The sequence below is a fragment of the Bradyrhizobium sp. CSA207 genome, from assembly GCF_029051685.1.
Classification (GTDB): Bacteria; Pseudomonadota; Alphaproteobacteria; order Rhizobiales; family Xanthobacteraceae; genus Bradyrhizobium.
This window is the reverse complement of record NZ_JAACFT010000018.1, coordinates 56995-170691: the sequence shown is the minus strand read 5'-3', so window position 1 is coordinate 170691 and position 113697 is coordinate 56995. Positions and strand designations below refer to the sequence as shown.

Annotated in this window: 105 protein-coding genes and 1 pseudogene (1 of these 106 only partly in view); 40 read left to right on the top strand and 66 right to left on the bottom strand. The window is 61.3% G+C overall.

Translation table 11 applies throughout. The features are described 5' to 3' along the window. The 3 genes in view from GWG65_RS21615 to GWG65_RS21605 are tightly spaced (at most 24 nt apart) and all read right to left on the bottom strand, a layout consistent with a single transcriptional unit that may run on beyond the window. Positions 1–1723: the 5' portion of an NAD+ synthase gene (locus tag GWG65_RS21615; RefSeq protein WP_275197587.1), read on the bottom strand. It extends 35 nt beyond the left edge of the window; only the first 1723 of its 1758 coding nucleotides appear in the window; it begins with the start codon at positions 1721–1723; its stop codon lies beyond the left edge, outside the window. Between the two features lie 24 nt (positions 1724–1747). Beyond that, positions 1748–2101 carry a diacylglycerol kinase gene (locus tag GWG65_RS21610; RefSeq protein ID WP_148743688.1) on the bottom strand — a complete coding sequence of 118 codons (354 nt, stop codon included), beginning with the start codon at positions 2099–2101 and terminating at the stop codon, positions 1748–1750. Between the two features lie 4 nt (positions 2102–2105). Beyond that, the gene (locus GWG65_RS21605) at positions 2106–3494 is read right to left on the bottom strand and encodes a 3-deoxy-7-phosphoheptulonate synthase class II (RefSeq protein WP_275197585.1); all 1389 of its coding nucleotides are present in this window, start codon (positions 3492–3494) and stop codon (positions 2106–2108) included. A gap of 180 nt (positions 3495–3674) precedes the next feature. Here GWG65_RS21605 and GWG65_RS21600 point away from each other — a divergent pair, with 180 nt between their 5' ends. Beyond that, a complete protein-coding gene (locus GWG65_RS21600) occupies positions 3675–4571 on the top strand; it encodes an alpha/beta fold hydrolase (protein ID WP_275197584.1) in 897 nt (298 codons plus the stop codon). 6 nt (positions 4572–4577) lie between these two features. Here the strand turns inward: GWG65_RS21600 and GWG65_RS21595 are convergent, their stop codons facing one another. Together GWG65_RS21595 and GWG65_RS21590 are read right to left on the bottom strand one after the other, a co-directional pair. Then, a complete protein-coding gene (locus GWG65_RS21595) occupies positions 4578–4952 on the bottom strand; it encodes a hypothetical protein (protein WP_275197583.1) in 375 nt (124 codons plus the stop codon). 24 nt (positions 4953–4976) lie between these two features. After that, the gene (locus tag GWG65_RS21590) at positions 4977–5555 is read right to left on the bottom strand and encodes a hypothetical protein (protein WP_275197582.1); all 579 of its coding nucleotides are present in this window, start codon (positions 5553–5555) and stop codon (positions 4977–4979) included. A gap of 149 nt (positions 5556–5704) precedes the next feature. Between GWG65_RS21590 and GWG65_RS21585 the strand changes: the two genes are divergently transcribed. Together GWG65_RS21585 and GWG65_RS21580 are read left to right on the top strand one after the other, a co-directional pair. Continuing rightward, positions 5705–6643, top strand: a complete 939-nt coding sequence (locus GWG65_RS21585; RefSeq protein ID WP_275197581.1) for a LysR family transcriptional regulator — start codon at positions 5705–5707, stop codon at positions 6641–6643. 113 nt (positions 6644–6756) lie between these two features. Continuing rightward, entirely contained in the window at positions 6757–7725 is a 969-nt protein-coding gene (locus GWG65_RS21580) for a helix-turn-helix domain-containing protein (protein ID WP_275197579.1), read from the top strand. Between the two features lie 45 nt (positions 7726–7770). On the opposite strand, the gene GWG65_RS21575 is transcribed toward GWG65_RS21580, so the two are convergent. Genes GWG65_RS21575 through GWG65_RS21560 form a run of 4 tightly spaced genes read right to left on the bottom strand, consistent with a single transcriptional unit; the run spans position 7771 to position 9867 of the window. Next, entirely contained in the window at positions 7771–8352 is a 582-nt protein-coding gene (locus GWG65_RS21575; RefSeq protein ID WP_275197578.1) for a TIGR00645 family protein, read from the bottom strand. 47 nt (positions 8353–8399) lie between these two features. Beyond that, positions 8400–9038 carry a TerC family protein gene (locus GWG65_RS21570; protein ID WP_275197576.1) on the bottom strand — a complete coding sequence of 213 codons (639 nt, stop codon included), beginning with the start codon at positions 9036–9038 and terminating at the stop codon, positions 8400–8402. After that, on the bottom strand, positions 9035–9400 hold the full coding sequence (locus tag GWG65_RS21565; RefSeq protein ID WP_275197575.1) for a hypothetical protein: 366 nt from the start codon (positions 9398–9400) through the stop codon (positions 9035–9037). The genes GWG65_RS21570 and GWG65_RS21565 overlap by 4 nt, the downstream gene beginning before the upstream one ends. Positions 9401–9402: 2 nt before the next feature. Beyond that, positions 9403–9867 (bottom strand): TerB family tellurite resistance protein, encoded by a 465-nt coding sequence (locus GWG65_RS21560; RefSeq protein ID WP_275197574.1) that lies wholly within the window; start codon positions 9865–9867, stop codon positions 9403–9405. Positions 9868–10460: 593 nt separating this feature from the next. Here GWG65_RS21560 and GWG65_RS21555 point away from each other — a divergent pair. The 3 genes from GWG65_RS21555 (at position 10461) to GWG65_RS21545 (ending at position 13078) form a co-directional block, all read left to right on the top strand. Then, positions 10461–11927, top strand: coding sequence for a PLP-dependent aminotransferase family protein (locus tag GWG65_RS21555; protein ID WP_275197573.1), 1467 nt, complete (start codon positions 10461–10463; stop codon positions 11925–11927). Positions 11928–12001: 74 nt separating this feature from the next. Further along, positions 12002–12628 carry an FMN-binding negative transcriptional regulator gene (locus GWG65_RS21550; RefSeq protein ID WP_275197572.1) on the top strand — a complete coding sequence of 209 codons (627 nt, stop codon included), beginning with the start codon at positions 12002–12004 and terminating at the stop codon, positions 12626–12628. 264 nt (positions 12629–12892) lie between these two features. Further along, positions 12893–13078, top strand: coding sequence for a hypothetical protein (locus GWG65_RS21545; RefSeq protein ID WP_275197571.1), 186 nt, complete (start codon positions 12893–12895; stop codon positions 13076–13078). A gap of 13 nt (positions 13079–13091) precedes the next feature. Here GWG65_RS21545 and GWG65_RS21540 read toward each other — a convergent pair whose 3' ends face one another. After that, a complete protein-coding gene (locus tag GWG65_RS21540) occupies positions 13092–13400 on the bottom strand; it encodes a hypothetical protein (RefSeq protein WP_275197570.1) in 309 nt (102 codons plus the stop codon). A gap of 427 nt (positions 13401–13827) precedes the next feature. Here GWG65_RS21540 and GWG65_RS21535 point away from each other — a divergent pair, with 427 nt between their 5' ends. Then, a complete protein-coding gene (locus GWG65_RS21535; RefSeq protein ID WP_275197568.1) occupies positions 13828–14967 on the top strand; it encodes a hypothetical protein in 1140 nt (379 codons plus the stop codon). Between the two features lie 35 nt (positions 14968–15002). On the opposite strand, the gene gor is transcribed toward GWG65_RS21535, so the two are convergent. From gor to rpiA, 3 genes are read right to left on the bottom strand one after another with little or no spacing between them, the layout of a single operon-like run. Continuing rightward, positions 15003–16391 carry a glutathione-disulfide reductase gene (gene gor / locus GWG65_RS21530; RefSeq protein ID WP_275197567.1) on the bottom strand — a complete coding sequence of 463 codons (1389 nt, stop codon included), beginning with the start codon at positions 16389–16391 and terminating at the stop codon, positions 15003–15005. A gap of 46 nt (positions 16392–16437) precedes the next feature. Next, positions 16438–16956, bottom strand: a complete 519-nt coding sequence (locus tag GWG65_RS21525) for a DUF2059 domain-containing protein (protein ID WP_275197566.1) — start codon at positions 16954–16956, stop codon at positions 16438–16440. A 2-nt stretch (positions 16957–16958) separates the two neighbouring features. Then, positions 16959–17672, bottom strand: coding sequence for a ribose-5-phosphate isomerase RpiA (gene rpiA, locus GWG65_RS21520; RefSeq protein WP_275197564.1), 714 nt, complete (start codon positions 17670–17672; stop codon positions 16959–16961). Between the two features lie 168 nt (positions 17673–17840). Here rpiA and GWG65_RS21515 point away from each other — a divergent pair, with 168 nt between their 5' ends. The 5 genes from GWG65_RS21515 (at position 17841) to GWG65_RS21495 (ending at position 22738) form a co-directional block, all read left to right on the top strand. Next, a complete protein-coding gene (locus GWG65_RS21515) occupies positions 17841–18515 on the top strand; it encodes an HAD family hydrolase (RefSeq protein ID WP_275197563.1) in 675 nt (224 codons plus the stop codon). Between the two features lie 154 nt (positions 18516–18669). Further along, a complete protein-coding gene (locus GWG65_RS21510; protein ID WP_275197562.1) occupies positions 18670–19167 on the top strand; it encodes a hypothetical protein in 498 nt (165 codons plus the stop codon). Positions 19168–19275: 108 nt separating this feature from the next. Further along, the gene (gene moaA / locus GWG65_RS21505; RefSeq protein WP_275197560.1) at positions 19276–20304 is read left to right on the top strand and encodes a GTP 3',8-cyclase MoaA; all 1029 of its coding nucleotides are present in this window, start codon (positions 19276–19278) and stop codon (positions 20302–20304) included. 170 nt (positions 20305–20474) lie between these two features. Further along, a complete protein-coding gene (locus GWG65_RS21500) occupies positions 20475–21056 on the top strand; it encodes a TRAP transporter small permease subunit (protein WP_275197558.1) in 582 nt (193 codons plus the stop codon). Positions 21057–21082: 26 nt separating this feature from the next. After that, positions 21083–22738, top strand: a complete 1656-nt coding sequence (locus GWG65_RS21495) for a TRAP transporter large permease subunit (protein WP_275197557.1) — start codon at positions 21083–21085, stop codon at positions 22736–22738. 77 nt (positions 22739–22815) lie between these two features. Here GWG65_RS21495 and GWG65_RS21490 read toward each other — a convergent pair whose 3' ends face one another. Beyond that, positions 22816–23904 carry a TRAP transporter substrate-binding protein gene (locus GWG65_RS21490; protein ID WP_275197556.1) on the bottom strand — a complete coding sequence of 363 codons (1089 nt, stop codon included), beginning with the start codon at positions 23902–23904 and terminating at the stop codon, positions 22816–22818. A gap of 278 nt (positions 23905–24182) precedes the next feature. Between GWG65_RS21490 and GWG65_RS21485 the strand changes: the two genes are divergently transcribed. Then, on the top strand, positions 24183–25484 hold the full coding sequence (locus GWG65_RS21485) for a M20/M25/M40 family metallo-hydrolase (protein WP_275197555.1): 1302 nt from the start codon (positions 24183–24185) through the stop codon (positions 25482–25484). A 396-nt stretch (positions 25485–25880) separates the two neighbouring features. Here the strand turns inward: GWG65_RS21485 and GWG65_RS21480 are convergent, their stop codons facing one another. Both GWG65_RS21480 and GWG65_RS21475 read right to left on the bottom strand, forming a co-directional pair. Beyond that, positions 25881–27344 (bottom strand): ATP-binding protein, encoded by a 1464-nt coding sequence (locus tag GWG65_RS21480; RefSeq protein WP_275197554.1) that lies wholly within the window; start codon positions 27342–27344, stop codon positions 25881–25883. 2 nt (positions 27345–27346) lie between these two features. Next, positions 27347–28021 carry a response regulator transcription factor gene (locus tag GWG65_RS21475; RefSeq protein WP_275197553.1) on the bottom strand — a complete coding sequence of 225 codons (675 nt, stop codon included), beginning with the start codon at positions 28019–28021 and terminating at the stop codon, positions 27347–27349. Positions 28022–28450: 429 nt separating this feature from the next. On the opposite strand from GWG65_RS21475, the gene GWG65_RS21470 reads away from it, so the two are divergent. Beyond that, on the top strand, positions 28451–28669 hold the full coding sequence (locus GWG65_RS21470; RefSeq protein WP_275197552.1) for a hypothetical protein: 219 nt from the start codon (positions 28451–28453) through the stop codon (positions 28667–28669). 188 nt (positions 28670–28857) lie between these two features. On the opposite strand, the gene GWG65_RS21465 is transcribed toward GWG65_RS21470, so the two are convergent. The 5 genes from GWG65_RS21465 to GWG65_RS21445 form a co-directional block, all read right to left on the bottom strand. Beyond that, the gene (locus tag GWG65_RS21465; RefSeq protein WP_275197550.1) at positions 28858–29355 is read right to left on the bottom strand and encodes a hypothetical protein; all 498 of its coding nucleotides are present in this window, start codon (positions 29353–29355) and stop codon (positions 28858–28860) included. Between the two features lie 101 nt (positions 29356–29456). After that, positions 29457–29636 (bottom strand): hypothetical protein, encoded by a 180-nt coding sequence (locus GWG65_RS21460; protein WP_275197549.1) that lies wholly within the window; start codon positions 29634–29636, stop codon positions 29457–29459. Between the two features lie 506 nt (positions 29637–30142). After that, positions 30143–31231, bottom strand: coding sequence for a TRAP transporter substrate-binding protein (locus GWG65_RS21455; protein ID WP_275197548.1), 1089 nt, complete (start codon positions 31229–31231; stop codon positions 30143–30145). A 188-nt stretch (positions 31232–31419) separates the two neighbouring features. Then, on the bottom strand, positions 31420–32556 hold the full coding sequence (locus tag GWG65_RS21450; RefSeq protein ID WP_275197547.1) for an Mrp/NBP35 family ATP-binding protein: 1137 nt from the start codon (positions 32554–32556) through the stop codon (positions 31420–31422). Between the two features lie 54 nt (positions 32557–32610). Continuing rightward, entirely contained in the window at positions 32611–33048 is a 438-nt protein-coding gene (locus GWG65_RS21445) for a VOC family protein (protein ID WP_275197546.1), read from the bottom strand. A gap of 199 nt (positions 33049–33247) precedes the next feature. On the opposite strand from GWG65_RS21445, the gene GWG65_RS21440 reads away from it, so the two are divergent. The 5 genes from GWG65_RS21440 to GWG65_RS21420 all read left to right on the top strand — a co-directional run bounded on the left by GWG65_RS21440 (position 33248) and on the right by GWG65_RS21420 (position 37971). Next, positions 33248–34117, top strand: coding sequence for an NAD(P)-dependent oxidoreductase (locus GWG65_RS21440; RefSeq protein WP_275197545.1), 870 nt, complete (start codon positions 33248–33250; stop codon positions 34115–34117). Positions 34118–34139: 22 nt separating this feature from the next. Next, complete coding sequence (gene nhaD, locus GWG65_RS21435; RefSeq protein WP_275197544.1) at positions 34140–35417, top strand: sodium:proton antiporter NhaD; 1278 nt, start codon at positions 34140–34142, stop codon at positions 35415–35417. A 136-nt stretch (positions 35418–35553) separates the two neighbouring features. Beyond that, positions 35554–37149 carry a HAMP domain-containing sensor histidine kinase gene (locus GWG65_RS21430; RefSeq protein WP_275197543.1) on the top strand — a complete coding sequence of 532 codons (1596 nt, stop codon included), beginning with the start codon at positions 35554–35556 and terminating at the stop codon, positions 37147–37149. Between the two features lie 44 nt (positions 37150–37193). After that, on the top strand, positions 37194–37397 hold the full coding sequence (locus tag GWG65_RS21425; protein ID WP_275197542.1) for a DUF1289 domain-containing protein: 204 nt from the start codon (positions 37194–37196) through the stop codon (positions 37395–37397). A gap of 28 nt (positions 37398–37425) precedes the next feature. Next, entirely contained in the window at positions 37426–37971 is a 546-nt protein-coding gene (locus GWG65_RS21420) for a TIGR02281 family clan AA aspartic protease (protein WP_275197541.1), read from the top strand. A 28-nt stretch (positions 37972–37999) separates the two neighbouring features. Here the strand turns inward: GWG65_RS21420 and dusA are convergent, their stop codons facing one another. From dusA to GWG65_RS21355, 13 genes are all read right to left on the bottom strand, one after another. After that, a complete protein-coding gene (gene dusA, locus GWG65_RS21415; protein ID WP_275197540.1) occupies positions 38000–38995 on the bottom strand; it encodes a tRNA dihydrouridine(20/20a) synthase DusA in 996 nt (331 codons plus the stop codon). A gap of 650 nt (positions 38996–39645) precedes the next feature. Continuing rightward, positions 39646–40635: a dihydroxyacetone kinase subunit DhaK gene (gene dhaK / locus GWG65_RS21410; RefSeq protein WP_275197539.1), complete on the bottom strand. Its 990-nt coding sequence runs from the start codon at positions 40633–40635 to the stop codon at positions 39646–39648. Positions 40636–40674: 39 nt separating this feature from the next. Next, positions 40675–41106: a hypothetical protein gene (locus GWG65_RS21405; RefSeq protein WP_148750856.1), complete on the bottom strand. Its 432-nt coding sequence runs from the start codon at positions 41104–41106 to the stop codon at positions 40675–40677. Continuing rightward, on the bottom strand, positions 41103–42701 hold the full coding sequence (gene ptsP / locus GWG65_RS21400; RefSeq protein ID WP_275197538.1) for a phosphoenolpyruvate--protein phosphotransferase: 1599 nt from the start codon (positions 42699–42701) through the stop codon (positions 41103–41105). The genes GWG65_RS21405 and ptsP overlap by 4 nt, the downstream gene beginning before the upstream one ends. A 5-nt stretch (positions 42702–42706) precedes the next feature. Next, entirely contained in the window at positions 42707–43021 is a 315-nt protein-coding gene (locus tag GWG65_RS21395) for an HPr family phosphocarrier protein (protein ID WP_275197536.1), read from the bottom strand. Next, complete coding sequence (dhaM, locus tag GWG65_RS21390; protein WP_148737929.1) at positions 43014–43415, bottom strand: dihydroxyacetone kinase phosphoryl donor subunit DhaM; 402 nt, start codon at positions 43413–43415, stop codon at positions 43014–43016. Before dhaM ends, GWG65_RS21395 begins: the two co-directional genes overlap by 8 nt. Beyond that, positions 43412–44026 carry a dihydroxyacetone kinase subunit DhaL gene (gene dhaL / locus GWG65_RS21385; protein WP_275197535.1) on the bottom strand — a complete coding sequence of 205 codons (615 nt, stop codon included), beginning with the start codon at positions 44024–44026 and terminating at the stop codon, positions 43412–43414. The genes dhaM and dhaL overlap by 4 nt, the downstream gene beginning before the upstream one ends. After that, complete coding sequence (locus tag GWG65_RS21380; RefSeq protein ID WP_275197534.1) at positions 44023–45030, bottom strand: ABC transporter ATP-binding protein; 1008 nt, start codon at positions 45028–45030, stop codon at positions 44023–44025. The genes dhaL and GWG65_RS21380 overlap by 4 nt, the downstream gene beginning before the upstream one ends. Next, positions 45023–46120 (bottom strand): ABC transporter ATP-binding protein, encoded by a 1098-nt coding sequence (locus GWG65_RS21375; RefSeq protein ID WP_275197533.1) that lies wholly within the window; start codon positions 46118–46120, stop codon positions 45023–45025. The genes GWG65_RS21380 and GWG65_RS21375 overlap by 8 nt, the downstream gene beginning before the upstream one ends. Positions 46121–46126: 6 nt before the next feature. Further along, positions 46127–46339 (bottom strand): hypothetical protein, encoded by a 213-nt coding sequence (locus GWG65_RS21370; RefSeq protein WP_275197532.1) that lies wholly within the window; start codon positions 46337–46339, stop codon positions 46127–46129. Next, positions 46336–47289, bottom strand: coding sequence for a carbohydrate ABC transporter permease (locus GWG65_RS21365; protein ID WP_275197600.1), 954 nt, complete (start codon positions 47287–47289; stop codon positions 46336–46338). Before GWG65_RS21365 ends, GWG65_RS21370 begins: the two co-directional genes overlap by 4 nt. Then, complete coding sequence (locus GWG65_RS21360) at positions 47286–48245, bottom strand: sugar ABC transporter permease (protein ID WP_275197531.1); 960 nt, start codon at positions 48243–48245, stop codon at positions 47286–47288. Before GWG65_RS21360 ends, GWG65_RS21365 begins: the two co-directional genes overlap by 4 nt. A gap of 100 nt (positions 48246–48345) precedes the next feature. Continuing rightward, a complete protein-coding gene (locus tag GWG65_RS21355) occupies positions 48346–49692 on the bottom strand; it encodes an extracellular solute-binding protein (protein ID WP_275197530.1) in 1347 nt (448 codons plus the stop codon). 209 nt (positions 49693–49901) lie between these two features. On the opposite strand from GWG65_RS21355, the gene GWG65_RS21350 reads away from it, so the two are divergent. After that, entirely contained in the window at positions 49902–50414 is a 513-nt protein-coding gene (locus GWG65_RS21350) for a hypothetical protein (protein ID WP_275197529.1), read from the top strand. Here the strand turns inward: GWG65_RS21350 and GWG65_RS21345 are convergent. From GWG65_RS21345 to dapA, 11 genes are all read right to left on the bottom strand, one after another. After that, complete coding sequence (locus tag GWG65_RS21345) at positions 50411–51340, bottom strand: dihydrodipicolinate synthase family protein (protein WP_275197528.1); 930 nt, start codon at positions 51338–51340, stop codon at positions 50411–50413. The two genes, GWG65_RS21350 and GWG65_RS21345, sit on opposite strands and share 4 nt — an antisense overlap. Positions 51341–51358: 18 nt before the next feature. After that, on the bottom strand, positions 51359–52165 hold the full coding sequence (locus tag GWG65_RS21340; protein WP_275197527.1) for an amino acid ABC transporter ATP-binding protein: 807 nt from the start codon (positions 52163–52165) through the stop codon (positions 51359–51361). Further along, positions 52162–52893, bottom strand: coding sequence for an amino acid ABC transporter permease (locus GWG65_RS21335; protein WP_275197526.1), 732 nt, complete (start codon positions 52891–52893; stop codon positions 52162–52164). Before GWG65_RS21335 ends, GWG65_RS21340 begins: the two co-directional genes overlap by 4 nt. Before the next feature lie 16 nt (positions 52894–52909). Beyond that, complete coding sequence (locus tag GWG65_RS21330; protein ID WP_275197525.1) at positions 52910–53746, bottom strand: ABC transporter substrate-binding protein; 837 nt, start codon at positions 53744–53746, stop codon at positions 52910–52912. A gap of 121 nt (positions 53747–53867) precedes the next feature. Further along, the gene (locus GWG65_RS21325) at positions 53868–54170 is read right to left on the bottom strand and encodes a DUF4286 family protein (protein ID WP_275197524.1); all 303 of its coding nucleotides are present in this window, start codon (positions 54168–54170) and stop codon (positions 53868–53870) included. Between the two features lie 11 nt (positions 54171–54181). Then, positions 54182–55123, bottom strand: coding sequence for a dihydrodipicolinate synthase family protein (locus GWG65_RS21320; protein ID WP_275197523.1), 942 nt, complete (start codon positions 55121–55123; stop codon positions 54182–54184). A gap of 8 nt (positions 55124–55131) precedes the next feature. Continuing rightward, complete coding sequence (locus GWG65_RS21315) at positions 55132–55563, bottom strand: MaoC/PaaZ C-terminal domain-containing protein (RefSeq protein ID WP_275197522.1); 432 nt, start codon at positions 55561–55563, stop codon at positions 55132–55134. A 3-nt stretch (positions 55564–55566) separates the two neighbouring features. Then, positions 55567–55974, bottom strand: a complete 408-nt coding sequence (locus tag GWG65_RS21310; protein ID WP_275197521.1) for a MaoC/PaaZ C-terminal domain-containing protein — start codon at positions 55972–55974, stop codon at positions 55567–55569. A 10-nt stretch (positions 55975–55984) separates the two neighbouring features. Further along, a complete protein-coding gene (locus GWG65_RS21305) occupies positions 55985–57148 on the bottom strand; it encodes an acyl-CoA dehydrogenase family protein (RefSeq protein ID WP_275197519.1) in 1164 nt (387 codons plus the stop codon). Then, the gene (locus GWG65_RS21300; RefSeq protein WP_275197517.1) at positions 57145–58335 is read right to left on the bottom strand and encodes a CoA transferase; all 1191 of its coding nucleotides are present in this window, start codon (positions 58333–58335) and stop codon (positions 57145–57147) included. Before GWG65_RS21300 ends, GWG65_RS21305 begins: the two co-directional genes overlap by 4 nt. 15 nt (positions 58336–58350) lie before the next feature. Beyond that, a complete protein-coding gene (gene dapA / locus GWG65_RS21295) occupies positions 58351–59259 on the bottom strand; it encodes a 4-hydroxy-tetrahydrodipicolinate synthase (RefSeq protein ID WP_275197599.1) in 909 nt (302 codons plus the stop codon). A gap of 184 nt (positions 59260–59443) precedes the next feature. Between dapA and GWG65_RS21290 the strand changes: the two genes are divergently transcribed. From GWG65_RS21290 to GWG65_RS21260, 7 genes are all read left to right on the top strand, one after another. Then, positions 59444–60559, top strand: coding sequence for a LacI family DNA-binding transcriptional regulator (locus GWG65_RS21290; protein WP_275197516.1), 1116 nt, complete (start codon positions 59444–59446; stop codon positions 60557–60559). A gap of 3 nt (positions 60560–60562) precedes the next feature. Beyond that, entirely contained in the window at positions 60563–60931 is a 369-nt protein-coding gene (locus tag GWG65_RS21285) for a hypothetical protein (protein ID WP_275197515.1), read from the top strand. Positions 60932–60943: 12 nt separating this feature from the next. Next, the gene (locus GWG65_RS21280; RefSeq protein WP_275197514.1) at positions 60944–62086 is read left to right on the top strand and encodes an acyl-CoA dehydrogenase family protein; all 1143 of its coding nucleotides are present in this window, start codon (positions 60944–60946) and stop codon (positions 62084–62086) included. 16 nt (positions 62087–62102) lie between these two features. Then, positions 62103–63686 (top strand): CoA-transferase, encoded by a 1584-nt coding sequence (locus GWG65_RS21275; RefSeq protein WP_275197513.1) that lies wholly within the window; start codon positions 62103–62105, stop codon positions 63684–63686. Between the two features lie 9 nt (positions 63687–63695). Continuing rightward, entirely contained in the window at positions 63696–64241 is a 546-nt protein-coding gene (locus GWG65_RS21270) for a MaoC/PaaZ C-terminal domain-containing protein (protein WP_275197512.1), read from the top strand. Positions 64242–64254: 13 nt separating this feature from the next. After that, a complete protein-coding gene (locus GWG65_RS21265) occupies positions 64255–65091 on the top strand; it encodes an ABC transporter substrate-binding protein (protein WP_275197511.1) in 837 nt (278 codons plus the stop codon). 2204 nt (positions 65092–67295) lie between these two features. Next, positions 67296–67517 carry a cold-shock protein gene (locus GWG65_RS21260; RefSeq protein WP_275197510.1) on the top strand — a complete coding sequence of 74 codons (222 nt, stop codon included), beginning with the start codon at positions 67296–67298 and terminating at the stop codon, positions 67515–67517. Positions 67518–67593: 76 nt separating this feature from the next. On the opposite strand, the gene GWG65_RS21255 is transcribed toward GWG65_RS21260, so the two are convergent. From GWG65_RS21255 to GWG65_RS21240, 4 genes are all read right to left on the bottom strand, one after another. After that, a complete protein-coding gene (locus GWG65_RS21255; protein ID WP_275197509.1) occupies positions 67594–68328 on the bottom strand; it encodes a hypothetical protein in 735 nt (244 codons plus the stop codon). Positions 68329–68743: 415 nt separating this feature from the next. Continuing rightward, positions 68744–70042: a glycosyltransferase family 4 protein gene (locus GWG65_RS21250; protein WP_275197508.1), complete on the bottom strand. Its 1299-nt coding sequence runs from the start codon at positions 70040–70042 to the stop codon at positions 68744–68746. A 19-nt stretch (positions 70043–70061) separates the two neighbouring features. Continuing rightward, positions 70062–71195, bottom strand: coding sequence for a radical SAM protein (locus GWG65_RS21245; protein WP_275197598.1), 1134 nt, complete (start codon positions 71193–71195; stop codon positions 70062–70064). A 1-nt stretch (position 71196) separates the two neighbouring features. Beyond that, positions 71197–72558, bottom strand: a complete 1362-nt coding sequence (locus tag GWG65_RS21240) for a glycosyltransferase family 4 protein (RefSeq protein WP_275197507.1) — start codon at positions 72556–72558, stop codon at positions 71197–71199. A gap of 349 nt (positions 72559–72907) precedes the next feature. On the opposite strand from GWG65_RS21240, the gene GWG65_RS21235 reads away from it, so the two are divergent. After that, positions 72908–75049: a type I secretion system permease/ATPase gene (locus GWG65_RS21235; protein WP_275197506.1), complete on the top strand. Its 2142-nt coding sequence runs from the start codon at positions 72908–72910 to the stop codon at positions 75047–75049. Between the two features lie 97 nt (positions 75050–75146). After that, positions 75147–77156, top strand: a complete 2010-nt coding sequence (locus GWG65_RS21230; protein WP_275197505.1) for an HlyD family type I secretion periplasmic adaptor subunit — start codon at positions 75147–75149, stop codon at positions 77154–77156. Between the two features lie 72 nt (positions 77157–77228). Here the strand turns inward: GWG65_RS21230 and GWG65_RS21225 are convergent, their stop codons facing one another. From GWG65_RS21225 to GWG65_RS21210, 4 genes are all read right to left on the bottom strand, one after another. Continuing rightward, on the bottom strand, positions 77229–77618 hold the full coding sequence (locus GWG65_RS21225; protein ID WP_275197504.1) for a VanZ family protein: 390 nt from the start codon (positions 77616–77618) through the stop codon (positions 77229–77231). A 322-nt stretch (positions 77619–77940) separates the two neighbouring features. Continuing rightward, on the bottom strand, positions 77941–79302 hold the full coding sequence (locus tag GWG65_RS21220) for a DUF4910 domain-containing protein (RefSeq protein WP_275197503.1): 1362 nt from the start codon (positions 79300–79302) through the stop codon (positions 77941–77943). A gap of 30 nt (positions 79303–79332) precedes the next feature. Then, positions 79333–80586: a class I SAM-dependent methyltransferase gene (locus GWG65_RS21215; protein WP_275197597.1), complete on the bottom strand. Its 1254-nt coding sequence runs from the start codon at positions 80584–80586 to the stop codon at positions 79333–79335. Positions 80587–80782: 196 nt separating this feature from the next. Beyond that, complete coding sequence (locus tag GWG65_RS21210; RefSeq protein WP_275197502.1) at positions 80783–81364, bottom strand: dTDP-4-dehydrorhamnose 3,5-epimerase family protein; 582 nt, start codon at positions 81362–81364, stop codon at positions 80783–80785. Between the two features lie 541 nt (positions 81365–81905). Here GWG65_RS21210 and GWG65_RS21205 point away from each other — a divergent pair. Continuing rightward, positions 81906–83333 carry a glutamate-1-semialdehyde 2,1-aminomutase gene (locus GWG65_RS21205; protein ID WP_275197501.1) on the top strand — a complete coding sequence of 476 codons (1428 nt, stop codon included), beginning with the start codon at positions 81906–81908 and terminating at the stop codon, positions 83331–83333. Positions 83334–83510: 177 nt separating this feature from the next. Here the strand turns inward: GWG65_RS21205 and GWG65_RS21200 are convergent, their stop codons facing one another. The 4 genes from GWG65_RS21200 to rfbF form a co-directional block, all read right to left on the bottom strand. Beyond that, on the bottom strand, positions 83511–84182 hold the full coding sequence (locus tag GWG65_RS21200; RefSeq protein WP_275197500.1) for a helix-turn-helix domain-containing protein: 672 nt from the start codon (positions 84180–84182) through the stop codon (positions 83511–83513). Positions 84183–84786: 604 nt separating this feature from the next. Further along, on the bottom strand, positions 84787–85557 hold the full coding sequence (locus GWG65_RS21195) for a response regulator transcription factor (protein ID WP_275197499.1): 771 nt from the start codon (positions 85555–85557) through the stop codon (positions 84787–84789). 285 nt (positions 85558–85842) lie between these two features. After that, positions 85843–86916 (bottom strand): SDR family oxidoreductase, encoded by a 1074-nt coding sequence (locus GWG65_RS21190; RefSeq protein WP_275197498.1) that lies wholly within the window; start codon positions 86914–86916, stop codon positions 85843–85845. Between the two features lie 12 nt (positions 86917–86928). Further along, positions 86929–87774 (bottom strand): glucose-1-phosphate cytidylyltransferase, encoded by an 846-nt coding sequence (gene rfbF / locus GWG65_RS21185; protein ID WP_275197496.1) that lies wholly within the window; start codon positions 87772–87774, stop codon positions 86929–86931. Positions 87775–88143: 369 nt separating this feature from the next. Between rfbF and GWG65_RS21180 the strand changes: the two genes are divergently transcribed. Next, complete coding sequence (locus tag GWG65_RS21180; RefSeq protein ID WP_275197495.1) at positions 88144–89334, top strand: acyltransferase; 1191 nt, start codon at positions 88144–88146, stop codon at positions 89332–89334. 50 nt (positions 89335–89384) lie between these two features. Here GWG65_RS21180 and GWG65_RS21175 read toward each other — a convergent pair whose 3' ends face one another. Both GWG65_RS21175 and GWG65_RS21170 read right to left on the bottom strand, forming a co-directional pair. Continuing rightward, on the bottom strand, positions 89385–90242 hold the full coding sequence (locus GWG65_RS21175; protein WP_275197596.1) for an aldo/keto reductase: 858 nt from the start codon (positions 90240–90242) through the stop codon (positions 89385–89387). Positions 90243–90566: 324 nt separating this feature from the next. Further along, a pseudogene (locus GWG65_RS21170) lies at positions 90567–91571 on the bottom strand (acyltransferase); the annotation flags it as partial. Positions 91572–92420: 849 nt separating this feature from the next. Between GWG65_RS21170 and GWG65_RS21165 the strand changes: the two are divergent. From GWG65_RS21165 to GWG65_RS21155, 3 genes are all read left to right on the top strand, one after another. Continuing rightward, positions 92421–94628 carry an Ig-like domain-containing protein gene (locus GWG65_RS21165; RefSeq protein ID WP_275197493.1) on the top strand — a complete coding sequence of 736 codons (2208 nt, stop codon included), beginning with the start codon at positions 92421–92423 and terminating at the stop codon, positions 94626–94628. Positions 94629–95131: 503 nt separating this feature from the next. Beyond that, the gene (locus tag GWG65_RS21160; RefSeq protein WP_275197492.1) at positions 95132–96112 is read left to right on the top strand and encodes a glycosyltransferase family A protein; all 981 of its coding nucleotides are present in this window, start codon (positions 95132–95134) and stop codon (positions 96110–96112) included. Between the two features lie 272 nt (positions 96113–96384). Further along, a complete protein-coding gene (locus tag GWG65_RS21155) occupies positions 96385–97671 on the top strand; it encodes a polysaccharide biosynthesis protein (RefSeq protein ID WP_275197491.1) in 1287 nt (428 codons plus the stop codon). Between the two features lie 50 nt (positions 97672–97721). Here GWG65_RS21155 and GWG65_RS21150 read toward each other — a convergent pair whose 3' ends face one another. The 3 genes from GWG65_RS21150 to GWG65_RS21140 form a co-directional block, all read right to left on the bottom strand. After that, positions 97722–98447: an FkbM family methyltransferase gene (locus GWG65_RS21150; protein ID WP_275197489.1), complete on the bottom strand. Its 726-nt coding sequence runs from the start codon at positions 98445–98447 to the stop codon at positions 97722–97724. 72 nt (positions 98448–98519) lie between these two features. Beyond that, the gene (locus GWG65_RS21145; RefSeq protein ID WP_275197488.1) at positions 98520–99443 is read right to left on the bottom strand and encodes a glycosyltransferase family 2 protein; all 924 of its coding nucleotides are present in this window, start codon (positions 99441–99443) and stop codon (positions 98520–98522) included. 84 nt (positions 99444–99527) lie between these two features. Then, entirely contained in the window at positions 99528–101090 is a 1563-nt protein-coding gene (locus GWG65_RS21140) for a hypothetical protein (RefSeq protein WP_275197487.1), read from the bottom strand. 188 nt (positions 101091–101278) lie between these two features. Here GWG65_RS21140 and GWG65_RS21135 point away from each other — a divergent pair, with 188 nt between their 5' ends. From GWG65_RS21135 to GWG65_RS21115, 5 genes are all read left to right on the top strand, one after another. After that, complete coding sequence (locus GWG65_RS21135) at positions 101279–102496, top strand: O-antigen ligase family protein (protein ID WP_275197486.1); 1218 nt, start codon at positions 101279–101281, stop codon at positions 102494–102496. 49 nt (positions 102497–102545) lie between these two features. Beyond that, positions 102546–103565 carry a hypothetical protein gene (locus GWG65_RS21130; RefSeq protein ID WP_275197485.1) on the top strand — a complete coding sequence of 340 codons (1020 nt, stop codon included), beginning with the start codon at positions 102546–102548 and terminating at the stop codon, positions 103563–103565. Next, on the top strand, positions 103562–104746 hold the full coding sequence (locus tag GWG65_RS21125) for an acyltransferase (RefSeq protein WP_275197484.1): 1185 nt from the start codon (positions 103562–103564) through the stop codon (positions 104744–104746). The genes GWG65_RS21130 and GWG65_RS21125 overlap by 4 nt, the downstream gene beginning before the upstream one ends. Positions 104747–106231: 1485 nt before the next feature. Further along, complete coding sequence (locus GWG65_RS21120; protein ID WP_275197483.1) at positions 106232–107671, top strand: undecaprenyl-phosphate glucose phosphotransferase; 1440 nt, start codon at positions 106232–106234, stop codon at positions 107669–107671. 351 nt (positions 107672–108022) lie between these two features. Next, positions 108023–108262 (top strand): hypothetical protein, encoded by a 240-nt coding sequence (locus GWG65_RS21115; RefSeq protein WP_275197482.1) that lies wholly within the window; start codon positions 108023–108025, stop codon positions 108260–108262. Between the two features lie 774 nt (positions 108263–109036). Here the strand turns inward: GWG65_RS21115 and GWG65_RS21110 are convergent. Genes GWG65_RS21110 through GWG65_RS21095 form a run of 4 tightly spaced genes read right to left on the bottom strand, consistent with a single transcriptional unit; the run spans position 109037 to position 112286 of the window. Next, on the bottom strand, positions 109037–109453 hold the full coding sequence (locus GWG65_RS21110; protein ID WP_275197595.1) for a DUF302 domain-containing protein: 417 nt from the start codon (positions 109451–109453) through the stop codon (positions 109037–109039). A 50-nt stretch (positions 109454–109503) separates the two neighbouring features. Beyond that, entirely contained in the window at positions 109504–110049 is a 546-nt protein-coding gene (locus GWG65_RS21105) for a cytochrome c (RefSeq protein ID WP_275197481.1), read from the bottom strand. Continuing rightward, positions 110036–111277 (bottom strand): sulfite dehydrogenase, encoded by a 1242-nt coding sequence (gene soxC / locus GWG65_RS21100; RefSeq protein ID WP_275197480.1) that lies wholly within the window; start codon positions 111275–111277, stop codon positions 110036–110038. The genes GWG65_RS21105 and soxC overlap by 14 nt, the downstream gene beginning before the upstream one ends. A 4-nt stretch (positions 111278–111281) precedes the next feature. Next, positions 111282–112286 carry an alpha/beta hydrolase gene (locus tag GWG65_RS21095; protein ID WP_275197479.1) on the bottom strand — a complete coding sequence of 335 codons (1005 nt, stop codon included), beginning with the start codon at positions 112284–112286 and terminating at the stop codon, positions 111282–111284. A gap of 182 nt (positions 112287–112468) precedes the next feature. Between GWG65_RS21095 and GWG65_RS21090 the strand changes: the two genes are divergently transcribed. Continuing rightward, on the top strand, positions 112469–113365 hold the full coding sequence (locus GWG65_RS21090; protein WP_275197478.1) for a LysR family transcriptional regulator: 897 nt from the start codon (positions 112469–112471) through the stop codon (positions 113363–113365). The last annotated feature ends 332 nt before the right edge of the window (positions 113366–113697 follow it).

The following is a 113697-nucleotide window of genomic DNA, read 5'->3' as shown; positions in this document are numbered from 1 at the left end:
CGCGCGAAACCAGCGTCTCATCCGGCGCGGGCAGCGGCTCGCCGCTGTCGCGAAAGCGATTGGTGATGGGATAGCGCCGGTCGCGGCCGAAATTCCTGGCCGTCACCTTCACGCCGGGCGCGGCCTGGCGGCGCTTGTATTCGGCGACGTTGAGGAGATGATCGATGCGCACCACGGTGTCGCGGTCGAAGCCGGCGGCGATGATCCGGTCGAGCGGCTCTTCGCGCTCGATCAGACGCACGAGGATGGCATCGAGCACGTCGTAGGGCGGCAGCGAATCCTGATCGGTCTGGTTCTCGCGCAGCTCCGCCGTCGGCGGGCGCGTGATGATGTCGGGCGGGATGACCTCGCCCGCAGGCCCGAGCGCGCCCTCGGGCTTCCATGTATTGCGCAACGCCGCCAGCCGAAACACCTGCGTCTTGTAGATGTCCTTGATCGGATTGAAGCCGCCGTTCATGTCGCCATAGAGCGTGGCATAGCCGACCGACATCTCCGACTTGTTGCCGGTGGTCACCACCATCAGCCCGGTCTTGTTGGAGATCGCCATCAAGAGCGTGCCGCGGGTGCGGGCCTGGAGATTTTCCTCGGTGATGTCACGCGGCAGGTTCTTGAAGACGCCTTCGAGGATGGCCTCGAACCCGTTCACTGCTTCGGCGATCGGCAGGACTTCGTAGCGGATGCCGAGATGGCCGGCGAGTTCGCCGGCGTCCGCGATCGAGCTCGGCGCGGTGTAGAGATAAGGCAACATCACGCCGTGGACCTGGTCGGCTCCGAGCGCATCGACCGCGATCGCTGCGCAAAGTGCGGAATCGATGCCGCCGGAGATGCCGAGCAGCACGCCGGGAAAGCCGTTCTTGGCGACGTAGTCGCGCAAGCCAAGTACGCAGGCCGCGTAATCGGCGTGGTCGCCTTCGGGCTGCGCGGCGATCGGGCCGGTGCAGCGCCAGTCGGCGCCACTCCGAGTGAAGCGCAACGTGGTGATGCTTTCCTCGAATGCCGGCAGTTGCGCAGCGAGCGAGAGGTCGCCGTTGAGCGCGAAGGAGGCGCCGTCGAACACCAGCTCGTCCTGGCCGCCGATCTGGTTGAGATAGACCAGCGGCAAGCCGCTCTCCGTCGCCCGCGCCACCGCCACCGACAGGCGCACGTCGTTCTTGTCGCGGGCGTAGGGCGAGCCGTTCGGCACCAAAATGATCTCGGCACCGGTCTCGGCCAGCGTCTCGACCACGTTCTCGTAGTCCTCGGACTCTTCCAGCCAGATATCCTCGCAGATCGGCACGCCGATGCGTAACCCGCGCACGGTGACCGGGCCGGCCGCCGGTCCGCGCGCAAACAGCCGCTTCTCGTCGAACACGCCATAGTTCGGCAGATTGCACTTGAAGCGCAAGCTCGCGATGCGCCCACCATCCAGCAGCGCGCAGGCATTGTAGAGCCTGTCGTCCTCGACCCAGGGCGTGCCGACCAGCATGGCCGGGCCGCCATCGGCGGTCTCGCGCGCAAGCGCCTCGATCGCGGCGCGGCAGGCGGCCTGGAAAGCCGGCTTCTGCACCAGGTCTTCCGGCGGATAGCCGGCGATGAACAATTCCGGAAACAGCACGAGATCGGCGCCGTCGGCTTTGGCTTGTGCCCGCGCCGCCCGCGCCTTCGCGGCATTGCCCGCGATGTCGCCCACGACCGGATTGAGCTGGGCGAGCGTGACCGCGAATTCGTTGAGACGTTCAGTCATGGCCGCCTTTACTCGATCCAATGGCTAGACGAAACCCAACCGCTCGACGAGCGCAAAAATCCAGAAAGCGCCGGCCATCAGGAGCGCGACGCCGACCGCGGCTGAGCCCATGTCCTTGACGCGGCCGATCTGCTTGTCGTGATCCATGGTCAGGCGGTCGGCGAGTTTTTCGATCGCGGTGTTGAGCAGCTCGACCACCAGCACGAAGGCGACCGCACAGACCAGCTCGATCGCGCGCATCGCGGTCGCACTGATGAACCAGGCCAGCGGCAACGACAAGAGGAGCGCAAAAATCTCCTCGCGGATGGCCTGCTCCGAGCGGAACGCAAAAGCCAGACCGTTGCGGGAGTTGATCGTGGCCTTCCAGATCCGCAGCAAGATCTTAGAGCCCCGCTGCGGCCGGCATCGGCCGGACTTTGCCGGCGCGTTCCTGCTTGAGCAGCTCCGCGACCAGGAAAGCCATGTCGATGGATTGCTCGGCGTTGAGGCGGGGATCGCAGACCGTGTGGTAGCGGTCGTTGAGATCCTCGTCCGTGATCGCGCGGGCGCCGCCGAGGCATTCGGTGACGTCCTGGCCGGTCATCTCCAGATGCACGCCGCCGGCATGGGTGCCTTCGGCGGCATGGATCGTGAAGAACGACTTCACCTCCGAAAGGATACGGTCGAACGGCCGCGTCTTGTAGCCCGACGTGGAGGTGATGGTGTTGCCGTGCATGGGGTCGCACGACCAGACCACGACCCTGCCCTCGCGCTTCACCGCGCGGATCAGGTTCGGCAGATGCTCGCCGACCTTATCAGAGCCGAAACGGCCGATCAGGGTCAGCCGGCCCGGCTCGTTGTCGGGGTTGAGCACGTCGATCAGCTTCAACAGCTCGTCGGCCTTCAGCGACGGTCCGCACTTCAGCCCGATCGGATTCTTGATGCCGCGGAAATACTCTATATGGCCGTGGTCGAGCTGGCGGGTGCGGTCGCCGATCCAGATCATATGGCCCGATGTCGCGTACCAGTCGCCGGTCGTGGAATCGACCCGGGTCATGGCCTGCTCGTAGCCGAGCAGCAGCGCCTCGTGGCTGGTATAGAAATCGGTGGCGCGCAGCTCGGGATGGCTCTCCAGATTGAGGCCGCAGGCCTGCATGAAGTTCAGCGCGTCCGAGATGCGGTCCGCCAATTCCTTGTAGCGGCGGGACTGCGGCGAATCCTTCAGGAAGCCCAGCATCCACTGATGCACGCTGCCGAGATTGGCGAAGCCGCCGGTGGCGAAGGCGCGGAGCAGGTTCAGCGTCGCGGCCGACTGGCGATAGGCCATCAGCTGGCGCTGCGGATCCGGCACGCGCGCCTCCTTGGTGAAGGCGATGTCGTTGACGATGTCGCCGCGATAGCTCGGCAACTCGATGCCGTCGATCTTCTCCGTCGGCGAGGAGCGCGGCTTGGCGAACTGGCCGGCGATACGGCCGACCTTCACCACCGGCACCGCGCCGGCATAGGTCAGCACCACAGCCATCTGGAGCAGCACGCGGAAGAAGTCGCGGATGTTGTTGGCGCCGTGCTCGGCAAAGCTTTCGGCGCAATCGCCGCCCTGGAGCAGGAAGGCTTCGCCGGCCGCCACCCGCGCCAGCGATTTCTTCAGATTGCGCGCCTCGCCCGCGAACACCAGCGGAGGAAAGGTCGCAAGCTGCGCCTCGACGTCGGCCAGGGCCTTGGCGTCGGGATAGTCCGGCACCTGTAGCACCGGCTTGCTGCGCCAGGACTCGGGCGTCCACCGCTCGGACATCGCAATCTCTCCGTAAAGCGAAAAGTACAACCTGATCTGTGGGTTGCGAGGGCCGCCTTATACACAGGCTGGCCACCGGCCGCCAGTTGTAAATCCGTTTCGCACTGCAAACCCTTGCGGGGAAAGCTGAATTCGCATTTGCTGGCGCCAGAGGAAACTCGGGAAGGACAATCGATGCCCATGGACGCCGCAAGCGACGACGTTTTCATCGATGAGATCAGCTTTCCCGCCACCGACGGGTATGCGCTGACCGGCACGCTGTTCCTGCCGCGCGGCACCAAGCGCCATGCCGTCCTGATCAACTCCGCCACCGCCGTCCCGCGAAAAATCTATCGCGGCTTTGCCTCCTACCTCGCCCATCGCGGCTGCGCGGTGCTGACCTATGACTACCGCGGCATCGGCGACTCCCGGCAGCCGGCGATGGTCGGTTACAACCAGCCAAAATCGCTGGTCGGCTTCAAGGCCTCGATGTCCGACTGGGCCGCCCTCGACGTCGCCGCTGCGGTGCGCTGGATGCGCGAGCGGTACAACACCCTGCCCCTTGCCTACGTCGGCCATTCCTTCGGCGGCCAGGCGCTCGGGCTGCTCGCGAACAACACCGAGATCTCTCGCGCCATACTGCTGGCCTCGCAGGCCGCGACCTGGCGGCTGATGACATCGCCGGAGAAATACCGCGTCTACACCTTCATGAATTTCATCGGCGTGCCGCTCGCCCACGCGCTCGGCTACGCGCCGGGCTGGGCCGGCATCGGCGAGGACCTGCCCAAGGGCGTATTCCTGCAATGGGCCGAGTGGGTTTCGAGCCCGCGCTATCTCTTCGATTCAAAGCTGCCGGCGCTGGAAAACTTCGCGAAGTACAAGGGCGAGTTGCGCGCGCTGTGCTTCTCCGACGATCCCTGGGCGACGCGGCCTGCGGTCGAGCTGCTCACCGGCGGCTTCACCGCGATCAAGCCGGAGGTGCTGACGGTCAAACCGTCCGAGGTTGGCGCCAAGGCGATCGGCCATTTTGGATTCTTCCGCCCCGAGCACCGCGACACGCTGTGGCGCGGCGTGGCGGAATGGATGCAGAGGGAGTAAGCCTGTTTAACGAATGATCGTCGTCAGCGACGAGTAACGCCTGTTCGGCTTGGCTTCGCTGGGCGTGAACTGCGCAAAGGCGTCGCTGACGCGCACCGCCGGCGGCGTATTGCTTGCGAAACGAAATTCCTTCGGCCGCGGCGCATAGAAGGCGCTGCTGTAATAGACATCGTCGAAACGCGCCTCGCCGTGGCCGAACACTGCGTCGCAGGCGAACAGAAGCGCGTAGACCCCTGCCACCGCGACGACAATCTCTTTGAAAATAGACATGCGGATGCCCCACCCTTTTCGGGAAGGATGCATGCCGGTTCCAAAGCCGAGGTTTAAGGCGGCGCGATTGTTGTCTGCAGGGTTTGCCGCCGCTGAGCGGATTGCCGACAATTTTATCGATCAGCCGGCGTCCAGTCAGATCGCCGGCTCGTCCTTCAGTGCGGCGATGACCTGCTCGCCCTGCGCGGTCAGGCGATAGGTCACCATGGGACGGCTCGACGGCGGCTTGCGGGCGACTTCGACGATGTAGCCGCGCACCATCAGGGCTTCGAAGCTGCCGTAGTAGCCGAACATGCTGATCTGGTTCTGCTTGAGCACCTTGAATTCGCGCAGCAGACTGATCTCGTTGCCAGAGAGCAGCGACCTTCGGACGCGCTCGACGAACCGCGCGCGCTGGTCGAACCATGCCTGGTCGGGCAGCTCGCGCGAAGCTGGCGCAGGGTCCCGTTCGCACGGACGCATTTCGGCGGAGACATCGGCCGGGACCGGCGGCAGGCATGGGATGCTGCTGCCGACCGTCGCTTTTGCGACATCGAGCAAAGCAATGGGCCAGCGCCTCTTGTTGTCCACCATGACCGGCGGCGGCACGACGGTGTCGCGCACCAATTGCTCGAAGCGGCCGGCAGTCACGCCGACATAGGCAGCCGCGCGCCGACGGTCGACCAGACGGGTGTCCGGCCCCTGCTCCAGCTCGCTGGCGATGTTCTCGTTCACCCCGATCGTCCCTGGCGCGTCGTTGCGCTGGCTTGGCGCCCCCGCCAGACCGCGCGGAAACCTAGCGGGGACCAGTGTTCTCGAAAAGCACAGAATTTCGTACATATTGATGCCGTTTCGGCAGCAGCTATAGTTCGGCCGGGGGCCCCATGCGATTTCACTCACCGTCCATCCAGTATTTCCATGCGGTCCGCCGCACCGGCTCGATCCGGGCAGCCGCGCGGGTGCTGAACGTCGCCTCCTCCGCGGTCAGCCGCCAAATTCTCAAGCTGGAGCAAGAGGTTGGATCGCCCTTATTCGAACGCAACGCGCGCGGCCTGACCTTGACGACGGTCGGCGAGATGCTGGCCCGGCACGTCATGAACGTGCTCCAGGACCTCGACCGCTTTCGTTCGGACGTGCAGTCGCTGTCCGGTACGTGGCATGGCACCGTCAGCATCGCCTGCATCGAGTCGCTCACCGAATCGGTGCTGCCGGACTTGATCGCCTCGCATCGCGGCCGCGCCCGCCGCGTCAGCTTCACCACCGAGGTGAAGGGATCGTCGGACGTGCTGGAAGCCTTGAGCCGCGGTGAAGCCGATATCGGCATTGCCATGGCACTGCGGCATCCACCCGACTTGCGGCAGGCTGCGCTGAAGCGCTTCCGGCTTGGCGCGGTGGTCGCGCGCGAGCATCCGCTGGCGCGCCGCAAAACGGTCACGCTGGCGCAATGCTTTGCCTTTCCGGTCATTCATGCGCTGCCGGAGCTGTCAATCTATCACCTGCTCCAGCCGCTGATCGCGCAGCTGCCTGAGACGCCCGAACCTGCGATCCAGGTCAATTCGATCGACCTGATGCGCGAACTCGCCGCGCGCGGGGTCGGCGTTGCATTCCAGACCCAGCTCGGTATCGGCCGGCTGTCGCGCGAGGGCCAGCTTGTCTTCCTGCCGCTCGACAATGCCGGCAGCCCGGTGTGGTCGGATCTCGGCATCTATGTCCGCGCCGAACGCACCCTGCCCGCCTACACCGAGTCCTTTCTCCAGGAGCTGGTGCGTGAGCTCGGCGAACGCGAGCGGCGGGAGAACGCGGCCTATCCGCACGTTGCGTGATCAAGCGTCGCCGAACCGGCAGTAGTTATCCGGAATATGGCTGGTGGCAGGCCATCTGATACTTGTCGTGGATTGAGCCCGCCAACCCAGACCACCACCTCTAGGATTCCGCAATGCCGCTGCATCGGCTGAAGCCTTCGCGCGTGCTCGGCATCGAGCGCTTCTCGGACTTCGGCCAATTTCGTGCCAACGAGGTGCTCGGCCTCGGCACCAGCACGCCGCTTCGCCCGCGAGATTTCTGCTTGTCCCGCGCCATCCTGCCGCTCCAGGACGGGCTGTTCGTGCTTCAGCGCGCCTTTGCCCGCCGGCTCGACGTCGATGTCGGCACCGACCATGGCGTCGGCCTCGTGGTCCCGTTCTGCTTTCACTCGATCAGCAACGGCCGCGAGATCGACAATTCGACCGTGGGTGTCGTACGCGGCAAGGTCCCCATCAAATCTGTCGAGGAGCATCCCAACACCTACCTGATGATGCGCTTCAACTCGGACATGCGTCATCGCGGCTGGGCGGACTACGACAGCGGACTCGGATTCTTCCGGCCGCATGACGAAACGATGGCACGCCTGCGCGCCACGATCCTGAACATGTTTTGCCTGGCCGCTGAAGGCAACGATCCCCGGCAGTTCGAAGCGCTCAACCGCCCGATCCAGGAGACGCTGCTCGCCTGCCTCGACGCAACACTCGTGCCGGCCGACACGCTGGCCGCGCGACGCGGCTCATTCGACAAGCACCGCAGGCTGATCGCGCGTCTCGACGAAGTGGTCGCGCTGTTCGGCAGCAAGCCGCTCTACAGCGACGATCTCGCCAGCGCGCTCGGCATATCCGTGCGCACGCTCCAGACGGCGGCGCGCGCGGTGCATGGCGTCAGCCTGCATCACTATCTGCGGCTCAAGCGTTTATGGTCGGTTCGCACGCAGCTGATGACCGGAGGCAGTGGACTGACCATCAAGGCCGCGGCGCTCGCGAACGGCTTCTGGCACATGGGCGAATTTTCGAAGGTCTACAAGACGATGTTCGGCGAGATGCCGTCCGAGACGCTGGCAAACGCCCGATATTTTGCGGACGCCACACTTCGCTTCTGACCCGGCGCGACGACGATTCCCGCCAATCCCGTCGTGCTCCAGCGCTCAGCCGTGGCCGGCCTTGCGCTGCCCGCTCTCGCTGATGCGGTCGACCCAGGCGATGCCGACCGCGGAGATGATGAAGGTCAGGTGGATCAGCACCTGCCACATCACGCCGGTCTCGGTAAAATTGCTGCGCGTCGTGCCGAGATTCCCCGCTTCGATGAAGGTCCTGAGCAGCGAGATCGAGGAAATGCCGATGATGGCCATCGCGAGCTTGATCTTGAGCACGCTCGCATTGACGTGGCTCAGCCATTCCGGCTCGTCCGGATGGCCGCTCAGGTTCAGGCGCGAAACGAACGTTTCGTAGCCGCCCACGATCACCATGACCAGCAGGTTCGAGATCATGACGACGTCGATCAGCCCGAGCACGACCAGCATGATCTGCTGCTCGCTGGCGTCGAACGAGTGCGCGACCAGATGCCAGAGCTCTTTCAGGAATAGCAGCACATAGACGGCTTGTGCGACGATGAGGCCGACATAGAGCGGCACTTGCAGCCAGCGCGAGCCGAAGATGAGTTGGGCAAACGGCCCGATCTGCGGCGGCGGGGCCGAGAGCGCCGAAGGTGCTTTGGGTTCAGACGTCATTGATCACTCCGGATTGCGGACAGAAGACGCGCGTCCAAGATCTGGCTTTAGAGACTCGCGATGACCGGCGCGAGCTCGAGCGAGCCGCGATAGATCATCTCGAAGGCGACGTAAACGATGATGGCGAGGCCGACATAGGCGATCCAACGCTGCTTCTGGAGCACGCGGCCGAGCAGATCGGCGGCAACGCCCATCATCGCGACCGACAGTAGCAGGCCGAAGACGAGGATGTAGGGATGCTCGCGCGCGGCGCCGGCGACCGCGAGCACGTTGTCGAGCGACATCGAGACGTCGGCGGCGACAATCTGTGCCGCCGCCTGGCCGAAGGTTTTTCGCGGCGCCGCCGCAGCGCTTGCGCCGCCGCCGTGACTGAACGCGAGTTCGCTCCTGTGCGCGGCCTGCTGGCGCAGCTCGCGCCACATCTTCCAGCACACCCACAGCAGCAGCACGCCGCCGGCGAGCAGCAGGCCGATCACCTGCAAGAGCTGGGTCGCGACCCCGGCAAAGACGATGCGGAGCGCAGTGGCGGCTATGATGCCGACGATGATGGCGCGTGTGCGCTGCTCGGCCGGCAGTCCGGCTGCGGCAAGGCCGATGACGACCGCGTTGTCGCCGGCCAGCACGAGGTCGATCAGGACGACCTGAAGCAGCGCGCTCAGGGCGTCAGCGGTGATGAATTCAGTCATGATTGATCAGTTTTGGATGGGGACGGATCGAGCCAATGCGGCTTGCGTCGCTCGATCCAGTCGAAGACCTTTGAACGGGACGAGCGCAGCGCAGGCACGTCTTCGGCGAGCAGCGCAAGCCCAAGCGGCAGCATCCAGATGCCGAGCACCGGCAGGAAAGAGAGCACACCGCCGACGATGAGCAGCGCGCCGGAGGGAATCCTGACCCAGCGGCTGGACGGCTTCAGCAGATAAGTGACGATACTGGCGAGACGGGGCGGCAGCCGATGGACGAGCGCATCGAGCCGCGGGTCGTCGCCGCCGGCTGGCTCGCCGGCAGCGCCTTGGGAAGCCGTCGATGGTACGTCCGGAGCTACGCTCATGCTTATTCCTCTGCGACGGCACGCCGTTCGGCGCGCGCATTTGAGACGACCGGCTTTGCGCGCGGCAGCACCAGCGTCAGAAGGCGCAGCAGCTTGATTGCCTGCACTTCGTGGGGATGCACATCCTCGTCCGCCGCCGCGACGCGTTCCGACAGGTCCATCAGATGCGTCGCGAGCGGCAGGTCCGAGACCGGCCGCAGCGTGTCGATCACCACATTGGCAAAGTCCGGCTCCTCGAGCCGTTCCGCCAGTTCATCAAAAATTGCGAACAGCCGGTCGTCGGTGATGTGCGGCGCTAGTTTGCGATCCCTGACGAAGCGGATCACCTCGTCGCGCTCGACCGGCGAGACCCGCCGGTCGGCCACTGCGACAAGCGCACCGGCGATCACCAGCGCCGCCGCAGCCTGCTCGTTGAGGCTCGACGGTTCGGTGATCTCGATCGGGTTTGATTGGTTGGCGTCAGACATCGTTGCTCCCTTATCTCTTGCGCAAATGGCCGCGCGGAGCTGCGATGGGGACGATTTGGTCGGAGAAACAGGGTAGGCCCGACGATCGGCCGATCCATCGCATTCGCGCGGGACAGGTCATCCGACATCACGAGGTTTGCCGAAATCGTCGGCGGCCTCGCCAGAGGGGCCCGGATTCTTGTTCTCCTCACAAATAAAGAAGGGTCTGTCGGAATCAAGGCGGCCACAGTGCGACCAGCGGCCGCATCGGTTCCATGTTGCCGTGTGCGAGCGCGGCAGCTCGACGGCGCCGTCCGTTCGACCCGTCATCCTGGGACGCTCGAACTGAAGCAATCTACCTCACCCGCTCAACCAGATGCGGCGCGCATCTGATGGTGCAAAACTGCAGCGGCAGGGCCGCCCTAGCAACGTCCAACAACCGCTAATGCCGTCCGGATTGGGACATCACGGCACCCGCGCTCGAAGCACGCTGGACCAGGGCTGCAAGGAGCATTTTTACCCCTAGGCAAGGCTTACGTCGAAACTCTCGGCGAACGGGATTAGAAACACCTTCCGACACCGTTCATTCGGACGAATGCCGGATTGCAATGTGGATGATCCAGATGAAGCCGAATCCCGGACGCCGCGCCAGCCGCATGGGCGCGCGTCAGATCTACGAAGCCCTGAGAGATCAGATTTTGGCGCGGGTGTACGGGATAGACGGGTTGCTGCCGTCGTCGCGGGCGCTTGCGGGCGAGATGGGGGTGGCGCGCTCGACCGTCACCGTCGCCTATGAACAGCTCGCCGCAGAAGGTTTCATCGAGACGCGCCATGGCGCACGGCCGCGCGTTGCCCGCGCCGTTGTCGAGCGCGGACGCATGCGCGTCGCATCCCGGACGTCGGCACGCAAGGTGCGGCTGTCGGCGTTCGGCGAACGACTGCTTCGGGACCCGCCGCGCTGGACCGAGCCGTCGCGCGGGCTGATCGCGAACTTCCGCTATGGCGAGCTCTCGGCATCGGACTTCCCTGTACTGGCATGGAAGAAAGCCGTGACTGCTGCAATGGCGCGCAGGCCCGAGCGGCTGGCCTATGACGACCCTTGCGGCTCGCTGCGGCTGCGGACCGCGCTGCAGGGCTATCTGTGGCGATCGCGAAGCGTTCGCTGCGACGTCGATCAGATCATCGTCGTGAACGGCTCCCAGCAGGGCCTCGACATCTGTGCGCGCCTGCTGCTCGATGCCGACGACCGCTTCGTGATGGAGGATCCCGGCTACCAGATGGCGCGGCATACTTTTGCGGCGACGGGCGCCGAGATGGTGCGGATCCGCGTTGACGCAGATGGACTGGAGACGGCCCGCCTCGACGACGTCGAGGCCCGCCTCGCCTATGTGACGCCGTCGCATCAATATCCGCTCGGCGGCGTCATGCCGATCGGGCGCCGGCACCAGTTGCTCGCCTGGGCACGGAAGGCCGATGCTTACGTGATCGAGGACGATTACGACAGCGAGTATCGCTACGACACCAAGCCGATCCCGCCGCTCCATGCGCTGGAGGGCAGCGACAAAGTGATCTATCTCGGGACCGTCTCCAAGACGCTCTCCCCAACCCTGCGGATCGGCTACCTCGTCATGCCGGCTGGCCTGCGAGCCCCGTTCGCCGCCGCCAAGCAGATCATGGACCGGCACACGCCGCTCACCGAACAGGACGCCCTCGCCGCGTTGCTGGAGAGTGGCGCCTATGACAGCCATGTCAGGCGCGTGCGCCGGCGCAACGCAGAACGCCAGCAGGCACTGCTCGATGCATTGCACCGCTGCTTCGGCGATCGCGTCCGGATCGAGGGTACGGCCGCTGGCCTGCATGTGGTGGCCTGGTTCGAGGGCCTGCCGCAAAAGCGTGAAGATGCCTTGGTCAAGGCGGCTCGCGCCAAGGGCGTTGGCATCTATCCCGTCTCCGCGCTGTTCGTCGGCCTTCGCCGGTCGCGGGAGCCAGTCGGCCTCGTCATGGGCTATTCGGCTCTGGAAATTGCGCAGATCGAACGCGGCTGCAAGCTTCTGGCCCAGGCGGTCGTTGAACTGGACTGATTAAACTTCACAAAACTGGTCGTTCAATCTAGGCCAGATTTCGACTATCTCCGGATCGAGAACGGAGACAGATCATGTACATCCCCCCGGCCTTCAAAGACGATATCGAGAGCATCCGGTCCACCATCCGCGGTGCCCGCCTCGCCAGCCTCGTGACGGCTACGACCGACGGTCCGGTAGCCACGCCGCTGCCGCTCTTCCTCGACGAGAGCGAGGGCGAACATGGCGTGCTGCACGGACATCTGGCCAAGGCCAACCCGCAATGGAAGCTGCCGCCGATCGGAGATGCGCTGGCCATCTTCAACGGTCCCGACGCCTATGTGACACCGTCCTGGTACGCGACCAAGCAGGAGACCGGAAAGGTCGTCCCGACCTGGAACTACGTTGCCGTGCACGCCTATGGCCCCGTCGAATTCTTCCACGAGCCGGAGCGCCTGCTCGAGGCGGTAACGCGGCTGACCAACAGGCATGAAGGTTCGCGCGCGAAGCCCTGGACCGTCGATGAGGCCCCCGCCGATTTCATCGCCGCACAATTGCGCGGAATCGTGGGCGTGCGCATTCCCGTCGTGCGGTTCGAAGGCAAGCGCAAGATGAGCCAGAACCGCCCCGAGGCCGACCGTGTCGGCGTCGCACAAGGTCTCGCGGCAAGCGAGAACGCGCAAGATCGCGAGGTTGCGCCTCTCATCCCGCTTCCAGCCTGATGCTCACGGCCCCCGGCATCTGCATTCGGGAATCATCGTCCGGTCAGGTGTGCTGGTGCGTCTCAGCACGCATGTTTGGCGATGCGGCCGTCGATGCAGCACCCGACGCTGGAGCTCGCAGCGGTGTCGCGACGGATCGCTGCATCGACGACATCCGAAACGCGCGCCGCAATCGGAGGCAGCATCCAGGCACCGTCATAGCGCCCGCGCAAGCCTGGGGAACGAAAACATCGCGTCCAACTTGTTGTGTCGCGGAGGAAACGAATGAACCACGTCGCCTATTGCCCCGGCTGCGGCCACGGGCTGGTCCCCATCCTGTCAGATAAGGGCAGCGCAAAGCCCAGTTGCTTCTGGTGCGAAAGCGTCGACGCAAGAACGATGGACATGGCGAAGTGGGCCGACAGCCCCTCGGGCAAGCCTGAGCTGATCTCGCGTCAATCCTTCGAATGAGCCCTCTTCCGCGTCAGATCCTCGCCGCCAGGCCTTGAGCGGAAACGACACCGTAGTTCAGGGGACGCGCGGCTACCGGGCTTCGCGCCGGACGGCGCCGCGGGACGAACAGGCAGTTGACGAGAATCGGCTCGTCATCGCCGAGCGCGGTTCGCTCCCTCACCAGCAGGCTCATGACCGAACGCATCTTGAGGATTTCATGCGCCACGAAGCTGCAGTCCTCATCCCGATTGATCTGTTCGCGCACGATGGCCTCAGCCTCGAGCATGCTGACGCGGAGCGCCCTAATGGTTCTGCGGATTTGGTTGATACGGTTGTCCATCGCTGCCTCCCAATACAGTTGCAGCATAAGAACAAATCATGAACAAAATGTCAATCGATGCACGGATCGGTATCGCCCGACTGGCGATTGAGCCTCGCTCGCCATGGCAATCCAACTGCTGCGCGGCTGATCCGCTATCGGCGCAACCGCGCTCGCCGCTGCACTTGCCTTGGCGGGGCTTGCCGACAATTTGGACAAGGTAACGCCGGCTCACTGCGAGCGTTTGCGAGGAAGGCAAACGCAGCGCGGAGAATTGGCCGACTTAACATCCCGTGCAATCTCGATTTTTCCAGTCGGGCCCGCCGCAAGCAGGCAAACGAATCCGTGCGCAGCTCTGGGCCACAACTGGCCCGGAATTCGCAAGGCAGCATCAGGCCCGAGCCTCGCAGCACTCCCGTCAGGCGGATTGCTGGGATTGGAGGATGTCATGAACGTGCATGCTGCGGGCGATCTCAAAACCACTGGCCTCACGCGCCCGGACGGCGCGCCGCTGCGCCTGAACAGCCAGGATTTCGTCGCGATCGATCGCGACCGGGATGCGAAGTATGAGGCGACCTATCGTCCGCAAGCCCTCTACAACCGCGCGGACGCGGGCTTTCACGCCAACAACGACACCTTCCTGCTTCATGAAGTCGCGACAAATCTGCCGATCTATCGCCCGGACACCGGCCCGACCGATTTCCATCTCCATCTACCGCCGGGCGGCTTTCAGCTCGTGCTTGTCACCTCGGGCGCGTTCACCTTCGACTACGATGGGCGCTTCTACAATGTCGGCCCAGGCGCAGTGATGCTGCAAAGCGCGATCGTCCACCGTCAGCTGTTTTACACCTGGTCCGGCCTGTCGACCGAAGAGAACCTGAAGACGCCGCAGACGGTGGTGCCGGATCCGATCTCCATGGGCTATTCCGGCAAATTCCTCGAAGCCTTCATCACCGATCCGACGACCTTTCCGAACCCGACAATCGTCGGTCCGGATCAGATCGACGAAGCCGAGACGCCGCGGGTGGCCTGGAGCCATCCGCTGCATGATCGCCCGGCGAATGCAGGGTTCTGGCTTCAGGATCCGCTGGCGCTCGATGCGCTGTTCAAGCCGCTGTCCGATAGTCCGATCAAATCGGCCACGCCGGTTTACGTGCGCGATATCGGCATCGAAATCCCGAGCGGTCATCTCGTCACCGGCCATATCATCGCGACCGACCCGCGCGGCCAGTCGCTGTTGCCGAAGAGCACGTCGACGGCAGCGGACGGCGCCTGTTTTGCCAAAGGCGAGGTCGTCATCTACCGCGTCATTCGCGGCACCGCCGAATTCAGCAACAAGGCTGGCGAGAGCTTTGAGCTCACGGCCGGCGATGTGGTGACGGCCGGCAAAAACGCGACAAGCCTCGTCGGCGTCGGTGAAAACACCCAGGTCCTCCGGCTCGGCCTTCTGCAGGGCATGAACAACCTTCGCAGCTGGACGCCGACCCAGCGTGACGAAATCGACGGCCTGGCCGCTCAGATCATCACACGGAGGGACATTCGTCCCCTGCGCACCGAAGGCAAGCCGGTCGGATATTTGTACGCGTAGGCGCAAGCCTCGCCCGAGCTCTGCTCGTGGCGCCCCTACTCCGCCGCTTGCCGCACGTGGCGCGCAGTTGGCGTGCGCATGGTGACGAGCTCTTCGGCGGCGGTCGGATGCAGCGCGAACGTGGCGTCGAAGTCGGCCTTGGTCGCCTTCATCTTCACGGCAATCGCGACCGCCTGGGTGATCTCGGCAGCGGCATCGCCGACGATATGGCAGCCGAGCACGCGGTCGGACGCACCATCGACGACGAGCTTCATCAGCACGCGGGTGTCGCGGCCTGACATCGTCGCCTTGATGGGGCGGAACGACGTCTTGTAGATGTCGATGTGACCAAACTGCGCCCGCGCCTCGGTCTCGGTGAGGCCGACGGTGCCGACCTCCGGCTGCGAAAACACCGCGGTTGGGATGGTCAAATGATCCACCCTCACCTCGCGCTTGCCGAATACGGTGTCGGCGAAGGCGTGACCTTCGCGGATCGCGACCGGGGTCAGATTGTGCCGGTGGGTGACGTCGCCGATCGCGTAGATGCTGTCGACCGAACTTTTGGAGAAATGATCGACCGCGATGCCGCCGTTAGTCGGATTGATGGCGACGCCGGCCTTCTCCAGGCCGAGATTGGCGACGTTGGGATGCCGGCCGATCGCGAACATCACCTGGTCTGAAGCGACGCTCGAGCCGTTCGACAGATGGGTGGTGAATTCCTCGCCATGGCGATCGACCTTGGTCACCGTGCAGGCCGTCAGGATGGTGATGCCCTGCTTCTCCATCTCGGCGCGGACATGGGCGCGCACGTCGTCGTCGAAGCCGCGCAAGATGTTGTCGCCGCGATAGATCACGGTGACGTCGGAGCCGAAGCCGGCAAAGATGCCGGCGAATTCCAGCGCGATGTAGCCGCCGCCCTGGATCACGATCCGCTTCGGCAGCTTTTTCAGATGGAAGGCCTCGTTGGAGGAAATCACATGCTCGATGCCGGGGATCGAGGTGCCATGGTTGGGCGCACCGCCGGTTGCGATCAGAATGTATTTTGCGGTGATCTTCCTGTCGTTCTCGAGCAGGCGGACGGTGTGCTTGTCCTCGATTACCGCCCGGCTCTTGACAATCTGCGCGCCGGACTTCTCGACATTGGCGGTGTAGGCCGCCTCCAGCCGCGCGATCTCCTTGTCCTTGTTGGCGATCAATGTCGGCCAGTCGAAGGTCGCGGGCGGAATGATCCAGCCGAAACCGGCGGCGTCCTCGATCTCGTGACGGACATGCGAGCCGATCACGAGCAGCTTCTTCGGCACGCAGCCGCGGATCACGCAGGTCCCGCCCATGCGATACTCTTCCGCGACCGTCACGCGGGCGCCGTATCCCGCCGCGATGCGGGCGGCGCGCACGCCGCCCGAACCGCCACCGATGACAAAGAGGTCGACGTCGAATTCAGCCATTGTCCACTCCGACCCCTTTCAAGGACTTCTGATCAGATAGTATCGATCAGATCTCCTTGCCACGCTTGCGCATCTCGGCGCGGAAGGCGCCCATCACGGTCTCCGTGAAGTTCTGCGCCCATGAATTCATGAACGCCATGCTGAGGCCGATGGCCTTGGGCTCGGCCTCGACCAGCTTCTTGCCGAGCGGCGACTTGTAGAAGGCGACGAGATCCTTCAGCTCCTGCTCGGTGAACTCGCTGGCATAGACCTGCGCCATGCCTTCTCCGATCTCCTTTTCCCGGCCGTTGAGCTGCTGGGCAACGATCGGCGCCACCTCGTTCAGATCCTTCTGGTAGTTGAGGTTCTGCTGGATCAGCGCGCCCTTGGTCTTCTCGACCATGCCCGGCACCGCGTTGGCGTACATCGCGCTGGCATTTTTCATCGCGAGGATTTCCTTGGCGGCCGCAATCGCTGCCGGCGACGCTTTTGGCGCCGCCACCTGCTGGGACAGGGCCGGAGCGGCGCAAACGGCCAGTCCCACAGCGAGGGCCGCGGCCGGCAACAATTTCAAAAGGCTCTTCATTCCTAGTCTCCTTTTGGCTTTCGCCGTTCAATCACGCGGATTCCCTCGCCACCCGCCAAGACGGCCGAGCTGGCCAAGCCGATAAACAGACCATGCTCGACCACGCCGGGGATCGCGCTCAACGCCGTGGCGAGATGAGCCGGATCCTCAATCCGTCCGAGCTGGGCATCGACGATCCAGTGGCCGCCATCGGTGACGAAAACGTGGCCATCCTTGCCGTTGCGGACCGCCATTTGCCCGGAAACGCCGCACTGCGCAAATGCCTTCTCGATCGCACGCAGGGTTGCGCCAAGCCCGAACGGGATGACCTCGACCGGCAACGGAAAGCGGCCGAGCGTCGCCACCCATTTGCTGTCGTCGGCAATCACGATCATGCGATCAGAAGCTGCCGCCACGATCTTCTCGCGCAAAAGCGCACCGCCGCCGCCCTTGATCAGATTGAGCGCGGGATCGATCTCGTCGGCGCCGTCGATAGTGATGTCGAGTTGGTCGATCTCGTCCAGCGTGGTCAGCGGCACGCCGCAGCGCACGGCGTCAAGGCGCGTCGCCTCCGAGGTCGGCACGCCGATCACCTTGAGCCCGGCGCGCACGCGTTCGCCGAGCAGCTCGACGAAATGTTTCGCGGTCGAGCCGGTGCCGAGCCCGAGCTGCATGCCGTCACGCACTTCCTCGAGCGCGCGCGCTGCCGCCCCCCGCTTCAACTGGTCCATATTCAAATTGCGCCCGCCTCTGATCCAGGAATGTGCCGCCCGCACAGGCCGCCTTCGGCGGCCTGTGTAGCCTCGTTTTCCCCCGGAGAACAGGGTCTGGGGAACAGGCCTATAAGCTGATCTTATGGGCCCGCCCCTTGCGCCGGTACGGCCGGACCGATAGCGCTTTGCTTCATGACCTCCCCGCACACCATCGTTTTCGATCTCGACGGTACGCTCGTGGATACGGCGCCCGATCTGATCAGCGCGCTGAACCACGTGCTCGGCCGCGAAGGGTTGCCGCCCGTGCCGATGCAGTCCGCCCGCAACATGATCGGCGCCGGCGCGCGCAAGCTGATCGAGCGGGGCCTGGAGGCCGAGGGTCGCACCGTCAGCCTCGCGGACATGAACCGGATGACCGCGGATTTCATCGCCTATTACGCCGACCATATCGCCGTCGAATCCCGGCCCTTCGAGGGGCTGGAGGCTGCGCTCGACCATTTTGCGGCGCAAGGTCACCGTCTCGCGGTCTGCACCAACAAGCTGGAATGGCTGTCGAAGCGGCTGTTGGACCAGCTCGGCCTCAGCCGCCGGTTCGCGGCGATCTGCGGTGCCGATACTTTTGGCGTTCCAAAGCCCGACCCCACCATCCTGCGCGAGACCGTGGCCCGGGCCGGCGGGCAGCTCACGGCCAGCATCATGGTCGGCGATGCCGGCCCCGACGTCGGGGTGGCGCGGCGGGCCGGCGTGCCCGTAATCGGGGTCAGCTTCGGCTATACGGACGTGCCGATCGCAGATCTCAAGCCGGACCGGCTGATCCATCACATGAGCGACCTGCCGGCCGCCGCCAGCAGCCTGATGACGGCCTAGGGGCTTGGCAACGCACTGAAATTCCTGTCAAATCCAAGGTGGCCCCGCGTTAACCAACGATTAACTATGCGCCGTCCACCGGTTGCGCGGGTAAAACCACTTTCCTAAGGTCGCTGGCGGGGAATGTGGCGGTTCGTCGCAGAAGTGGATGGTCATGCGTCGTGTCATCGCGATTGCGTTAGCGGCAGCGAGTCTTTTTGGGGCAACAAGTCTCGGCGGCTGCTCCTCGGTGTCCTGGGACATGTTCAAATCGGCCCCGCCGACCCTCCAGGTCCAGCTCGAATCCAGTCCGCCGGGCGCTGACGCCAAAACCTCGCTCGGGCCGGGTTGCAAGACGCCCTGCTCCGTCTCGGTTCCCGCACCCGATGCGCCCTTCACGGTCAGCTATGCCCTGAACAAATTCCAGCCGGCCAGCGTGCCGGTGAACGTCATTAAGAATCCCGGCGATCTCACGACGCCCGCCTCCGTCATCACCGACCCGAATCCGGTCTTTGCCCAGCTCCAGCCGGCCACCCCACCCAAGCCGGTGAGGAAACCGCACCGGCCCAAGAAGCCGAAACCGGCCGCAGCCGCGCCCGCAGCAGCCGCACCGGCCGCCGCCGCACCTGCCGCGGGGTCGCCGTTCCCCGATCCGAACGCGGGCAAGCGCTGATCTCCGTGCCACGCCCGATTGTTCTTGCCGCGTCTGATGCTTAGATTGCTTCCCGAGCACCCCTGACGCAAAGGTGCGCACCTCGCCGTTAGTGACAAGGCCTGTTGTATGAACGGATCCTCCGCCCTCGCCCAGCTGTCGAGCCCCATGACCGATCCGTTCGGGCGGACCATCACGTACCTGCGCGTCTCCGTCACCGACCGCTGCGATCTGCGCTGCTTCTACTGCATGTCGGAAGACATGACGTTCCTGCCCAAAGCAGACCTGTTGACGCTGGAAGAGCTCGACCGGCTCTGCTCGGCCTTCATCGCCAAGGGCGTGAAGAAGCTACGGCTCACCGGCGGCGAGCCGCTGGTCCGCCGCAACGTGATCACGCTGGTGCGCTCGCTGTCGCGCCATCTCACGACTGGCGCACTGGGCGAGCTGACGCTGACCACCAACGGAACCCAGCTTGCGAAATACGCTCACGAACTCGCCGATTCTGGCGTCCGCCGCATCAACGTCTCGCTCGACACGCTCGATCCCAAGAAGTTTCGCCAGATCACCCGCTGGGGCGAAATCGACAAGGTTCTGGAGGGCATCGAGGCCGCGCGCGCCGCGGGCCTTAGCGTCAAGATCAACGCGGTCGCGCTGAAGAACCTCAATGAGGACGAGCTTCCCGAGCTGATGCGCTGGGCCCATGGCAAGGGCATGGGACTGACGCTGATCGAGGTGATGCCGATGGGCGAGATCGGCGCAGGCCGCATCGACCAGTATCTGCCGCTGTCGCTGGTGCGCGCGCGGCTCGCCCAGCAATTCACGTTGACGGATCTGGCCGAGACCACGGGTGGGCCGGCGCGCTATGTCAGCGTCGCCGAGACCGGCGGCAAGCTCGGCTTCATCACGCCGATGACCCATAATTTCTGCGAATCCTGCAACCGGGTGCGCATCACCTGCACCGGCACGCTGCACACCTGCCTCGGCCACGAGGATGCCTCCGATTTGCGCAAGCCGCTGCGTGCATCAAGCGAGGATGCGCTGCTTGCGGATGCGATCGACCGCGCCATCGGCCTGAAGCCCAAGGGCCACGACTTCATCATCGACCGCCGCCACGACCGCCCCAGCGTCAGCCGCCACATGAGCGTGACCGGCGGGTAGCGGTTATCCGCGACGGGAGCCTTATTCCCCTTAACTATCAACAAACTTCCGATTGACTGGCAGCACGCTCGCTGGTTTGGTGCGGCTGCTCATGCCTGCGCGGCGAGACAAGCCACGCGCCACTCGGCGCAGTCAAGACGGCCGGGGCAAAATCGGGGGAGGACCTATCGTTGCAAGCGCTCCTAAAGCTGAGCCATGGAATTGACGCGTTCACACGTTGGACGGGCAAGCGTCTGGCATGGCTGATCCTGGTTGCCGTGATCATCTCGGCCATGAATGCGGTCGTCCGAAAGACGTTCGATACATCCTCCAATTCCTGGCTCGAGCTGCAATGGGTGCTGTTCAGCATCGTCTTCCTGCTGTGCGCGCCCTGGACGCTGCTGGACAACGAGCACATCCGCATCGACATCATCAACAACATGTTGCCCAAGGCGGCTCGCAACGTGATCGATATCATCGGCCACGCGGTCTTCCTGCTGCCGCTGACGGTGGTCATGATGATCACCGGCATACCGTTCTTCCAGCGCTCGTTCCAGCTCAACGAGCAGTCGGGCAACGCGGGCGGCCTGCCGCAGTGGCCTGCCAAGTCCCTCATCATGATCGCGTTCGCCTTCCTGTTCGTTCAGGGCATCTCCGAGCTGATCAAGCGCATCGCAATCATGCGCGGCATGATCCCCGACCCTCACGAGTCGCAGGTGTCGGCAATCGAGGCGGAGGTCGAGCACCTCGTCGAGGCCATCGAGAAGAAGTAGCGCCGGCGGCGTTTGAGGGGAATTTGATGACCGCGTTTCTTATCGCCAATATGGCGCCGATTATGTTCGCATCGCTGGTGGTCGTGCTGCTGCTCGGCTATCCCGCGGCATTCTCGCTCGGCGCCGTCGGCCTGATCTTCGCCGTGGTCGGGATTCAGCTCGGCCAGTTCCACCCCGACTTTCTCCAGGCCCTGCCCGAACGCGTCTACGGCGTGATGAACAACGACACGCTGCTCGCGATTCCGTTCTTCACCTTCATGGGATTGGTGCTCGAACGCTCCGGGATGGCGGAGGACCTGCTCGACACGATCGGCCAGTTGTTCGGCACCGTCCGCGGCGGCCTCGCCTATGCCGTGGTCTTCGTCGGCGCACTGCTCGCGGCGACGACAGGCGTCGTCGCGGCGTCGGTGATCTCGATGGGCTTGATCTCACTGCCTATCATGCTGCGATACGGTTACGACCGGCGCATGGCGACCGGCATCATCGCAGCTTCCGGAACGCTGGCGCAGATTATTCCCCCCTCGCTCGTCCTGATCGTGATGGCCGACCAGCTCGGCAAGTCCGTCGGCGACATGTACGAAGGTGCGTTCGTTCCGGGCCTGGTGCTCGCGGGCCTTTATGCCCTCTACGCATTCCTCGTGACCGTGATCTTCCCGAAGGCCGCCCCGGGCCTTCCCAAGGATGCGATCGGCTTCCGCGAGGACAGCGGTAGCCGAGGTCTCGCCTCGCTCGGTGTCCTGTTCCTGGCGAGCTGCGTCTTCGGTTGGGTCATGATGCGGAGCTCGGAGAGCCATGGCGCCGACTATGTCGTGCTCAGCATGTTCTTCGGCATCCTGTTCGCGTTCTTCGTCGCCGTCGTGAACTGGATCATCGACAGGCTTACGGGCTTCCGTTTCCTGTCGAAGCTGGCGCAGCAGACGACCTTCGTCATGGTGCCGCCGCTGTTCCTGATCTTTCTGGTGCTGGGCACGATCTTCATCGGCCTCGCCACGCCGACCGAAGGCGGCGCGATGGGCGCGACCGGCGCTCTCATTCTCGGCGGCATGAAGCGGCGGCTGAGCTGGGACCTGATCCGCCAGGCCATCGAATCGACGGCGAAGCTGTCCGCATTCGTCGTTTTCATCCTGGTCGGCGCCCGCGTGTTCTCGCTGACCTTCTACGGCGTCAACGGCCATGTCTGGGTCGAGCACCTCTTGACCTCCCTGCCTGGCGGACAGATCGGATTCCTGATCTTCGTCAACGCCTTCGTGTTCGTGCTGGCGTTCTTCCTCGATTTCTTCGAGCTTGCCTTCATCGTGATCCCGCTGCTCGGGCCCGCGGCCGAGCATCTCGGCATCGACCTGATCTGGTTCGGCGTCATCCTCGGCATCAACATGCAGACCTCGTTCATGCATCCGCCGTTCGGATTTGCGCTGTTCTACCTGCGCTCGGTCGCGCCGAAAGAACGTTATACCGATCGCGTCACCGGCAAACGCATGGACCCGGTCACGACGGGACAGATCTATTGGGGTGCGGTGCCGTTCGTCGTCATCCAGATCATCATGGTGCTGATCGTGATCGCGTTCCCTTCGATGGTGATGCACTACAAGGGCGTGCAGTCCAACATCGATCCGAACACCATCAAGATCGAGATTCCGCAGATCGAGCTGCCGCCGCTCGACTTCGGCCAACCGAAACAATAGCGCTGGGGATCGCCCGGCAAAAAAACAACCCGGAGCTTCCGCTCCGGGTTTTTCGTTTGGCCGACAGCGCGCTGCGGTCAGCTCTGCGAGTTGCGCGCCATGAAGTTGTCGTAGCCGACTTCGGCGACCTGGAACCACTGATATCCGTTGGTTGAGAAGGCCGTCAGCGAGTCGTACACCTTCTTGAAATCCGCATTGGTGGACGCGACTTCGGTGTGCAGCTCCTTTGCCGCCTTCAAGCAGGCCTGCATGATCTCGGGGGAGAACGGATGCAGCTTGGCGCCCGCGGCGAGCAGGCGCCGCAACGCCGGCGGGTTGGACTGGTCGTACTTGGCCATCATCCAGTTGTTGGCAAAGTGGCCCGCCTGCTCGAGGACGCTCTGATAATGCTTCGGCAGCGCGTTCCACTTGTCCTGATTGACGAAGGCGAGAAGCATCGGGCCGCCTTCCCACCAGCCGGGAAAGTAGTAGTGCGGCGCAACCTTGACGAAGCCGAGCTTGTCATCGTCATACGGTCCGACCCATTCGGCGGCGTCGATGGTGCCCTTCTCGAGCGCCGGATAGATGTCGCCTCCGGCGATCTGCTGCGGCACCGCGCCGAGCTTCTGCAGCACGCGGCCGGCAAAGCCGCCGATGCGAAATTTGAGGCCGCTGAAGTCGTGGGGTACCTTGACTTCCTTGCGGAACCAGCCGCCCATCTGACAGCCGGTATTGCCGGCAAGCAGCGAGACGACGTTGTACTTCTTGTAGAACTCGTTGAGAACTTCCCGCCCGCCGCCCAGCATGTACCAAGCCTGGTTGATGCGCATGTTCGGTCCGAACGGCACCGCCGAGCCGAACGTAAAGGTCGGGTCCTTGCCGAAATAATAGTAGGACGCGGTGTGGCCGATCTCGCAGGTGCCGTTCTGCACTGCGTCGAGCACCTGCAGCCCTGGCACGATTTCGCCGCCCGCAAACGTCTGGATCTGGAATTTGTTGTCAGTCGCTTCCGCCACCATCTTCGCCATCATCTCGGCGCCCCCGTAGAGCGTATCGAGCGATTTCGGCCAGCTCGTCGGCATGCGCCACTTGATCTCCGGCGTCGACTGCGCGATCGCGGGAGCGGCGAGCGTCGCTGCACCCGCTGCACCAAGTCCTGTGACCTTGATGAAGTCTCTTCTCTTCATGATTTCCTACCCTGATGGATTGTGATGATGGGCCTTCTTGCCGAGGCTTGGAGACAGCATGGAACATGTGTCATCCGATTTCCAGCCCCACAATGGTGAGGGACACAAAATGCCCGGCTCCCCGCCAGCCTGTTCTGCTACTTTCGGCTTAGACGGCCAGCGGCCATTGCCCTCCAATCATGTTCAGCCTCGGCAGTGCACGACACGTGAGCCGGGCGCGTGACAGGCGCCGGAAACACGGGCATACCGGGCCATCCTCCAACTTAGGGCCGCCGCTCATGCCTCGATCGCACCCTGTTCCATCGCTCGCTCGTCCGTTGATCGCGTCGCTCTGGCTGGCGTGTGCCGTCACCGTTGCGCATGCCGAGCCCAGCAAGAATGTGATGGCCGATATCCATGCGCTGGCGCAAAAGGAGCAGCAGCCGCTGCTCGACACGCTGCGCGATCTCGTCAGCATCGAATCCGGCAGCAAGGACATCGACGGCCTGAACCAGATCGCCGAGCGGGTCGCCGGCCAGCTCAAGCAGCTCGGCGGCACGGTGGAGATCCTGCAGCCCGCCGAGATCTATCGCCTCGACGACACGCCCGAGAAGATCGGCCCGGCCGTGCACGCCGTCTTCAAGGGCACCGGCAGCAAAAAGATCATGCTGATCGCCCATATGGACACGGTGTACCTGAAGGGCATGCTGAAGGACCAACCGTTCCGCATCGACGGCGACAAGGCCTACGGCCTCGGCATTGCCGACGACAAGCAGGGCGTCGCGCTCATTCTCCATACCGTGGCGTTGCTGCAGAAGCTGCACTTCAAGGACTACGGCACACTCACAGTGCTCACCAATGGCGACGAGGAGATCTCCTCGCCCGGCTGGCGCAGCACCATCACCCGGTTCGCCGCGGATCAGGATGTCGTGTTCTCGTTCGAAGGCGGCGGCACCGACGGCACGCTGCGGCTTGCCACCAGCGGCATTGGCTCGGCCTATCTTACGGTGCAGGGCAAGTCGTCGCATGCCGGCTCAAGGCCCGAGGGCGGCGTCAATGCGCTGTACGAGCTCTCGCACCAGGTGCTCCAGATGAAAGACCTTTCCAGGCCCGAGCAGGGCCTCAAGCTGAACTGGACCGTCGCCAAGGCCGGCACCAATCGTAACGTGATCCCTGCCGAGGCCACGGCCCAGGCCGATGCGCGTGCGCTCAAGGTGGCGGATTTCGACGCGCTGGAAAAGGCGCTGCGGGACAAGATCAGGAATCGTCTGCTGCCCGACTCAAAGGTCGACCTGAAATTCGAGGTACGTCGCCCGCCACTCGAGGCCAACGAGGCCTCGCGCGGCGTGGCGGCCTACGGCAAGACGATCTATCAGGAGCTCGGACTGTCCCTCAAGGTCGACGAGAAGGCGACCGGGGGCGGCACCGACGCAGCCTTTGCCGCGCTCAAGACCAACGCCGCCGTGGTGGAAGGCATGGGCCTGTCGGGCTTCGGCGCGCACTCCAACGATGCCGAATATGTGCAGCTCAACAGCATCGTGCCGCGTCTTTATCTGGCCACGCGCATGATCATGGATCTGTCCACCGCCAAGCTGAAATAAACAGCGGCTTTCTTCCTTCTCCCCTTGTGGGAGAAGGTGGCATTGGCGGCCTTCGGCCGCCGTTCTTAAGAACGCCGATGCTTCGCATCGGCTGCGGCGCCGGATGAGGGGTCCTCTCCGCGCGCTCGATTGAGAGTGGGACTCGCGGAGAGAGACCCCTCACCCGTCTCGCCGCTATCGCGGCGAGCCACCCTCTCCCACAAGGGGCAGGGCTATCGCATATTGCGTTTTTGGCGGCCTGAGCGCGCGCCTCATCCTTCGAGACGACCGCTCCGCGGTCTCCTCAGGATGAGGCTGAGCAGCATCGGCGCCCGTTGAAACCGCTGCCGCGCACTCCATCCTCATCCTGAGGGCCCGCCCCTAGGCGGGCGTCTCGAAGGATCGGCCACAACAAGATCAGCCCATATGCGATCGCCCTGCCGCACGGGGAGAGGGCGCAGCGTTAGTGCCGCGCCAGTTCTTCTCTGCGACCATTGCTTCCTCCGCCAACCGAAACCGCAGCGTGAACTCCGCGCCGCCGCCCGCGAGGTTCTCAACCTCCACTGTGGCGGCATGATCGTTCGCGACGGCGCGCACGATCGACAGCCCCAGGCCCGCGCCGTCGGTCCGCTGGCGGTCGGCGCGCCAGAAGCGCTGGAAGATCAGCTCGCGATCGGCCTCCGCGATGCCCGGGCCGCAATCGCGCACATGCACCGAACCGTCGTCCCGTACCTCGACGTCGACGCAGCTGTCCTTCGCGGTAAACTTGATGGCGTTTTCGGCCAGGTTGAAGATCGCGCGCTGCAGCATCTCGGAATTGCCGCGGATCATCACGGGCAGCTCGGTGCCCTTGAGCGCGATGTCCTTGTGCCGGGCCAGTGCGAACGGCGCGATCGCGCCGACCACCTCGGCGCAGACGGCGCGTAAGTCAGCGGTCTCGCCGGGGTCGAGCACCAAGGTGTCGAGCTCGGCAATCTCGAGCAGCTGGGCCACGATCCGGCTCATGCCCTCGATATCGGCGTGCAGCGCCTGCTTTGCTGCGCCGTCATGAAGCGTGTCGATCCGCGTGCGCAGGATCGCAAGCGGCGTGCGCAATTGATGCGCGGCATCGGCCGTGAACTGCCGCTGCACCCGAAAGCCGTCCTCCAGGCGATCGAGCGCCTGGTTGACCGCGGTGACCAGCGGCATGATCTCGCGCGGGATCTGCTCCGTGGGCAGGCGGATGTCGGTGCGGGCCGGTCCGATATTGCTGGCTTCTTCCGAGGCCTTCCATAGCGGTGCGATTGCGCGGCGAAAGATGATGATGTCGGTGGCGAGCAGGATCAGCAGGATTGGGATGGTGATCCATCCCACACGCCGGAAGAAGTTCGAGACGATATCGTCGATGATGACATCGCGATGCGCGAGATCCTCGGCGACCTGGATGCGCACTGTCTTGCCGCCGACGTCCCGGGTGACACCGGCGCCGGAAATGGTCTCGGACAGTGGCAGCGCCGCCGCGGCCGCGCCGGCGCGCCGGTGCGAGGAGAACAGCAGCCGGCCTTCGGCATCGCGAATGTCGTACCGATAACGACCGTAAGCGTCTGAATAGAGTCCTCGCAGGCTGTCCGGCAGGTTGAACGTCAGCGCGCCGTCCGGCTGGGCGACGATGCGCTCGGCCAGCACTTCGGCCTGCGCGCGCATGGCATCGCGATGCAGCAGGTCGATCTCAGAATTGAGCAGCCAGAACAACACCAGCGGCAGGAAGATCGCGACCACCGCGACCGCGACGATGTGCAGGAACACGATGCGCCAGATCAGCGATTTGAACGTCGGCGATCTCGCGTAGAGCCCGGCATAGGATCCGACATGGGATCTGACCTGGGACCTGACCTGGGCCACGCTTATTTCTCCTCGGCCATGAGATAGCCGACGCCGCGAATGGTGTGGATCACGACCTTGGCGCCGTGCTCGGCCAGCTGCTTGCGCAGCCGCGAGACGTAGACCTCCACCGCGTTGGAGGCGACCTCGCCTTCGAGCCCGAAAATATGGTCCTCGACGTTTTTCTTCGGCACCACCCGCCCCTGCCGCCGCAACAGGATCTCCAGCACCGACGCCTCGCGCGCCGAGATGATGCGCGGCTGATCGTCGACGAAGATCTGGCGGCTTTCGGTGTCGTAGACGAGATTGGCCAGATGCAGCGAGCGGCCGAGCAGCTGGCCCGGCCGGCGCAAGATAGCCTCCAGCCGCGCCACCAGCTCCTCCATGGCGAACGGCTTTGCAAGGTAGTCGTCCGCACCGCTGCGCAGGCCGTTGACGCGATCCTGCAAGCCGCCGCGCGCGGTCAGCACCAGCACGGGCAGCGGATTGCTCTGGCGGCGCAGCTCGCGCAGCACCGAGAGGCCATCGTCGTCGGGCAGCCCGAGGTCGAGGATCATCGCGGCATAGCTGACGCCGCCCACAGCCTCGCGCGCCGCGGCGGCGCTGCTCACGATGTCGCTCTCGTAGCCGGCCGCCGCCAGCCCGCCGGCAACGAGCCGCGACAGCTCGGCATTGTCCTCGACGATCAGAAGACGCATCGCATTCCCGCCGGATGGTCTGGTGTAAATCCACGGCTCGGGCCGCTTGTTCGCTGTCTTCCAACATTCCGGGCAGCTCGGCCAGCGAAAAACGGCCCGGCTTCTGGTGCCTCGTCAGTTTCATGTAAGGCCAATGGAGGGCACATCCAAAAGGGGCGCGTAGTCAAATCCGAAATCTCGCGTTTGATCGGACATTGCTGCAGCAGAGACCGAGCGCTTGACGGGCACTGCCCCTGAGGGAGTGGAAGGACTGCCCATTGCGCGAACCAGGTCGCCTCGACAGTCAAGCAGATGACGACAATCTTACGGAATAACCTTTACGAACAAACTATGCGCCCAACTACCAAAGAGAGCGAACCGCATGTTGCCCGCCACATAGATTGAGGCGAAAACTGGCACTGGCTGGAGGCAAGGCCGAGGGAACGGCTGATGCCAAGAACTATCCAGGAACAACTGGACCAGGTGGAACGTGATATCATACTTTACACAGAATTCGATAAGGCCGAAAAAGCTCGCTTCGCTCGCGAGTGTTACCTTTGGACGGCGGAAGATCGCATCGAGTGGCAGGAGACGCAGCTTTCGAATGCTCAATATCTTCGCGAATTCAACGACGAGCGCGTTGCGTTGCTTAACCGGCTAAAGGGGTGAACGGCTGTTAGCGAACACCGTGCAGCGCCGCGCCCTGAGGATACCGCCTCCAACGCCTTGAAGGGAGTGCACTTGACTCGCAATCACACTCATCGCCGGTTGCGGATGGATACCATCATTGGTGGCGTAATTGGCGGCTCCCGTAACCGCCCAACGGTCGAGCGCCACCGGATCAGCGACGACAGAATTCAAATCGATGTTCCGCCGCCTCCGGCCGTATTCAACGCGCCAATGTTTAGCAGTTGGGAATTCGTACCATCATTGAAGAAACCGCCTTCGCCGGTGAGCGAGGTTGGCATTGTCACCGGGTATTGCCCACCTTGGGCAACGAACATCTCATTTCGCAACCAGATCGTCGCTCCATTGAAAGTGGAGAGGCCAAACGACGCCGCTGAGATAAAATCGCTATTGTACAAGGCTGCACCGTTAAGGACGGTCCCTTGGTTCTGGCCGCCGAATGTGTACTGGACAACGGTGCTACCGATTTCTAACGCGGCAGTGACACCCTGATCGTTCCCCAGATTTGTCTCGGCTGTCGTCACATAGTACCCGCTATAGCCGACGCGGAATGCCGTGCAATCTACGGGAACGAACAACCGACAGCGGCTCGTGTAACAGACCTTGTTGGCGGCGCTGGCTGCAAGCGTCGTTTGAGGGATATCCATTCTCTGGCTGACCGCACGCATCTTGAGGCCATTCACTCTCCCAAGGAAAGTGAAACAAGTGGGGCGTTCGGTTTGGCCGATAACGAACCTCTAAGAGAGACAGCGCAACGTCGGCTGCAGCCCTAACCCGACTTGGTACGGTCCTTCTGAAACGCCGCTCTGAGTTCAGCCAGTTCGTCATTCGTTGCTCCCAGCTCTCCGTCGGCACAATCTACAGGATTGCTCGCCGTCCATTTGCGGGATGTCGACAACGACCATGCCTTGCGCAACGCGCCTTGAACTTCATGAAGATCGAAGCTCATCGCCACCTTCCAGAGCTCGGCGTCGGGACACGATTTCGGATTATGCGATGATCGTCTTTTGCCACTGTTTTGCCCGACGAGTCAAACGGCCCTTGTTAGTCGGCCGTAACTCCATCCCCGTCATTGCGAGCGTAGCGAAGCAATCCAGTCTGCCTTCCAGGAGATAGTCTGGATTGCTTCGTCGCAAGAGCTCCTCGCAATGACGATGGAGGGCAGACGCGCGACAAATGACGATGTCAGTATGGATGCCGCGCTCAGGCAAAATCGCCGCTTCGGCCGCGGCCGTGCGATGATTGCCCTTCCCGCTGATTTGTCCCGCCGTCTCAAACTGTTGGCAGCATTCCGAGGAAACATGCCCTCGTCCCATTTCTACTGTGCATGGGGTTGTTTTTCATATTTTTGTTTTGGGGGCCCCTCGCCGTCCGTCCCGGATTCCGCCGCGCCAACGAAAAAGCCCGGCCTCGCGAGCGAGACCGGGCGTATCGTCGTCCGACTGCTTCAGGCGATCAGCCGCGGGTGCGCGAGCGGATCATGAAGCTGTCGTAGGTGTATTCGGCGACCTGCCACCACAGATATTCGTCGGAGCGGTAGGCCTGCATGGCGTCGATCGACTTCTTGAAGTCGGGGTTCTTGGCCGAGATCTCGGCCCACAATTCGTTGGTCGCCTTGAGGCAGGCTTCCAGCACCTCGTTGGTGAAGGGACGAAGCTGGGTGCCGCCGGCGACCAGACGCTTCAGCGCCCCCGGGTTCTGCATGTCGTAGCGCGCGGCCATCCAGCTGTTGGCGTTGGCCATCGCGTTGGTCAGGACCGCCTGGTAGTTCTTCGGCAACCCGTTCCATTTTTCGAGATTGACGAAGGAATGCACCGTCGGGCCGCCTTCCCAGAAGCCCGGATAGTAGTAGTACTTGGCGACCTTGGCGAAGCCGAGCTTCTCGTCATCGTAGGGGCCGACCCACTCGGCCGCGTCGATGGTGCCCTTTTCCAGCGCCGGGTAGATGTCGCCACCGGCGAGCTGCTGCGGCACCACGCCGACCTTCTGGAGCACCTGGCCGGCAATGCCGCCGATGCGCATCTTGAGGCCCGAGAGATCGGCGACCGTCTTGATCTCCTTGCGGAACCAGCCGCCCATTTGCGTGCCGGTGTTGCCGCAGGGAAAGCCGATCACGTTCGACTTCTTGAAGAACTCATTGGCGAGCTCGTTGCCGCCGCCCTGGTAGAGCCAGGAATTCTGCTGACGCGCGTTGAGGCCAAACGGCACCGACGCAAAGATCGCGAAGGTCGGGTCCTTGCCGACATAATAGTAGGAGACGGTGTGGCACATCTCGACGGTGCCGTTCGAGGTCGCGTCGAGCGCCTGGAGGCCGGGGACGACCTCGCCAGCGGCGAACACCTGGATCTGGAACTTGTTGTCGGTCATCTCGGCGACGTACTTCGCCACCTGCTCGCCGCCGCCATAGATGGTGTCGAGCGACTTCGGGAAGCTCGAAGTCAGGCGCCACTTCACCTCGGGCGAGGACTGCGCGATCGCCGGCGAGGCCACCGCGGTCGCCGCCGCGCCTGCTGCCGACACTTTCAAGAAATCACGACGCTTCATCTTCAGGTCTCTCCTTGCTGGGGCGTTTCCCCTAGACTTCCTCGTTGCCGCCGCTCATTCCGGCGGGCGCGTTCTGGGCCGCGTCGAACCGAAGGGGCTTGACTGCCGGGGCCTTTAACACGGAAGCCCCGCTTTCGAAACGCGACATTGGCATGACGGGGCTCGACGAAAGTCGCATGTCCTCCGGCTCAGGCCGCAGCAATGACGCCCTTGAGCTGGTCGCGGACCTGACCCGCAATGGCGCGATAGATCGCCGCATGGGGCCCGGCCGGCTCGCTGTCGACCACGGGGTTACCAGCATCCGAGGTGGCGCGAATCGCCATGTGCAGCGGGATCTCGCCCAGGAACGGCACGCCGAGCTTCTCGGCCTCGTGCCGCGCCCCGCCATGGCCGAAGATGTCGGACTTCGTGCCGCAATGCGGGCACTGGAAATAGCTCATGTTCTCGACGATGCCGAGCACGGGCACATTGACCTTCCTGAACATCGCAAGCCCGCGCCGCGCATCGATCAGGGACAGATCCTGCGGGGTCGAGACGATGACAGCGCCCTTCAGCGGCACGTTCTGCGCCAGCGTGAGCTGGGCATCGCCGGTGCCGGGCGGCATGTCGACGACCAGCACGTCGAGCTCGCCCCATTCGACGTCGCGCAGCATCTGCGTCACCGCCGACATCACCATCGGGCCGCGCCAGATCATCGCGGTCTCTTCCTCGACCAGGAAGCCGATCGACATGATGGCGAGGCCGAAGCGCCTGAGCGGAATCATCTTGCGCTCGTCGTTCAGCGCCGGCTTTTCGCGCAGGCCGGTCAAGCGCGGCACCGAGGGGCCGTAGATGTCGGCATCGAGCAGCCCGACCTTGAAGCCGAGGTCGCGCAGGCCCAGCGCCAGATTGAGCGCGGTGGTCGACTTGCCGACGCCGCCCTTGCCCGAGGCCACCGCGATCACGGCAGCGACGCCCGGAATCTCGGATTGCCGCGCCATCGGCGAGGCGCCGCCCTGCGGCGGCTTGTGGGCATGCACCGGCTGCACGCCCGGCGTGCCGCGGCTCGGAGTTGGCGGCGGCGGCGGCGCGGCGCCGGGCTTGCGCTCGGCGGTCAGCGCCACCATCGCGGTGGTGACCCCCGGAATGGCGCGCACGGCGGCTTCGGCCTCGGCACGGACCGATTCCCAAGCCCGGGCCTCGGCGGCATCGACGTTGATCGAGAAGAAAACCTTGCCGTCCGACGCGCTGATCGCGCTCAGCACATTGGCATTGGTGAGCGCGACCCCGCGGGGCGATTTGATCCGGCTAAGGCTGTCCAAAACCTGTTGCTGCGTCACGCTCAAAGCGCATCTCCTGAATTCAAGATCTGCCCCATTAGAGCGGAAACGCCCAAAAGGCTACTGCCTGCCGATATCGTCAGCCATCTCGGCAGGCGCGGCCCCCTGCTCCTTGGCCGCCTCGTAGTTAAGCTCGATCATCACCCCGTTGGGGTCGTGGACGAAGATCTGCCAGAGTTCGCCGCCGGGCACCTGGCGCGAGTCGAATTTCATGCCCTTGGCAGCGAGACGCTGCTTCATGCCTTCAAAGCCACGGCTGGCGAAGGCGACATGGTGGACAACTCCGGAGTCCGGTTTTTGTGGCTCCGAGGTCGGAGAAATATCGACGAGGTGCACCACCGGCTTGCCCTCGCTGTACATCCAGGCCCCTGGAAAGGCGAAATTCGGCCGCGCGCCTTTTTCCAGGCCCAGCACGTCCTCGTAGAAGCGGACCGTCTCGGCCAGATTCCTGGTCCGGATGTTGAAGTGATCGAGGACGCCAACGCTCACGCCGCCCATGCTTTCGCTCCCATTTTTTTTGAAGTCCTTGTCCTGCCATCCTAGCACAGGCGGGCGCCAAACGAAGCCGTTGCCCTCCGCGCCTAAGGGTTTATGGTGCGCCCAGATCCGCCTCCACGGCGGAACCCGATGACGCCCCGGCTGGCGCCCCTCGCCCGGCAACAACCGTAAAACCCAAACTACCGATAAGGTACCACACATGGCTAAAGTCGCTTTCCTCGGTCTCGGCGTCATGGGCTTCCCCATGGCCGGACACCTCGTGAAAAAAGGGGGCCATGAGGTCACCGTCTACAACCGCACCGCGGCCAAGGCGAAGGAATGGGCGAACAAGTTCGGCGGCGAGACCGCAGCGACCCCGAAGGCCGCGGCCGAAGGCCAGGATTTCGTGATGTGCTGCGTCGGCAACGACAATGATTTGCGCGCAGTCACGATCGCCGCCGACGGCGCGTTTGCCGGCATGAAGAAGGGCGCAACCTTCGTCGATCACACCACCGCCTCGGCCGAGATCGCCCGTGAGCTCGATGCGGCCGCGACCAAGACCGGTTTCAAGTTCATCGACGCGCCGGTCTCCGGCGGCCAGGCCGGCGCCGAGAACGGTGTGCTGACGGTGATGTGCGGCGGCGCGGCGGATGCCTATGCCGGCGCCGAGCCGGTGATCGCCGCCTATGCACGGATGTGCAAGCTTTTGGGCCCCGCCGGCTCCGGCCAGCTCACCAAGATGGTCAACCAGATCTGCATCGCCGGCCTCGTCCAGGGCCTGTCCGAAGGCATCCACTTCGCCAAGAAGTCCGGCCTCGACGTCGCCGCCGTAATCGACACCATCTCCAAGGGCGCGGCGCAGTCCTGGCAGATGGAGAACCGCTACAAGACCATGAACGAGGACAAGTACGATTTCGGATTCGCAGTCGAATGGATGCGCAAGGATCTCTCGATCTGCATCGCCGAGGCCCGCCGCAACGGCGCCAGCCTGCCGGTGACCGCGCTCATCGATCAGTTCTATGCCGAGGTCGAGAAGATGGGCGGCAAGCGCTGGGACACGTCCAGCCTGCTCGCGCGCCTCGCACGCTGACATCTGAAGGATTGAAGCTGCCTTGCTGACCGCGATCGCCGCAATCTTCGTCCTGGCCTATGCGGCGATCGCGCTCGAGCATCCGCTCGGCGTCAACAAGAGCGCTTCGGCGCTGATCGGCGCTGGCCTGCTCTGGACCGTCTACGCGATCCTGACGGGCGACCATGCGCTGGTCGGCCGTCAGCTCGACGAGTCCATCGCCTCCACGGCGCAGATCGTGTTCTTCCTGATCGGCGCAATGACGATCGTCGAGGTGATCGATGCCCATGACGGCTTCGAGGTCATCACCTCCCGCATCGGCACGACGAGCCAGGTCAAGCTGATATGGCTGGTCGGATTCGTGTCGTTCGTCCTCAGCGCAATCCTCGACAATCTGACGACCACCATCGTCATGATCTCGCTGATCCAGCGGCTGATCGCCCGGCATGAGGACCGCCTGCTGTTCGCCTCCCTCATCGTCATCGCCGCCAATGCCGGCGGCGCATGGACCGTGATCGGCGACGTCACCACGACCATGCTGTGGATCGGCGGCCAGATCAGCCCGCTCAACATCATGAGCGCCGTGTTCCTGCCGTCGCTGCTCAACCTGCTGGTGCCGCTCGCATTCGTCAGCTTTTCGCTCAGGGGCAAGACCATCGCGCCGCCGATGAAGGACGACGGATTGCAGAGGGTCGCTCCGTTCGAGCGGAACGTGATGTTCTATCTCGGGCTCGGCGTGCTGATCGCGGTGCCCGTCTTCAAGACGGTCACGCATCTGCCGCCCTTCATGGGCGTCCTGTTCGGGCTCGGTCTCGTGTGGCTGGTGGGCGAGATCGTTCATCGCGACAAGGACGAGCACGTGCGCAGTCCCCTGTCGCTCGCCAACGCGCTGACGCGGATCGACATGGGCTCGATCGTGTTCTTCCTCGGTATCCTGCTCGCCGTCGCCTGCCTCGAACATGCCGGCCTGCTGTCCATGCTGGCCAGATGGCTGGATGCGACCATCGGCCGCCAGGATATCATCGTCGTCGTGCTCGGCCTTCTCAGCGCCGTCATCGACAACGTGCCCTTGGTCGCCGCGACCATGGGCATGTACGACCTCGCGCATTATCCGCCCGACAGCTTCCTCTGGGAGTTCATCGCCTATTGCGCGGGGACCGGCGGATCGATCCTGATCATCGGTTCGGCCGCTGGCGTTGCCGCTATGGGGCTCGAGCGAATCGAGTTCCTCTGGTACGCCCGCCGCATCGCAGTTCCGGCGCTCGCCGGATATCTGGCGGGGGCCGTGGTCTACGTGGCGCAGCAAGCGCTGCTACAGTGAGCGGAGTGGACCGGATGCAAATTAACGCCCGGTTAACGTAATTCTTTAGCTCCTTAAGTCACCTCTTAAGGATTTCTTGCCAGAGATAGACAATGCAGAAAGCCCGTCTCGCGCGGGCAGGAATTGTTGTTGTTCGATGAGTAAAGCCGCTGAAAAGCCCGAGGTCGTGCAGCTTCCGGCCGAGCCGGTGAGCGCGCCATCGGCGAGCAGTCGCCGGGCGGCGGCGCAGCGGGTGCGCGAGGCGCGCGACAAGTTAACGTCGACCAGCGGAACCCGGCCTGCCTTCGATGCCGAGCTGCTCCGTCAATATGCCCAGACAAGACTGTCGGCCTCCTATGTCGTGATGCTGCTGGTGGTGGCGACCGGCGTGCTGTTCGGGCTGTGGATGCAGCCGATCCCGGCCGCGGCTTGGACCGCAGGCATGCTCTGCATCCACATCGCGATGACCCGCAGCTGCCGGCGCTTCCTGAGCGAGACGTCATCGCCCACAGCGACGCGCGTATGGCGGACGCGCTTCGTCGTGCTCGACCTGCTCTATGGCCTGTGCTGGATGGCGATCCTGATCCATCCCGTGCTCGACATGGTCACGGAAACGCTGATGATGTTCCTGATGCTGCTGGTGATCGCAGTATCGAGCATGCTGGCGGCCAATTTGCCGATCGCAGCCCTTGCCGCCACCGCGCCGGTCGCGGTTGCGATGGCGCTCAGCTTTGCAATGACCGGCTCGCTGGACAACTACATCCTGGCGGCGCTAGCGCTCTCGGCCGAAGGCTATTTCGTGTTGCTGGCGCGCCAGCTGCACTCTTCGACCTTCGCCACGCTGGAGGCGCGCGCCGAGAAGGACGCACTCATCGGCGAGCTCGAACAGGCCAAGGCGATCTCGGACGAGGCACGTCACCGTGCCGAAGCCGCCAACGTCGCCAAGTCGCGCTTCCTGGCACAGATGAGCCACGAGCTGCGCACGCCGCTGAACGCGATCCTCGGCTTTTCCGAGGTGATGAAGAGCGAGATCTTTGGTGCGCATGCGGTGCCCGTCTACAAGGAGTACTCGGGGGACATCCATAATTCCGGCGTGCATCTGCTCAACCTCATCAACGAGATCCTGGATTTGTCGCGGATCGAGGCCGGTCGCTACGAGCTGAATGAGGAGGCAGTGTCGCTGGTCGGCATCGTCGCCGACTGCCATCATCTGATGAAGCTGCGCGCCTCCAGCCGCGGCATCACCATCCACGAGGTGTTCGAGCAGGGCATGCCGCGCCTGTGGGCCGACGAGCGCGCAATCCGTCAGGTCGTGCTCAATCTGCTGTCCAACTCGATCAAGTTCACCCCGCAGGGCGGCGAGATCTGGCTCAAGGCCGGCTGGACCGCGTCGGGCGGACAATATCTTTCCGTGAAAGATACCGGCTCCGGAATCCCCGAAGATGAGATCCCCGTCGTGCTCGCCTCCTTCGGCCAGGGCTCCAACTCGATCAAATCGGCCGAGCAGGGCGCGGGCCTCGGCCTGCCCATCGCAAAAAACCTGATCGACCTGCATGGCGGCACGTTCACACTGAAATCGAAGCTGCGCATCGGCACCGAGGTGATCGTTACCTTCCCGCCGGAACGCGTGATGAGCGCGCTGGCGCCGCTGTCGGAGGATGCGCCGCCGCTGCAACCGGAGAGTTCCGCGATACCCGACGAGAAGCGCCGGCCGCGCCACAAGCCAATCATGAGCGCTGGCACGGGCTCCTAAACAGATGCTTGCAGAAATGCCCGACGATCCCTCACTATGCCGAAATGAGCAAAGACACGCCGTGCGTCGCCGTCTGCATGATCGACCCCAAAACCAAGCTGTGCTTCGGCTGCGGCCGCACGCTGCCGGAGATCGCGCGCTGGCACGCCATGGAGGGTGCGGAGCGGCTCGCAGTGATGGCGATGCTGCCGGCACGGATGACGGAAGCCGGATTGCAGCCGATCGCGGGATTGTCGAAGCGCGCCTGACCAGCGTGCGCGCGCGTGGAGCCGTGCGATGATTCGCTTCCTGCTCGTTCTCGTCATGCTCGCCGGTGCCGTCGTCGCCTATGGCGATTCCGACCAGATTGCGCGCGCCAGCCACAGGGTCTCGCACATGTTCCGCGGGCAGGCTGCATCGCCCGCCCCCGCGGTGCAGATTCAGCGCGGCCAGGCCGGCGAGTTCGCGCTGCGCGCCAAGATCAACGGCGTTGTCGCACCGATGGTGATCGATACCGGCGCGACCTCGGTCGTGCTGACCTGGGAAACCGCGAAAGCGATCGGGCTGCCGCTGGAGATGCTCGAGTATGACGTCGACCTCGATACTGCGGGCGGACACACCAAGGCAGCGAGGCTCACGCTCGACCGTCTCGCCGTCGGCCATCTCGTCGAGAAATCGGTGCCGGCGCTGGTCGTGCAGCGCGGACAGATGAAGACCAACCTGCTCGGCATGAGCTTCCTCGATCGCCTGGAGAGCTGGGGCGTGCGCTCGGACAAGCTGATGCTCACCGGCTATCCGGAGCTTCAGGGCAGCCATCGCCGCTCACGCACGGCGGTCGACTAGGCGCAAAACGGGCCACAAGAGCCTGCCGCTAGGCAGCCGCCTCCGCTGGCGCACGCGCACCGACGCGTGCGATCGCATCGCGAAGCACGCCTGTGCCCGCGCCCGGCTTCGTCCCTTGCTCGGCGAGATGGCGGCGGAAGGCGCGCGCGCCGGGCACGGCGTGGAACGCGCCGACGAAATGCCGTGTGATGGCATGCAGCCGCGTTCCGCGCGCGAGCTGCTCCTCGATGTAGGGCATCATCGCCTCGAGCGCGTCCTGCATGGTCGCATGCGGCGCCGCCTCGCCGAAGACGTCGGGATCGACCGCGAGCAGCCGCCACGGCTCCTGATACGCAGCGCGTCCGAGCATCACGCCGTCGACATGGGAAAGATGCGCCCTCGCCTCGTCGACGCCACCGATGCCGCCATTGATGATGACCGTCACATCCGGCATCGCGTGCTTGAGCCGGTAGACGCGGTCGTAGTCGAGCGGCGGGATGTCGCGGTTTTGCTTCGGCGACAGACCGTCCAACCAGGCCTTGCGAGCGTGTACGATCAGTGCGTCGCAGCCGGACGCGACCACCGCGCGCGCGAGTGCATCGAGTGCCGGTTCCGGATCCTGGTCGTCGATGCCGATGCGGCATTTCACCGTGACGGGAATGGCGACCGCGCGCTTCATCGCTTCGACACACGCCGCCACGAGCTGCGGCTCCGCCATCAGGCAGGCGCCGAAGCGGCCATCCTTCACGCGATCCGACGGGCAGCCGACATTGAGATTGATCTCGTCATAGCCGAAGTGCTGCCCGATCCGCGCGGCCTGTGCGAGCTGGCGTGGATCCGAGCCGCCAAGCTGGAGCGCAACCGGGTGCTCGAGCGCGTCGAACCCGAGCAACCGCTCCCGGTCGCCGTGAATGACGGCACCGGTGGTCAGCATCTCAGTATAGAGCAGCGCCCGACGGCTCAGATGACGGTGAAACACCCGGCAATGCCGGTCGGTCCAATCCATCATGGGGGCCACAGAAAAGAGATAATCTTGATACTTCAATACGTTGCTCTATTTTTTCAAGGGACTAGATTAAGAACGTGTGCGCTGTGTGTGCACTCCAAACTAGCCAAAATTGCACACGCTTGTACCGCATTTGATCTCGCGGTGCACACGTCGCGCACACGAAATCGGGGTGAAGTGCACACGCAATGCCGACCTTTACGAAGCTCAAATCGGGAAGTTGGCGCGTTCAAGTCAGGAGGAAGAACGAGTACGTCGCAAACACCTTCGTCCGGCGGCGTGATGCCGAAGAGTGGGCACTTGACGTGGAACGCTCAATTGACCGCGGCGCTCCGATCCGACGCTCCCGGCCTTTTGAGCAGCTCGAATCTTTTCCGATTTGATCGCGCTGCATCTCGACGATCTTGCCTAGGTCGGCAAGCCAGGAAGTTTGAGCTAGATCCAGCCAGCGGGAGCTATTCAGATAATGCATCAACAGCCCGACGTCCCTTTTTGGGCTATGAGCGGATCCTCCGATTGGGTCGTTTGTCGACTCATGCTTCCCATCGCCTTCGATCAACCACGCTACCTTGGCGGCGTGGATGCCCGATCGATCGAGCCGGACGAGCCTCCCTTAGAAGGGCTGGGTTCGGCGGCGCGAAGTCGATTAGGTCTTTGTTTGTAACCAAAATTAAAGCCGCGAGCTGAGATCAGACACCCCAACGCAGAGCTGCGGTCCGCACCGGGGCATCCCATAATTTCGTCGACTTGCTATCGAGCAGAGATACGGTGATCGAGACACCGGCCATGTCGAGGGATGTGACGTAGGAACCGGTCAGGAAGCGCGCCACTGCCACCCCCGCGCTGTCAAGAATCCGCTTTGCGGCATTGACCATCAGATAGAGTTCGATCAGAGGCGTCGCGCCAAACCCGTTGACGAGAAGCAGCACTTCACTCCCCTTGCCGGGCGCAAGATCCTTCAGGATCGCATCGAGCAGCTCGGCGGCAATCGCATCGGCGGACGCCAGCGGCACCCTGCGCCGGCCGGGCTCGCCATGAATGCCGACGCCCATTTCCATTTCATTGTCGGCCAATGCGAAATTTGGCCGCCCTGCCGCCGGCACGGTGCATGGCAACAGCGCCACCCCCATCGAGCGGGTGCGCCGGTTGACCTCTTCGCCGAGCGCCGTGAGAGCGGCAAGCGGCATTCCCGTCTCGGCCGCGGCGCCGACCATCTTCTCCACGATCAGCGTCCCCGCTACCCCGCGACGACCGGTCGTGTAGGTCGATTTCTCCACCGCCACGTCGTCGTTGGTCACCACACTTGCAACTTCCCGCCCGGCCATCTCGGCGGCCATGGTGAAATTCATCACATCACCTTCGTAGTTCTTGACGATGAAGAGCACGCCTGCGCCCGTGTCGACGGCCTCCGCGGCCTCGATCATCTGGTCTGGCGTCGGCGAGGTGAAGACTTGACCGGGGCAAGCGGCATCGAGCATGCCGAGGCCGACAAAGCCCGCATGCAGCGGCTCATGTCCCGAGCCGCCGCCCGAAATCAGCGCGACCTTGCCTGGCTTCAACGTGCGGCGCCGGACGAATTTGCGCTCGGCACCAAGAAGCAGGATATCCGCATGGGCTGCCGCGAAACCGTCCAGACTTTCTTCGAGTATCGTATCGGTGCTGTTGATCAGCTTTTTCATGAACGTCCTCCCGTCTCGTCTAAAGTTCAAATCAATGGCTCAACCCACACTTTCGGCATAGCGCGCGAGTTGCGCGGCGAAATCCACGATCAGCTGTTCGAGCGCGCGGTTCTTCTTGTCATCGCCGAGGTCGGGTACGGTCACCGAGACGGTGCGGGTGTGCGCTTCGCGGTGGGGTGCACGCAGCCGGCCGGGATGCGCGCGTCCATAGGCTTGGAGGAATGCCGCGCGCTCGGCGCCGGACAGATGGCAGACTTCGAAGATGATCGCGACATGCTTCGCCGGAATCGGCACCAGATACGCCGGATTGGTGATCTGGGTCACGAAGGAGCGATTCTTGCCCAGCGCCGCCGCCAGCTTCAGCCGCGTCCCCGAGGGCCGATTGTCGAGGACCCGTCGCAGGATGGCCTTGTAATCCGCCACGTTGCTGTCACCAGGCGCGCGGGTATCCTCGCCTGCTTCGTCCGTCATGAACGCACCTTTGCGATTGCGGCCTTGAGCCGCGCGACGGCAATCGGCGACACCGAGAGAATTGTCAACCCTGTGGTGATCAACGCCGTCGTCAGGCGGGTATCGGCCGCGGCGTCACCGCAGAGCGAGACCTCCACGCCACGCTTTCGTCCGGCCTCGACGGTCTGGGAGATCAACGCCAGCACCGCCGGATTGCCGGTATCGTTGAGGTCCGCGACGGCACCGATGTCGCGCGCTGCCGCCATCGTGTACTGGGTCAGGTCGTTCGAGCCGATGGAATAGAACGCCGCGCCGAAATCCTCGGCGCGAAGCGCCGCCGCCGGGACCTCGACCATGATGCCGAGCGGCGGTCGGGCGCAGGCGATCCCTTCCGCCCTGAGCGCCGTGAACTCCGCATCCAGCAGGGCACTGGCACGGTCGAGCTCCGAAGGGACCGCGATCATCGGCAGCATCACCTTCAGCGCCCCGTGCACAGCCGCACGGCACAGTGCCCGCAGTTGCACCCGAAACACTTCCGGCCGCGCGAGCGAGAGACGGATGCCGCGCAGGCCGAGGAACGGATTGCGCTCGTTATCGATCGTCAAGCCGGCGATCGGCTTGTCGCCGCCGGCATCGAGGGTGCGGATCGTCACCGGTCTTCCCTCGGCCCAGTCGAGAATGCGCCGATAGACTGCATATTGCGCATCCTCGTCCGGCAGGCCTTGAGACGCCTCGAACAGAAATTCCGTACGCACGAGGCCGATGCCGTCGCAGATTGCAGGATCGAGGCCAGCGAGATCTTCGGGCGCGGCAATATTGAGAAGGACCGCGATCCGCCGGCCGTCGGCCGTGCGTGCCGACTCGAGGCGGCCGGCATCGACGGCGGCTTGCGCAGCATTCGCAACCGCCATGCGGTGCTCGAACAGGCGGCGCGTTTCCGGCTCGGGATCGAAGATCACGGTGCCGGCATCGCCGTCGACGAGCGCCAACGCCGGTAGCTGTCCGTTCCACGACAGTGGGCCGAGCCCAACGACCATGGGCGCCCCGCGCGCCCGCGCCAACATCGCAACATGCGAGGAAGGTGAGCCCGCAGCCAGCGCGATGGCGCCACCGCGCGACCAGTCAGCGGCAAGAAAAGTGGAAGGCGTGATGTCGTCAGCCGCCACGATCGAGCCACCGGTAATTCTGGCAACCGTATCCACGCCGCTCAGATGCGCGAGCACGCGGTCGCGGATGTCGACGATATCGGCCGCCCGGGCACGGAAATATTCATCTTCAGCAGCGCGATAGCCAGCTATTTCCACGTCGAGTGCCAAGCGCCAGGCGTGGTCGGCAGCGATCCCCTCCGAGATGACCCCATATGCCGGATCCGCCAGCGCATCATCATCAAGCATGGCGACTTGGAATTCCAGAATGTCGGCTACCTCGCCCTGAATTGTCTTGATCTGCTCGGCGATCTCCGCCCTCGCGCCTTCAATCGCCGCCCGCAGTGCCGCCGCCTCCTGCGCGGGATCGTCGCTCGCCGTTCGCCTGGCCACAGCCGCAGTCAGCATGGTGACCGGTCCGATCGCGAGGCCCGGCGAGGCAGCACGGCCGATGAGATGGATCTCTGCCACCGCGATCAGTCCTCGCCGAAACCATCGTGCACAAGCGCCAGTACGGCAGCGAGCGCTGCCTTGCTATCGGGCCCGGTAACGCGGAAATGCAGCGTTGCGCCCTGCGGCGCCTTCACGCGCATCACCTTCACCGGGCTCTTTGCGTCCGTCCAGGGCCCGCCCGCCGCGAGGGCAAGCTCGATCTTCGCTGCAAAACCCTTCGCGCACTGCGTGAGCTTGACCGACGGCCGCGCGTGAAGTCCGACCTTGTTGACGAGAACCGCCGAGGCTGTCAGCGGCACCGGCGTTTCGCCCGGCCGGCTGGCGTGAGCATCATGCATAGAATTCCTCCGCGCTACGCTTGACGGCGGCAAGCGGCGAGCCACCCGAAGACTCGGTTGCAGCGATCACAGCTCCCTCGACCACCGGGGCATTGCAGACGACGACGCGCGCCCGTCGATCTTCAGGCAGCATTTCCACGGCCATCTCGGAATTTGTCTCCGCCCCGCCAAGATCAACCAGCACCGCCACGCCTGCCGGCGACCAGGCCGTCTCGATCGCCTCGAGGATTCCGGCAACATTCGTGCCGAGCCCTCCATCGATGTCGCCGCCTGTCCAGGCGAGCGGCACGGCGCTGCCTACCATCTGGCGCACCATATCCGCCGCGCCTTCGGCGATCTTGGGCGAATGTGAAACGATAACGATCCCGACATTGCCGGAATTTGAACTGTTCATGAACTTGCCTCGAATTCCAGTACCTTGACTGCCGCGCCGATCAAAAGGGACGCCGAACGCGAACCAGGGTCCATATGACCGATAGAACGTTCGCCGAGAAAGGACGCACGGCCGCGGATCGCAAGCATGGGCGTGGTGCGATCGGCCGCTTGCGCCGCTTCCGCAGCTATCGCCTTGGCATCGCCGCCCCCCGCCAACACGACCTGCACCGGCACCAGCACATCCAGCAAGGTTTTCTGCCCCGCCTCCGAGCGCCCACGCGCTTTGACGGCATCAATCGCCTTCGCCGTCGCCGCGACGAGATCCGCTCGGATCGACTGCTCCGGAAGCGCCTTACCTAGTTCCATGAAGAAAGTACCAACCAGCGGCCCGGAAGCGCCGCCGACCTTCATGACCAACGTCATTCCGATCGCCTTCAGCATTTCCGGCAGCGATTTGTCAGCAAGGCCGGGCAGTGTCGCGAGCACGGCCTCGAAGCCGCGCTTCATGTTCAGCCCGTGATCGCCGTCGCCGATCGCCTGATCGAGGCTGGTCAATTCGTCGGCGTGTTGGATCACCGAATCCGCCAACGCCCGCACCAGCTTTTCCCTGGCAACCCGATCGAGACTCATGCCGCCACCCTCGCGCCGGCCGCATCGAATAACAGTGGCTTGTTGAGCCGGAGCGATACGATGTCCCCCGCGCCCAACCTCGCCTCGGGGTCGGCCAACGTCACGACCGGCTGGCCGCCGAGGTCGAGGTGGAGATGGCTCTGGTCGCCGAGATGTTCGACTCGCGTGACGGTTGCCGACACGTCTCCGCCGCTGCGTGCGATCATCAGGTGCTCGGTACGCGCGCCGATGGTCTTGGCGCCGGGCGGAATGCCGGCAAATAGAGCAGCCGGCAGCAGGTTGATCATCGGCTGGCCAAGCCGCGCGGCGACATGGGCGTTGATCGGATTCTCGTAAATCTCGCGCGGGGTACCGATCTGCATCAACCGGCCGGCCTCGATCACGCCGATGCGCGAAGCCATGGTCATCGCTTCCGTCTGATCATGGGTGACATAGAGGATGGTGGCGCCGAGATCGGTCTGGATGCGCTTGAGTTCGAGGCGCATTTCGCCGCGCAGCTTGGCGTCCAGCGAAGAGAGTGGCTCGTCCATCAGATAGATCGAGGGCGAGCGCACCAAGGCCCGGCCGATCGCGACGCGCTGCATCTGCCCGCCCGACAACTGCGTCGCCTTGTTGTGCAGCTTGGTTTCGATGTGGAGAAGACGCGCGACCTCCTGCACCTTCGCGCGAATCTCGGCCTCGGGTACGCGGCGGATCGGCGCACGTAACGCAAAGGCCATGTTCTCGAACACGCTAAGATGCGGATACAAGGAATATTGCTGGAAGACGAAGGCGACGTCGCGATCGGCCGGCGCATCGCCGGTCACATCACGTCCACCGATCCGGATCGAACCGCTGTCTGGCGTCTCCAGTCCGGCGACAAGACGCAGCGTCGTCGTCTTGCCGGCGCCCGTCGGCCCCAGCAACGCAACGAATTCGCCGTCTCCAACAGAGAGGGACAGGTCGACGACCGCCCGCGTCCGGCCGAACGCCTTGGAGACCGCCCTGATCTCGACTTCAGCCATGCGCACCTCCTTCATACAACGCAGTGCGGATGGCCCGGCCCGACGCCTTGTCGAAGATCGAGAGCGTATCGGGCCGGAAGTCGAGCCCGACACTTTCTCCAGTCCGAAAGTATATGCTGCTGGGCGAACGGGCCTTGAGTGCGCCGTAACGCGTCGTAACGGTCACGATCTGCGTCGTGCCGAGATATTCCGACCCATAAACCTCTCCCCGCACCATGCCGCGATCGGTGAACCGCACATGCTCCGGCCGGACCCCGAGGACGAGATCGCTTTCCGCCAGCGCCTCGCGTGCAACGGGAATTGCGACTTCACGCTCGCCGAGCCAGACCGCCTGCGCGCCGGTTTGCAGGCTACCGTGGAACGGCAGGAAATTCATAGGCGGTGAACCGATGAAGTCCGCGACGAAGAGCGAAGCAGGCCGGTCGTAGATATCGCGCGGGCTCGCGACCTGCTCGACGACGCCATTATTCATCACCGCGATCATGTCGGCCATCGCCATGGCCTCGAGCTGATCATGCGTGACATACACGGTCGTCGCGCCGAGCCGGTCATGCAGCGCGCGCAATTCATGGATCATTGCCTCGCGCATCTCGGTATCGAGTGCGCCGAGCGGCTCGTCCATCAGGAAGCATTTCGGCTTGCGGACGATCGCCCGCCCGAGCGCGACGCGCTGCCGGTCGCCGCCTGCAAGGCCCGACACCGACCGGTCGAGGAGATGGGAGATACGCAGAATACGCGCGGCCTCCACCACCCGCCGGTCGCGCTCCGCCGCTCCGATGCCCTCGCATTTCAGGGGAAAGCCGATATTGCGTCGGACATTCATGTGCGGATAGAGCGCAAACAGCTGGAACACGAAGGCGATATCGCGCGCCGAGGCGCGATTCATCGTAACATCCTCGCCGCCGAGCCTGATGGTGCCGGCCGTCGGCAATTCCAGCCCCGCGATCATGCGCAGTGTTGTCGTCTTGCCGCAGCCGGAAGGCCCGAGCAGGCAGAGGAACTGGCCGTCTTCCACCGTGAAGCTGGCGGCCTTCACCGCATGAAACGTCCCGAAGGCTTTGTCGAGCGCTTCGACCCTGATCTGTGCCATCGCGCCTTACTCCCTGACCTTCGAGACGATGGTGAACATCACCGTCCCGAACAGTGTGGTCGTGAACGACCAAGAATAGAGCGTGAGGAAAAATGGCTGCATCAGCATGACGACGCCCGCCGCGATGATTGTCGTCGCGATGGCCTCCAGCGGACCGCGTCGCAGAATCCTGTCTGCGAGGCCGCGTCGGAGCGTGGATGTGTTCGCATCGAGGCTCATTTGCGGACGGCTCCAAAGGTGATGCCGCGCAGAAGATGCTTGCGCAACAGCACCGTGAACACGACGATCGGCACCAGAAAGAACGTCGTACCGGCGGCTACCGCTGGCCAGTCCTGCCCGCCCTCGCCGATGATGATCGGAATGAAAGGCGGCGCCGTCTGCGCGTTGCCGGAGGTCAGAAGCACAGCAAAGGCGTATTCGTTCCACGCAAAAATCAGGCAGAAGATGGCTGTCGCTGCGATTCCCGTCGTCGCTTGCGGCAGCACTACTTTCACGAATGCCTGAAACCGCGTGTAGCCGTCGATCATCGCCGCCTCCTCGTACTCCCGCGGGATTTCGTCGATGAATCCCTTGAGAAGCCAGACGGCGAGCGAGACGTTCACCGAGGTGTAGAGCAGGATCATCCCGAGTCGGGTATCCGATAGCCCAACGGTCCGGTACATCAGGTAGATCGGGATCGCGACCGCGATTGGCGGCATCATTCTGGTCGACAGAATGAAGAACAGGAGGTCATCTTTTAGCGGCACGCGGAACCGTGAAAAACCGTAGGCCGAGAGCGTACCGAGCGCGACGGCAAGCGCTGTCGAACCAAAGGCGATAATCAGCGAGTTGATGAAACGCGGCACGTAATTCGACGGCCCGGCCACAACCATGTTGCGGCTGCGCGCGATGTTGTCACAAAGCCCCCGTGGCGCGCCCAGGGTCTGGATAAACTCCTGGGTTTGGCGCGAGCGCGTTGTAAAGACATTGCAATAGCCTTCAAGAGAAGGCTTGAAGAGGACCTTCGGTGGGTAGGAGATCGCATCGTCAGGCGACTTGAACGAGGTGAGTACGATCCATGCCAGCGGAACCATCGTTATGATGGCATAGAGTATGACGAGCAGGCCAGCGAAGCGGCGAGAGCCGGTCGATGGTTCGACCACGGAGTGGGCTGCGTTTGAGGCGCTCATCGGCTTTTCACCCGGTTCAGCGCCTTGACGTAGATGTTGGCGAGGCCGAATACGGTTACGAACAAAATAATGGCGAAGGCCGAGGAATAGCCGGTTCGCCAACTCTCAAAAGCTGCGCGCTTCAGTGTGATCGAAGCGACTTCCGTGGTCGAGCCCGGCCCTCCTCCGGTCAGAAGGTTGACCATGTCGAACATCTTGAAGTTCTCGATACCGCGAAAGAGCACAGCCAGCATGATGAACGGTAGAGCCATCGGCAGCGTGATGGACCAAAACTGCCGCCAATTCGACGCGCGATCGACCTCCGCTGCCTCATAAATGTAATCCGGGATCGAACGCAGCCCGGCCAGGCAAATCAGCATCACGTAGGGCGTCCACATCCAGGCATCGACGATGACGATAGCCCACGGACTGAGAGTCACGTCTCCGAGCATCTGGAACGACGAAGCGTCGCGCCCCGTGAAGAAGGCGACCACATAATTGAACAATCCGATCTGTGGCTGATAAAGGAAGGTCCAGAAATTGCCGACAACCGCCGGTGAGAGCATCATCGGCAACAGAATGATCGTGGTCCACAAGCCATGGCCACGGAATTTCTTGTCGATCAGAAACGCAAGGCCGAATCCGAGCACAGTCTCGATCAGCACGGTCCAAACCACGAAATGCGCCGTCACCTGCATTGCCGCCCAGATGTCTGGATCGGTCAGGATCGACTGGTACCAGTCGGTGCCCAGCCATATCGTCGGCGCGTTCGCCCGATTGGCGCGGTAATTGGTGAACGAGAGATAGATCGTCCACACCAGCGGGAAGATATTGATCGCCAGCAGCAGCACGATGGTCGGCGTGATGAAGAGCCAGGCGAGCGCCTGGTCCGACAGGCCCCGGATACGACGCGCCACGGCTGGCCGGATCGGCACGGCACGATAGGTGATCTGCGATGAGGCACTCAAATCGTTCATGGCTTTGGTCGATCCTCGCGCCGGGACCGTCAGCTATGCGACAGCTGCCGATATTGCCGAAGAGCCTGGAGCGCGCTCGCGTGCGCTCCAGGCGGTTGCCTTAGAACTTCTTGCCTTCTTCCTTGAAGATGGCCTTCCAGTCCTTCACCAGACCGTCGAGCGCTTCCTGCGCGGTGCCCTTGTCCGCCACCACGTAGTCATGCACGCGCTTCTGTTCGGCTTGCAGGAGTTGCGCATAGGAGGGCTCGGCCCAGAAGTCGACGACCATTCCCATCGACTTCAGAAACTCCCCGGCGAACGGCGCGCTGTTCGGGAAGCTCGGATCGTTCAGCACGGACTTGGCGCAGGAATAGCCGCCCAGCGCCCACCACTTCTTCTGCACATCCCCGCCGGAGAACCATTTGATATATTGCAGCGCTTCGCCCTGGTTCTTCGAATAGGAAACGACCGAGATACCCTGTCCGCCGAGCTGCGTCGCATGTGTCGCGGGGCCGACGGGATTGCTGAAGAAGCCGATCTTGTCGCCGCCAACGTTCGGATCCTTGTAGAGGCCCGGGAAGAAGGCGAAGAAGTTCATCTGCAGCGCGACCTGGCCTGACTTGAACGCATCAAGTCCTTCGGACATGTAGGAGTTGGAGGCGCCGGGTGGCGTGCAGCACTTGTAGAGCTCCTTGTAGGCCTCAAGCCCCTTGACCGCGCCGGGCGAGTTGACGAACCCCTCCATCGCATAGGGCTTCTTGGGATCCTGATATTGGAAGCCGTAATCGTAGAGATAGTTCGAAACGCCCATGGTGATGCCTTCCGAGCCGCGCTCGGTATAGATCGAAGCGCCATAGACCTTTTTGCCGTCGATCTCACGGCCCTGGAAGAACTTCGAGATGTCTCGCAGTTCGTCAAGCGTCTTCGGCGCAGCGAGATCGCGGCCGTACTTGGCCTTGAAATCCTTCTGGATCTCTGGCCGCGCAAACCAGTCCTTGCGATAGGTCCAGCCCACCGCGTCACCCATGGCGGGCAGCGCCCAATAGTTTGGCGTATTCTTCGGCCACTCCGAATAGCCGATCACGGTGGCCGGCATGTAATCGTCCATGCTGATCCCTTCCTTCTTGAAGAAATCGTTGAGCTTGACGTACTGACCGTTCTCAGCGGCGCCCCCGATCCATTGCGAATCGCCGATGATGAGATCGCACAGCGAGCCGTGCGAATTGAGCTCGTTCAGGAAGCGGTCGGCATAGTTGGTCCACGGCACGAATTCGAACTTCATACCGATGCCGGTCTTGGCGGTGAAGTCCTTCGACAGTTCGACCAGAGCGTTGGCAGGGTCCCACGCGGCCCAGCACAGCGTGATGGTCTTGGCCTGCGCGTGCGCAGGGGTAGTCCCCACTCCGGCACCGAGCGCGGATGCGAGAACTCCGAAACTAGTAAGAAGCGCCTTTACTGTCTGTTTCATAACGCTTTCCCTCCCAGTGGGGCCGGCCATCGACATGGCGCGACTCTCCAACCCGCTCGAATGCTTCGAGCAGAGCGATACAGTCCTTCACGGGCTGAACGACTAAACGGACGTTTCCTCGCGCCTGCCTGGATTCTTAGGGATTCAGCCAAGCTCGATTTGTTTAGTGAACCACGAGATACTAAACATTGCAAGCAGGCTGTTCTGGGATGGAGTTCAAGCACTCATATCGGCGGCCCCACACGGAGGCGTTCGAGAAGCTCAACGTGCTCCAGAGCTTTGTCAGCGGGAGCAATGCGCTTGCCATCCTGTCCGACCGCTTTGGCCGGGACATGTCGGCCTACGATCTCGACGGGGGTATACCGGACATCGCGCCATCGGACAGCTATCACAGTTTCGCGAGCGTCATGCTCGCCAAGGGCCGCCGCGAGAACATGACGCTGCGCGATCTCTACAATCTCACCGCCGCCGCCCGCGGCCATTGGGTGCTATGCGGCTCGGCCGAGCGCATCGCCGATACGCTCCAGCTCTGGTTCGAGGAGCACGCCGCCGACGGCTTCAACGTCATGCCGCCCTATTTCCACGAAGGGTTCGAGGATTTCGTTGAGCTCGTCGTACCCATCTTGCAGAAGCGTGGGCTGTTCCGTGCGCACTATAAGGGGACGACGCTGCGCGATCATCTCGGCCTTGCGCGGCCGGCCAATCCGTTCTTCGAGGCCTAAAGCGCGCCGGCGATCCGCAGCGCCTGTTCAAGCGCCTGCAATTCGCCTCGCGTCGCCGGCGGCTGCGGCGGCCGTACCGCGTCGCACGAGAGAAGTCCGAGCAGCCTCAGGCAGGCCTTGAGCCGCACTGTCGACCGTCCGCCGGGCGCATCGCGGTAGATCGCGACCGCGAGCGGATAAAGCTTGTCGTGCGCGGCGCGCGCCTGCTCCCAATCGCCGGCTTCCGCGGCGTTCCAGAGGCTGACGACGAGCTTCGGCACGACGCAGGCAAGGCTGACCTGGCTGCCGGCCGAACCGACGAGATAGCTCGTCAGCAGATGTTCGTCGCCGGAGCCGAGCACGACGAACTCCGGACGCAGCTTGCGGATCAGCCGCAGATTCTGCTCGTACGTCGCGACCTCCCAGCTGCCCTCCTTGATCGCAACGAAGCGAGGATCGGCAACGAGCCGCCCCAGCAGCGACGGTGCATAAGGCATGGCGCCCGCGCCGGCCGGCGCGGCGTAGAGCATCAGCGGCACGGTCGTGGCATTGCGGATATGGCGGTGATGTTCGATGACACAGTCGTCGGCGCGGCCGAGCGCCCAGCTGTTGGGAGGAAACACCAGGAGGCCATCCGCACCCGCCTGCTCCAGCGCAGCTGCTTCGCGTGCGGCCTCCAGGCTCGATTCGTGATTGACCCCGGAGACGATCAGGCAGTCCTTCGGACCGTGCTCGCGCGCCAGCTCGACCACGCGCTGTTTTTCGGCGAGCGACAGGACGAAGTTTTCACCGGCGTGGCCGTTGACTAATAGCCCATTAATGCCGGGCGTGGACGCAACCGAAGCCAGGTGAAGCGCCAGCTGGCGTTCATCGATCTGGAAATCGGGCATCATCGGCACGATCGTGGCGGCATGGATGCCGCTTAGGCGATCGCTGAATGCTTGCATGCCGGCCGACATCGCCACCTAGTGAATGATCTGGTCGAGGAACGCCCTTGCTCGCTCGGACTTCGGATGGCTGAAGAACTCCTCCGGAACGGCCTGCTCGACCACCTTCCCCTCATTCATGAACACGATCCGGTCCGCGACCTCGCGGGCAAAGCCCATCTCATGGGTCACGCACAGCATAGTCATGCCCTCTTCCGCGAGCTTCTTCATGGTCTCGAGCACTTCCTTGACCATTTCGGGATCGAGCGCCGAAGTCGGCTCGTCGAACAGCATGATCTTCGGCCGCATGCACAGCGCGCGCGCGATGGCGACGCGCTGCTGCTGACCGCCCGACAGCTGCCCGGGAAACTTTTCGGCCTGGTCGGGAATCCGGACCTTGGTCAGGAAATGCATAGCGAGCTCCTTGGCCTCCGCCTTCGCCATGCCATTCACGGTCATCGGTGCCAGGATGCAGTTCTCCAGCGTCGTCATGTGCGGGAACAAGTTGAAACTCTGGAACACCATGCCGGTATCCCGCCTGACCGCATCGATGTTCGTGCGCTGGCGATCGAGCTCGGTGCCGTTCACGTAAATCAGGCCCTCGTCGTGCTTCTCGATGTGGTTGATGCAACGAATGAGCGTCGACTTGCCCGAGCCGGAGGGACCGCAGATCACGATCTTCTCGCCCTTGGCGACCTTGAGATCGACCTCATTCAGCGCGGTGAAGTCGCCATAGTGCTTGTACACGGCCTCCATGCGAACCGCGTGTACCCCGCGGAGTTGCGGCTGCGCCGCCGCACCTTCGACGCCGCTCTCCATCGCCGTATTCATCGATATCTCGCTCATGCGCGGGCTTCCACGCTCGCCTGCGCAACTGGCGCCCTCGCAGCGACGCGCCTGGACTTCGCTGCGCTCGACCGACCAAAATGCTTCTCCAGCCGGCGCTGAACCGCATCCCAGACCGAGGTGAGGATCAGGTAATAGGCTGTAGCCGCAGCATAGACCTCGAGGATCTGGAAATGCTCCTGCATCAGCATGTCGCTGCGGCGCATGAGCTCCTCGACCGAAATGACGGAGGCGAGCGAGGTCGCCTTCAGAAGTGAGTTGATGGAGTTGCCGAGCGGCGGGATCATCAGCCGGAACGCCTGTGGCAGGGTCACGCGCCGGAACGTCGTCCAGGGCGACAGGCTGAGCGCCCAGGCGGCCTCGCGCTGCCCCGCCGAGACGGCCATGAAGCCGCTGCGCACGATCTCGGCCAGATAGGCCGCCTCGTTGAGAATGAGGCCGACAAGCGCGCAAGTGATCACGCTGAACTTGATCCCGAGTTGCGGCAAGCCGCTGTAGATCACCACCAGTTGGATCAAAAGCGGCGTACCGCGGAAGAACCAGATGTAGAAGCGCGACGCGCCTGACAGCACCGGGCTGGACGACATGCGCATCAACGCGATGCCCATGCCGAGGATCAATCCGCCGATGACGGCCGCCACCGTCAAGCCGATGGTGACGAGCACACCCTTCATCAGGAAGTAGTTGAAGAAGTAGTTGACGGCGGCCGTCGGACTGAAATGGCTCATCGGCTCGTCTCCGTGGTTAGGCCGGACCGGGGCCGGCGATCGCAAGCGGCTGATCGGCCGGCAGGCTGGTCAGGCCGAACTTGTCGAACAGTGCCTGGTAGCTGCCATCGGCACGCATTGCGTTCAGCGCCTTCACGACAACATCGACCACCGTCTTGTTACGAAAACCGAGCGTGGTACGCGCCGTGCCGAGCCCGCTCAGCACTTCCTTGACGCGGCCACGGCCGACCAGGTCGCGCGCCACGCTGTCGACCAGCAGCGCATTGTCCACTTGCCCTGCGAGCAACGCGCTCACGACGTTGGTCGCCGTCGGGAACGTGCGCATCTCGATGGCCGGACCGCCCTTCGCCACGTTCGCATCGCTGAGTTTCTTGAGCCAATTCATCTGGTAGGTGCTGACCTCGACGGCGGATGTCTTGCCGATCAGGTCAGATTCGTTAGCAATTTTTGTGCCGCTATCGGGCGCGACCACGACCGAAATGGCCTGAATGGCGTACGGCACCATGTACATCAGCTTCGAACGTTCCTCGGTCCAGAACATGCCCGTGTCGATGCCGTCGATGCGTCCCGCATTCATGGCTGGTATCATCGCCGGAAAATCCATCCGGACGAGTTCGACCGGAAGACACAACCGCTTGCCGAGCTCCGCGGCCAGTTCCACGTTGAGGCCCTGCAACTGGCCGTCCTTGTCGACGAACTGTTGCGGCGGATTGGTCGGATTGATGGAGAGCTGCAGCTTTCCGGGCGCTATCAGATTGTCGTCGGTGATCGCGGGCGTACAACCTGCATACGCAGCCGTCGATGCGAGAACGAGTGCGGCAGCAGCACTCAAGCGAAGCAGTGTCGAGACCATGTGATACCTCCAGTAAGACGCCAATGATCGATGCCGTCCCTCACCCGGGATTCCCCTCGATGTTTCTTGGATGCGGCCGGCCGGATCTCACGACACGACTGGCAGCATCGTCTTCGATCCGTCAGGCCGGTCCCGACATCGACTTGAGCTGTATGCGCATGAAATTCTTCACGAGCGCTTCGAACGGACCGAAGCCCTTCACCTTCAGGAACTCCGGCGTCTCGAATGCCCACCGCCCCGCGACCTCGTACATGGCCGCGTATTTCGGCCCGTCGCCGACCGAGACGAAACGCTTTGCCGAGAGCCAGCCGGGACAGGCGAGCAGATCGGGAAAATGCGTCTGCTGGTACCAGGCGTTGAACGCAGCCTCGTGCTCGGGATCGATGTCGACCCGCACGATGTGGATGAAGGCTTCGTCCGGCATGAGCCCGCTCCTCACGCCAGGCGGATATCGCCGGCCGCGCGCGCCGCGCCGACGGTCGTTGCAATGGCGTCGCACAGCGCGGGCAGGACCGGCAGCAGCGGCGGCCGTGGATCGGCGTTGCCGATCAGACCGAGCGCCTTGAGCCCGACTTTCATGCGCGTGTGCATATCTATGATCGGCGCCGGCCTATAGATCGCGCGCACGATCGGATAAAGCCGTTCGTTGACGGCGCGCATCGTCTTGAGATCCTCGGCGAGCGACGCCTGCCAGAGCGCGACAAACAAATCCGGCGCGAGACTGACGAGACCGGACAGAATGCCGTCACCGCCGACGGCGAGCTGCGGCAGGAACCAGTTGAAGTTCGACGGCAGGATCGCGACAGACGGATCGGCCTGCTTCACCGCACGCCGATTCTCGTCATAGGCTAAGATGGTGTCGCTGCCTTCCTTGATGGCGATGACACCGTCGAGGGCCGCGATCTTCGCCATCGTCTCCGGCGAGTAGCCAATTCCGGACGCCAGCGGATACTGGAAGATCGACACCGGAATACCGATGGCAGAACAGACGGCCTGCACGAAAGCAACCGGTGCGCGCGAGGTGGCCGATGCACCGCCGCCGAGCGGTGCCGGCGGAAACAATACCGCGCAGTGTGCGCCTGCGGCTTCGGCAAGCTGCGCCTGATGGATCGCTTCCGCGGTGGAATGCGCGATGATGCCGGCCAGCAGCGGCTTGCGGCCGATATGTCGGCGTGTCCGCTCGATCACCACCTGGCGCTCGTCATCCGAAAGCGACCCGCCCTCGCCGGCATGTCCGTTGACGAACACGGCCGCGATCCCGTCCGGGCAGGCGCAATAGTCGAGCACGCGGGCATAGCCGTCCCAGTCGATCGACATGTCGTTGTTGAAGGGCAGCACGGTCGCGACCGTGACGCCACGCAAGTCAGGTTTCTTCATCGCCTTGCTCATGACGGTTTGCGCCGCGGGAATTTCAGGCTCGCTCGCGCCTTCAGCACTTCGAGGCCCCCCTCGTTGCGGGCGCTCGCCTCCCAGATGATGGTGCGGGTCTCGTCGTGCTGCTCGGCAATCCAGACGTCGAAAGTGAGCGTGTCGCCGTAGAACACCGGGCCGGTGAACCAGAACCGGTCCTCGACCGATACGCCGATCGTGCCGACAAGCTCGCTGGTGAGGATGCTGGTGCAGAGGCCGGCGACCATGATGCCGGGTGCGAGCCTTCGGCCGAAACGCGTGGCACCCGCATAGATCTCGTCGACATGGACGGGACCGAAATCGCCGGTCGCGGCGATGTAGAGCGCGCCGTCCGCCTCTGTGATGGTCTTGCTCAGGCTGACCTTGTCGTTCACCTTCAGATCGTTGAACGATTTCGGCTCATACATGGCTCAGCTCCTCGCGAAGGGAACGAGCGTCGCCGTGCCGTCAACCACGGTCGCGCCCGAGGGCGACAATGTGCAAGTGACGCGGCAGACCGCCTCATCACCGGCGACCGAGACGATCTCGGCCTTCGCCTCGACAGAATCGCCGACGATCACGGGTGCCTTGAAATTCAGCGCGATGCTGCCGATCCGCCGCGTCGGACCGCCGAGCTGGCTGAGGCAGGTGGTGGCGAGACCGCCGACCGCGAGCTCGAAGGCGACCATGTTGGACGCGCCGGCCTTCCTGGCGCGGACAGCATCGACATAGAGACCGCCGAGATTGCCGCTGATGCCGGTGAACATCGCCTGTTCGGCCACAGTCATGGTCTTGCGGAAGGCGAAGGCGGCGCCGGGATTGAGAGGTGTGTGAGACATCGATAGTTCCCTAGAGCTGCAAGCCGTTCTTGATCGTGCTCCGCGCAACCAACATTCGATGGATTTCGGAGGTGCCGTCATAGATGCGCGTGACGCGGGCGTCGCGATACATGCGCTCCAGCGGCAGGTCCTTGCTAAAACCCATGCCGCCGAACACCTGGATGGCGCGGTCGACCACGCGGCCCTGCATCTCGGAGGCCGCGACCTTGACCATCGAAACCTTGTCGCGCGCATCCCGGCCCTGGTCGATGTCCCAGGCGGCGTTCATCACCATCATCTTGACGCCAAAAATCTCGGTGGCGGAATCGGCGATCAACTTCTGCACCATCTGGAAATCGCCGATCACTTGGCCGAACTGGCGGCGCTCGCCGGCATGCTTGCGCATCATCTCGAGCGCGCGCTGCGCCATGCCCACGGCACGCGCACCGATATGGGCCAGGCGAATCTGGAGCACGCTCTGCATGATCAGCTTGAAGCCACCACCGACCTCGCCGAGAACAGCCGCCTTCGGGATGCGGCAGTCCTCGAAGGACAGCTCGGCATGGCCGTATCCGCGGTGGCCCATCATCGGCTGGGTGCGCGCGACCTTGAACCCGGGCGTGCCGCGATCGACCAGGAATAGCGTGATGCCGCCCCGCGCGCGCTTTTCCTTGTCGGTGAGCGCCATCAGGATCACATAGTCGGCGATGTCGCCGTCGCTGATGAAATGCTTGGTGCCGTTGAGCACCCACGCGTCACCGTCGAGATGCGCAGTCGTGCTGATTGACGCGGCGTCGGAGCCGGCACCGGGCTCGGTAATGGCCATGGCGCAGATCTTGTCGCCCTTCACCGTCGGCAAGAGATAGCGCTCGACCTGATCGCCCCTGCACGCCATCAGCATCGGATAGACCTGGCCGAACACACGCCGGATCAGCGCATCGGAGGTCTTGCCGAACTCTTCCTCGACGAGGCAATGCTCGACGCAGGACAGTCCGCCGCCGCCGACATCCGTGGGCATGTTCATGGCGTAGAGGCCAAGCTGCTGCGCCTTGGCCTTGGTCACCGCAAGCGCGTCAGCGGGCACGGTCGCCATCCGCTCCACCTCATCCTCAAGCGGCTGCACCTCTGTTTCGACGAAACGGCGGACGGTGTCGACCAGGAGGCGCGTATCCTCGGGCAGCGAAAAATCGATCATCGCGCCACTCCGACAGCCTTGCCGACGACCATGGCCTCAATGTCGGCGGCGCCGTAGCCGATCTCGCCGAGCACCTCACGCGTCTGAGCGCCGAGCCGCTGCGGCACCAGCCGCACCTCCGGCGTCTTGCCATCATAGCGCGCGGGATGCGCGACCATGCGGATCGGTGCGCCCCCTGCACTCTCCGCGCTCTTGAACACACCGAGATGGTTGAGCTGAGGATCGGTCTCGAGGTCGTGATAGTCCTGCACCGGCGCGTGCCAGATCCGCGCCGTTTCAAGCACGGGCAACCATTCGGCCGTCGCCTTCTGTTTCAGAAGCGCCGCGACGATCCCGGTGATTTCTTCGCGCTTCGAAAAGCTGTCGGCGTCGCCGAACTGCTGCAGCGCCTCGCTGCCGAGCGCCACTGCCAAAGCCTTGGGCGACGCCATGGAGATCGCGAGATGACCGTCTGCCGTCGCGTGAATGCCGTAAGGCCCGGGGCTGAACCATGCCGCGATGCCGGCCGGACCGCGCGGCGTCGGCGACGGCGCGCCGTTGAGCCATGCGGTCAGCGGCTCGACCTGAAGATCAAGCGCAGCCTGATAGAGATTGACCTCGACAAGCTGCCCCTTCCCCGTCTTCGTCCTGGCGAACAGCGCCGCGAGAATACTCATGGCATAGAGCGAGGCCGCATGCTGGTCGACGATGACAGCACCGACCGCCGTCGGCTCCCCATCGGCGCGCCCGGTCCGCATCGCGAGACCGGACATCGCCTGGAGCAACAGATCCTGCCCCGGACGATCCTTGTAAGGCCCCTCCGATCCGAAGCCAGTCGCCACGGCGTAGATCAGGCCGGGGTTGATCGCCTTCAGCGCGTCGTAGCCGAGGCCGAGTCTGGCCATAGTGCCCGGCCGGAAATTCTCCATCACGACATCGGCGGCCGCGACTAGCTTCTTCACGGCAACGACGCCGTCCGGATGCTTGAGATCGACGGCGATGCTGCGCTTGTTACGTCCCGTCGCCAGGTGATTGACGCTGTCGCCTGCGACGAAATGATTGGCGACCGCCCAGTTGCGCTGAAATGCGCCCTCGATCGGCTCGACCGCGATGACGTCGGCGCCGAGATCGGCGAGCGTCTGCGCGGCCAGCGGGCCTGCTAGATAATGGTTGAAGCTGAGGATCTTGACGCCGTCGAGCAGGTTCATCCGTTCACATCCAATTTAAGCCGCCGCAACCGGCGCGCCGCGCCACGCCAGATCAAACGTCTTGACCAGGGCGCGTGCCGCTGCATCCTGCGCAGCTGGCAACGGTAGCCGCGGCGGACGTGGATTGCCGACCGCAAAGCCCATATGACCAAGCAGAGCCTTGCTGCCGGCCACATAAGCCTGGCCGCCAACGAATTCGATCACCGGCAGGTACTTAAGATAGAGCTCGCGTGCCTCCTTGATCGCGCCCTCATCGGCGACGAGGCTGAAGATGCGCGCCATCTCCGTCGGCACCACGTTGGAGGCGACCGCCACCCAGCCCTGCGCGCCTTCGACGAAGGATTCGAAGCCGAGAATGCCGCCGAACACGGTCATCTGGTCGCCGCAGAGGCGGATGATGTCGCGCACGCGCGTCACCTCCAGCGTCGACTCCTTGATATAGAGACAATTGTCGATCTCGGCGAGGCGCGCCACGAGTTGCGGCTTGAGATCGACATTGGCGGTCGCCGGATTGTTGTAAACCATGATTGGCAGCGAGATCGCGTCCGCAACCGTCTTGTAATGGTGGACTAGTTCGTCGTCGGTCGGGGTCGAATAGAACGGCGGAATGATCATGACGCCGTCGGCGCCCAGTTTTTCGACACGGCGGCTGAGGCGAACCACTTCGCGCGTATCCTCCGCGCCGGTGCCGATCAGGACGGGCACGCGCCCTGCGGCCTGACTAATGACGACTTCGGCAACCAGCGCCTTCTCGTCATCGTCCAGCGACAGGAATTCGCCGGTCGAACCGAGCGGGATCAGCCCGTGAATTCCTTCGGCGATCTGCCAGTCGACGAAGGCGCGCAGCGCCGCGACATCGACGTCGCCGGACGGCGTGAACGGAGTGATCATGACGGTGTAGGTGCCGCGGAACGTCTTCATCAGAGAACTGCCGGGTGATCAGGTGGATTCAGGGAACGGCGGCCTCCTGCGGAATATCCGCAGGATTTATGCAATCGATTGCGTATCTGGCTCTGCATTGAGCAACACCATCTACTTTTTGGGCTTGATCCAAGTGGAATTAGCCCATAGCGTTTTTGCAATCGTTTGCAGTCTATCGGCAGGTTTGATGAGCGTCACGCTCAAAGATGTGGCACAGGCGGCCCGCGTTTCGGTCAGCACCGCCTCGCGCGCGCTGACCGGAACCGGCCTGACCAGCGAGCGCACGCAGCAGCGCCTGACGCGCATCGCGCGCGAGCTCGGCTACCGGCCGAACCCGATCGCGCGAGGCCTGAAGACCGGTCAGTCGCGGCTCGTTGCGCTTCTTGTCCACAATCTCACCAATGCCTCGTTCCAGGTGATGGCCGAAGTCGTGCAAGCGCGCCTGAAGGCGCTGGGCTACCAGATGCTGCTGTGCATCGGCGGTGACGATCCGGAGCAGGAAAGCGACACCCTCACCACGCTGGTCGATCACCGCATCGACGGTCTGATCGTCGTGCCGACGGGAAAGAACGGCACGCAGCTCAAGGCCCTGGCAAAGGACGTCCCGATCGTCTGCCTGGTGCGGCGCGATGACGCGACCGACCTCGAGACCGTGCTCGCCGACGACCCACAAGGCGCCTATCTCGGCACGCGCCATCTGATCGAGCTCGGGCACAGACGCATCGGACTGATCGTCGGCCGCCAGGACACCACGTCGGGCCGCGAGCGGTTGTCCGGCTATGTCCGCGCGCTGCGCGAAGCCGGCATCCCTGTCGACGACACATTGATTCTTGCCGGCCATTTCGTTCCCGAGACTGGTGCGACGTGCTGCCGCAAGCTGCTCGACCTCCCTCGCCCGCCGAGCGCGATCTTTGTCGCCAATCACGAGGCAACGCTCGGCGCGCTGCGCGTCATCGCGGAGCGGAACATCGCGATACCTGACGACCTCTCGCTGCTCTGCTACGAGGACATGCCGTGGTTCGAATGGCACCGCCCGGCCATTAGCATCGTCGACAACGGCGCGCATGATCTCGCCAATCTGGCCGTGGACCGGCTGCTGCATCGCATGGATGCAAAAGGCAACGGCAATGACGGCGTCCGCGAATATCGCGTCGGCGCGCGGCTGGTGCAGCGCGATTCCTGCCGCCGGATCGAAGCCGCGCCCCCGGCGAGATCCGGCAAGCCCAGATCGTCCCCGTCCAGATCGTCTGCGTCCAAATTGTCTGCCTCCAAATTGTCTGCCTCCAAGTCCGCGAAGGTCTGATCGATGCCCTATGTCGAAGTGCTCGCCCCGCAAGTTCCTCCGCAGCGCAAGGCCGCGCTGGCCAGGTCGGTGACCGACGGCCTGATGTCGGCATTCGGCGTCGGTGCGGACACGGTCACGCTCTACTTCCTCCCGATTGGTGCCGACGACTACGCCCATGCCGGTGTGATGGGGGCTGAAGGCGCCGGCCAACGCATCTTGCTCAAGGTCCACGCGTTCCGTCGCAGCGAGGCCGAGCGCCGCGCCGCCGCCATCGCCCTGACTCGCGGGGTGTGCAGCACCTATGGCGTCCCCGGTGACGACGTCGCGGTCTATTTCCTCGACCGCGACAGGAGCGAGGTCTCCCACGATTCCAAGCTCGCCAGCGACTGACGGGAGCTCGCCATGGATCGCTTTTACACCCAGGATCAGAAAGCTCTTCGCGAGACCGCCCGCCGCTTCGCGGAGGCGGAAATCCTGCCGCGCGCGGCCGCGATCGACCGCGATGATCGTTTCGACCGTGCGCTCTACAAGGGCATGGCCGATCTTGGCCTGTTCGGCATTTGCCTGCGCGAAGGCGCGGGCGGCGCCGGGCTCGATGCTGTGGCGGCCTGCATCACAATGGAAGAGCTTGCGCGCTGCTCCGGCGCGGTCGCCAACGCCTTCGCCATTCCCGTCGAGGCAGTTCTCTTCTTCGACCATCACGGCACTGACGCGCACAAGGAACTGATCCCAAGAATTCTGAGCGGCGACGTCATTCCCGCCACCGCAGTCTCGGAGCCCGACCACGGCTCCGACGTTGCAGGCATCCGCACCAATGCGGTGCGCGACGGCAATGGCTGGCGGCTCAATGGCACCAAGGCCTGGGTGACCCTCGGCGGGGTCGCCGATCGCATCATGGTGTTCGCACGCACCGGCCCAGATGCTGGCCATCGCGCCATCTCCTGTCTGCTGGTCGACGGCGCCCTGCGCGGCGTCGCCCGCGGCAAGAACGAGGAGCTTCTCGGTATGCACGGCCTTGAAGACTGCCAGATCACCTTCTCCGACGTGAGCCTGCCGGCCGACAGCCTGATGGGGCCGGAGAACCAGGCGTTCAAGATGGCCATGAGCAATTTCAACTTCAGCCGGCTGATGATGGCCTCGATGGCGCTCGGCATGGCTCAGGCTGCGTTCGAGGACGCCACCGCCTACGCGCGTGACCGCAAACAGTTCGGCCAGGCGATCATCGGTTTCCAGGCGGTGCAGTTTATGCTCGCCGACATGTCGACCGACATCGCCGCCGCGCGCCTTCTGATCCATCACGCCGCGCGCCTCCATGATGCCGGCGAGCCGATCGCCAAGGAGGCGGCGCAGGCCAAGCTGTTCACGACCGACATGGCGATGAAGCACGTCTCCAATGCGCTCCAGATCCACGGCGGCAACGGCTATTCGCGCGAGTACCGCATCGAGCGCATCTTCCGCGACGTGCGCCTTGCCCAGATCTACGAAGGTACCAACCAGATCCAGCGGCTCATCATCTCCCGCCAGGTTGAGAAGGAGGCCGCGTGATGCGGTGCGTGCAGTCATGCTGAGCATCATCACCGCGGTACAAGCCGCAGGCCTGATCCGCGATGCCGACACGCTGATTGTCGGCGGGAACGGCGGCACCGGCGTCGCTGAAGCGATCCTCGATGCGCTGGAACAGCGCTTCCTCGGCGGCCAAGGCCCGCACGGGCTGACGCTGATCAACATCACCGGCGTCGGCGCCGTCACCGAGAAGGGCCTGTGCCATCTCGCCCATGAAGGCCTGATCGCGCGCGTAATCGGCGGCAATTTCGGCCTCCAGGTGCCGTTCATGCGCCTGGTTCGCGAGGAGTTGATCGACGCCTACAATTTTCCGCAGGGCGTGATGAGCCAGCTCTGCCGTGCCATGGCCGCGAAACATCCCGGCGTGCTCACCCACGTCGGCCTCAACACCTACATGGATCCTCGCCAGGACGGGGGCCGCATGAACGCGCGCACCACGGCGCCGCTGATCGATCTGCTCGAGCTGCACGGCCAGGCGTGGCTGCTCTACCGCGTCCCCGCACCGCCGAACGTCGCCATCATCCGCGGCACTTCGGCCGACGAAGACGGCTATGTCAGCATGGAGCACGAAGGCACCACACGCGAGGATCTGTCAATCGCGCAGGCCGTGCACAATGCCGGCGGCACGGTGATCTGCCAGGTGAAACGGATCGTCAAGCGCGGCTCGATCCATCCGCAGATGGTCAAGATTCCTGGCTTCCTGATCGATCACGTCGTGCTCGAACCCGAGCAGATGCAGACTTATGGCACCACCTATGATCCGGCGCGGTGCGGCGAGACGTGCGTACCGGTGGCGCTGATCGCGCCCGATCCGCTGACCGAACGGCGGGTGATCGCCCGCCGCGCCGCCTTTGAGCTGCGCCCGCGCGACGTCGTCAATCTCGGCGTGGGAATTTCTGCAATGATCCCCAATGTTGCGGCCGAGGAAGGCATCTCCGACCTGATCACGCTGACGGTGGAGTCCGGCGTGATCGGCGGCGTGCCGGGCCACGCGCGCGAATTCGGCACCGCGATCAACCCGCGCGTCATCCTCGACCAGGCTTATCAGTTCGACTTCTACGACGGCGGCGGGCTGTCCTGCGCCTTTCTCTCCTTCGCCGAGGTGGACGAGACCGGCAACGTCAACGTCACCCGGTTCGGCGACCGCCGCGACGGCTCGGGCGGCTTCATCGACATCACCCAGAACGCCAAGCGGCTGATCTTCAGCGGTACCATGACCGGCGGCAAACTCGACATCGGCGTCGAGAACGGCCGCCTCGCCATCCGCCGCGACGGCGCCTTTCGCAAATTCGTGCAGCAAGTCGGCCAGATCAGCTTCAGTGCCTCGCTCGCCGCGCAACGAGGCCAGCACGTCAGCTACGTCACCGAGCGCGCCGTGTTCGAGCTAGCGAACGGCAGCGTGACCCTGACCGAGATCGCGCCAGGCGTTCGCCTGGAGGAGGACGTGCTCGCACATATGGGCTTCCGGCCGCGCATCAGCTCGCAACTGAAGGATATGGACGAACGCATCTTCCGCTCCGGGCCGATGGGGATCGCGCAGAGCTTCAAGACCCTGCCGGCGCGGCCGCGCAAGGTCGCCTGAGGAATACGTATGGACGCCAGCGCCCCGATCAATATCCGTTACGAGGACATCGCGCTCGGCGCGGAGTTCGAGACTGCCGTGCACACGGTGACGGAGGCCGACATCGCAACCTTCGCCGACGTTACGCGCGACCATCATCCGCTTCATATCGATGCCGCCTATGCGCGCTCGCGCGGCTTTTCTGCGCTGATCGGTCATGGGCTGTTCGGCCTGTCGCTGATGGAGGGACTGAAGTCTGAGCTGAAGCTGTACGAGGAAACCTCTGTCGCCTCGCTTGGCTGGGACGAGGTGCGATTCAAGGCGCCCATCGTTGCCGGCGACGCCTTGCGCGTGCGCTTCCGCTTCGTCGAGAAGCGGCCGACGCGAAATCCCGAACGCGGCATCGTCATCGAGACGCTCGACCTCGTCAACCAGCGCGACGAAGTGGTGACGGCGGCCCGCCACACCTCGCTGATCCTGACCCGGCAGGCCGATCGCGGCGTGCCGGTCGCCGCGTCACACGACCATGAAGAAGACGTCGGACCGGAGACGGCTCAACTGCCACCCACGACTTGACAGGAGTATCTCGATGCGATTTCTCAGAACCTTCTCCGCCCTCGCTTTGCTGATCGGCCTGTCCCAAGCGGCCAGCGCCCAAACGTGTAGCCCGAAGGTGCCGGCATCGAGCTTGATCGAGGCGCCGAAATGGCAGATGTCGATCAACCCGACGCTGCCGCCGCAACAATTCGTCGACGACAAGGGCGAGTTGCAGGGGCTCAATGTCGAGCTCGCCAGAGAGATCGCCAAGCGCATCTGCGTCGAGCCGGTGTTTTTGCGCATGGACTTCCCGCCGATGATTCCGGCGCTCCGCTCAGGCCGCTTCGACGCCATCAACACCGGCCTGTTCTGGACCGAGGAGCGCTCAAAAATGCTCTACCTCGTGCCTTACGCGCAGCAGGCGATCAGCATCTACACTGATCCCACCTCCAGCCTGAAGCTGGAGAAGTTCGAGGATCTCGCCGGTCGCGTGGTGGGCGTCGAATCGGCAACCTACACCGAGCGCAAGGCGCGCGAGTTCAACACCGAGATGGTCGCGAAGGGCCTCAAGCCAATCGAGCTCCGCACTTTCACCACCGTCACCGCGACCTCGGCGGCGCTGCGCGCCGGCCAGCTCGAGGCCGCGCTCAATATCAACGAGACCGCCAACTCGCTCGAGCAGAAGGGCATCGCCAAGATCTGGGTCCGCGACATCGCCGGCACCGACATCACCTTCGCCTTCCGCGACAAGCTGCTCGCGCAGGCTTTTGCCGACGCGCTGACCGCAATCCGCGCCGACGGCACCTATGACAAGCTGTTCGATAAGTTCGGCATGACCAAGCTGAAGGCCGCAACCTTCGCCATCCGCGGCGTTGGTCCGAGCAACTGACGCCACATTGCCACGGCGAACGGCCTTCGCCTGTTGTTCCGCCGAAATTTCGGCTCACGCAATACTCAAGATCGAGCAGAAGCAGGCCTTCAAGTGAGGCAGCTGCTGTCGAAGCTGCCTTCTCCACCACATGCACGATCGCGCATGCGAACGGCTCGACACGACGTGAATGGTCTCGAACTACGTTCAAGTCGCGGGGCACAAGGACCACTGCTCGGCGGGGTTACAAGTCCCGTTCGGCAAATTTGCGAAACTCGTCCGACACGGAACGAGCAATACCCAGCGCTGCCGAGCCGTCTCCGATCGCATCCCAACCGAAGCGATCGCGGACCGTCACGGTTCGACCGGGCTTGCACTTCGTCCGGAGCCGCGTCCCGATGCGGTCCGCGAGGCGAAGCAGGACGGATCGAATAGCTCGCGCTTCGGCCGGCTTCCTGCCAATCGCCAATTGCTCAATGGGAACCGATTGCCATGCCGCTTCAGCTAGATCCCTCTGGATAAATTGTAGTTGACCAACATTCGGGCATTCTTCTGTTCGCCGTGTTTGACGGCAGCAGACCAGCGCCCTGCGAAATCGAATGGGGGGCGCTGGCCGATCGTGCAACAGTGGACGGCACCGATCAGAAAGACTTCGCGCGAACCATCATAGGCACCGCGAAACTATCCAAGCGAAACTATGCAAGCCATAGCCAGCCAGAACTATGATGCGGGGGAAGAGCGGCCGATCGTCACGACTTACCAGCTCACGCCGCTTCCTATAGCCTCGGCAATATTTTCAACTTGGTTGACCGCGTCAGAGGGAGTGCGACGTTGCTAACGCTGCCAACTCCAAAGCGTCCCACTGCTCCACCATGGAGCAATGAGGAAATCGACCAGCTACGGTCTCTCATCCTGGAAGGCAAGATCGTGCACGTCGTCTCAAGACATCTCGGCGGAACGCCACAGGCCATAAGGAAGATCGCCAGCAGACTAAAACTCCCGCGCCGGATTGTCTGATCTCCTGAAGGGAGCGCCCGCGCCGAGAGAGCAAGTCGCTCTCTTTAACTTGACCTTCGTCAAATTGGTCATCGCTGGGCTTGCGTAAATTTCATTGATGTGGGCTTGAAGACTCACGCTATTCAGGCTTGTCAGCGTAGCGTCAGTGGGCCCTCTCCCTGCGCTCGGAGACGATGGGAGCAGAGCAGCGTGGAGGATCAAGCTCGTCGCAATGCTGAACTGGTCACGCGCCTAATGGTCTTCCGATCGGCACTGTCGGCTCAGGACCTGGCTCCCCCGAACAACCAGTAGGCTCAACCAACTGCCACTATGTGCCGTTCTTCTCCTATTCCAAGCCACATCGGCGCCGCCATCGCCGGTCGGCCCGACGCTAGCGGTTTTGCGCCCGAAGATCGGCTTTTGACGGCGCCCTTAACAAACACTCGGTTGGAGATAAGACGTGCTCGGTCTCCTGCTACTTCTCGCAATAGTTTCGATTTCGTTCGCAGCCGGGTATGGGACGCGCGAGGCTATCTCCCGCAGACGCCGTGCGGAGTATCTGAGATACAAGCCAAATCGGCGTCCGCCAACGAGACCAACCAACCGCCCGCCTTTCTGATCCGTTCGGCGAACAACTCGCCTGCCCGTCCATACGTTGGACGCCGCAAACATCGCCGGTTAGAGTTGCTTTGATAGCCCCCACTTCCCGAGCGTCGTTTGGCACTCAGTCTGATAAGCAATGTCTAACACGACCTTTTGATACCCTGCACGCCTATGTCACGCCTATGTGGAGGGGTGTCGTTGAACGTATTACCGTGTTGAACATACTACCGTAATAGGTGCTGGCCGTGAGCATCTGGTACGGCGAGCCAACATTTGCACCCGCAAACAACGAGACGATCCGGCCGACGCTAGGTGCGGGAGACTCATCTTGAGATCCAATCTCCACCAGATGGAACGCCTGTTTGCGAGGCACCTTGCTCGTTTAAGCAACATCCAGCGCTGATTGTGTACTTGAGCGGCGCGGTTCCGGCCACACAGGCTGTCGGCAGTCAGGCGGAATTGTCTGCGCAACTACTCAGGGAGAGGAGAAGGAACCTAGATAGAGCGATGCGGATTAACTGCAAGAGACCGGGTTCTCAATTTCAACAACCTCGCATCTGCGCCGATTTCAGCTCCTCATCACGGCGTTCGCTCCGGAAAAGACCAAGAAATTGCCTGGAGGTACTGTGCCGACCGGATTTGTAGTTTGGTTTAACAAGTTTAAGGGTTACGGGTTCATTAGACCCGACGGCGGAGGCAAGGACATATTCGTTCATATGTCGGCAGTCGAACAAGCTGGCCTTTCCACGTTGCTCGAGGGGCAACGGGTAGGCTACGAGCTCGTGTCAGTCTCTGGCAAGATGACCGCCAGTCAACTGCGAATTAGCACTCCTCCAACCGAGGGATAAGCTCAGTTCGCCGGTGCAATCTAATTGCTGACCTGCTCTCGTGCCCGGACATCGTTGGTCCTCACCGCGAGGCCCTTCATATCATATCTCTGTCATGCAGCATTCGGAAGTTCCTGACCATATCGTTGTACCGTCCAATCAGGTCTATGAGTTCGTCGCCATGATCCGACAGAAAACCGGCAATGCCCGAAGCCACTGCCTGCATCTTTGCGTCAATCTGTCCCAATAGCTCGCTTCGGGCTGTGCTGTAGTGATCCGCGAAAGGATGAGCGATATCGGACCATTCGCTTGCCATCCTCATGGTATCAAAGATTGGCGGTTCCGACTTTGGCGCAACGGCATACCAGCGATCCACGAGCGCACCCCGATCGATAGCCTCCGCTGGCAGGGCCCCGACGCCAGCCGACCAACCACCCGCTCGCTCGACATCGACAGAAAGCAGCTCCAGCGTCTCGCCATGAAGGCAATCAATCTCCTTCATGGATTCATTGAACACGTCGCTCAGCCGCGCGAACTGCGACCACGCAAGTCTCAAATGCTGGTAGTGCGACAATTCGCCTCGCGCCCACGGATATTCACCGGCGACAACCCGGCAGGCGATCATGTCGCCATACACCGTGCGCAGTTGCAGAAGCGCCCTCAGCTCCGCTTTCAAGCGCAGATGAATGGCCGAGATTCCTCCTCTCGTTCTATCCGGTACGAACTCAAATGAGGGGTCGGACAGGCAGATCAGGTTTTCGCCGGCCAACTCGACAATCGGTGCGATCAGCCGGTCAATTTCGCTTACCGTTGGCTTGTCCACCCTGGTCATTCTCACAACATCCAGCAACGCTTAGCCGTTTCGGCGTCCGCCCCGATGCTTCGTTGGCTTGCGAATCCCCTGTCCTGAGCCTCTCAGGGTTCAGTCGCTTTCGGAAGCCCAATTTGTGCTCAGAATCAAGCCGAAGGTGCGATATCAAGCCTGCGCCCGCCGGCAGCCGGGGCGATCTCCAGGGCCCGACCGCGAAAAGCCCGCTGTTGCAGAGGCTTACGTCATGCGTTGAGGATGTCCGGCCTCAAGGCCGCGGGCTGAGATAACTGGCCTTTAAGGCGCAGGCGACCGCAAAGACCGTATCCAAAGGAGCCCTATGGACCCGTGCCAACGAACGATGTCGACCGCGCGCGGAAGAGTTCAGCCCCAGAAGGGCTCGGCGTACGCGTCCCTCGGCTTCCGATTGGCGCCGCGACTATTTCAATTTGACTTTTGCCGACGGCACACCCGTGAGCGGTTTCGTCAAATTGTCGTTGACGCTGCGAGCGAGGCCGTAACGGGCAGCCACCGGCCTGCCCAATTCCAATTGTTGCACTCTATTCCCGGCCCCATTCCCGGCCCCGCCCGAACGCGCGATGTTGCCTTGTGGCCGTCTTCTCCGGCCAAGCAGTTCGTCGTATACCTCTAGTGTCTTGTGCGCGATGTCGGACCAATCGTATCGCTGAGCACTCTCGCAGCGGACGGCTTCGCGCTCCTCCGCATTCAGGCTGGCGAGCGTCAGCACCGAAAGCTTTGCGCGCATCTCCTCGCAATCTCCGACATGGAAAATGCGGGCGGGGTCGTCCACGACTTCGAGGTTGGGAGCAATATCACTCACCAGCACCGGCAATCCATAGCTAAGCGCTTCGAGCAACACAATGGGTAGGCCCTCATGTGACGAGGGCAACACGAACAGCGCGGCGTGCGCATAGAGTTGTCGCAACGCATCGCCGGTCTGAAAGCCCGCCATGACGACGTTTTGCCGGCCGGCCGCCTCTCTGACCAGTTGATCTGCGTATTCGCTCTGGTGATCGATCTTGCCAACGATCGCCAACTTCCATCCAGGCAGCGCCGCGGCCGAAAACGCACGCAGGAGATCGAGCTGGCGTTTCTCGGGGACCAGCCGGCCGACCGTGAGTACGTATCGTCCTGGCTCCAATCCCAATTCGACGACCTCGTCGCTCTGTTGCGGCATCTCCGAGAACACGACCCCGTTCGGTATCACCTCGCACGGCCGGCCATATTTGGACGCAATAAGGTCGCCGATACTGCGGCTGACAGCGATGCGTTTGTTGGCGTAGCGCATCCCCATCGCTTCACCGGTCCGCAGCACCACCCGCGCCGCCCAGCCCCATTTCTCGCGGTTGTAGTCCTCGCCGTGATGGGTGACGACGACCTGCAGACCGATGGCCCGCAGCAATGGCGTTACGATTGCGGGTCCGATGCCGTGAATGTGCACCAGACCCGGCCTCCGAACCGCCGCAACAATCGCACAAATCACGGAATGCAGCAGCGTTTCGAAGTACTTGTTTGGCACGGTCCACAGCCGCAAGATGCGGACGCCCTTCCATACTTTTGCGAGGCCGGGCTCGACATAGGGGGATCGCATGCACACGGTGACTCGTCTGCCGAGTTCGACCACCCGTGGCGCAAGATTCTCTGCGTGCGTTTCGATGCCACCCTGGACCTGCGGGAAACCACGGAAACCGAACATGTAGATCTCACGCCTGCTCATCTGGATTTCCTCCGCGAATTTAATTGTTCATGAAAGTTCGCAAGGGGTAATGTTCGTCGGGGGTAGTGCGCCCCTTGACCAACCGGGCCTTGACGCTCTTGTTCAGGAAGGACGTTCGTTCGACGTGCGGGGACGGCCTCACGTCGGAATAATTGATGTAGCTGTCAAAACAGATGCTCTTGCCGATCGATACCTTCAGCTTGTTCTTGAGGACCCAGAGCAGGGGATCGGATTTCGGTAACTGAGGGACCAGGTTGGACCGCATGGCGGTCCGCGCGGTTGTCACCATCCAGCAATTCTGGCCGCAGCCAGCGACCTTCTTCCGCGTCTGCTGCGCGACCTCGCTGTTCATGATCTCGTCCCATGACTGGCGCGCAAGGTTGCCCATGGGAAGATCGGACCGTACGTTGCAAGCCCATACGTCCGACCAAGGATCGATGAACGCGAAATCCTTGCCTGCGCTGCAGGGTATCAGCCGATCGTGACCAAGGATCTTCTCGATCAAACCGAGATTCAGGTAAGCCCGAAACCAGTTCTTTGGCTTCGGACTGCGCAACATCGCCGAAATCAGTCCTTCGACCTTTCTGGCGACCGCCTTCCGGTCATAGAAGTAGTTGTCGTTCTTATAGAACTGCCACGCGTTGTGGAGCGCGGAGGTCGCCAATTCGAAGCCTTCCGTCCGGGCAAATTCGTAGACATTGACGAGCTGATCGACGTTCTCATCCTGAATGACCATCGCAAAACCGAGGTCGGTGCCACCCGCCTCACGAAGCATACGGAGTCCTGCGATCTTGGTGCTATAGCCGTCCTTCTCGCCGCGAATCCTGTCGTTCGTTTCCTCATCGCCCTCCAGCGAGAACCGCACCTTGATATTCGGGTACCTCTTGATGATTGGAACCAGGCGCTCAGCGTGAAGGCCGTTTGACGATATCTCCGTCACCCTTGCCTTGGGATAAAGAAGGTCAATCACTTCCGAGAGGTCTTTGCGAAGCGTCGGTTCTCCGCCTGACACATTCAGGTTGTCAAATCCGGCAGGAAGTTTTGACAGCGTGTCGAGCGACACCTCTTCCTTCGGCTCGGTCGGGTTTTGCCAGATGTAACACATCTGGCACTTCGAATTGCAGCGGAACGTTGAAATGACAGTGAGGTCCATTTTATGATCCAACTCTCTTGTGTAAGCCCGCCGCTCCAATCAGGCCCTCATACAGCGAGAACAACGCGGCTCCATGCGCCTGAAGTGAATACTCAATCTCGACGATTCTTCGCGCACTGCGGCCGAGTTCCTCTCGACGATGGCGATCGGCAAGAAGCTTTCTGATACTTTCCGACAGCTGAGAAACGTCGCCGGGCTCAAACAACAGACCCGTCGATTCGTCTCTCACGAGCTCAGGAATGCCGCCGATGCGCGATGCTACGATCGGCTTCCCGTGTGCCATCGCTTCAAGAATTGAGAGAGGGCTGTTCTCGTGCCATCCGGAGGGGACAGCTATCAACGCCGCTCGCTTGATCGTTCGTTCCAGGTCTATGCCGGTGAGGTGCCCCTTGAACTCCGCCATCGGATACTTCCGCTGAAGCTCCTCCAGCAGCGGACCGGTGCCGGCGATCACCAACCGCCAGGTTCCTTGATCTGCTGCATGGGCTAGGAGAAGGGTCTCAACGCCCTTTTCAGGCGACAAGCGCCCAAAGTACAATACGTAGCCCTCGTCGTCGGTAGACACCTCGATACGCGACGCGTCTATTCCGTTCGGAATATGAACCACCTTCTCCGCACCAAACCGGCGGACGACGGCCTCGTACATGAATTTGCTCGGCGCAATGAATTTGCCGACCCGATGATAGCTTCCCGCCAACGCGTGATAGCGCGCCTCCGCCCAGAGTAAGGCGCTGCGGCCCAATGACCCATTCGCACAGCGTCGCGCGAGAAGGGCCTCGAAACCACCGTCTGCGCATCTCGTGCACACCTGTCCGTTGCTGAGCTGCGTGTAGACAGGACAGACCGGCTTGTAGTCATGAAGCGTGAGAACGACAGGAACCCCCAATCTCGCCGCGGCGGAGATGATGGATGGGGTGAGTTGATGATAGATGTTGTGGCAATGGAGAACATTCGGTCTCTCGTTCCGAATGAGATCAGCAATCTTCGAAACGGCTTCCGGGGAGTGAATAAGGGAAAGTGCAGACTTCAGCTTGTCGCTCCGCGATGGAGCCCGATACGATTTTTGCGATACGAAATATGGTTGAAAGCGCGATGGGGCATTTCGATCATCATTCATGGAGAATTCAATGACATCGGCGTTTCGGCTCCGCATCAGCTCCATCTCGTCGAACATGACGACCTCGGAGCCGCCGTTGCGGAAGAAGAATTTGTTCGCGAACAGGATTTTCAGGTTGGGCCGATCCGGATCGTTGAACTGATCCCGTCTGGTGTGTTGAACATCTCGTTCAGGACGCGCTCTCGAACGCTCGGTCGAAAACGTCGCTACTGGTTCCTCACTGAGCTCGAACGACGATTCAGCCATTTCGCGTTCCTGACCGAGAGGTCGGAACAAGCCGAGATCCGATGCCAACACCAATTCCTGTTGCCTGGCGTTCGGCCAGGCGGTGCGCGGCTGTTCTCGTTACAATTCCAACCATCCGGGGGATGATATGCGACCGCCTCCCCCCGATATTGACAGCCGTCAACTCGCTTTCGGGGCGACTCCTAAAATGGGTTGATGGCCTGCTGTCTCGCTGGATTTCTTCCCTAATCGGCCCGATATCGGGTTGCGCCCCGAGTCACGCGCAGCACCGGACGACATACCATCATGGTCGATATTTACTGCCACAGGCATTACTGGGCGAAACTGCGTGATGCGGCGCGGAGTGCCAATGCGCGAGCAACTTGAGCCAACTGGCGCAATCCCTGATCAAGGATTGATCGCGTTGGTCATGATGCTCCGATTTCACGGGGTCGCAGTTGATCCTGAACGGATTCGTCATCAGTTCGGAGGAGTTGTCAGGATCGCCGAGATGCTCCGCTGCGCCAAGGAACTGGGGTTGAGGGCACGCGTCGTCAGAACGAATTGGTCCAGGCTTTCCGGTCTACCCATGCCGGCACTCGCCATCCTGCGCGAGGACAAATTCTTGATCTTCGGAAAGGCCAGTGAGGACAAGGTCATTGCTCTCGAGCCTGGTCGCCCTCAGCCGGTCATAATGTCGCGAATGGAGATCGAGGCCGCGTGGGACGGATCGGTGATCCTGATGACGCGCCGCGCGTCTCTCTCCGATCTCGCCCGCCGTTTCGACATCACCTGGTTTCTCGGCGCAATTCACAAGTACCGGCGGCTGCTGACCGAAGTTCTGGCCGCATCATTCTGCCTGCAGCTTTTTGCGCTTGTATCTCCCCTCTTCTTTCAGGTCGTGATCGACAAGGTCCTGGTTCACCAGAGCATGAGAACCCTGGACGTGCTCGCTGTTGGCCTTGTCGCAATCGCGTTGTTTGAAACGGTACTTGGCATCCTTCGCACCTACCTGTTTTCCCACACCACAAATCGGATTGACGTAGAACTCGGCGCCCGGCTGTTTCGTCACCTATTGGCTCTGCCAATCGGCTATTTTCAGGCACGGCGCGTTGGCGACTCCGTTGCGAGGGTGCGGGAACTGGAGAATATCCGCAATTTCCTGACCAGCTCGGCCTTGACGCTGATCATCGATTTGTTCTTTGCGACCATCTTCATCGCGGTGCTGTTCTTGTACTCACCGGCGCTGACATGGATCGTTCTCTTTTCGCTTCCGATCTATGTTGGAATTTCCGCCGCAGCCACGCCGCTATTTCAGCGACGGCTCGATGAGAAGTTTCAGCGTGGCGCAGAAAATCAAGCCTTCCTTGTGGAGAGTGTGACTGGAATTGAGACCCTCAAGGCAATGGCCGTCGAGCCCCAGATGCAGCGCCGTTGGGAGCAGCAGCTCGCCGGATATGTCGCCGCGAGCTTTCGAGTCATCAGCCTTGCCAACGTGGCAAGTCAATCGGTTCAATTTGTCAGCAAACTGGTCAGCGCGGCTATCCTTTATTTCGGCGCGAGACTCGTCATAAGTGGCGATCTTACCGTTGGCGAACTCGTTGCTTTCAATTTGCTCGCCGGCCGCGTAAGCGCTCCGGTGCTTCGATTGGCTCAGACTTGGCAAGACTTTCATCAGGCCAGGCTTTCAATCGCACGCCTTGGCGATATTCTGAATACGGAGACCGAGCCGGTCTACAATCCCGGCAAGATGGCGCTGGCCGCGATCCGAGGCCATATCACTTTCGAGCACGTGACCTTTCGCTACCGCATTGACGGACCCGAGATCCTCCGGGACGTGCACTTCCATGTTCCAGCGAACCAGATCATTGGCATAGTGGGAGCCTCGGGGTCGGGAAAGAGCACGTTGGCCAAGCTGGTGCAACGACTCTACATACCTGAGCGCGGCCGAGTCCTAGTCGACGGCATCGACGTTGCACAGGTGGATCCCGCCTGGTTGCGTCGCCAGATTGGCGTGGTTCTTCAGGACAACGTACTTTTCAACTGCTCGATCAGGGATAACATTGCGTTCGCCGATCCCGCGACATCGACGGAACGCGTGATCGAGGCGGCGACAATGGCTGGTGCACATAACTTTATTCTACAGCTACCGCAGGGCTATGACACCACCGTAGGGGAACGGGGGAATAGCCTGTCAGGTGGACAGCGTCAGCGCATCGCAATTGCGCGCGCACTTGTAACCGATCCTCGGATCCTGATTCTTGACGAGGCCACCAGCGCGCTAGACTATGAGAGCGAGCACATTGTTCAACAGAATATGGCGAAGATCTCACAGGGCCGGACTGTACTGATCATTGCGCATCGGTTGTCGGCCCTGCGAATGGCCGACCGCATCATCACGATTGAAGATGGCCGCCTGATCGAGGACGGCTCCCATCAAGAACTGATCAATCGCGGCGGGCGGTATTCCAAGCTCTATCGCCTGCAGACAGGTTTCCATGAGCTTCCATAGCACATTCCTCTCTCACGACCCCGCAAGGAGACGATGCGGCCCGGCCTGTTCGTCTCGCACTCCGTATTGGAATCGCTGAGGGCCGATGGAGCGGACCGTGACACAGGCTATCGAAGACCCCGGGCTTTTTGTCCTGGACGTCCTCCTACGCCTGCGCGGTATTGAGAGCAATCTCGATCACATTCGCCGACGGTCAGGCTACGCTCCGATCGGCGTTCCGGACATGCTCGCTTATGCAAGAGAGGTCAACCTTTCTGCACGTTGCGTACTGACCGATTGGGATGAGCTGTCAAAGCATCCTCTGCCGGGAATTGTTCCGCTTCGCAGCCAAAGCTTCCTGTTGCTTGGAAAAGTGCACGGCAACGAAGCGGTGATCCTTGCTCCCGGCGCCGAAAGGCCGGCTATCATCTCCAGATCTGAACTCGAAGCCATCTGGGATGGACGGCTGGTTTTGATTATCCGACGCCGCGCCATCGCCGCCTGGCTGCTGCGCCTCTCTCAAAATTGCCTGGGCCTAGTGCAGGATTTGAAGGCGCGTTCACTGGTAATGACGCCTCGAGTGACCGACCTGTTTTCCGGCCTTGCCGGCCGAGCGCCATTGACGGCAGAGCAGCGGTCCGCAGGGTCGGCGCAAAGCAGCTCCGGGAATGCCGTCATTGTCTTCGCAGATCACGCCCGCAAGCTCGGTCGCGCGGTCGCAAGGCTCGGGCCCACCGATGAGGCCCGCCCGAGCCACGAGCTCGCCTTTCTGCCCGCAGCACTAGAGATCGTCGAGACGCCTCCGTCTCCGGTGGGACGCGCCATCGTCGTCAGCATTATGGCCGGGCTCGCTGTCGCATTGGCCTGGGCCTGCATTGGAACTGTCGACATTGTTACCATTGCTCCGGGCAAGATCATTCCAAGCGGCCGGACCAAGACCATTCAACCCTTCGAAACCAGCGTTGTCCGCGCGATCTACGTCCGCGACGGGCAGATTGTCGCAGCCGGCGAACGCCTGATCGATCTGGATGCTACCGTTTCCGCGGCCGAACTGAGTCACTTGAAGGGCGATCTAATGAGCGCACAGCTCGACGTCGCGCGTTTGAAGTCCTTGCTCTCGAACAAGACCGATCCCGCCTCAACATTCGAAGCCCCGCCCGGCGCGTCACCTGTGCTGGTCGAGATGCACCGTCGCTATCTTATCAGCCAGACCACCGAGCAGAATGCGAAGCTCGCCACAATTGATCGTCAAATCGCGCAGAAAGAAGCAGAGCGAGCGACCTCCAAAGCGTCAATTGAGAAGCTGAAGGCAACCATCGGTCCACTTCAGCAGCGCGTTGAAATACGTGAGCAGCTGTATCAGAAAGAACTGGGCTCGAAGCTGTTGTACTTGACCGAGCTCCAGGAACTGGTCGGCCAACGCCAGGAGATACTTGTTCAGCAAAGCCGTTTCGGCGAGGCGGACGGCGCCATTGGCGTTCTCATGGAGACCCGAAACAAGGCAATCGCCGAGTATGAGCGCACCTTGTTCGAGGAACTCGCCAAAGCGGAACAGAAGGCTGCCGGATTAACCCAGGACGTCATCAAGGCGGAGCGACACACGGGTTTGCAGAGCCTGACAGCTCCCATCGACGGTGTCGTGCAGCAGCTCGCTGTTCATACAGTCGGCGGCGTCGTCACGCCGGCGCAACAGCTTATGCTGATTGTTCCGACCGACAGTAATCTCGAGGTCGAAGCCACGATATCGAACCAGGACATCGGCTTCATCGAAGCAGGCCAGGAAGCCGCCATCAAGATCGACACTTTCAATTTCACCCGCTACGGACTGCTGCATGGCACGATTGTCAGCATCTCCCAGGACGCCATTCCCCGCAACAAACCGCCAGAGAACGCCAACACAAGGTCGTCGGGTGCGGAAACAACCAGCAGCGAACCGAAGGGTCAGGAGCTTGTGTACGCCGCGCGGGTATCGCTCGACCGCAACCACATGGACATCGACAACAGACGTGTCAGCCTTTCTCCAGGGATGGCTGCAACGGTTGAAGTCAAATCCGGCTCACGTAGCATCATCAGCTACGTCCTCTCACCGATCATGAGGTACAAGCAGGAGAGTCTACGCGAGAGATAGTCGGCCCACCGCGGGCGTTAGGCGTCACCACCGCCGCAATTCCTGTTCGATTCTGTGTCGCGAATTGATTCGTTATGCCGATGTACCGGTTCGTTGCGACCTCAGGGTGTTCTTGACCCGATCGACCCGCGCCCACCAGACCTGCGTTCCCACGCGGCCGACGCCGACGCCGCAGACTCCCCCAGCCGCCTTCACGAATGCATCTAGTACTCGACCATGCCGGTCCGGTGTCAACAATTGCAGACTTTCGAGAGCGATGGCACTGGCGATCATCATGGTAGCGATGAGCAACGTGCGGCGCGGCGCGCCCAAGGCAAAGGCGAGCCCCATGGCGGCAAAGGCAGCGAAGTGCTCAAGTTGCAGCCCCGCCAGCGTCGGGCGGTCCCGGATCGGAGAAAGTGTTGCAAAGGCGATGAAAGCTAGTACCACCCAGCCAGTCACTAACGACAGCCGTTGGATCATGACGTCGTGCCCACCCACATTCTCTTCAATCGGACGTTCGGCTCACCCCGTTCTCACCCCGCTTGCCGCGGCTGGCCGCTACCTCGAGGTGGCAGCCCATCATGCCACAGAGAGTTGCACTCGCGCCGTTGGCTCACCTTCGAAGGACGGGCACAGCTCTCGCAACACGTCCGTCTGTGAAGGGCTTTATCCGCCCTCCACTCGCTTGATCGCTCAAGTCGGGCGCCAGCAAACATCGTGCACCTGAAGGATCGCCTTTAGCGTGCCTATGATACGCGCCCTCTGGCCCGCCGCGGCCTGACGCCGAGCCAGCTCCATCGCGCTACTTCGCCGGGGCCGGGACAATCGATTTTATGAGCCCTGCTCCGCTCAGTGCCGCCGCGGCCTGTTTGATCGTTTCCCAAGGCAGTCGAGCCCGTTCGGCGATATCAAGGAGTGAGTTTTCTCCGTCCGACATATTCAAAATCCATAGCAGGCTCATCTGGTAGTCTCCGGCCGCGAGACCGCCCAGCCCGCTGTAGAGGCCGTACTTGCCAAGTTTTGGCTCGCAGAACGGCTTCTCGCTCCGGTAGCAAGCATTGTTCTCGATGATGTCGATGGTCGAAATTGCTTTCGACAGCGTGTCACGCAGCGCAGCTGGACGAACAAGGTCCAAATTGTCGGCTGAGCTGTGGTACTCCGCGAACTTGCCGTAGGGTGTTCGCATTACGGTTCCAATCGGAAGATTGAAACCAGGCGAACAGTACTGCCGTTCGTCGTAGCCATAGGGAGAAAACTCCTCGATCTCGTACGGATCGCCACTCTGCTTGAGGACGTAGGACCAAGCCCTGTCGATCTCGGCGTTGCCGCGGCGACTTTTTTTGTAAGTCACTGGCCCCGGATCTCCAGCACAGGTTACGACGAATCCATGCTTAACTCGCCCGACATGTGCCTCGTTCAGCGCCAACCACGTGATCGAGCCGATCGTGCCCGGGGCAAAAACGAAACGATAGGTATATCTATGGTCCATCTTCCGAAGGTACTGGGCAAGTGCCGTGGCAACCGCGATTCCGGACAAGTTGTCATTGCACAGTGACGGATGACAAATATGGCAGGAGATCAACACCTCGTCTGAAGTACGGCCAAGCAACCTCAAATCGCCGTATGTCAAATGGCCCGGTTCGAGCCTGGAGTCGACACAGACCTCATAGTCGTCCTCTGGCATTGCTAGCAGTTGATTGTGCGGCAAACAGAAGCCCCAGGTCGTCTTGTAATAGCTCGTGCGATAGGGCGTCCAATCAGGTCTTTCTGGATCCGAGTAAAGATGGGGCTTGAGCTCGTCGAGTGTCATGCGCGCCCGCACCGGCATGCTGTAGTTGAGGAGATGCAGGTTCGACTTCTTAAAATCGACCACACGTTCGCCCGCGCTGTTCTTGATGTATGCGTCCCGAACGTTCCACTCCGGGGGCACAGTCCAATCGAACACCTGCAGACCTGAAGGTACCTCACAAGTTGTGAGAGGGATGTAGTTTCGGATCAAGTCAATTGTTCTTCGAACCCCGTCTCCCGTGATGCTACGGCAGATCGGATACATGTCTGCGATAAAGTCGTAAATCGCCTGCCCGCTTTCATCAGCCGACAGATCGACCGCCATCTCGCTTTCCCTGAGGTTCGCAAGATCTACATGCCGCGCAATGTCGTCCATCCCTCGCCTCGCTAATGAACTCAACCCGGATCAATCTACGAGTCTAGGCTCCGGGATCGGCACCACGAATTCCGCTCCCCAGCTGCGGGCAAACGACAGCTGGCTGACAATCTCTCGCTTCAAGTTCCAGGGCAGGATGAGTATGTAATCCGGCTTTGTCACGCTGATCCGCTCAGGCTCGAAGATCGGAATATGGGTGCCGGGCAACAGACAGCCCTGCTTGTGTGGACTTCGATCAACCGTATACTCGATATGATCGGTGGTAATACCGCAATAGTTCAGGAGGGTGTTTCCCTTCGCTGGGGCGCCGTACCCGACCACGCGCTTGCCCTGGCGTTTCGCCTCCTCAAGAAACGCGAGCAGCTTGCGTTTGGTTTGCATAGCGCGTTCTTCAAACGCATCGTAGTGATCAAGATCGGCGTATCCGGCGTTGATCTCGCGCGTCCGGAGATCGTCGACCCGGTGCGAGATTGGATGCCATCCTTTGCTGTGCTGAGCATAGATCCGCAGCGACCCGCCATGCGTAGGCAGCTCCTCCACGTCAAACAACGTCAGCCCATGCGCCGCAAAGATCTTCTCGACGGAGATGAAGGAAAAGTATGAAAAGTGCTCGTGATAAATCGTGTCGATCTGACATTCATCGAACAACCGCATCAAATGCGGGAATTCCATTGTAATGACGCCTCGATCCTCGAGGAGGATGCTCATGCCTTTGACGAAGTCGTTCAGGTTCGGCACGTGGGCGAGGACGTTGTTTCCAATCAACAGATTGGCGCGCAACCCCTCACGCCTCAGGGTGCGGGCGGTGCGTTCGCCAAAGAACTCCACGCGGGTCGGAATCCCCCTCGCGCGCGCCACGGCGGCGACGTTTTGAGCTGGCTCGATTCCTAGAACCGGAACGTCCTTCTCGACAAAGTATTGCAACAAGTATCCATCGTTGCTTGCAATCTCAACGACCTTGCTCTGAGGACCGATTCCGAATCTTTCCATCGCCCGGGCGACGTAGGACTTGGCGTGTTGCAGCCATGACTCGCTATAGGACGAAAAGTAGGCGTAGTCCCCGAAGATATTCTCCGGTGGTTCCCATTCCTCCAGTTGAACAAGGAAGCATTCTCCGCAAACGTACGCGCGCAACGGAAAGAACCGCTCGTCCCGCTTGGCTTTTTCATCTCGCAGATAGGAATTGGCCAGCGGCGACAGTCCGAGATCGATGAACACGCGTTCGAGGGGCGTATTGCAGAAGCGGCAGCAACTCGGCTCCGCTGCCCGTACAGATGGCGCCATGCCGTTGAGCGGGCGAGTAGCTTCTTTTTCCAACATTCTGTGACTCCTGCCGAGGAAGCGACGATAGTTTCCGACACGCTAGCTTTCGTCGGCGTGGAGCTATTGACGGTCGTCAAGTCACGCTTGGATTTCTGGCGCCGTTCTCGGGATGCATATGGCGAGACTTCGTGTTGACGAGGCCGCGCCGCCGCTTGATCTAAGTGCCTGCCCGCACAGCGGACCTCATCCGCGCCTTCAATTCAGCACCGATCTCGCTGTAGGGCTTCCATGCCCTGTCGCGTTCCGAGATCACGCGTACGTCTGTCGGCCAGGCGATTGCAAGCGCCGGATCATCATGTGACAGCCCGCCTTCGGCGCCCGGTACGTGGTAGTTGCTGATGAGGTAGATCAGCTCGGTGTCGTCGTTGAGCGTGATGAAGCCGTGTGCGAAGCGCTCGGGTATGTAGAGGCCGCGGCCGTTGTCCGCAGACAGGTTGACCGTGACAGAGCGCAAATAGGTCGGCGATTCCGGTCTTAAGTCGACGATCACGTCGGCCACCGCACCCTTCGAGCATCGCACATACTTGGTCTCCGCTGCCGGCGGATACTGAAAATGCATCCCGCGCAACGTGCCGCGCTTCGCGTTGTAGCTGATACTCCCCTGCGCGACGACTGGTTTGAGACCGTGCGCCAGAAACGTATCGGCGCAGAATATCCGGGCAAAGTACCCGCGGTTATCCTGGTGCCTGTCGACGTCCACCGTGTAGGCTCCGGTGAGGATCGTTTCTGAGAATATCATGCTGCAGGAGAGACCGTTAGGATGCCGATTTCTAGAAGAACACGATTCGGCAAAGTTGAGAGACAAGCCACAGCAGAGCGAGGTTCCATGCGACGACGCAAACCAGCGCCAAAGCGACACCGAGAACAGGCCAGTTAATGCTTCGCCCCGTCGTTTTCTCGACGCTGATTTCGGATGCGTATCTTGCAGTCCTGAGTTGTTCAGCTTCAGACATGTTTGGCACTCAACCCTGAAACACAACGGCCTTCAGCCTAGCTGACGCCGCATTCCTCAATCTGACGAAGCTCAATAACGATGGGATGCGAGGCGATGTCAGTTGAGGAACGGCGCAGGGGTAGAGCCTGCAGTCTGGGGGCTCTCCCGCTTCCATCTCGTTGCAGGCGACCAACCCGAAATGACTGCTGAAACTTTTGCAACGAATGGTGCCGAATTGAGAACTCTCAAGTATGCGGCATTTTGGCCATATCAAATGGGTCGACAGGCACGGGATTGGCGAGGGAAAGCTGGTCCTTCGAAAAGTACGCTTGGTAGGGGGTCGGTTATGAAGATGAGTTCTTCCTGCTGGTCAGGAACGACGGCGACGAGGGAAGACCTCGGCAGGTTCACGGCGTCTGGCGAACTACGACATCGAGCCCGCGCGGCGATCCCTGGTGGAGCACACACCTACGCGAAGGGCGATGATCAATATCCGCTGCTGGCGCCGGGCTTCATCTCGAAGGGCTTCGGCTGCCATGTCTGGGACGCTGACGGCAACGAGTTCATCGAATACGGAATGGGGTTGCGCGCCGTGTCACTCGGCCATGGCTTTGCCGCTGTAGTCAGGGCCGCCATAGAGGAGCTGTCGCAAGGAACAAATTTTACGCGGCCATCGACGCTGGAGGTCGAGTGCGCGGAGCGTCTGATCGAGCTGGTCCCCGGCGCCGAAATGGCAAAGTTCACCAAGGACGGGTCGACGGCCACGACTGCCGCGATCCGACTTGCCCGTGCCTACACCGGCCGGAATATAGTCGCCATGTGTTCCGACCACCCCTTCTTTTCCTACGACGATTGGGCGATCTGCACGACGGCGATGGACGCCGGCATCCCCCTTGATGCGATGCGGCTGACGCTCGGATTCCGTTACAATGACCTGTCCTCGGCGGAAGCGCTTTTTGCTCAGTACCCGGGTAAGATCGCAGCGCTGATCCTCGAAGCCGAAAAGGAGGTGCCGCCTGCCGCCGGATATCTGACTGGGTTGCGCGAACTCTGTGATCGGAACGGCGCCCTCTTGATTCTCGACGAGATGATCACGGGCTTTCGGTGGCCGAAATGCTCTGCTCAGAGGTATCACGGAGTCGAGGCCGACCTATCGACGTTCGGCAAGGCGCTGGGCAACGGCATTGCGATCTCCGCGCTGGTTGGCAAGAGCGATATCATGAAGCTCGGCGGCCTCGATCATGATCGAGACCGTGTCTTCTTGCTGTCAACCACGCACGGTGCCGAAACCCACGCGTTGGCCGCGGCATTGGCCGTCATGGACACCTATCGCGACCGGCCTGTCATCGAGACGCTTCACCGCCAGGGAGACCGCCTGAAAGCCGGGCTCGAAGCTTCCGCACGCCGTCGCGGACTAGCCAACCATTTCAAGCTCGCCGGCCGGACGTCCAACTTGATCTATACCTGCTTGGATGGCGACGGAGCGCCATCACAGATCTTTCGCGCGCTGTTTTTGCAGGAGACAATCCGCCGCGGCTTGCTAGCCCCGTCACTGGTCGTCAGCTATTCGCACTCTGATGATGATATCGACCAGACCATCGAGGCCATCGATGGAGCACTCGACGTGTACCGGAAGGCGCTGGAAGACGGACCGGAAAACCATCTGATCGGTCGACCGGTTCAACCCGTATTCCGTCGGCGAGCCAATCCAACTCTGCAACCGACATGCCAAATGTTAAGCGACGCAAAAGCAAATGAATCGCTCAAGGCCTGATGCTCCGGCCTCTAACATACTTCAGCAGACCGCGGACCACTCCAACCGTTGGCCCGCGGTAAGCAAGGGAAACAGTCACGGCGAAGGTGCGAACGCTCAGCCCAGTTCGAGCCGAACCTGACGGCCCCCGCGTGGAAAGAACCAAATGAACTTTCCCTTTCGCAAAACGAACTCAAATCAATCGAAGGCCGGCCCGTTGGAGATCCTCGCCAAACCTTCCAAGTTGATGAATCTGATGGTCTTGCGGTTGGGCAGGTCAATTAGTTTTTTCGCTTTGAACTCTGCGAGCGTGCGGCAAACCGTTTCAAGCGATGTTCCGACGTGGTCGGCAATATCGGCCCGGGGTAACTGAAGCCGGAGCGCTTCCGGGCGTTTGAGATCGGCAGGCAAGTGCGGTCGAATGCGCAACAATAGCCACGCGATGCGCGCCACACAATTTTTTTGGCTCATCGTCAGCACCAACGAGAGTGTATCCGCCAAGACCTGGTGTGCACCACAGGGCGCATCGCTCCGACACACTCCAGAGACTTTCGATCGAACTACGCGACAATCTGTCACGGCCTCTGCGGTATACTGCTGGTTGGTTGAATGAGTTGGCATGACCACATCGCCGGGCCAATAGAAGGCGAGGATTTGGCGGTTTCCGTTCTCAAGTAGCCGGACCGCCCGAACCACGCCCTCAACAATCTCGATCTTTTGAGCCTCTTCTTCTCCCTCCCAGAATAGGGCCCGGCCGCGGGGTATGAAGGATGTGGAGGGCCGTCGGAACTCAGGAGCGTCGTTACGGGTCGATCTGAAGGTTGGCGTAGATAATTTTCCGTCGTCGAGCGAAGCCGATTCCGTAAGCATGTCTATCACCTCAGCACCTAATCCGGCGCATTGAAGTGTAGGCTCTCTTGATCCGAAGGATATTCAGGCTAATGCGTTAGGATTTTGCCGGTTCCGAATAAGCCGGTCGATCTAGTCCGTCAGGCGAGAAAACTATTCGGTGCTCACGCATCACTCAATCGAGCGAAAAATTCGTGCAAACGATTGGCAAGATGCGCGACTCTGCGGCAGTCGCGCCGATTTCCGCGCCTACATTCGTTCGCACCGATTTGCGACAGCGGGGCAACAGACGCGAAGCATGCACAAGGCGCGCTCCCGCAGTAACTCTTAACGGTCTGAGTTTCCAGAGGCGTCCCGAGATTATCCACTTTGGTGGAACTTCGAGTGCGATGCCGGTATATTGAAAAATGCCCCACGAAGACGGCGAAGACGCAGCCTGAAGAACCGCGCAGCGCAATTCGGCGGCAACGATACACTTGCCTTCCTGCAGGCTCTGGCGCTTGCCGAGAAGTGCGGCGAACCAAAGGCTCGTCGGCGCGCCACGTCGACCGCTTCGTTTGCTAATTCCTGGACGCGGGCAGCGCGCCGGATCCCGCCCGAAGACGTGACAAGATGATGACGCCGCTCATTTGAGAAGGCGGCGATCGCTCCGCCGGTCTTCGAAAGAACGGCCGGTCCACCGGGTGCCGGAGATCTGATCGAAACCTGAGCCATTGCTCCTGTTGATCACGAACCTCTTGCTCTTCATTTTCGTGGTTAGCCGGTCTCGGGGTCCGACCAGCTTCGCGGCCATAAACGCGGCCTCCGTGCGATTGCGAGCGCCGAGCGCGCGAAGAAGAGCCGCTGTATGAATCTTGCTGGTCCCTTCCGCAATACTCAGTTCGCGCGCAATCTCCTTGTTCGACATTCCCTGAGCCAGGAGCGGAAGAATTTCGTTCTGCCGGCGCGTCAATCGCAGGGCCTCCAGATCGAAGTTGACCGTCTGAGCAATTTCTGGCCGGCGGACGTCATCATCAGCCAGCCACCGGGGTACATAGATGCGCCCCGACAACAAATCATCGATCGCGGCCAGCAATTCCTCATCCGACTGAAGCTTGGGCACGAAACCGTGGAAGCCGGCCGAAAGACACCTCAACACATCCTCACGCGTAGTCGACGTTGACATCACGGCAATACGCGTCGCGGGCCTTATGTCGAATACTTCAGCAAGAAAACCGAGCGAACGCGGGGTGAGGCAGCCGAGGTCGATCAAAATCAGATCGAAACTGGTCTCCAGATCGAAGCCTTCGAGCCCCGAGGTATCAACAACGCGAGATTTCTTGAACCGGGTCCCAATCACGTCCCGGAGGCCGCTACGATAAACACTGTGCGCATCGACTACTAATATAACAGACACTGCTCAATCCTCGAGCAATCCGTACTCTTACCCGGAATGCTCACATCCTTGGCAGCTCGACTGACAAAAGTGCGAGCAAAAAATCGCCCCGTCTGAATATCGACTTGAATCCTAGCCGCTCTTGGCAACCGGACCGTGACCAAAATGCGGCACTGCAAAAACAATATAATAGCTTAAGAGAAAGTCAACAGATTGAAAGTCAATAGATTGTAAGGCTCCGCTTGTTGTCGTGGCACGTGCGTCGACGGCCTAGAGCTATCGCACTTGTGGCGCATCCACCGGCGCTCAGCCTCCGACCAATGATAACGCGCTCGCCCCCGGAACGAATTCGGGAATCGGCGTCCATCGCAAGTGGGAATCCAACTGCTCAGTGTCTTGCAAGTGGCGAAGCTCGGAAAGGCGAGTAAAGGGCGCCGCATTGAACGTGGCATCGTCCAACTGAATACGTTCGAACACACTTCTCAATTGCCGCGCACCGCGCTGCGCATTCCATCCGCAGCGGAAGCTTGGCATGTGAGCCTTAATCTTTGCAAAAGATACACGATAGCTGCGATTGTCTGGGCCGCTCGGACCGAATGATAGCTCGCAACCGGGAAAAGTCTCGTTCACGATCTCTGCAATTTCGCGCACCGTATAGTTCTGGGTTTCGTCGCCAACATTGAATGCCTCGGCGCAGACTGCCCCGCGTGGCGCTTCGAGGGCACACAGGATTGCCTGGCAGATGTCCTCGATATGGACCAGAGGACGGCAAGGCGTGCCGTCGCTCATGACGCGTATCTTTCCCGTCGTGAACGCCCAGCCGGCAAGATTGTTCAAGACCAGGTCGAAGCGCTGTCGGGGGGATGCTCCAAAGGCTGTCGCGTTGCGCAACAACACCGGCGTGAAGCGGGAATCTGTCAACGCGACGAGATCACGTTCAACCAGTACCTTGCATCGCGCGTAGGCCGTTTGAGGATCGCAGGTTGACGTCTCGGATTTCAGGTCGCCCCCTGCCGCACCATAGATACTGCAAGACGACGCATAGACGAATCGTTCGATGCCCGCTTCCTTGCATTTGAGCGCAAACTCCACCGATCCACGGTGGTTGATCTCCATCGTTATGGCGGGATTGTTCTCCCCGAGCGGATCATTGGACAGTTCCGCCAAGTGAACCACAGCGTCGAAGTTTACCAAATCGGACCGCGACAATTGCCGCGTATCACGTGACATCACCATCGGCCGTGTCCTGCCGTCATCGAATAGCCAACCACGACGGTACAGACCCGTGTCAATACCGGTCGCGTGGTGACCGCGCTCAAGCAGTTTGGGACCGAGCACCGCACCGATATATCCGTCGGCTCCCGTGAAGAGAATGCGCATGTGATCATCTCCTCAGAACGTGGCTTGATGGGCAATGGCCGGCTTCGGCGTCGTCGTGTTCGCAGTCGCCGCGAAGCCACCCTTGCCCCACACGCACCAAGGCGGATTGCCTGCATCCCATAACTCTTGCAGCACAGTCTTGTCGCGCAAGGTGTCCATGTTCTGCCAGTAACCACGGTGCCTATAGACCGCGAGTTGGTCCTGTTCGATCAACCGCGTCAGCGGTTCACTCTCCCAGCTTGTGCTATCACCGTCGACAAGATCGAGGGCCTGCGGCTCCACGACGAAGAAGCCTCCGTTGATGACCTGGCCGTCGCCCGCGTCCTTTTCGCGGAACTGCGCTGCGCGCGGGCGGTCCGAGGAGAGATTGATCGCGCCGAAGCGGCCAGGCAACTGTACCGCAGTGACCGTCGCCAGCGCGCCTTGCTGGTGATGAAACTTGATCAATTCGCGTATGTTGACGTCGCAGACACCATCGCCATACGTCATGCAAAACGTCGCATCCCCGAGATGATCGCGCACCCGCTTAAGCCGGCCACCGGTCATCGTCTTCTCGCCGGTATCGACCAGCGTCACCTTCCAGGGTTCGCAGCCGCTTCGATGCATTTCAATGCGATTGGACTGGAGGTCGAGCGTGAAATCTCCCTGATGAGACAGGTAGCTCATGAAATAGTCTTTGATCACCGTGCCCTTGTAACCACAGCAGATAACGAATTCATTCAGGCCGTGATGAGAATAGAGCTTCATGATGTGCCACAGGATCGGACGACCACCGATCTCAACCAATGGCTTTGGAACCACCGAGGTATGCTCGCTCAATCTCGTACCATAGCCGCCGGCGAGAATGACAACCTTCATCGGGATCTCCTGTCTCAGGGACACCGCCCGACTCATCCGGATGGACTATCGCGGATGGGGCGACGAGATCGGACCCTAGGTCGCAGCTGCAAGACCAAGTTGATAACCGTCAACTCGACTAAGTCGCATTGAACTGACTGGCAGAGCGCAGCCCTTAGTCGTCGGCACGATTAGCGGACCAACTTCCATTTCGTTGCCGGTCGCGCACCAACGCTCGACACGTTTGCCCGCAGCACGCATGCTGCGAACAAGCCTACCGCGCCGTCACAACACTCACGTCGACGATTTGACGCTTGTCAACTTCCCGGTCCCAACCGCTCATAGTCAAGGATCAGAGCGACCTCGTATTACACTCGGCAGGACCGAGCGATGACATCGATTGAAGACAAATGGGAAGCGACGAAGGGGAGGCCCGCGGGCTTCGACGTCCTGCGCATCACATTGGCGGTCGCAGTAATCCTCTGGCATACCGTCGCGGTGTGCTACGGTGTGGCCGCCGAGCAGTGGTTCTATGGCGGCCCCCTCAAACCACTGGTCTGGCTTGTCATTCCGGCCTTCTTTGCGCTGAGCGGCTTCCTCGTCGCAGGAAGCCTCGAGCGCAACAATCTTCCGTCATTCGCCGTATTACGGATTATTCGAATCTCTCCTGCGCTGACCGCGGAAGTCATGATCTCGGCGATATTGATCGGTTCAATCTTTACGACTCTCCCATTGTCGCAGTATTTCACCGATCCGGACTTCTTCCGCTACTTCCTCAATACGATCGGCGATATTCACTTCTACCTGCCGGGCGTTTTTTCTGACTTGCCCGTACCAAACATGGTGAACAGCCAGCTCTGGACCATCCCACACGAGCTCGAATGCTATCTGGCGATCAGCGCGGCGGCATTGATCGGCCTAACCAAGCGCAACCGGCTGTTCCTCTTCGCCGTTCTGTTCATCATTATCGCATTGGCGCTGCGCGACTTGCTTGGCGGCAAGCCGGGTTCGCCGGCCGCGCCCCCAGGCCGAATGCTGGTCCTCGCTTTTCTGTGCGGGGTCGCGCTATTCCTGAACCGAAGCAGGATCGCGTATTCCCCCTGGCTCTTTCTGGCCAGCGCCGCCGGTTTCGTTGTTTCCGTGCTCGCCTCGACCCGAGCCGGCGAGGATCTCGCCGCTATCTTCATTGCCTACCTCACGGTCTATCTCGGACTGCTCAATTTCAGCACCGGACCGATCGCCAAGGTCGCCGACTATTCGTACGGCGTGTATCTGTATGGATTTCCGGTGCAGCAGACAGTGGCTCAGCTGTTGCCCGATCACCGCGTGTGGTACGTCAATTTCGGGCTCAGCCTCGCCGTGACGCTCATCTTCGCGATAGCATCGTGGCATCTGCTTGAATCCAAGGTGATGGCGAGGAAGAAGATCATTCTCGCGTTCGTCTCGACGCTCGTAGACCGTGCACGAAATCACCTTGTACCCGCTTGGGGCTTTCTGGTTCGTCGCTCCGCGGAACCCGCGCACGCGACGTCTCCCAAGCAAACGGTCCACACGAGCTGGGATGATGATCCGAGCCGGTAGAATGGACGTTTGTCCAGCGTTCATCAGCTGCCGCCGCGGACGCGCGCCAATCAGGTCGTCAAGAAGCGTCGGGTCAACCGGCGCAGGATGCGCATTTGCCCATAGGCTGCCGGATCGGGGCCGATCCGTCCATCGGGCCGGTCCAGCCCCGCAATTACAGCATGGTCATTGCTGGTCAGCTCAAAGCCGAATAGATCGATGTTTTCAGCCATGCGGGCCGCGTTTGCCGATTTCGGAATCGCGATAGAGCCGGTCTCGAGGTGCCAGCGAAGAATAACCTGCGCGACCGCACGGCTGCTGCGCTCTGCGATGGCCCGGATCCTCGGATCGTCAAGAGCCCTGCCCCGACCGAGCGGGCTCCATGCCTGGGTCACGATGCCGTAGCGTTCATGGATATTCCGCAGCATTTGCTGCTGAAAAGCGGGATGCAATTCGATCTGATTCACCGCCGGTGTGACGCCGGTCTCATGGATGATGCGCTCCAAATGATCGGCCGCGAAGTTGGACACCCCGATCGACCGAACACGTCCCTGCTTCTGGAGCTCAATGAGCGCACGCCAGGTTTCGACGTAGGCCGCGCGTTGAGGACATGGCCAATGAATCAAGTACAGATCGATCACGTCGAGTTGCAACCTCGCAGCGCTGGCCTCGAAGGCGCGCATTGCCCGATCGTATCCGTGATCTTCGTTACGGAGCTTCGTCGTGACATACAACTGGCTTCTCGGCAGATTCATCCGCCTCAAGGCCACGCCGACACTGGCTTCGTTTCCATAGTTCGCCGCAGTGTCGATCAAGCGATAGCCGGCATTCATCGCAGTAGCGATGACCTCAGGTGCGCGCGCATTGTCGATCTGCCAGACACCGAAGCCGAGTTGAGGCAGTGCATGGCCGTCATTCAGCAGCACCATCGGAACGTTCGCCGCGGGCGCCCCATATCGCGCTTGCGCAGAGGCGATCTGCACCAGCGTAGCGTCGGTGCCGGACGATTGCAGCGGCGGCCTTGCCACCGCACCAGGCATCATCATCGCACGATCTGCCGCGAGCGCGCTCCGCGAACTAACGGCGTCAGCGATCGCTGTCGGACGGAATATACGACCACCGCCCGCTATGCCGTACAGCATAATGCCCTTTAACCAGTCTCGGATCGCAAGCGTACGACTTTCGAACATGAAATAGACGATGCCTGCGGCGAGCAGGCAAGTCAGGATGAAGCTCGTGTCAAGCCCGACTGATGCGAGAGTGAAATCCTGACGACCACCTGCAACTGTGACGTTCAGCAGCAACAGGATCGGGTAGTGAATCGCGTACAATGAAAAGCTGAATTTTGCGAGTTCTCTGCCGCTTCGCAGCAATGAGGGTAGTCGCACCTTTAGACAGTCGAGGCCGATAATGAACGCGGCTGCGCCCAACCCCACGGCCAGGCTGAACGCGGCCCATTGAGGGAAATGGCCTTTGGACGTGACAAGGTACAAGCCGCCCATACTCACGAGAAAGCCGCAACACCACGCCCAGATCGGTGCAGTCACGGCGTAGGCGATCACACCGAGGCACCAAATGGCAAAGAAGAAAAGGAGTTTCAGGCCGATATGCGTGCCGCTTCTATCGAAGTGCTCCGCCATCACGAACAATCCGAAAACCGCGATGATGAGCAGACCGTAAGCTGGAGTCTTGCGGACCGAAATCAGCGCAAAAAACAGCACGTAATACCAAAACTCGTTCGACAAGCTCCACAGGGCCGCGTTTCCGGCGAATTCCGAACAAGCTATCGTCTGGAGAAACAAGCCATTGCAGATTGCGGTCGCGACACCGACAGGCGCGTGGAAGATTGCCGCACTGTTGTAGACGTCTTGATGAGAGGAAACATAGGTCTGCCAGCCCGCGGATTGCTGCGCTGAAATATAGACGCAGAAGGAGATGGTCAGCGCGGGCAGAAGTACGACATAGAGCCGTGCAAAGCGCGCGGAGAAATAGTCGATTACATGCAATTGTCCGCGCAGACTTCTGACCAGCGCAGGCCCACCCACCAGGTAGCCGCTTAAGACAAAGAACACCAGAACGGCAGCAGGGCCATGTGCGCTTAGGGCCCAGAGAACGGAATAGACCAATTTGATCGCCGGGTCATAGCTCTCACTCGGCAGCTTCTCCATGAACATCAACTGATAGGAATGAAATGCCACGACCTCGACGGCAGCAAGTCCGCGGGCGAGGTCGAGCCAGTCCGACAGAACAGGAGACACTCCGGTCTCCGCGCGAAAACCGATCACGTCATGCCTTCCGTCTCGAGCAACCCGGCAAATCAGGGAAGCGATGCCAGCTTTCCGAGTGCTTAGCCGCTATTTTCCGGGGTCGAATTGACGCTTCTCAATAATGCGCGGCGCAGAACGATCAGCAACTGGCCTTTGCCTAGCTGCCGAACAATGCGCGAATCGAGTCAACGCGATGCCCAGGACGCTCGAGTTCGAGAAGCCGTGCACGCGCCCAACTGACGCGAGACAATTCGACGCAAGTCCGCTGAAGACGCGTTTGCTATACAACGGGTGAAGGCGAAAAACAGCTTATAACTCTTCATTGTAGCACGATGAGCGCTCAAGCGCCTTTCGCTCTTCGAAAGAGACAAACACCACCCTCATCGTCTCTCTTTGATCGAAGAACGCCGCACTAACACCCCATTCGGGAACAGCTCAATCACATTGGCGACAAATTCTGTTGCGAGCGTCAAAATTGAGAATGAGGTCGGTTTGCATTGCGTCGACAGCCCAATTTAGCGGCCGGTGCATAAAATCCATGCAGGTCTCAAGCGAGCTGCAACGAGTTCGATACGCGCGTCGATTGAATTTTTCTGTGGCTTGGTTCATCTTTTTGGGGAAGGACTCAATGTGATTCGGCAAGGCCGATCTCAGTGACGCTTGGAAGTTGGGCCGTGCGGGCGTGCGGCCGTTCTTTGTGATTATCGCGTCTCAGCAGAAATTGCGTTCGGATAGCGTGAGCGGCGCGAGGCGATCATGCTTTAGGGCCGCAGGCGGTGCTCGCCCGGTCAACGCTGATTGCTGCTCTCATAATACCGACACCTCCAACGGGACATTGAAATGGCGATTTCGTTATCGGAGCTGATCAATCAGAACACGCTTGGTCGAAGCGAGGGGTTTCCTGCCGGCGTGCCGCACAGCTACAGCTGGTACAAGGGCTGGAACCCTGGTGGTCAGCTGACCCCGCCTCCAGGCTTTTCCGCCGTCGAGGGTTGGGGGCAAGTTTATACCGAGGAAGGAGCCGCCGCCTCGCCGAACGCAGATGTCGAAGTCGCGAACGCGAAAACCTATGTGCATATCAAGGAAACCGGCCAATGGGTGCTGGTGCAGGACCAGTCAAAGCTTGGTCTGGGAGGGGGGCATTTCGTCGCCGATTTCGCCGGCAACTCAGCCTATCCGATGCAGGTGACTCGACTACCAGGTGGCGCCGCGAGCTTTGATGCCCCTACGGCCGGCTACAATGATCATTTCTGGTATGGATCGCGAGGGACATACGCGGCTGGAACGGTTGACGGCGTCTATGTCCAAATGGATATGAGGACGACCGATCCGAACGCGAAACTGGTGGCCATGGTAGGCGTCGATTGGTGGCGCAACGCGACGGCTCCGTTTCTTTCCGACCACAGCAACAATCCGGGCGTTGGTGGCAGCAACTGGGTTGAGCTGTCGACCCAATGGAGGACGGTTGGCTACTATTCCATGAGCAGTGCGGCATTCCAGGCAGACTTGCCTCCGCCGCTGCTCGGATCTTCACAAACGCCTCCGGTCGTGCCGCCGGACACGCTGGCACCGGCAGCACCCAAGATCGCTGCGTTTACGCCCGATACGGGTACAGTCGGAGACAAGACCACGGACGCCAAACAACTGACGCTGAGTGGTACGGCGGAAGCCGGCAGCACTGTGAAGGTGTTTGAAGGGACGGCCGTCATTGGCACGACGAAAGCGAATGCGAGCGGCGCCTGGAGCCTCACCACGGCGCAATTGCCAGACGGGACCCACACGTTCATCGCGAACGCCACGGACGCTGCGGGCAACGTCAGTTCGAAATCCGCTGCCCTGAATGTGATAGTGAGTGCGACTCCTCCCGTCACCTCGCCGCCGGCAGCAGGCCAGAACCTGCTGGTCAATGGATCGTTCGAGGCAACTACCTTGGCGCCCTTCGCCGGCGGCCGTTGGGGAGCCTACCAGGCCGTTTCCGGCTGGACCGCGATCACCGGTGGCACGATCGAGCTCTGGAACAATCTCGACAGGGTCAAGGCGAGCGACGGTGGCAATTTCGGCGAACTCGACTATGCCGGCACTCGAGATGGCTTCTACCAGGACGTAAAGACCGTTGCCGGACAGTCCTACAACTTGTCCTTCGACGCGCGCTCACGATCTGGCTTCACCGGTTCGACCTGCTCGATCGAGGTGTTGTGGAATGGCTCACTCATTGCCACTGTCCCTCCCGGCACCGACTGGCAAACCTACGACTTCAAGGTGGTAGGGACCGGTGCCAAGGATCGCCTCACTTTCCGTGAGGTGGCGGGCCAAGGCAGTGACGGACTCGGTGCGCTTTATGACAATATTGAACTCACCACCGCCACGTCCCAGCCCGTCACGTCATCGCCGGCAGCGGGTACGAATCTCCTTGTGAACGGATCCTTCGAGTCGTCATCACTGGCGCCCTTGCAGGACGGTCGGTGGGGAGCCTTTAATTCCATTCAGGGCTGGCACGCCATCAGTGGCGGCACCATCGAGCTCTGGAACAATCTCAACGGCGTGAAGGCCAGCAACGGAGGCAATTACGGCGAGTTGGACTTTGCCGGAGCTCTTGATGGCTTGTACCAGGATGTAAAGACCGTCGCCGGACAAGAATACGCTCTTTCCTTCGACGCGCGCTCTCGGCCGGGGTTCACAAGCTCTACCTGCTCAATTGCGGTGTTGTGGAACGGCTCGGTCATTGACGTGGTTCCACCCGGTAGCACTTGGCAAAGCTATGACTTCACGGTGACCGGCACCGGCGGACAGGACCGCCTGACATTCCGCGAGCTGGCAGGCCAGTCTGGTGATGGACTGGGTGCGCTCTATGACAACGTTTCCTTGGTTGCCAAGCCGCCAAGCGCCGCTTCGTCGTCCCTGCTGAGTGATGCAAGTCATGCAATGGCGCTGATGAACCAATATGCGGCGACCGCTGTCATCAGCTCCGGCGCCGAGACCAGCAGGGTCTTAACCGGTGAAGCTAACGCTTCTCCCACGCAGACACTTTCCCTTCCCTGGCAGCACTAGTTCGCCGGCGATTGAGCGAACGCAGCCCAAAGGGTGTCGCACAACGGCACCTTTTTGGGACGACGCCACGTGGACTTGTAGCCCACGCGAGGCAAATCCCGATCGAGTACGCGAACGCAGGCCGGGCAACGCGGAATGAGCATGCCTGAGGGGTACGCCGCCGCAGTTCGAGAGCAGCGAGGCGGAATTGATAGTCGTCAACTCGGGTCAGCCCACTCTGCACTAGTTGACACTGGGCGTGCCCTGAATGATGCCGTTCGCCGTCCATGCGCGCTTTGTATGATCGAGTATGGGAGACGGTCGTGCACGCCACCAGGTTCACTTCTGATCAGAAACCGACGCATATTTGGTCGGACACATGGCCCTCGCGAGCATTGCTGATGCGCTACGTTCGGCAATCCTGAACCATGGTACCTTCTGTAAACATCACGAAGGTCGCATCGTTAGATTCCATGCAAACGGTCGCGAACCACAACTTTCGGGCTGGCCGGGACTACCCGTTCGTGACGATCGCCATTCCTACATATAATCGGGCCGCGCTCCTGAAGGGATGCATTGCGTCGGCGCTGTCACAGACCTACCCCCATTTCGAGGTCCTCGTCTCGAATAACGCCTCGCCGGACGATACCGTCCGCGTTCTGAGAAGCTTTAGCGACACAAGATTGCGAGTCATCAACCAGGAAACGAATATCGGCCTGCTCCCAAACTGGAATGCGTGTCTCGAGAATGCCAAGGGCGATTACATAGTCTTCGTTTCCGATGATGACAGGGTCATGCCGTGGCTGCTCGAGCGGTCAGCGGCCCTCATCAAGCAACAGCCGCAGCTTTCGAGCGTCATTACACTAAGCAATCTTCATGCTGCATCGCTCGGGCAGACGAGGCCCCCGCGTACCAGTCGTCTCTGCGATACAGGCATTCGGGACGGCGCCGCGATTCTGAAGGCCTTCTTGACCGATCAGATCACAGTAAATATGTGCGGTGTGGTGATGCGGACCGAACTCCTGCGCGAACGAGGAGGGATCCCGCTTGATCTGCCGCACACCGCCGACGTCGCCGCTTGGGCGCCGCTCCTGCTGCTGGGCAGAGCTGGGTTGATCAACGAGGCCTGCGCGACCTACACCTATCACGACGACTCCGAGACGGCTCGGTTGGGCGTCGAGAAGCTTCTGCACGACGGGCGCAAGGTAGCCGATCTGATCGCACAGACCGCGGAGGTTCATGTCCAGGACCCGCAGATGCGCAAGACCATCCAAATCCAGGCCAGGCGCTGCTTCGCGCGCCGCGGGCTGATCACGCTATCCGATTACCGCAAGAGCGGCGGCAGCATTCAGGAGACCTTGAACGTCGCCTGGCAATTTCGTCACGACCTTTACGGTATCAGCCTGAGGGCCGTTCTTCGCTTCGTTGCTGTGACCTTTTGTCCACAACGTCTTGCCGCCCGGCTGCGCCGGCTGAGGCACAGCACACCGGAGCAACTAGCCTGACGGCACCCACCACGGCGTCGTCGGGCTACGCAACATGCGCCGCCTCGCTCGGCAATCGCAGTCACGCACATCTTCTCAGCCATGCGGTTATTGACGCCCCTCAAATCCGGGGGACTCGACATATGTAGGATTCCTTACGGAAGCGAGTTCATGGTCATCAGTTCACATAACGAGTCACTATCCATTCGATCTAACGGGCGTCCGGAGGCGTCGTGGCCGGTCGGGTACAGAACATACTGGTGGTTCGCTGTGCCTGATTCACCGTCTACATTATGAGCGCCGCAGCCGTGCCCGCTTCACTCAACCGGCTCCTCGTCGATCTTGTGGTCATGGCCATGCGGGCCAGCGTCATGGGCTGCAAATTCGGCCTCGCCCTGTTCATTGCCCGTTATCTCGATCTGTCGTCACTGGGCTTGTATGGACTTGCCGCCGGCGCCATTGCGGCCGTTCCGATCGTCGTCAATCTTGGAATGAACCATCTGCTGATGCGCGACGCGGTCACCGCTCCCGCAGGCGAAATGATCGACAGCATGCGCCATTACTGGTCTTTCGTGATCTCGGCCTACATGGTTCTCTTGACGATCGCCATTCTGGTTACCATCGTCCTTGGAACTTCCGCTTTATGGGTCCTGATCGTTGCCGTGATCCTGTTCGAACATGTCGGTAACGACATCTTCTATCTTCTTTCAAGCCTGCAGCATCACCTCTCGGCAAACGCCATCGGCTTTATTCGCGGCGCGGCCTGGATTCTCGTCTATGTTCCGCTCGCTATCTGGGACCCGAGCTTTAGGGCACTTCCGTGCCTGTTCGGTTTTTGGCTGGCGGGAAGCGTCGTCTCGATAGGTCTTTTCGTTTTCCTGAGCTGGTCCTGGCCATGGCGAGCGTCCTTTTCCCGTCCGTTTAGACCTTCGGTGATTACCGGAGCGATCCGGAAGTCCCTCCTCATGCTGGTAAGCGATCTCGGCTTTGTTGCGAGCCAGTACATCGACCGCTATCTCATTACATTGTTGCTGGGCTTGAAGGTCGCCGGCATCTACTTCCTCTTCTGGACGGTCGGGAGTTCCGCAACCACCTTTCTCGCATTGGTCCTCCAGCAAAAGCAGCGCCCTTTGCTGATCAGCGCATATCGGACCGGAGGCTCGTCCGCGCACTGCCAGCTGGCCTGGCGCTTCATGCAGACGACAGCGCTCGCCACACTGGCGCTTAGCACTGCGGTCGGGTTTGCTTTCCAGATCCTTTTGCCGTGGCTGGATCAGCCCGCTCTAGCTGCCCAGTGGTCGGCCTTCTGGCTGATCGTTGCAGGGCTCGGCGTACGCTACATGGCGGATTTCGGAGCCCTCAGCCTGTTCACGGCACATCGCGATCGGCTGACGACGGTCACAAACGTGGCATCGGTATGTGTCTCGGTGATTGCGCAGGTGTCACTCCTGCCGTTCGCCGGACTCCACGGGGCTGGCGCAGCAATCCTGTTCACGTCTCTCGTCATTGCGTTTTGGCGCTACCGGCTCCTGTTCGGTTTCTCACTCGCGAACGTCGACTCCGGCCGGGTGGGAGCCTGACCCCGACCAGATGCGCCCCCAGGCTACACGCTGACCGTATGTCCCAGACGTCAGTGGTAGCTGACACCGTCGGTGTAGTCAGCCCGTCTGAATATGCAATCCACCTCGAGCAGGGACGCGGGATCCTGAGAATAGTAAGTCACAGGGCGCATCTGGCTCAACGTGAAGCCGGCCTCCCGCATGAAGCGGAGCGCCTCATCAAACTTCCAGGTGCCTTCATAGAGGTGGACGAGGGGCAATTCCAGCTGGACGCCAAGGAGACGATGAAGCGAACTCTTGCCGCCGCGCAATACATTCTGCTCGAACCCCTGCGTGTCGACCTTCAGGAACACACGATCATCGGCGAACTCCGAATACATCGAGTCGAGCGTCGTGATCGGCACCTTGTCGACGCGGACCACATCAGCTTCATAGATGCTGTTGCGGCCGACCTCCGTTTGGCTGACAATCGAGCTCATCGCCGTATTCCTGCTGACGTTGATCTCGACGGTGCCCATGGTCTCGCCGAGAGCCAGGTTTCGGCAATCCCACTTCTCGTCGGCTGAGCAGTTCGTCTTGAGCCGTTCGAACACGTCGACGACAGGCTCGAAGGAGACCACCCTGCCCGTGTAACCTCGCAACCTGAGTTCTTGCGCAAACTGGCCTTCGTTGGCCCCAACGTCCAGAACAAGGTTGACAGAACGAGAGTTGAGAAACTCCACCAAATCCGGGTGATGACGCCGAATTTCATATCCCGCTGATCTGACGATCGATTTCAGTCGGTCCTTGACTACCATGTCTCTGCTCCCCTGATTTCTAGTCCACTGACGAAACTGTCGATGCTTGCGTGTGTCATGGAGACGAAATGTTTACCGCCAACCGAACTGGCTCCGACGCCACCTGAGAATTGGTGACAAAATTGCCCGTCCCACGTGACTGCGCCGCAAGCCAGCTTTGACCAGGTCCACGGCCGGCGACGGAAGCGGAGGCATCAGGTCGTTTCGCGTGGTGAAAATTCCATCTCCCCGATCGATGTCGCATTCGACAGCCTTTCGCACGCGATCCCGCCAGGAGGCTGTCTCGTGCATCGGTGCCAGTCCTTCGTCTGTCCAATCGGGCTGCAAGCCCGTTGCAAGCGTTCGGTTGGCTTCGTGCTTGAATAGCGCCGGTTGCCTTTGACGTATTTCCAGCCGGCTCGATATCTGCGCAGGCGAGCGGTACGGAAAGTGCTTCAAGCGAATCCGCGACGGAAATGTCCGGCCCCGGTTATGCGGCCAGACCAACCCACCCCAGCGGAGATCGTTGCGGTGGCGGACAAATCGGGGTTCACTCCAATTGTTCTGAAAACATTTGAGCCTTTCTTGCACCGGCCGATCCAGCCAGTCCGAAGGACTCTGTTCGTAATTTCGAAGATCGACGTCGGTGAAGTAGAAATTGAACGTGGCAGAGAGGACGAAGCCGTAGCTGTTCGGGACGCGCGCGAGGAAGCGGGCCGGATCGTCAATGTAGATTTCGTCGGAGTCTAACCTGCACCACCAATCTCCCGGAGATGCTACACCGCGGCGCGTTTCGAATATTTCTCCGCGGAGTTCGTCGGTGAAAATGCGATTGTCATGACCAACGATCTCGATCTTCGAGTTCTGGCTCGCGATGGCCTGTACTGTTTCCCACGTTCCATCGACACTGCCATTGTCGAAAACGAATATCCTGTCGCTCCAGCTTAGAGCGGCCTCCAGAGCCTCGCTGACAATGTCGTTCTCGTCTCGAACGCAGCAAATGCTGAAAATCTTCATGCTGAAGGTCTACTCACTTGGCGCCGATTAGGAGCCGCCGACGCACCACGCGAAAACTGCAGCGATTCGTTGGTATGTTAATCCCTAGAGCGGAGGCATCCTGGTCGATCGAGGAACGGGGCCGACAACCGCTTCTTCTTTGAGGTCTGCCAATCCGGTAGAATGAAGGTCCTTCAGTCCTTCCGTTCTTTGCCGGGCCACCAACAGCAGATTCCTTACCGGATCGTCATCTCCGACGGCCCCTCCGGGACTTGGGTGGGCATGCATTGTGCTTCTCGCGAGTTCCGGCCCGAAGATGCCTCCAAGACCGAGCAGAAAGCCACCGGCAAGCGCCAAGGCTACGAGCTGCGAGACTTGAGGAAATACAGGCGCCGTTGGAGTTATCGCTTTCTGCACTACTCTGAGGCTGGAAAGCTGGCTCTTTTTGGCGACCTCGGTGCTTATCTGCTCCTCCTGAATGCGGGCTGCATACTGCGCCGCAGCTGACGACGCGGTCGTGAGAACGCGCTTCAACCTTCCGTACTCGGCCTCTTTTGCAGAGAGCGATGCAAGTTCCCTATTCACTTTCTCGAGCTCGGCACCCAATTGACCCAGCAGCTCTGTCTGCCCGTTGAGGTCGGCATTTATCTTCATCAGCGTCGACATGTTCTCCTGGTAGACCTTGATCAGAAGCAAGGGAGGCTGCTCCTCAAACTGGTCCGGCGGCTTAGCGGAGGAATCGAGGGACTTTCGAGAGTCCGGCCCCGCCAGCGTGCTCACCATTCGGCTCACGGTCTTGGACTGCGTGACCGGCCGCAGGACGGCCAACTGGTCCGCGATCGCAAGTTTCTGCCCTTTCTTATCCTCGATTGCGCCCCGCGTCGTGGCGATCAGCGCGGCCAGATCACTGGCGCGCTTGAGCAGGAGTTGCCGCTGATCGTCAACGGCATAAATCGATGCTTCAACGGAGAATCGCTTCAGATTGGCAGCCGCTACCTCCGCCTCTTCCTCGAGGCGCTTCGTTTGCTGCTGGAAGAACTCCTGCGCCCCCGGCATTTGAACATCGAGACTTTGAACGGTTACCAGTGCGTTCCCGAGTTCGTTCAGATAGCTCGCGGCGATCGATGGATCCTTGTGACGGAACGTTATCCTCAACAAGTCGGATCTGCCCTCCTGCTTGGCATTGATGCGGTCTCTCAGACTGAGAATTCCAGACTGGTTACGCTCTATGTCTTCCTCTGCTTCCGCCTGCGCCAGTGGCTGCGGCTTTGCCGGCTCCTTGGCGAACACATCCCGAAGATCGATTTCCTTCCCCCATGCCATAAACCTGGCGAGGAGCGTCGGGTTTGAATCAGATGACAGCCTGTCGTAGCCAACGTTTTTCGCGGCTTCCAAAATAACCTGGTCGATCTTGGCGATGCGCGACAGTGATTCCATCCGGCTTTGAAGGTCAACGCCCTCTCCGAAAGGCGAGGTCGCGTTGCCGGAACGTTCCTTGATCCCCTGCCCGGCGCGCAACAGCACATACGCCTCGTACCGGTCCCCGACCGTCGCGTAATAGAGAAAGGCTACGCCGGACGTGAGCAACAGGCACAGGTAAATGATCCACTGTCGCCGCCATAACAGACCGAAAGCGCTGGCGAATATAGTGCGTTTTCCACGTTTCACCGTCGGCTCCACTTCTTCGGATTGCCACAGCGTCTACCGAAGCGCCCAGACCGATATTGACGACCGTCAAATCGGATTCGGTGATCGCCGACATGTTGACCGCTGAGACTTCCGCAATTCGCGCAGGCTGAGCCTGTTAAGGGGCACCTCAGGAGCCGTCGGGCCAAGGAAGTGGAGGTAAGTCTGTTGTGAACGATCTAGCTCTAGGTAGAGAGGAGACACCACACCGCGTTTCCGCCTCGATGGCCGTCCACGGCCGGTTCTTCGTGGTAACTTGCTTCGGCCTCGTGTTCCTGAACTGCCTGACGTTTCTCTACCACTTCACCGGATCGAGTGTATTCAACGTCCTGAGCAACTCGATAAGCCTGCTGCTTATTTCATGGTCCGCCTACCACGTACTGGTAACGAGAGAGAGCGGTGCCTTTTACAAGATCTTGCTGATGCTCGCCTGCATCTTCACAGGTACGAGCTATCTGGTGAATTTTGGAGCTTTCGAGCTATCGGATGGTTTGAAGCTCCTATCCATCTATTCATTCTACGCCGCAGGCCGCACTACGCCGGAGCGGTTGCACCGATCCGAGAAGCGGTGCATCTACGCACTCGCGGCGCTGCCACTACTGTTCAAGGTGGTCGGCCAGACGAAAGTCTATACCGGCATCGAATATCCTGACGTGTTCTCCTATTTTCCGAACACAAACACGGCAGCGCTGTACTTTTCGGCTCTTTTCTTTGCCGTTTCCCCCTGGTTCGGAAACAAGGTCCTGATAGCGCAGTTCGTAAATGCTGCGATCATGAACCGAGTTGGCCCCGCATTGGCAACCATCGTCGCCATTGGTCTCTGGTCTTTCTTCCCGTTGAGACCACAAGTATTCGTCGCGCTCTTCTTGTTGGCAATAGCCAGCCTCGCCGCCTACGCGCTTGGCGCGCTGGATCGACTGATAACGGGTCTGAACGCAATAGCGCTTATCTGGAGCCTCGACCCGAGCACCATCGCGCGAATGTCAACCAAGCAGTTGATCGATTTGACGGGTACGACGGACATGTCCGCGTTCTTCCGCATCACCCACTGGACGAACATATGGCAGATTTATTCGTCGCTAGGGCTCGGCGGAATATTGTTCGGTTACGGTGCAAGTCAGACCGGCGTCTTGACCGTGTTGCCGCTGCCGCCGCACAACGATTACCTGCGCGTGCTGGCAGAATACGGACTGTTGAACTGCGTGATCTTTGTCGTTTTCGTGTTCAGCATAATGTTTTCGCTGAAGGAGCGAGCGGCGAAAACCATGTACACCGTGTTGCTCATCTATTTTTTGTCCGAGAACCTCATCGACAATTTTACGTCGATGACGCTGTTCTTCTCCTATGCGGGTCGGTTCACGTCGCCGAAATGGTCTCCAGCCGAGTGACGCGCAGCTCGCGTACCGCGTAAACAAGGAATGGCCGATGGACGTCTCAATGTCCGATCTTATCAGACAGAACACACGCGGGAATAGCGAAGGTTTTCCCGCAGGCGTGCCTCCGAGCTACAACTGGTACCAAGGCTGGAACGACGGGGGGCTATGGTCGCCGCCCGCAGATTTCAGCGCGGTTGAGGGTTGGGGGCAAGTCTACCCCAAGGTCGGAGCACCACCTTATTCGAATCCAAGTGCGGCGATCGAGGTCGCAAACGCGAAGACCTACGTTCGTATCAAGCAATCGGGTGAATGGGCGTTGGTACAGGACCAGTCCAAGACCCAGCTGACCGGAGGGCATTTCGTCCCGGACTTCGTTGGGAATGTGGCCATTCCTATGAAAGCAATCCCTCTGGCCGGCGCGGCCATTTCCTTCGACGCTCCTCCAGCCGGCTACAACAACCATTTTTGGTATAAAGCTCGAGGGACCTACCCAGCCGGAACCGTGGATGCCGTCTACGTTCAAATGGACATGAGGACCACCGATCCGAACTTGCATCTCGTGGCCATGGTGGGCGCAGACTGGTGGCGACACACGAAGGCCCCCTATCTTGATGATCACAGTAACAATCCAGGTATCGGCGGCAGCAACTGGATTGAGCTCTCGACCCAATGGAAGACGGTCGGCTTCTATTCCATGAGCGCGGAGGAGTTTCGCGCGGGTCCAGCCCCGCCGCTCCAGGGATCAGCGATCGACATGCCACCCGCGGCGACGCCCCCGCCCTCCCCGATGCCGACACGGGGCGGTGAGAAACTCATGGATAGCGGGTCGCTTGAGCCGACGGTTGGTTCGGGCGAGCGGAAGATTGCCAACGTCAATGACAGTTCGCATCAGGCCGCGCAAAGCTATCACCAGTTTATGGAGGCCGGTTCGCGCCTCACCTTCGCCGGCTCGATCAAAACGACCGATGCCTTGTCGAACGACTCCCTTCTGGTGCTCTCCTTGGCCTTGGGAGCATTGGTCAAAGTCCGTCGGGGCGGCTCGCCGAGCCGAGCAAGAAGGCGCTGGAGCAACGTGCCATGACTGCAAACTCGTGGAAACTGCCAGCTCTTCGCGCCGCATCCAACGAGATGCTGCACCTGGATCTGCTAAGATTCGTCGCCTCCGTCGGTATCGTCGTTCGCCATTCTTTTGAATTCTTTTTTCCGGCGGCCGTCCGGCCCACGCTGCCGAGCGGCCTCGCTTTGTTCGTCGACCTTTTTTTCGTGATCTCCGGATTCGTGATCGCGCACGTGTATCAAGGAAAAGTCGATACTCTCGCCGGTTATGGCTCATTTCTTCAGAGACGAGTCGGACGGCTCATGCCGCTCCACTGGTTGACGCTACTAATTTCCATGATTGTCTGGTCCGGATTTGTCGCGCTCGGCAAGGCGGGGACTCACGAACCGACTTTCGAGCTTCGCTGCATCGCAGAGACTGCACTTCTCCTGAACGCAATGGCGATCTGCGGCAATGGAATTTCGTTTAGCAGCGTGTCTTGGTCGATAGGCGCCGAGATGGTGATGTATCTGATGTTTCCGCTTTTCGCCTGGGCGGGCCTGAGATCAAGGTTCGGACTTCTCGTGGCAGCTGTCCTTACTCTTGTTGCTGCTATTGTCGTCGACTTGGCCCAGAACGCAGTCGATCGCTCGTGGGTAGATGTGTGGCCGCCTTTCAGGGCGCTCCCCTCCTTCATGATTGGAGTCTCCCTGTTCCACTTTCGAGACAAAATCAGCGTGATTCCTGCGCCCGGGCGCTTGTTGCTATTGTCCTTCGTGCTGCTGCTGGCCTCAATGATTACGTATGTTCCCCACCTGGTTGCACTTGGGCTCGTCTATGTCGTAGCGATCGCCGCGGTCGCAGCCGACACGCAGCGGATCGTGCCAACATTTGTGAGCCGCCTAGCTCCTCTTGGGCAACTCACCTACTCACTTTACATGTGGCATTCTCTCATCATTTTGATTGTCATGAATGCGGTTGCTGACAAGCTGGTTCACGCTTCCACCAGCTCGATGTCCGCATTCTGCGCGATGTGCTACGCGATCATCTTCGCGATTGCGTATCTCTCGTACTTCTTTATCGAGACTCCAGCACGGCGCTATATCGACAATCTTGGCTCGAGACAGGCGCGTGCGACCCCGTCGGCGTCTTGGTATTCAGCTACAAACGGTCTCACTATCGGACAAGCCGAGCGTAACAGCACGCGCCTGCGCAATAACCTATAGTTGTTTGATGCCATAACTTGTCGAACACTCGCACCAGTGCGTGCGAACGGTGGGCAACGCCTGGCTGTCATGGCCTGCAACACGTCGCCACGTGGCCCTGCCAAATAAATCGAACGCACGACGTCCCAGTCTTGCAGCTCCGACTAACGGCCCTGCCGTCGTCAGTGACCTCAGTTCCAATCGTTCAGCCAATTGACGTTCGTCAAGTCGGCCACGTATTCGATGCCTACGGTATAGGCGGAAAAGCTTAACTGATTATGGGTCGGTACTTATGTCTGGCGCTCATCATTTTTCCGCTCTGCACGTGCTGCTCACAACACCTGGATGTGCGGTCCGCACCCTTCGGCGGTTCCAGACTTGGCTCTTGCCAATCGGATTGGCTGCGTTTTTTGTGGCCACTCCAGAAGGCTCCGTTTCGTCAAGCGAAGCCGTCGCGGCCGGGCTCTCGCTGAATGTCATCGAGCAAAATACTCCAGGTTACAGCGAGGCATTTCCCGCCGGCGCTCCCAAAACGTCATCATGGTGCAACGGCACCTCCAAACCTGATGACGGTGGCCCCCCTGCGGACTTCACGGCCGTCACAGGACTAGCTTCGGTCTTTCCAACATTTGGGGCGACCCAACCCGCCAATTCGGACGGAAAGATCCTCGTGGCAAATGGAAAGACGTATGTACGCCTCCGCGCCACAAAGGAATGGGCCCTCGTGCAAGACCAGAATGAAAACGAGATCGTTGGAGCCCACTTTGACGCTATGGCTCCCAAGAATTTGGCCATCCAAATGAAGGTCGAGGTGCAAGCCGATGGAGGCACCCTTGTCGGCAGTCCTCCGCCTGGCCGCAACGACCTGATGTGGATGGTGAGACGAGGCAGCTTCGCTGCCGGAAGCGTGGATGCAGTGTACGTGCAGATGGACATGAGAACGTCGGATCCGAACATGAAGGTTGTCGCCAACATTGGAGCCGACTGGTGGCGAGCCCCGGATTCGCCGCATAGTGGCGTTAACAATCGAGGGGCTGGCAACAGCAACTGGGTCGAACTGTCAGCAGATTGGTCTACCCTCTATTTCTTTTCCGGGAGCACCTCGCAATTTACTGCGGACCCCCCTCCACCGTTGACCGAGTCGCCACCTCCGACACGACCCGCGAGCATGCGGCGCGCCCCAAATTCCCCATCGCCGTGCCTGCGCGTCCTGGCACCTCGATAACGGCTTGCGTGAATCACTCGGCATCGGTGAGCTTGCGAATTAAGCCGCGCTGAATATGGATCGAGAGACGGTCGTCGACGTCGCGTCCTCATGACATATCTCTGCGCTCACGAACCTTCCTTCTGCTGTCTCATCATGAAGCGCCGGATCTCGCGGTTGAGATTCGTCAAGTTCATGGGACGCATGGAGCAATATCCTTCTGCTGATCTACGGGCGCGAGGGACGAATGATCGTTAAAGGTAATGAATTGCTGCAGCTAGTCTTTTCGAAAGAGGCTCTCGATGTCCTCAGCCACATACGGTTCCAAGCATTTATCTCCTACAGTCACCGGTCGTAGCCCCTCGCTGCAAGGACCGTTTCAAATCGTCATCATGGCGGGCGATTTCCTGCTGGTTCTGCTCAGCTATGTCTGCGCTTCCCTCGCTCATCGTGAACTCATGGGAATTCCGGCCGACCATGAACTTTCAGTGGGCGCTGGCTCGATCGTGGCCATGCTATTTGTCACGATTGCTTTCGTTCAAGGCGGCTACGACCGCCACAATCTGCTAAATGCGAGATGGCAATCGCGCAAAGTCCTTCTTGTCTGGGTCTTGTCACTGACAATTCTTGCGGTCGCTGCTTTCCTGTTGAAATCGACGGCCGTTCTGTCCCGCGCCACCATCATTTTGTTCGCGGCAATGGGCCTCATTAGTCTGGGCGCACACCGCGCGGTCTGGCGCCTCGTCTTGACTTCATCCTTTGCCAGGGGCCACTCCTTCAAGCGGCGGGTCGTGTTGCTCAGCCAAAGACCCCTCGATTTCACCTCCAGCCGCTTCAAGGATTTGCGCAAGAACGGTTTTGAGGTCGTGCATCACGTCGTGCTGAATTTGACGCCGCAGCACGACGACGCAGCGTGGGACCGGGATGTTCTCCAGATCGTTCGAGAGTCTCGTGCTGCGGAAGCAGATGAATTTCTCCTCGCTTTCGACTGGAACGAACTTCCAACATTACAAAAGCTGAGCCAACGGTTGCGCCAGGTACCAAATGCCATCCGCTTGCTGCCTGATTTCGCGATCGCGGACCTCGTGTCACGGCCTTTCGTGCCCATAAGCGGCACGATGGCGATCGAACTCCAGCGCGCCCCTCCTTCAATCGCTGAACGTGCCCTGAAACGCGGCCTCGATGTCAGCTTGGCCTCTCTAGGGCTGTTGTGCATGGCCCCGCTGCTGATCATGACAGCGATTCTGATCAAGCTGGACTCGCCGGGCAGCGTCATTTTTCGTCAAACACGCCGCGGATTCAACGGCGGGCTGTTCGATATCTGGAAATTTCGCAGCATGACGGTTTCGGACAATGGCCCGGAGATTAGACAGGCAAGCAAACGGGATGCGAGAGTTACCAGGATCGGGCGTCTCTTGCGCAAGACGAGCATCGACGAATTGCCTCAGCTCTGGAATGTCCTGCGCGGAGAAATGTCGTTGGTTGGCCCGCGCCCGCACGCGCTTGCGCACGACAACTACTACAATCAGATGATCAGCAACTACGCTTATCGCCACCACGTGAAGCCTGGCCTAACTGGCTGGGCCCAAGTCAACGGCTTCCGTGGTGAGACACCAACCATCGACTTGATGAAAAAGCGCGTCGAATACGACGTCTGGTATGTGACCAATTGGAGCATCTGGCTGGATCTTCGCATTTTAATCCGTACCGCGATTGTGCTTTCGAGCCAGGATGCTTATTGAGATCGCGATTCAGGTGTTCATTTCGCGATGGCGTTGTGCTGGCGGGTAGAAGAAGCTTTCGCTCCTGAACCGTGGCAGTGAAGGACAATCAAGCCGCAATGGCAGCATCAAGCGAAGTGTAGAAGCGTGGGTTGTAACTATCTCGCCGAGGGCTGGGCTTGCGCGCCCTTGGTCCTCGGATAAGGATGACTCTAGGCGAAATGCGCTAGTGGCGCGCAGGCCATGTTCGGCTTTTGCCATGCCTACAGACGGCCACAACATTTACTTGGCTCGTGAGCGGATCCCGGCGAATGTTATGGCGCCACCAGCTTAGAGAAGTAAGAGCACGCAGATAGCTTATAGAGGCAGATCATGGGGAAGGCGGCCAATAACGAGATTCGGAGGGTCCGAGCAAGGTTCTTTGGCAATCTGAGCGCCGGGGCTGCGATCGTTGGGATAACGATGATGCTCGCGCCATTTTTCTTTCAGTCCATGCGGGAGTTGCATTTGAAAGCAATGGTGTTGACCGCCTGCCCGGTCATTTTGCTTTTGATCCTCTCGTGGAGCTGGAACCTCAAAGCGATGGATATTGCGGCCGAGATCGAGGACTAGACGTAATCCCCCGCGGATCGCCGCGGGAAACCGAAGTCAATTGACAGGTCGGAAAGTATCCCTTCGAGATGAGGTGATAGTCCCGGCTGATAAGAAGACGCGCACCTCGCGGGCGACAATTTGTCACCGAGTCGGTTTTGACATCCATCAGATTTAGGAGATCCAAACTTCGTACGAACGGCCGGCAATTAACCGCGGCGTTTGAAATTGAATTGGGCGGCGTACACTCTCGATTGGACCCTTCAAACTGGCGCCTCGGTCTGGTTGACGAGCAACACCAGGTCGCGAGGCCTTCCGCCAGTAGGCATCGATTTGCCTATCCTCTTGGGGGATGCCACGATCATATACGGCACTGTGCTTGCCTCATCACTCTCTGCCGTTGTTCTCGAACTGGACAGCGGCCATCTCCGGCGGCTCACTCCAGCGACTTTCCCTTTCCCCTCACCTCGATTCCTGGGCTCAGAATGGATTGTGCAGCGGCGCGTCTAGCAGGGGACAGGTTTGCTCATTAACGCCTATCCCAGGCGCGCACTTGCCCCAGCCATGGCCGGGTAACATCAACTGATCGATGCGGTCGCCAGTACTCGGGGCGTCGGCCAGGCACACCTGTTCGCCAGCATGAACTATTCCATGCGGGTCTGGCTCGATACCCAGCAGCTCACCAGGAAGTTGAACTGCGTTGACGGAAATCGTTCGACCGCCGGCGCGCCTGGCGTTTTCGCAAGAAGCGATCCAAAATCCAATCGGCTAGCGGATCGTTCCGCCTGAAACTTGTCAGGGCGCGGTGGCCTTCGCTGCGATTGACTTCAAGGCGCCAGACATCGCTTCGGTGACGGGTTTGCGGGCCTCGCCAAGGCCATGACGGCGCGCTAGGGAGGCGGGATCATTATACGATAGGTGAGTGAGGCCTGTTTCATCTTGCCAAACCAGCGCTTTTAGCGGCAGGTCAATGCCGATCGTTTGCACCGATTGCATCAGCGGAGTGCCGCCCTTGGCCGCGCCGAAGATCAACAGATCCGTCGGGCGCAGCGACAGACCGACCTCAGCGGCGCCGGCAGCATGGTCGATGTGAGCAAATACCGTCATTCCCCTGGCACGGACCTCGGCCTCCAGCCGCATCATGGTTTCACTCGGACCGAAAGCGCTACGCAGCGTGACCAACCCGTCGGCGGATATGACACTATCTCCCATCAATATTGCTGCGATCAAGACCAGGATGACGGTTCTTGCCGAGTTCAAGCTTATCTCTTCCTGAACAGCTTGGCCGGATCGAACTCCGGATCCGGCACGAAACCGTCCCGGTTGGGCATGCTCACCTTCGGCAGGCTGTCCCGATCGAGCTTGCCGTCAGGCGGCAGAATGCCATTCAAGCTCAGGATGTAAGCAGCAACCGCGTAGGTGTCGTCGTTGCTGAGCGAACCTGGTGCCTGGTAGGGCATCGCCCGGTGGATGTAATCGAACAGCGTTGTGGCGTATGGCCAATAGCTGCCCACGGTTTTCACGGGCAAGCCAGACGCGAGCGTGCCCTGCCCGCCGGCCAGACGGTCCTTGATCCCGCCTACTCCGCCGTCACCATGGCACGCCGCACAGTTCTCGGCGAAGACCTGCTTGCCCTGCACAACCGTCCCGCTTCCCGGTGGCAACCCCTTGCCGTCCGGCCTGACGTCGATGTCCCACAGCGCGATTTCGTCGGGCGTGGCCGGACGACCGAAATCAGATGCGATGACGGGCGAGCCGAGAGCGAGCGCGATCGCTCCTGCGAAAAATGCAGTTCTAATCGAGAACATTGCGGACCTTTCCGGTCTCGTCGATGCTCCAGGTTTGCTGAGCGTGGTAGTGAAACAGCGCGTTGGTTCCCACCTCAGCGATGAAGGATTTTCGATCGGGCTGAACCTTGCCTTTGTCGTCTGTCGAACGGCTTACGATCTTTGTCGGTTTGCCGTCCCAGGTCCAATCCATCTGAAATCGGGTCTGCGCTTTGGGCAGGGCAGGCAGATTGAGTTCGGCCTCCTTCCAACTCTTCGCGCCGTCGGTGGAGATCTCCACCTTCGCGATCTTGCCGTGACCGCTCCAGGCGAGACCCGTGATGCGATTATACCCTGGCTTGATCGTCATCGTTCCGGAGGGCGAGGTAATCGCCGAATTGGTTTCCATACGGAGCTGAAACTGGATCGCCTTCCCGTTCGCCTGAAGCTGCGTGTAGCGCGCCGTTTCCCATCGCGTCATCCAGGGCCGATCGCCGAATTCGAGCCGGCGCAGCCATTTTATGTTGAGGTTGCCTTCGAAGCCGGGCATCACCAGACGCAACGGAAAGCCGTGCGCCGGTCGCAGCGGCTCGCCGTTCTGGCCGTAGGCCACGAACGCCTCATTCAGGATCTCGTCGGTGAGCGGGATGCTGCGAGCCACGCCGGCCGCGTCGCTACCCTCGGCCAACATCCAGGTCGAATCGCGATCTTTGGCGACCAGGTCAATGAGAAACCTCAGAGGAACGCCGGTCCATTCGTTGGTGCTGACCAGACCATGGGTGTTCTGAACCGTGAGGTTCTCATCGGCCCTGTGCCAATTCTCCCAGCCATTGCCGGTGCATTCGATGAAGACCGTGCGCGACACCGACGGCATCGCCTTCAGATCATCCACGTTGAACACGAGAGGCTTGCGGACCATGCCATGCACGAGCAACCGGTGCTTCGCCGGATCGAGATCCGGCACCCCCGAGTGGCTGCGCTCGTAGTGCAGATCCGTCGGCGTGATGCTGCCGACCAATTTGTCTAGCGGCGCCTTCGAATTGATCGCGTCACTCGGATCGACGTTGCGCTTGCCAGGGCCCGCTTCGGGAATGCGGCCGATCTTCACATATTTCGACCGCTCACTATGGCCGCTGAGATCCGCGCCGACCGCGCGCGCCGGCACGTCGGCGAGGGTGTCGGCGATAGCCTGGCCGGCCGCGACGCTTGCCGCCAGGCCGGTGGAGGTCGCGATGAAATGCCTGCGGGAGGGTCTGCCGTGTTGGCTCATCGGCTCAGGAGGCAAGCTTGCGGCCAAGGAAATCGCGGATGAGGGGCACCATCTCGTCGGCCTTGTCCTCGAGCGCGAAGTGCCCGGTATCGATCAGATGAAACTCGACCTTCGGCAGGTCGCGCTTGTAGGGGTGGGCGCCGTCCGCCGGGAAGATCTTGTCGTTCTTGCCCCAGACGATCAGCGTGGGCGGCTGATGCTTGCGCAAATAGGCCTGCACCTTGGGATAGAGCGGCAGGTTGGTGCGGTAGTCGTAGAACAGATCCATCTGGATCTCGGCGTTGCCGGGACGGTCCAGGAGGGCTTGGTCATGCACCCAATTGTCGGGCGAAACGCGGGTCACGTCGCTGACCCCATCGGTGTACTGGAACTTGGTGATCTCCGGCGTAACCAGCTGGTACAGCGCCTTGCGATGCTCTTCGGAGTGGTCGGCCCAGTAGGCCTTGATCGGGTCCCAGAATTCTTTCAAACCTTCGTCATAGGCGTTACCGTTCTGCACGATGAGGGCCGTCACACGCTCGGGATGCTTGAGCGCCAGGCGCCAGCCAACCGGCGCGCCGTAGTCCATGACGTACATGGCGAAGTTACGGACGCCCAGCTGATCGAGCAGCCCGTCAACCAGCTCCCCAAAGCGGTCGAAAGTGTAGGCGAACTTGGTCCGGTCGGGCATATCGCTCTGGCCATAGCCGGGATAATCGGGAGCGATGACGTGATAGCGATCGGCAAGCTCTGGAATGAGATTGCGAAACATGTGTGAGGACGTCGGGAAGCCGTGCAGGAGCAACACGACCGGAGCTCCCTTCGGCCCGGCCTCGCGATAGAAGGTCTTGATGCCGTCGACCGTCTTGGTGCGATGATAAGTGACGATCGGCGGCTTGCCACCGGGCGCTGCGTTCGCCACGGACACGTTCTGTGAAACGGCTGCGGCCGCAGTCAACAGCGGCAGGCCCAAAGCAAAACGCCGGCGGCTCAGGGCGGCAAGCGGGCCGAACAAACGAACGTCCTTCATGTCGAATTCCGGGTCCAGAGTGAGCTTTAATCTTGTCGACACATGCTGCTTCCCATGCCGCGACCTAGTCACTCACAGCCGTTCGACAGATCGCCGATACGATGCGACGTACCGCATTGCGCCACCGCGGTGCAGCCCATATAAATGAGAAGGAACTTTCGCAAATTTGGGAAGGTGGGCAGATGGATCGCCTCGAGGCGATGTCGGCGATCATTGCAGTAGCGGAGACCGGCAGCATCTCGGCGGCATCGCGCCGTCTCAAATTGCCGGTTGCGACCATCAGCCGGAAAGTCTCCGAGCTCGAAGCCCGCCTCAAAGCCCAGCTGTTTCAGCGTACCTCGCGCCGAATGACCTTAACCGACGCCGGACGTTCCTACATCGAAGCCTGCAAGCGCATTGTCGAGCAGGTCGAGGATGCCGAGCGGGAGCTATCCGGCGAGTACCGCCTGCCAAAGGGCGAGATGGCGGTAACGGCACCGTGGGGGCTCGGCCACACCCACTTGCTGCCGCACACGATCGAATTCCTCGACGCCCATCCGGACATTTCGCTAAGGCTGAAGTTGACCGACGCAGTCGTAAACATCACCGATGAGAATATCGATGTCGCGATCCGTATCGGTCCCCTGCCGGAGAGCAGCATGATCGCGACGCGGATCGGATCGATCCGTATCGTCGTCTGCGCAAGCCCCTCATACCTGAAGACGCACGGACGGCCGAAAACGCTCGGCGATCTAGCGAAACATCAGTGCATCACGATCGACGATCATGCCGCAGCTACGGCCTGGAGGTTCGTCTCCGGCAATCGTACCAGGGCGGCACCGATCAGGTCGCAGCTCTGCGTGAATACGTCCGAAGCCGCGGTGCTCGCCGCCATCGATGGCGCTGGCCTGGCGCGAGTGATGTCCTACAAGATGGATGGCGCAATGCGCGAGCGAAAGCTCGATATCGTCCTCGATGAATTCGAGCCGACGCCGCTGCCGGTACACATCCTCTACCCACCGCGCAAGCCGATGCCAATCAAACTTCGCACCTTTCTCAATTGGATGACGCCGCGCCTAAAAGAGCAATTCACCCTTTGATACTACCGGCAACGTCTTACTGCCGCGTCCAGGCGTGCCCTTTGTGACGTTCGCCACTGCGGCCTTGGCAGGCCCGCGGCCCGCCCGGTCAGAGCGACCTCCCTCTCCAGCCACTAGGTCTCGAATGCCGCAGTTTCCTCCTGGAGGCGGTCTCGTAGCCGGGGCCGCAAAGTCGAAGAATGCGCGCGATTTCTTGGGCAGCATTTGCTGGCCAGCATGCATGAGGCTGACCGGCCAGGCGAGCAGCTCATAGCTTCCGCGAGCGACGTTCTAAATCAGGTATCAGCGAGCAACTGGCGAACCGGTCTCAACGGTTGAGGATTTGCTCCAGG

What these genes read in the sequence shown, in the direction of transcription:
- GWG65_RS21605 (WP_275197585.1), bottom strand. Translation starts at nt 3,494, where the DNA reads ATGTCCGAGCGGTGGACGCCCGAGTCCTGGCGCAGCAAGCCGGTGCTA.
- GWG65_RS21600 (WP_275197584.1), top strand. Translation starts at nt 3,675, where the DNA reads ATGGACGCCGCAAGCGACGACGTTTTCATCGATGAGATCAGCTTTCCC.
- GWG65_RS21585 (WP_275197581.1), top strand. Translation starts at nt 5,705, where the DNA reads ATGCGATTTCACTCACCGTCCATCCAGTATTTCCATGCGGTCCGCCGC.
- GWG65_RS21580 (WP_275197579.1), top strand. Translation starts at nt 6,757, where the DNA reads ATGCCGCTGCATCGGCTGAAGCCTTCGCGCGTGCTCGGCATCGAGCGC.
- GWG65_RS21575 (WP_275197578.1), bottom strand. Translation starts at nt 8,352, where the DNA reads ATGACGTCTGAACCCAAAGCACCTTCGGCGCTCTCGGCCCCGCCGCCG.
- GWG65_RS21570 (WP_275197576.1), bottom strand. Translation starts at nt 9,038, where the DNA reads ATGACTGAATTCATCACCGCTGACGCCCTGAGCGCGCTGCTTCAGGTC.
- GWG65_RS21565 (WP_275197575.1), bottom strand. Translation starts at nt 9,400, where the DNA reads ATGAGCGTAGCTCCGGACGTACCATCGACGGCTTCCCAAGGCGCTGCC.
- GWG65_RS21560 (WP_275197574.1), bottom strand. Translation starts at nt 9,867, where the DNA reads ATGTCTGACGCCAACCAATCAAACCCGATCGAGATCACCGAACCGTCG.
- GWG65_RS21555 (WP_275197573.1), top strand. Translation starts at nt 10,461, where the DNA reads ATGATCCAGATGAAGCCGAATCCCGGACGCCGCGCCAGCCGCATGGGC.
- GWG65_RS21550 (WP_275197572.1), top strand. Translation starts at nt 12,002, where the DNA reads ATGTACATCCCCCCGGCCTTCAAAGACGATATCGAGAGCATCCGGTCC.
- GWG65_RS21545 (WP_275197571.1), top strand. Translation starts at nt 12,893, where the DNA reads ATGAACCACGTCGCCTATTGCCCCGGCTGCGGCCACGGGCTGGTCCCC.
- GWG65_RS21540 (WP_275197570.1), bottom strand. Translation starts at nt 13,400, where the DNA reads ATGGACAACCGTATCAACCAAATCCGCAGAACCATTAGGGCGCTCCGC.
- GWG65_RS21535 (WP_275197568.1), top strand. Translation starts at nt 13,828, where the DNA reads ATGAACGTGCATGCTGCGGGCGATCTCAAAACCACTGGCCTCACGCGC.
- gor (WP_275197567.1), bottom strand. Translation starts at nt 16,391, where the DNA reads ATGGCTGAATTCGACGTCGACCTCTTTGTCATCGGTGGCGGTTCGGGC.
- GWG65_RS21525 (WP_275197566.1), bottom strand. Translation starts at nt 16,956, where the DNA reads ATGAAGAGCCTTTTGAAATTGTTGCCGGCCGCGGCCCTCGCTGTGGGA.
- GWG65_RS21515 (WP_275197563.1), top strand. Translation starts at nt 17,841, where the DNA reads ATGACCTCCCCGCACACCATCGTTTTCGATCTCGACGGTACGCTCGTG.
- GWG65_RS21510 (WP_275197562.1), top strand. Translation starts at nt 18,670, where the DNA reads ATGCGTCGTGTCATCGCGATTGCGTTAGCGGCAGCGAGTCTTTTTGGG.
- moaA (WP_275197560.1), top strand. Translation starts at nt 19,276, where the DNA reads ATGAACGGATCCTCCGCCCTCGCCCAGCTGTCGAGCCCCATGACCGAT.
- GWG65_RS21495 (WP_275197557.1), top strand. Translation starts at nt 21,083, where the DNA reads ATGACCGCGTTTCTTATCGCCAATATGGCGCCGATTATGTTCGCATCG.
- GWG65_RS21490 (WP_275197556.1), bottom strand. Translation starts at nt 23,904, where the DNA reads ATGAAGAGAAGAGACTTCATCAAGGTCACAGGACTTGGTGCAGCGGGT.
- GWG65_RS21485 (WP_275197555.1), top strand. Translation starts at nt 24,183, where the DNA reads ATGCCTCGATCGCACCCTGTTCCATCGCTCGCTCGTCCGTTGATCGCG.
- GWG65_RS21475 (WP_275197553.1), bottom strand. Translation starts at nt 28,021, where the DNA reads ATGCGTCTTCTGATCGTCGAGGACAATGCCGAGCTGTCGCGGCTCGTT.
- GWG65_RS21470 (WP_275197552.1), top strand. Translation starts at nt 28,451, where the DNA reads ATGCCAAGAACTATCCAGGAACAACTGGACCAGGTGGAACGTGATATC.
- GWG65_RS21465 (WP_275197550.1), bottom strand. Translation starts at nt 29,355, where the DNA reads ATGCGTGCGGTCAGCCAGAGAATGGATATCCCTCAAACGACGCTTGCA.
- GWG65_RS21460 (WP_275197549.1), bottom strand. Translation starts at nt 29,636, where the DNA reads ATGAGCTTCGATCTTCATGAAGTTCAAGGCGCGTTGCGCAAGGCATGG.
- GWG65_RS21455 (WP_275197548.1), bottom strand. Translation starts at nt 31,231, where the DNA reads ATGAAGCGTCGTGATTTCTTGAAAGTGTCGGCAGCAGGCGCGGCGGCG.
- GWG65_RS21445 (WP_275197546.1), bottom strand. Translation starts at nt 33,048, where the DNA reads ATGGGCGGCGTGAGCGTTGGCGTCCTCGATCACTTCAACATCCGGACC.
- GWG65_RS21440 (WP_275197545.1), top strand. Translation starts at nt 33,248, where the DNA reads ATGGCTAAAGTCGCTTTCCTCGGTCTCGGCGTCATGGGCTTCCCCATG.
- GWG65_RS21430 (WP_275197543.1), top strand. Translation starts at nt 35,554, where the DNA reads ATGAGTAAAGCCGCTGAAAAGCCCGAGGTCGTGCAGCTTCCGGCCGAG.
- GWG65_RS21425 (WP_275197542.1), top strand. Translation starts at nt 37,194, where the DNA reads ATGAGCAAAGACACGCCGTGCGTCGCCGTCTGCATGATCGACCCCAAA.
- GWG65_RS21420 (WP_275197541.1), top strand. Translation starts at nt 37,426, where the DNA reads ATGATTCGCTTCCTGCTCGTTCTCGTCATGCTCGCCGGTGCCGTCGTC.
- dhaK (WP_275197539.1), bottom strand. Translation starts at nt 40,635, where the DNA reads ATGAAAAAGCTGATCAACAGCACCGATACGATACTCGAAGAAAGTCTG.
- GWG65_RS21405 (WP_148750856.1), bottom strand. Translation starts at nt 41,106, where the DNA reads ATGACGGACGAAGCAGGCGAGGATACCCGCGCGCCTGGTGACAGCAAC.
- GWG65_RS21395 (WP_275197536.1), bottom strand. Translation starts at nt 43,021, where the DNA reads ATGCATGATGCTCACGCCAGCCGGCCGGGCGAAACGCCGGTGCCGCTG.
- dhaM (WP_148737929.1), bottom strand. Translation starts at nt 43,415, where the DNA reads ATGAACAGTTCAAATTCCGGCAATGTCGGGATCGTTATCGTTTCACAT.
- dhaL (WP_275197535.1), bottom strand. Translation starts at nt 44,026, where the DNA reads ATGAGTCTCGATCGGGTTGCCAGGGAAAAGCTGGTGCGGGCGTTGGCG.
- GWG65_RS21380 (WP_275197534.1), bottom strand. Translation starts at nt 45,030, where the DNA reads ATGGCTGAAGTCGAGATCAGGGCGGTCTCCAAGGCGTTCGGCCGGACG.
- GWG65_RS21375 (WP_275197533.1), bottom strand. Translation starts at nt 46,120, where the DNA reads ATGGCACAGATCAGGGTCGAAGCGCTCGACAAAGCCTTCGGGACGTTT.
- GWG65_RS21370 (WP_275197532.1), bottom strand. Translation starts at nt 46,339, where the DNA reads ATGAGCCTCGATGCGAACACATCCACGCTCCGACGCGGCCTCGCAGAC.
- GWG65_RS21365 (WP_275197600.1), bottom strand. Translation starts at nt 47,289, where the DNA reads ATGAGCGCCTCAAACGCAGCCCACTCCGTGGTCGAACCATCGACCGGC.
- GWG65_RS21360 (WP_275197531.1), bottom strand. Translation starts at nt 48,245, where the DNA reads ATGAACGATTTGAGTGCCTCATCGCAGATCACCTATCGTGCCGTGCCG.
- GWG65_RS21355 (WP_275197530.1), bottom strand. Translation starts at nt 49,692, where the DNA reads ATGAAACAGACAGTAAAGGCGCTTCTTACTAGTTTCGGAGTTCTCGCA.
- GWG65_RS21350 (WP_275197529.1), top strand. Translation starts at nt 49,902, where the DNA reads ATGGAGTTCAAGCACTCATATCGGCGGCCCCACACGGAGGCGTTCGAG.
- GWG65_RS21345 (WP_275197528.1), bottom strand. Translation starts at nt 51,340, where the DNA reads ATGCAAGCATTCAGCGATCGCCTAAGCGGCATCCATGCCGCCACGATC.
- GWG65_RS21340 (WP_275197527.1), bottom strand. Translation starts at nt 52,165, where the DNA reads ATGAGCGAGATATCGATGAATACGGCGATGGAGAGCGGCGTCGAAGGT.
- GWG65_RS21335 (WP_275197526.1), bottom strand. Translation starts at nt 52,893, where the DNA reads ATGAGCCATTTCAGTCCGACGGCCGCCGTCAACTACTTCTTCAACTAC.
- GWG65_RS21330 (WP_275197525.1), bottom strand. Translation starts at nt 53,746, where the DNA reads ATGGTCTCGACACTGCTTCGCTTGAGTGCTGCTGCCGCACTCGTTCTC.
- GWG65_RS21325 (WP_275197524.1), bottom strand. Translation starts at nt 54,170, where the DNA reads ATGCCGGACGAAGCCTTCATCCACATCGTGCGGGTCGACATCGATCCC.
- GWG65_RS21320 (WP_275197523.1), bottom strand. Translation starts at nt 55,123, where the DNA reads ATGAAGAAACCTGACTTGCGTGGCGTCACGGTCGCGACCGTGCTGCCC.
- GWG65_RS21315 (WP_275197522.1), bottom strand. Translation starts at nt 55,563, where the DNA reads ATGTATGAGCCGAAATCGTTCAACGATCTGAAGGTGAACGACAAGGTC.
- GWG65_RS21310 (WP_275197521.1), bottom strand. Translation starts at nt 55,974, where the DNA reads ATGTCTCACACACCTCTCAATCCCGGCGCCGCCTTCGCCTTCCGCAAG.
- GWG65_RS21305 (WP_275197519.1), bottom strand. Translation starts at nt 57,148, where the DNA reads ATGATCGATTTTTCGCTGCCCGAGGATACGCGCCTCCTGGTCGACACC.
- GWG65_RS21300 (WP_275197517.1), bottom strand. Translation starts at nt 58,335, where the DNA reads ATGAACCTGCTCGACGGCGTCAAGATCCTCAGCTTCAACCATTATCTA.
- GWG65_RS21290 (WP_275197516.1), top strand. Translation starts at nt 59,444, where the DNA reads ATGAGCGTCACGCTCAAAGATGTGGCACAGGCGGCCCGCGTTTCGGTC.
- GWG65_RS21285 (WP_275197515.1), top strand. Translation starts at nt 60,563, where the DNA reads ATGCCCTATGTCGAAGTGCTCGCCCCGCAAGTTCCTCCGCAGCGCAAG.
- GWG65_RS21280 (WP_275197514.1), top strand. Translation starts at nt 60,944, where the DNA reads ATGGATCGCTTTTACACCCAGGATCAGAAAGCTCTTCGCGAGACCGCC.
- GWG65_RS21275 (WP_275197513.1), top strand. Translation starts at nt 62,103, where the DNA reads ATGCTGAGCATCATCACCGCGGTACAAGCCGCAGGCCTGATCCGCGAT.
- GWG65_RS21270 (WP_275197512.1), top strand. Translation starts at nt 63,696, where the DNA reads ATGGACGCCAGCGCCCCGATCAATATCCGTTACGAGGACATCGCGCTC.
- GWG65_RS21265 (WP_275197511.1), top strand. Translation starts at nt 64,255, where the DNA reads ATGCGATTTCTCAGAACCTTCTCCGCCCTCGCTTTGCTGATCGGCCTG.
- GWG65_RS21255 (WP_275197509.1), bottom strand. Translation starts at nt 68,328, where the DNA reads ATGACCAGGGTGGACAAGCCAACGGTAAGCGAAATTGACCGGCTGATC.
- GWG65_RS21250 (WP_275197508.1), bottom strand. Translation starts at nt 70,042, where the DNA reads ATGAGCAGGCGTGAGATCTACATGTTCGGTTTCCGTGGTTTCCCGCAG.
- GWG65_RS21245 (WP_275197598.1), bottom strand. Translation starts at nt 71,195, where the DNA reads ATGGACCTCACTGTCATTTCAACGTTCCGCTGCAATTCGAAGTGCCAG.
- GWG65_RS21240 (WP_275197507.1), bottom strand. Translation starts at nt 72,558, where the DNA reads ATGGCTGAATCGTCGTTCGAGCTCAGTGAGGAACCAGTAGCGACGTTT.
- GWG65_RS21235 (WP_275197506.1), top strand. Translation starts at nt 72,908, where the DNA reads ATGCGCGAGCAACTTGAGCCAACTGGCGCAATCCCTGATCAAGGATTG.
- GWG65_RS21225 (WP_275197504.1), bottom strand. Translation starts at nt 77,618, where the DNA reads ATGATCCAACGGCTGTCGTTAGTGACTGGCTGGGTGGTACTAGCTTTC.
- GWG65_RS21220 (WP_275197503.1), bottom strand. Translation starts at nt 79,302, where the DNA reads ATGGACGACATTGCGCGGCATGTAGATCTTGCGAACCTCAGGGAAAGC.
- GWG65_RS21215 (WP_275197597.1), bottom strand. Translation starts at nt 80,586, where the DNA reads ATGGCGCCATCTGTACGGGCAGCGGAGCCGAGTTGCTGCCGCTTCTGC.
- GWG65_RS21210 (WP_275197502.1), bottom strand. Translation starts at nt 81,364, where the DNA reads ATGATATTCTCAGAAACGATCCTCACCGGAGCCTACACGGTGGACGTC.
- GWG65_RS21205 (WP_275197501.1), top strand. Translation starts at nt 81,906, where the DNA reads ATGAAGATGAGTTCTTCCTGCTGGTCAGGAACGACGGCGACGAGGGAA.
- GWG65_RS21200 (WP_275197500.1), bottom strand. Translation starts at nt 84,182, where the DNA reads ATGCTTACGGAATCGGCTTCGCTCGACGACGGAAAATTATCTACGCCA.
- GWG65_RS21190 (WP_275197498.1), bottom strand. Translation starts at nt 86,916, where the DNA reads ATGCGCATTCTCTTCACGGGAGCCGACGGATATATCGGTGCGGTGCTC.
- rfbF (WP_275197496.1), bottom strand. Translation starts at nt 87,774, where the DNA reads ATGAAGGTTGTCATTCTCGCCGGCGGCTATGGTACGAGATTGAGCGAG.
- GWG65_RS21180 (WP_275197495.1), top strand. Translation starts at nt 88,144, where the DNA reads ATGACATCGATTGAAGACAAATGGGAAGCGACGAAGGGGAGGCCCGCG.
- GWG65_RS21175 (WP_275197596.1), bottom strand. Translation starts at nt 90,242, where the DNA reads ATGGTGCTGCTGAATGACGGCCATGCACTGCCTCAACTCGGCTTCGGT.
- GWG65_RS21165 (WP_275197493.1), top strand. Translation starts at nt 92,421, where the DNA reads ATGGCGATTTCGTTATCGGAGCTGATCAATCAGAACACGCTTGGTCGA.
- GWG65_RS21155 (WP_275197491.1), top strand. Translation starts at nt 96,385, where the DNA reads ATGAGCGCCGCAGCCGTGCCCGCTTCACTCAACCGGCTCCTCGTCGAT.
- GWG65_RS21150 (WP_275197489.1), bottom strand. Translation starts at nt 98,447, where the DNA reads ATGGTAGTCAAGGACCGACTGAAATCGATCGTCAGATCAGCGGGATAT.
- GWG65_RS21145 (WP_275197488.1), bottom strand. Translation starts at nt 99,443, where the DNA reads ATGAAGATTTTCAGCATTTGCTGCGTTCGAGACGAGAACGACATTGTC.
- GWG65_RS21130 (WP_275197485.1), top strand. Translation starts at nt 102,546, where the DNA reads ATGTCCGATCTTATCAGACAGAACACACGCGGGAATAGCGAAGGTTTT.
- GWG65_RS21125 (WP_275197484.1), top strand. Translation starts at nt 103,562, where the DNA reads ATGACTGCAAACTCGTGGAAACTGCCAGCTCTTCGCGCCGCATCCAAC.
- GWG65_RS21120 (WP_275197483.1), top strand. Translation starts at nt 106,232, where the DNA reads ATGTCCTCAGCCACATACGGTTCCAAGCATTTATCTCCTACAGTCACC.
- GWG65_RS21115 (WP_275197482.1), top strand. Translation starts at nt 108,023, where the DNA reads ATGGGGAAGGCGGCCAATAACGAGATTCGGAGGGTCCGAGCAAGGTTC.
- GWG65_RS21110 (WP_275197595.1), bottom strand. Translation starts at nt 109,453, where the DNA reads ATGGGAGATAGTGTCATATCCGCCGACGGGTTGGTCACGCTGCGTAGC.
- GWG65_RS21105 (WP_275197481.1), bottom strand. Translation starts at nt 110,049, where the DNA reads ATGTTCTCGATTAGAACTGCATTTTTCGCAGGAGCGATCGCGCTCGCT.
- soxC (WP_275197480.1), bottom strand. Translation starts at nt 111,277, where the DNA reads ATGAGCCAACACGGCAGACCCTCCCGCAGGCATTTCATCGCGACCTCC.
- GWG65_RS21095 (WP_275197479.1), bottom strand. Translation starts at nt 112,286, where the DNA reads ATGAAGGACGTTCGTTTGTTCGGCCCGCTTGCCGCCCTGAGCCGCCGG.
- GWG65_RS21090 (WP_275197478.1), top strand. Translation starts at nt 112,469, where the DNA reads ATGGATCGCCTCGAGGCGATGTCGGCGATCATTGCAGTAGCGGAGACC.